At 58.9% G+C, this 114,245-nt stretch carries 109 protein-coding genes and 5 pseudogenes (3 of these 114 cut by a window edge); 68 read left to right on the top strand and 46 right to left on the bottom strand.

The features are described 5' to 3' along the window. The 3 genes in view from znuC to K1X80_RS01565 are tightly spaced (at most 37 nt apart) and all read left to right on the top strand, a layout consistent with a single transcriptional unit that may run on beyond the window. Positions 1–114 carry the 3' portion of a zinc ABC transporter ATP-binding protein ZnuC gene (znuC, locus tag K1X80_RS01575; RefSeq protein WP_057444838.1) on the top strand. It extends 672 nt beyond the left edge of the window, so only the last 114 of its 786 coding nucleotides appear in the window; its start codon lies off the left edge, out of view; it ends in the stop codon at positions 112–114. Further along, on the top strand, positions 107–895 hold the full coding sequence (znuB, locus tag K1X80_RS01570; protein ID WP_029290341.1) for a zinc ABC transporter permease subunit ZnuB: 789 nt from the start codon (positions 107–109) through the stop codon (positions 893–895). Before znuC ends, znuB begins: the two co-directional genes overlap by 8 nt. Positions 896–932: 37 nt before the next feature. Beyond that, positions 933–1,652: a PA5502 family lipoprotein gene (locus tag K1X80_RS01565; protein WP_220172621.1), complete on the top strand. Its 720-nt coding sequence runs from the start codon at positions 933–935 to the stop codon at positions 1,650–1,652. Between the two features lie 66 nt (positions 1,653–1,718). Here K1X80_RS01565 and katE read toward each other — a convergent pair whose 3' ends face one another. Beyond that, positions 1,719–3,890, bottom strand: coding sequence for a catalase HPII (katE, locus tag K1X80_RS01560; RefSeq protein ID WP_258571572.1), 2,172 nt, complete (start codon positions 3,888–3,890; stop codon positions 1,719–1,721). 235 nt (positions 3,891–4,125) lie between these two features. On the opposite strand from katE, the gene K1X80_RS01555 reads away from it, so the two are divergent. The 3 genes from K1X80_RS01555 to K1X80_RS01545 are packed head-to-tail and all read left to right on the top strand — an operon-like array spanning position 4,126 to position 6,631. Next, a complete protein-coding gene (locus tag K1X80_RS01555) occupies positions 4,126–5,133 on the top strand; it encodes a methionine ABC transporter ATP-binding protein (RefSeq protein ID WP_057439253.1) in 1,008 nt (335 codons plus the stop codon). After that, positions 5,133–5,807 carry a methionine ABC transporter permease gene (locus K1X80_RS01550; RefSeq protein ID WP_029290333.1) on the top strand — a complete coding sequence of 225 codons (675 nt, stop codon included), beginning with the start codon at positions 5,133–5,135 and terminating at the stop codon, positions 5,805–5,807. The genes K1X80_RS01555 and K1X80_RS01550 overlap by 1 nt, the downstream gene beginning before the upstream one ends. A 50-nt stretch (positions 5,808–5,857) precedes the next feature. After that, on the top strand, positions 5,858–6,631 hold the full coding sequence (locus K1X80_RS01545; RefSeq protein WP_057444837.1) for a MetQ/NlpA family ABC transporter substrate-binding protein: 774 nt from the start codon (positions 5,858–5,860) through the stop codon (positions 6,629–6,631). A gap of 166 nt (positions 6,632–6,797) precedes the next feature. On the opposite strand, the gene K1X80_RS01540 is transcribed toward K1X80_RS01545, so the two are convergent. The 5 genes from K1X80_RS01540 to K1X80_RS01520 are packed head-to-tail and all read right to left on the bottom strand — an operon-like array spanning position 6,798 to position 10,706. Next, positions 6,798–7,433: an SCO family protein gene (locus tag K1X80_RS01540; protein ID WP_057439255.1), complete on the bottom strand. Its 636-nt coding sequence runs from the start codon at positions 7,431–7,433 to the stop codon at positions 6,798–6,800. Beyond that, positions 7,430–8,329, bottom strand: a complete 900-nt coding sequence (gene cyoE, locus K1X80_RS01535; protein ID WP_057444836.1) for a heme o synthase — start codon at positions 8,327–8,329, stop codon at positions 7,430–7,432. The genes K1X80_RS01540 and cyoE overlap by 4 nt, the downstream gene beginning before the upstream one ends. Then, complete coding sequence (locus K1X80_RS01530) at positions 8,317–9,396, bottom strand: heme A synthase (RefSeq protein WP_057957902.1); 1,080 nt, start codon at positions 9,394–9,396, stop codon at positions 8,317–8,319. Before K1X80_RS01530 ends, cyoE begins: the two co-directional genes overlap by 13 nt. A gap of 10 nt (positions 9,397–9,406) precedes the next feature. Beyond that, positions 9,407–10,000: a hypothetical protein gene (locus K1X80_RS01525; protein ID WP_169989904.1), complete on the bottom strand. Its 594-nt coding sequence runs from the start codon at positions 9,998–10,000 to the stop codon at positions 9,407–9,409. Further along, positions 9,966–10,706 carry an SURF1 family protein gene (locus tag K1X80_RS01520; RefSeq protein ID WP_220172620.1) on the bottom strand — a complete coding sequence of 247 codons (741 nt, stop codon included), beginning with the start codon at positions 10,704–10,706 and terminating at the stop codon, positions 9,966–9,968. Before K1X80_RS01520 ends, K1X80_RS01525 begins: the two co-directional genes overlap by 35 nt. Before the next feature lie 85 nt (positions 10,707–10,791). On the opposite strand from K1X80_RS01520, the gene K1X80_RS01515 reads away from it, so the two are divergent. Continuing rightward, positions 10,792–10,995 carry a twin transmembrane helix small protein gene (locus tag K1X80_RS01515; RefSeq protein WP_017528731.1) on the top strand — a complete coding sequence of 68 codons (204 nt, stop codon included), beginning with the start codon at positions 10,792–10,794 and terminating at the stop codon, positions 10,993–10,995. Positions 10,996–10,999: 4 nt separating this feature from the next. On the opposite strand, the gene K1X80_RS01510 is transcribed toward K1X80_RS01515, so the two are convergent. From K1X80_RS01510 to coxB, 4 genes are all read right to left on the bottom strand, one after another. Further along, positions 11,000–11,887, bottom strand: a complete 888-nt coding sequence (locus tag K1X80_RS01510; RefSeq protein ID WP_057957900.1) for a cytochrome c oxidase subunit 3 — start codon at positions 11,885–11,887, stop codon at positions 11,000–11,002. A 34-nt stretch (positions 11,888–11,921) separates the two neighbouring features. Then, positions 11,922–12,473, bottom strand: a complete 552-nt coding sequence (locus K1X80_RS01505; RefSeq protein ID WP_057439257.1) for a cytochrome c oxidase assembly protein — start codon at positions 12,471–12,473, stop codon at positions 11,922–11,924. Between the two features lie 120 nt (positions 12,474–12,593). Further along, a complete protein-coding gene (gene ctaD / locus K1X80_RS01500) occupies positions 12,594–14,183 on the bottom strand; it encodes a cytochrome c oxidase subunit I (protein WP_057439258.1) in 1,590 nt (529 codons plus the stop codon). Between the two features lie 58 nt (positions 14,184–14,241). Beyond that, positions 14,242–15,369: a cytochrome c oxidase subunit II gene (gene coxB, locus K1X80_RS01495; RefSeq protein ID WP_115127091.1), complete on the bottom strand. Its 1,128-nt coding sequence runs from the start codon at positions 15,367–15,369 to the stop codon at positions 14,242–14,244. A gap of 367 nt (positions 15,370–15,736) precedes the next feature. Between coxB and K1X80_RS01490 the strand changes: the two genes are divergently transcribed. Beyond that, complete coding sequence (locus K1X80_RS01490; protein WP_057957897.1) at positions 15,737–16,384, top strand: hypothetical protein; 648 nt, start codon at positions 15,737–15,739, stop codon at positions 16,382–16,384. Between the two features lie 86 nt (positions 16,385–16,470). On the opposite strand, the gene K1X80_RS01485 is transcribed toward K1X80_RS01490, so the two are convergent. The 8 genes from K1X80_RS01485 to prlC all read right to left on the bottom strand — a co-directional run bounded on the left by K1X80_RS01485 (position 16,471) and on the right by prlC (position 26,669). Then, the gene (locus K1X80_RS01485; RefSeq protein ID WP_115127089.1) at positions 16,471–18,018 is read right to left on the bottom strand and encodes a SulP family inorganic anion transporter; all 1,548 of its coding nucleotides are present in this window, start codon (positions 18,016–18,018) and stop codon (positions 16,471–16,473) included. A gap of 85 nt (positions 18,019–18,103) precedes the next feature. After that, positions 18,104–18,835, bottom strand: coding sequence for a carbonic anhydrase (locus K1X80_RS01480; protein ID WP_057957895.1), 732 nt, complete (start codon positions 18,833–18,835; stop codon positions 18,104–18,106). 231 nt (positions 18,836–19,066) lie between these two features. Next, complete coding sequence (locus K1X80_RS01475) at positions 19,067–20,125, bottom strand: PA0069 family radical SAM protein (protein WP_057957894.1); 1,059 nt, start codon at positions 20,123–20,125, stop codon at positions 19,067–19,069. Positions 20,126–20,206: 81 nt separating this feature from the next. After that, entirely contained in the window at positions 20,207–21,502 is a 1,296-nt protein-coding gene (locus tag K1X80_RS01470; RefSeq protein WP_186625922.1) for a cytochrome c, read from the bottom strand. Between the two features lie 12 nt (positions 21,503–21,514). Next, positions 21,515–23,299, bottom strand: coding sequence for a GMC family oxidoreductase (locus tag K1X80_RS01465; protein WP_115127087.1), 1,785 nt, complete (start codon positions 23,297–23,299; stop codon positions 21,515–21,517). A 2-nt stretch (positions 23,300–23,301) separates the two neighbouring features. After that, complete coding sequence (locus K1X80_RS01460) at positions 23,302–24,054, bottom strand: gluconate 2-dehydrogenase subunit 3 family protein (protein ID WP_169960462.1); 753 nt, start codon at positions 24,052–24,054, stop codon at positions 23,302–23,304. A 291-nt stretch (positions 24,055–24,345) separates the two neighbouring features. Then, positions 24,346–24,621, bottom strand: a complete 276-nt coding sequence (locus K1X80_RS01455; RefSeq protein WP_057439263.1) for a YheV family putative zinc ribbon protein — start codon at positions 24,619–24,621, stop codon at positions 24,346–24,348. Then, a complete protein-coding gene (prlC, locus tag K1X80_RS01450; protein ID WP_120731134.1) occupies positions 24,618–26,669 on the bottom strand; it encodes an oligopeptidase A in 2,052 nt (683 codons plus the stop codon). Before prlC ends, K1X80_RS01455 begins: the two co-directional genes overlap by 4 nt. 101 nt (positions 26,670–26,770) lie before the next feature. Here prlC and K1X80_RS01445 point away from each other — a divergent pair, with 101 nt between their 5' ends. Continuing rightward, complete coding sequence (locus tag K1X80_RS01445) at positions 26,771–27,313, top strand: gamma carbonic anhydrase family protein (protein WP_120731132.1); 543 nt, start codon at positions 26,771–26,773, stop codon at positions 27,311–27,313. After that, positions 27,310–27,969, top strand: a complete 660-nt coding sequence (locus K1X80_RS01440) for an HAD family hydrolase (protein WP_186625921.1) — start codon at positions 27,310–27,312, stop codon at positions 27,967–27,969. Before K1X80_RS01445 ends, K1X80_RS01440 begins: the two co-directional genes overlap by 4 nt. Before the next feature lie 84 nt (positions 27,970–28,053). On the opposite strand, the gene K1X80_RS01435 is transcribed toward K1X80_RS01440, so the two are convergent. Beyond that, positions 28,054–29,097: an aminopeptidase gene (locus K1X80_RS01435; protein WP_120731127.1), complete on the bottom strand. Its 1,044-nt coding sequence runs from the start codon at positions 29,095–29,097 to the stop codon at positions 28,054–28,056. Positions 29,098–29,184: 87 nt separating this feature from the next. Here K1X80_RS01435 and K1X80_RS01430 point away from each other — a divergent pair, with 87 nt between their 5' ends. Beyond that, the gene (locus K1X80_RS01430; protein ID WP_128593090.1) at positions 29,185–29,613 is read left to right on the top strand and encodes a hypothetical protein; all 429 of its coding nucleotides are present in this window, start codon (positions 29,185–29,187) and stop codon (positions 29,611–29,613) included. Here the strand turns inward: K1X80_RS01430 and K1X80_RS01425 are convergent, their stop codons facing one another. Continuing rightward, positions 29,614–29,853: a DUF1161 domain-containing protein gene (locus K1X80_RS01425; RefSeq protein ID WP_057439267.1), complete on the bottom strand. Its 240-nt coding sequence runs from the start codon at positions 29,851–29,853 to the stop codon at positions 29,614–29,616. A 149-nt stretch (positions 29,854–30,002) separates the two neighbouring features. Continuing rightward, complete coding sequence (locus tag K1X80_RS01420; protein ID WP_186625920.1) at positions 30,003–30,434, bottom strand: OsmC family protein; 432 nt, start codon at positions 30,432–30,434, stop codon at positions 30,003–30,005. A 212-nt stretch (positions 30,435–30,646) separates the two neighbouring features. On the opposite strand from K1X80_RS01420, the gene K1X80_RS01415 reads away from it, so the two are divergent. Next, positions 30,647–31,648 carry an LLM class flavin-dependent oxidoreductase gene (locus K1X80_RS01415; RefSeq protein ID WP_057439268.1) on the top strand — a complete coding sequence of 334 codons (1,002 nt, stop codon included), beginning with the start codon at positions 30,647–30,649 and terminating at the stop codon, positions 31,646–31,648. Positions 31,649–31,715: 67 nt separating this feature from the next. Here K1X80_RS01415 and K1X80_RS01410 read toward each other — a convergent pair whose 3' ends face one another. Together K1X80_RS01410 and K1X80_RS01405 are read right to left on the bottom strand one after the other, a co-directional pair. After that, on the bottom strand, positions 31,716–31,940 hold the full coding sequence (locus K1X80_RS01410; RefSeq protein WP_057439269.1) for a DUF1161 domain-containing protein: 225 nt from the start codon (positions 31,938–31,940) through the stop codon (positions 31,716–31,718). A gap of 115 nt (positions 31,941–32,055) precedes the next feature. Then, complete coding sequence (locus K1X80_RS01405; RefSeq protein WP_057439270.1) at positions 32,056–32,271, bottom strand: dodecin; 216 nt, start codon at positions 32,269–32,271, stop codon at positions 32,056–32,058. A 155-nt stretch (positions 32,272–32,426) separates the two neighbouring features. On the opposite strand from K1X80_RS01405, the gene K1X80_RS01400 reads away from it, so the two are divergent. After that, the gene (locus K1X80_RS01400) at positions 32,427–32,753 is read left to right on the top strand and encodes a YqjD family protein (protein ID WP_003170746.1); all 327 of its coding nucleotides are present in this window, start codon (positions 32,427–32,429) and stop codon (positions 32,751–32,753) included. Here K1X80_RS01400 and K1X80_RS01395 read toward each other — a convergent pair. After that, a complete protein-coding gene (locus K1X80_RS01395; RefSeq protein ID WP_057439271.1) occupies positions 32,750–33,646 on the bottom strand; it encodes a LysR family transcriptional regulator in 897 nt (298 codons plus the stop codon). The genes K1X80_RS01400 and K1X80_RS01395 overlap by 4 nt on opposite strands. 109 nt (positions 33,647–33,755) lie before the next feature. Here K1X80_RS01395 and trpB point away from each other — a divergent pair, with 109 nt between their 5' ends. Together trpB and trpA are read left to right on the top strand one after the other, a co-directional pair. Beyond that, the gene (trpB, locus tag K1X80_RS01390; protein ID WP_057957888.1) at positions 33,756–34,982 is read left to right on the top strand and encodes a tryptophan synthase subunit beta; all 1,227 of its coding nucleotides are present in this window, start codon (positions 33,756–33,758) and stop codon (positions 34,980–34,982) included. Then, positions 34,982–35,791, top strand: coding sequence for a tryptophan synthase subunit alpha (gene trpA / locus K1X80_RS01385; RefSeq protein WP_057439273.1), 810 nt, complete (start codon positions 34,982–34,984; stop codon positions 35,789–35,791). Before trpB ends, trpA begins: the two co-directional genes overlap by 1 nt. A 138-nt stretch (positions 35,792–35,929) precedes the next feature. Here trpA and K1X80_RS01380 read toward each other — a convergent pair whose 3' ends face one another. The 6 genes from K1X80_RS01380 to K1X80_RS01355 form a co-directional block, all read right to left on the bottom strand. Continuing rightward, a complete protein-coding gene (locus K1X80_RS01380) occupies positions 35,930–37,246 on the bottom strand; it encodes an MFS transporter (RefSeq protein WP_057957887.1) in 1,317 nt (438 codons plus the stop codon). A gap of 150 nt (positions 37,247–37,396) precedes the next feature. Next, complete coding sequence (gene dgoD, locus K1X80_RS01375) at positions 37,397–38,545, bottom strand: galactonate dehydratase (RefSeq protein WP_032857121.1); 1,149 nt, start codon at positions 38,543–38,545, stop codon at positions 37,397–37,399. 46 nt (positions 38,546–38,591) lie between these two features. Next, the gene (locus tag K1X80_RS01370; RefSeq protein ID WP_057957886.1) at positions 38,592–39,212 is read right to left on the bottom strand and encodes a 2-dehydro-3-deoxy-6-phosphogalactonate aldolase; all 621 of its coding nucleotides are present in this window, start codon (positions 39,210–39,212) and stop codon (positions 38,592–38,594) included. A 1-nt stretch (position 39,213) separates the two neighbouring features. Further along, on the bottom strand, positions 39,214–40,179 hold the full coding sequence (locus K1X80_RS01365; protein WP_057957885.1) for a 2-dehydro-3-deoxygalactonokinase: 966 nt from the start codon (positions 40,177–40,179) through the stop codon (positions 39,214–39,216). Between the two features lie 163 nt (positions 40,180–40,342). Next, a complete protein-coding gene (locus K1X80_RS01360) occupies positions 40,343–40,669 on the bottom strand; it encodes a DOPA 4,5-dioxygenase family protein (RefSeq protein ID WP_057444830.1) in 327 nt (108 codons plus the stop codon). Positions 40,670–40,700: 31 nt separating this feature from the next. After that, complete coding sequence (locus tag K1X80_RS01355; protein ID WP_057439276.1) at positions 40,701–41,651, bottom strand: choline sulfate utilization transcriptional regulator; 951 nt, start codon at positions 41,649–41,651, stop codon at positions 40,701–40,703. Between the two features lie 103 nt (positions 41,652–41,754). Here K1X80_RS01355 and betC point away from each other — a divergent pair, with 103 nt between their 5' ends. From betC to K1X80_RS01340, 3 genes are all read left to right on the top strand, one after another. Continuing rightward, positions 41,755–43,269 carry a choline-sulfatase gene (betC, locus tag K1X80_RS01350; protein WP_057957884.1) on the top strand — a complete coding sequence of 505 codons (1,515 nt, stop codon included), beginning with the start codon at positions 41,755–41,757 and terminating at the stop codon, positions 43,267–43,269. A 19-nt stretch (positions 43,270–43,288) separates the two neighbouring features. Beyond that, positions 43,289–44,206, top strand: coding sequence for a choline ABC transporter substrate-binding protein (gene choX, locus K1X80_RS01345; RefSeq protein ID WP_186625704.1), 918 nt, complete (start codon positions 43,289–43,291; stop codon positions 44,204–44,206). Positions 44,207–44,287: 81 nt separating this feature from the next. After that, positions 44,288–45,850, top strand: coding sequence for a SulP family inorganic anion transporter (locus K1X80_RS01340; RefSeq protein WP_057957882.1), 1,563 nt, complete (start codon positions 44,288–44,290; stop codon positions 45,848–45,850). A gap of 47 nt (positions 45,851–45,897) precedes the next feature. On the opposite strand, the gene aroE is transcribed toward K1X80_RS01340, so the two are convergent. Both aroE and hemF read right to left on the bottom strand, forming a co-directional pair. Further along, positions 45,898–46,722 (bottom strand): shikimate dehydrogenase, encoded by an 825-nt coding sequence (aroE, locus tag K1X80_RS01335; protein WP_057439279.1) that lies wholly within the window; start codon positions 46,720–46,722, stop codon positions 45,898–45,900. Next, positions 46,722–47,654, bottom strand: coding sequence for an oxygen-dependent coproporphyrinogen oxidase (hemF, locus tag K1X80_RS01330; protein ID WP_057957881.1), 933 nt, complete (start codon positions 47,652–47,654; stop codon positions 46,722–46,724). Before hemF ends, aroE begins: the two co-directional genes overlap by 1 nt. 159 nt (positions 47,655–47,813) lie before the next feature. On the opposite strand from hemF, the gene K1X80_RS01325 reads away from it, so the two are divergent. Beyond that, complete coding sequence (locus K1X80_RS01325; RefSeq protein ID WP_057439281.1) at positions 47,814–48,791, top strand: NADPH:quinone reductase; 978 nt, start codon at positions 47,814–47,816, stop codon at positions 48,789–48,791. A gap of 122 nt (positions 48,792–48,913) precedes the next feature. On the opposite strand, the gene K1X80_RS01320 is transcribed toward K1X80_RS01325, so the two are convergent. Together K1X80_RS01320 and dprA are read right to left on the bottom strand one after the other, a co-directional pair. Continuing rightward, positions 48,914–49,471 (bottom strand): L-threonylcarbamoyladenylate synthase, encoded by a 558-nt coding sequence (locus K1X80_RS01320; protein ID WP_057957880.1) that lies wholly within the window; start codon positions 49,469–49,471, stop codon positions 48,914–48,916. A 54-nt stretch (positions 49,472–49,525) separates the two neighbouring features. After that, positions 49,526–50,620: a DNA-processing protein DprA gene (gene dprA, locus K1X80_RS01315; protein ID WP_128593094.1), complete on the bottom strand. Its 1,095-nt coding sequence runs from the start codon at positions 50,618–50,620 to the stop codon at positions 49,526–49,528. Between dprA and K1X80_RS01310 the strand changes: the two genes are divergently transcribed. Genes K1X80_RS01310 through K1X80_RS01285 form a run of 6 tightly spaced genes read left to right on the top strand, consistent with a single transcriptional unit; the run spans position 50,621 to position 55,435 of the window. Beyond that, positions 50,621–50,896 (top strand): hypothetical protein, encoded by a 276-nt coding sequence (locus tag K1X80_RS01310; RefSeq protein WP_128593095.1) that lies wholly within the window; start codon positions 50,621–50,623, stop codon positions 50,894–50,896. Further along, positions 50,884–51,390 (top strand): peptide deformylase, encoded by a 507-nt coding sequence (gene def, locus K1X80_RS01305; RefSeq protein ID WP_005783383.1) that lies wholly within the window; start codon positions 50,884–50,886, stop codon positions 51,388–51,390. The genes K1X80_RS01310 and def overlap by 13 nt, the downstream gene beginning before the upstream one ends. A gap of 57 nt (positions 51,391–51,447) precedes the next feature. Then, entirely contained in the window at positions 51,448–52,398 is a 951-nt protein-coding gene (gene fmt, locus K1X80_RS01300) for a methionyl-tRNA formyltransferase (RefSeq protein ID WP_115127075.1), read from the top strand. Then, positions 52,398–53,708, top strand: coding sequence for a 16S rRNA (cytosine(967)-C(5))-methyltransferase RsmB (gene rsmB / locus K1X80_RS01295; RefSeq protein WP_220172619.1), 1,311 nt, complete (start codon positions 52,398–52,400; stop codon positions 53,706–53,708). Before fmt ends, rsmB begins: the two co-directional genes overlap by 1 nt. A 23-nt stretch (positions 53,709–53,731) precedes the next feature. Continuing rightward, positions 53,732–55,105, top strand: coding sequence for a Trk system potassium transporter TrkA (gene trkA / locus K1X80_RS01290; protein WP_057957876.1), 1,374 nt, complete (start codon positions 53,732–53,734; stop codon positions 55,103–55,105). A gap of 18 nt (positions 55,106–55,123) precedes the next feature. Beyond that, on the top strand, positions 55,124–55,435 hold the full coding sequence (locus K1X80_RS01285) for a tetratricopeptide repeat protein (protein WP_128593096.1): 312 nt from the start codon (positions 55,124–55,126) through the stop codon (positions 55,433–55,435). Between the two features lie 136 nt (positions 55,436–55,571). On the opposite strand, the gene K1X80_RS01280 is transcribed toward K1X80_RS01285, so the two are convergent. Together K1X80_RS01280 and K1X80_RS01275 are read right to left on the bottom strand one after the other, a co-directional pair. Then, positions 55,572–56,459 carry a lysophospholipid acyltransferase gene (locus K1X80_RS01280; RefSeq protein WP_057439284.1) on the bottom strand — a complete coding sequence of 296 codons (888 nt, stop codon included), beginning with the start codon at positions 56,457–56,459 and terminating at the stop codon, positions 55,572–55,574. Between the two features lie 40 nt (positions 56,460–56,499). Beyond that, on the bottom strand, positions 56,500–57,057 hold the full coding sequence (locus tag K1X80_RS01275) for a DNA-3-methyladenine glycosylase I (RefSeq protein WP_057439285.1): 558 nt from the start codon (positions 57,055–57,057) through the stop codon (positions 56,500–56,502). Positions 57,058–57,138: 81 nt separating this feature from the next. Here K1X80_RS01275 and glyQ point away from each other — a divergent pair, with 81 nt between their 5' ends. From glyQ to K1X80_RS01255, 4 genes are all read left to right on the top strand, one after another. Next, entirely contained in the window at positions 57,139–58,092 is a 954-nt protein-coding gene (glyQ, locus tag K1X80_RS01270) for a glycine--tRNA ligase subunit alpha (protein ID WP_003213601.1), read from the top strand. Continuing rightward, positions 58,089–60,143: a glycine--tRNA ligase subunit beta gene (gene glyS, locus K1X80_RS01265; RefSeq protein WP_057439286.1), complete on the top strand. Its 2,055-nt coding sequence runs from the start codon at positions 58,089–58,091 to the stop codon at positions 60,141–60,143. The genes glyQ and glyS overlap by 4 nt, the downstream gene beginning before the upstream one ends. Further along, the gene (gene gmhB, locus K1X80_RS01260) at positions 60,143–60,682 is read left to right on the top strand and encodes a D-glycero-beta-D-manno-heptose 1,7-bisphosphate 7-phosphatase (RefSeq protein ID WP_169960480.1); all 540 of its coding nucleotides are present in this window, start codon (positions 60,143–60,145) and stop codon (positions 60,680–60,682) included. The genes glyS and gmhB overlap by 1 nt, the downstream gene beginning before the upstream one ends. 82 nt (positions 60,683–60,764) lie before the next feature. Then, positions 60,765–61,535: a 1-acyl-sn-glycerol-3-phosphate acyltransferase gene (locus K1X80_RS01255; protein ID WP_057957875.1), complete on the top strand. Its 771-nt coding sequence runs from the start codon at positions 60,765–60,767 to the stop codon at positions 61,533–61,535. A 155-nt stretch (positions 61,536–61,690) separates the two neighbouring features. Here the strand turns inward: K1X80_RS01255 and K1X80_RS01250 are convergent, their stop codons facing one another. Together K1X80_RS01250 and K1X80_RS01245 are read right to left on the bottom strand one after the other, a co-directional pair. After that, the gene (locus tag K1X80_RS01250) at positions 61,691–64,009 is read right to left on the bottom strand and encodes a CHASE2 domain-containing protein (RefSeq protein WP_120731109.1); all 2,319 of its coding nucleotides are present in this window, start codon (positions 64,007–64,009) and stop codon (positions 61,691–61,693) included. A 6-nt stretch (positions 64,010–64,015) separates the two neighbouring features. Next, positions 64,016–64,996, bottom strand: a complete 981-nt coding sequence (locus K1X80_RS01245; RefSeq protein ID WP_370694594.1) for a FecR domain-containing protein — start codon at positions 64,994–64,996, stop codon at positions 64,016–64,018. A gap of 852 nt (positions 64,997–65,848) precedes the next feature. Here K1X80_RS01245 and K1X80_RS01240 point away from each other — a divergent pair. Next, positions 65,849–66,568, top strand: a complete 720-nt coding sequence (locus K1X80_RS01240; protein WP_057957872.1) for a response regulator transcription factor — start codon at positions 65,849–65,851, stop codon at positions 66,566–66,568. A 99-nt stretch (positions 66,569–66,667) separates the two neighbouring features. Here K1X80_RS01240 and gyrB read toward each other — a convergent pair whose 3' ends face one another. From gyrB to dnaA, 4 genes are read right to left on the bottom strand one after another with little or no spacing between them, the layout of a single operon-like run. Then, positions 66,668–69,085, bottom strand: coding sequence for a DNA topoisomerase (ATP-hydrolyzing) subunit B (gyrB, locus tag K1X80_RS01235; RefSeq protein ID WP_057957871.1), 2,418 nt, complete (start codon positions 69,083–69,085; stop codon positions 66,668–66,670). Between the two features lie 4 nt (positions 69,086–69,089). Then, complete coding sequence (gene recF, locus K1X80_RS01230) at positions 69,090–70,193, bottom strand: DNA replication/repair protein RecF (RefSeq protein ID WP_029290195.1); 1,104 nt, start codon at positions 70,191–70,193, stop codon at positions 69,090–69,092. Positions 70,194–70,213: 20 nt separating this feature from the next. Then, complete coding sequence (gene dnaN, locus K1X80_RS01225; RefSeq protein WP_057439291.1) at positions 70,214–71,317, bottom strand: DNA polymerase III subunit beta; 1,104 nt, start codon at positions 71,315–71,317, stop codon at positions 70,214–70,216. A gap of 39 nt (positions 71,318–71,356) precedes the next feature. Then, entirely contained in the window at positions 71,357–72,877 is a 1,521-nt protein-coding gene (dnaA, locus tag K1X80_RS01220; RefSeq protein ID WP_057957870.1) for a chromosomal replication initiator protein DnaA, read from the bottom strand. A 585-nt stretch (positions 72,878–73,462) separates the two neighbouring features. On the opposite strand from dnaA, the gene rpmH reads away from it, so the two are divergent. From rpmH to K1X80_RS01080, 30 genes and pseudogenes are all read left to right on the top strand, one after another. Further along, entirely contained in the window at positions 73,463–73,597 is a 135-nt protein-coding gene (gene rpmH, locus K1X80_RS01215) for a 50S ribosomal protein L34 (RefSeq protein ID WP_003213577.1), read from the top strand. 16 nt (positions 73,598–73,613) lie between these two features. Beyond that, positions 73,614–74,018: a ribonuclease P protein component gene (gene rnpA / locus K1X80_RS01210; protein ID WP_029290189.1), complete on the top strand. Its 405-nt coding sequence runs from the start codon at positions 73,614–73,616 to the stop codon at positions 74,016–74,018. Next, on the top strand, positions 74,011–74,256 hold the full coding sequence (gene yidD / locus K1X80_RS01205; RefSeq protein WP_010465488.1) for a membrane protein insertion efficiency factor YidD: 246 nt from the start codon (positions 74,011–74,013) through the stop codon (positions 74,254–74,256). The genes rnpA and yidD overlap by 8 nt, the downstream gene beginning before the upstream one ends. A gap of 2 nt (positions 74,257–74,258) precedes the next feature. Next, positions 74,259–75,941 (top strand): membrane protein insertase YidC, encoded by a 1,683-nt coding sequence (gene yidC / locus K1X80_RS01200; protein ID WP_057439292.1) that lies wholly within the window; start codon positions 74,259–74,261, stop codon positions 75,939–75,941. Between the two features lie 79 nt (positions 75,942–76,020). Next, positions 76,021–77,391: a tRNA uridine-5-carboxymethylaminomethyl(34) synthesis GTPase MnmE gene (mnmE, locus tag K1X80_RS01195; protein ID WP_057439293.1), complete on the top strand. Its 1,371-nt coding sequence runs from the start codon at positions 76,021–76,023 to the stop codon at positions 77,389–77,391. A gap of 552 nt (positions 77,392–77,943) precedes the next feature. Continuing rightward, entirely contained in the window at positions 77,944–79,836 is a 1,893-nt protein-coding gene (mnmG, locus tag K1X80_RS01190; RefSeq protein WP_057961240.1) for a tRNA uridine-5-carboxymethylaminomethyl(34) synthesis enzyme MnmG, read from the top strand. Next, on the top strand, positions 79,833–80,477 hold the full coding sequence (gene rsmG / locus K1X80_RS01185) for a 16S rRNA (guanine(527)-N(7))-methyltransferase RsmG (RefSeq protein ID WP_057439294.1): 645 nt from the start codon (positions 79,833–79,835) through the stop codon (positions 80,475–80,477). The genes mnmG and rsmG overlap by 4 nt, the downstream gene beginning before the upstream one ends. 18 nt (positions 80,478–80,495) lie before the next feature. Beyond that, the gene (locus K1X80_RS01180) at positions 80,496–81,293 is read left to right on the top strand and encodes a ParA family protein (protein ID WP_005792605.1); all 798 of its coding nucleotides are present in this window, start codon (positions 80,496–80,498) and stop codon (positions 81,291–81,293) included. A gap of 9 nt (positions 81,294–81,302) precedes the next feature. Then, positions 81,303–82,175, top strand: coding sequence for a ParB/RepB/Spo0J family partition protein (locus K1X80_RS01175; protein ID WP_057439295.1), 873 nt, complete (start codon positions 81,303–81,305; stop codon positions 82,173–82,175). Between the two features lie 148 nt (positions 82,176–82,323). Then, entirely contained in the window at positions 82,324–82,731 is a 408-nt protein-coding gene (locus tag K1X80_RS01170) for a F0F1 ATP synthase subunit I (protein WP_010565865.1), read from the top strand. Between the two features lie 16 nt (positions 82,732–82,747). Then, positions 82,748–83,617 (top strand): F0F1 ATP synthase subunit A, encoded by an 870-nt coding sequence (atpB, locus tag K1X80_RS01165; RefSeq protein WP_049710820.1) that lies wholly within the window; start codon positions 82,748–82,750, stop codon positions 83,615–83,617. Between the two features lie 133 nt (positions 83,618–83,750). Continuing rightward, positions 83,751–84,008 (top strand): F0F1 ATP synthase subunit C, encoded by a 258-nt coding sequence (gene atpE / locus K1X80_RS01160; RefSeq protein ID WP_002555987.1) that lies wholly within the window; start codon positions 83,751–83,753, stop codon positions 84,006–84,008. Positions 84,009–84,064: 56 nt separating this feature from the next. After that, positions 84,065–84,535, top strand: a complete 471-nt coding sequence (locus tag K1X80_RS01155; protein WP_008439543.1) for a F0F1 ATP synthase subunit B — start codon at positions 84,065–84,067, stop codon at positions 84,533–84,535. Positions 84,536–84,547: 12 nt separating this feature from the next. Continuing rightward, complete coding sequence (locus tag K1X80_RS01150) at positions 84,548–85,084, top strand: F0F1 ATP synthase subunit delta (protein ID WP_057439298.1); 537 nt, start codon at positions 84,548–84,550, stop codon at positions 85,082–85,084. A 21-nt stretch (positions 85,085–85,105) separates the two neighbouring features. Further along, the gene (gene atpA / locus K1X80_RS01145) at positions 85,106–86,650 is read left to right on the top strand and encodes a F0F1 ATP synthase subunit alpha (protein ID WP_029290137.1); all 1,545 of its coding nucleotides are present in this window, start codon (positions 85,106–85,108) and stop codon (positions 86,648–86,650) included. A gap of 50 nt (positions 86,651–86,700) precedes the next feature. Continuing rightward, entirely contained in the window at positions 86,701–87,561 is an 861-nt protein-coding gene (atpG, locus tag K1X80_RS01140; RefSeq protein ID WP_057439299.1) for a F0F1 ATP synthase subunit gamma, read from the top strand. 27 nt (positions 87,562–87,588) lie between these two features. Continuing rightward, on the top strand, positions 87,589–88,965 hold the full coding sequence (atpD, locus tag K1X80_RS01135; RefSeq protein WP_015886645.1) for a F0F1 ATP synthase subunit beta: 1,377 nt from the start codon (positions 87,589–87,591) through the stop codon (positions 88,963–88,965). A 44-nt stretch (positions 88,966–89,009) separates the two neighbouring features. Continuing rightward, entirely contained in the window at positions 89,010–89,426 is a 417-nt protein-coding gene (locus tag K1X80_RS01130) for a F0F1 ATP synthase subunit epsilon (protein ID WP_057439300.1), read from the top strand. Positions 89,427–89,549: 123 nt separating this feature from the next. Further along, on the top strand, positions 89,550–90,917 hold the full coding sequence (glmU, locus tag K1X80_RS01125) for a bifunctional UDP-N-acetylglucosamine diphosphorylase/glucosamine-1-phosphate N-acetyltransferase GlmU (RefSeq protein ID WP_128593101.1): 1,368 nt from the start codon (positions 89,550–89,552) through the stop codon (positions 90,915–90,917). A gap of 228 nt (positions 90,918–91,145) precedes the next feature. Continuing rightward, positions 91,146–91,913 (top strand): DeoR/GlpR family DNA-binding transcription regulator, encoded by a 768-nt coding sequence (locus K1X80_RS01120; RefSeq protein WP_029290123.1) that lies wholly within the window; start codon positions 91,146–91,148, stop codon positions 91,911–91,913. A 10-nt stretch (positions 91,914–91,923) separates the two neighbouring features. After that, positions 91,924–93,756: a glutamine--fructose-6-phosphate transaminase (isomerizing) gene (glmS, locus tag K1X80_RS01115; RefSeq protein ID WP_057961234.1), complete on the top strand. Its 1,833-nt coding sequence runs from the start codon at positions 91,924–91,926 to the stop codon at positions 93,754–93,756. Between the two features lie 281 nt (positions 93,757–94,037). Continuing rightward, positions 94,038–94,895, top strand: coding sequence for a TnsA endonuclease N-terminal domain-containing protein (locus K1X80_RS01110; RefSeq protein ID WP_220172617.1), 858 nt, complete (start codon positions 94,038–94,040; stop codon positions 94,893–94,895). Continuing rightward, on the top strand, positions 94,892–97,060 hold the full coding sequence (locus K1X80_RS01105) for a Mu transposase C-terminal domain-containing protein (protein WP_032857197.1): 2,169 nt from the start codon (positions 94,892–94,894) through the stop codon (positions 97,058–97,060). Before K1X80_RS01110 ends, K1X80_RS01105 begins: the two co-directional genes overlap by 4 nt. Further along, on the top strand, positions 97,057–98,526 hold the full coding sequence (locus K1X80_RS01100; RefSeq protein WP_032857199.1) for an ATP-binding protein: 1,470 nt from the start codon (positions 97,057–97,059) through the stop codon (positions 98,524–98,526). Before K1X80_RS01105 ends, K1X80_RS01100 begins: the two co-directional genes overlap by 4 nt. Positions 98,527–98,541: 15 nt before the next feature. Further along, positions 98,542–99,015: pseudogene (locus K1X80_RS28355) on the top strand (TniQ family protein); the annotation flags it as partial. 54 nt (positions 99,016–99,069) lie between these two features. Next, the gene (locus tag K1X80_RS01095) at positions 99,070–100,227 is read left to right on the top strand and encodes a TnsD family Tn7-like transposition protein (protein WP_306108736.1); all 1,158 of its coding nucleotides are present in this window, start codon (positions 99,070–99,072) and stop codon (positions 100,225–100,227) included. Between the two features lie 316 nt (positions 100,228–100,543). Continuing rightward, on the top strand, positions 100,544–102,217 hold the full coding sequence (locus K1X80_RS01090; RefSeq protein WP_080761983.1) for a TniQ family protein: 1,674 nt from the start codon (positions 100,544–100,546) through the stop codon (positions 102,215–102,217). A 397-nt stretch (positions 102,218–102,614) separates the two neighbouring features. Further along, positions 102,615–103,007, top strand: a pseudogene (locus K1X80_RS28430) (DUF6957 family protein). Between the two features lie 665 nt (positions 103,008–103,672). Then, on the top strand, positions 103,673–104,806 hold the full coding sequence (locus tag K1X80_RS01085; RefSeq protein WP_034152178.1) for a nucleoid-associated protein: 1,134 nt from the start codon (positions 103,673–103,675) through the stop codon (positions 104,804–104,806). 2 nt (positions 104,807–104,808) lie between these two features. Next, a complete protein-coding gene (locus K1X80_RS01080; RefSeq protein ID WP_220172616.1) occupies positions 104,809–105,408 on the top strand; it encodes a hypothetical protein in 600 nt (199 codons plus the stop codon). On the opposite strand, the gene K1X80_RS01075 is transcribed toward K1X80_RS01080, so the two are convergent. Further along, a protein-coding gene (locus K1X80_RS01075) for an IS3 family transposase (protein ID WP_197884037.1) occupies positions 105,400–106,619 on the bottom strand; the annotation gives its coding sequence in 2 pieces (ribosomal slippage) (positions 105,400–106,274 and positions 106,274–106,619; 1,221 coding nt in all). The two genes, K1X80_RS01080 and K1X80_RS01075, sit on opposite strands and share 9 nt — an antisense overlap. Before the next feature lie 121 nt (positions 106,620–106,740). Between K1X80_RS01075 and K1X80_RS01070 the strand changes: the two genes are divergently transcribed. From K1X80_RS01070 to K1X80_RS28025, 4 genes and pseudogenes are all read left to right on the top strand, one after another. Then, the gene (locus K1X80_RS01070; protein ID WP_258571538.1) at positions 106,741–107,403 is read left to right on the top strand and encodes a hypothetical protein; all 663 of its coding nucleotides are present in this window, start codon (positions 106,741–106,743) and stop codon (positions 107,401–107,403) included. 327 nt (positions 107,404–107,730) lie between these two features. Then, positions 107,731–108,063: a DUF2790 domain-containing protein gene (locus K1X80_RS01065; RefSeq protein WP_019334883.1), complete on the top strand. Its 333-nt coding sequence runs from the start codon at positions 107,731–107,733 to the stop codon at positions 108,061–108,063. A gap of 218 nt (positions 108,064–108,281) precedes the next feature. Then, positions 108,282–109,607: pseudogene (locus tag K1X80_RS01060) on the top strand (OprD family porin). 152 nt (positions 109,608–109,759) lie between these two features. Further along, positions 109,760–110,177, top strand: a pseudogene (locus K1X80_RS28025) (KUP/HAK/KT family potassium transporter); the annotation flags it as partial. Between the two features lie 265 nt (positions 110,178–110,442). Here K1X80_RS28025 and K1X80_RS01055 read toward each other — a convergent pair. From K1X80_RS01055 to K1X80_RS01045, 3 genes are read right to left on the bottom strand one after another with little or no spacing between them, the layout of a single operon-like run. Further along, a complete protein-coding gene (locus K1X80_RS01055) occupies positions 110,443–111,090 on the bottom strand; it encodes a hypothetical protein (RefSeq protein ID WP_032856627.1) in 648 nt (215 codons plus the stop codon). 12 nt (positions 111,091–111,102) lie between these two features. Continuing rightward, positions 111,103–111,840 (bottom strand): HupE/UreJ family protein, encoded by a 738-nt coding sequence (locus K1X80_RS01050; RefSeq protein WP_032856628.1) that lies wholly within the window; start codon positions 111,838–111,840, stop codon positions 111,103–111,105. Positions 111,841–111,887: 47 nt separating this feature from the next. Beyond that, positions 111,888–112,226, bottom strand: a complete 339-nt coding sequence (locus K1X80_RS01045) for a hypothetical protein (protein ID WP_229752137.1) — start codon at positions 112,224–112,226, stop codon at positions 111,888–111,890. A 127-nt stretch (positions 112,227–112,353) separates the two neighbouring features. On the opposite strand from K1X80_RS01045, the gene K1X80_RS01040 reads away from it, so the two are divergent. Next, positions 112,354–112,653, top strand: a complete 300-nt coding sequence (locus tag K1X80_RS01040; RefSeq protein WP_032856629.1) for a metal-sensing transcriptional repressor — start codon at positions 112,354–112,356, stop codon at positions 112,651–112,653. Between the two features lie 7 nt (positions 112,654–112,660). Next, positions 112,661–113,796 (top strand): annotated as a pseudogene (locus K1X80_RS01035) (nickel/cobalt efflux protein RcnA). A gap of 12 nt (positions 113,797–113,808) precedes the next feature. Next, positions 113,809–114,245, top strand: the 5' portion of a protein-coding gene (locus K1X80_RS01030) for a YqaA family protein (protein WP_032856630.1). It continues 1 nt past the right edge of the window; only the first 437 of its 438 coding nucleotides appear in the window; its start codon is at positions 113,809–113,811; the stop codon is cut by the window's right edge — 2 of its three bases fall inside, at positions 114,244–114,245. Beyond that, positions 114,243–114,245, top strand: partial view of a TraX family protein gene (locus K1X80_RS01025; protein WP_050593284.1) — the start only. It continues 741 nt past the right edge of the window; the window shows 3 of its 744 coding nt (coding positions 1–3); the start codon lies at positions 114,243–114,245; its stop codon lies beyond the right edge, outside the window. The genes K1X80_RS01030 and K1X80_RS01025 overlap by 4 nt, the downstream gene beginning before the upstream one ends.

Genomic DNA, 114,245 nt, shown 5'->3' with positions numbered 1-114,245 from the left:
CTGGCGATCTACCACCACCGTCACGACCATGCCCACGACCTGCATGGCGCCGTGGTCGCCGATCCGACTGCCCCTCATACCCACGTCCACGGAGATGGCTGCAAGCATGGCTGATTTTCTGCTCTACGCCCTGCTTGCGGGCTTGGCTCTGGCGCTGGTGGCGGGCCCGTTGGGTTCGTTCGTGGTCTGGCGACGCATGGCCTACTTTGGCGACACCTTGTCCCACGCCGCCTTGCTCGGCGTGGCCCTGGGCTTTTTGCTGGACGTCAGCCCGACCATTGCCGTGACCGTCGGCTGCCTGCTGCTGGCGGTGCTGCTGGTGACCCTGCAACAGCGCCAGCCACTGGCCTCGGACACCCTGCTGGGGATCCTCGCGCCGAGCACCCTGTCCCTGGGCCTGGTGGTGCTGAGCTTTATGCATGAAGTGCGGATCGACCTGATGGCCTATCTGTTCGGCGACCTGCTGGCCATCAGCCCCACGGACCTCGCCTGGATTCTCGGCGGCAGCGCTGCGGTGCTGATTCTGCTGGTAGCCCTGTGGCGACCGCTGCTGGCAATTACCGTCCACGAACAGCTGGCCACTGTCGAAGGCCTGCCCGTACCAGCGCTGCGCATGACCCTGATGTTGCTGATCGCGGTGGTGATTGCTGTCGCAATGAAGATAGTCGGCGTATTGTTGATCACGTCGCTATTGATCATCCCCGCCGCCGCCGCCCAGCGTCATGCACGCTCGCCGGAACAGATGGCGGTTGGCGCCAGTTTGCTGGGGATGCTTGCCGTGTGTGGTGGCCTGGCACTGTCCTGGTTCAAGGACACCCCGGCCGGGCCGTCGATTGTGGTCACGGCCGCCGCACTGTTTCTGCTGAGTTTTGTCCTGCCCCGTCGAGGGGTGTAGACTTGCTCGCTTTTTGCGCAATTAGAGAGTCGCAGGAATGAAGCCGTTCACCTCCCGTTATCTGCTCCTTGCCGCATTTTCCCTGCTGCTGGGCGCCTGCCAAAGCACCCCACCCGTCGCCCCCGAGGTGCCGGATGCGCGCGCGGTGGCCATTGCACAGCTGGAACAAAACCTGGCCAGCAGTGAGCGGGCCACCGCCGAGGACCAACTCGCCGCGTTGCAGGCCCAATCGCCCGACGACCCGGCACTCGAGCCGTATCAGCGCCAACTGGCCGAGGCCTATTTGCAGCGCAGCCAGATCGTCCTGCAAAAAGGCGATGTCAACGCCGCCGCTACGGCCTTGAGCCGCGCCCGGGCGTTGATGCCCAAGGCTCCCGCGCTGACCGGTGGGGTCAACAACGCCATCGCCCACGCGCGCAAGGCCGAGCTGGATAAAGCCGAGGCCGCCCTGAAAGCCGCCGAAGCCAAGCCGCCAGCCAAGGTCATCGACCCCACCGCCGAAAGCACCACGGTGGCGCTGAACCTCACGGATATCCAGGAATTGCGCCATCAACTGGATGCCATCGCCACCGATGTGGTGAATTACCAGTGTGATGTGAGCATCCAGGTGCCGCGCACCGAGGATTACCCGTGGCTGAACACGCTGCTGACTAAACGGGTGAAGCGGATTGATTCAGGGTACGACCTGAAGATTCATCGGCAGATCCTCAGGCATATTCCGGCGCAGGTTGTGTTGATTCCGCGTAAAGCCGACTGAAGCCAGTCGCGGGCAGTGCGACGATTCGACTTGCCCGCGATGGCGCCCTATCAAACTACCAATGACTTAAGCCGGAACCGCCTTGGCCCTAGGCTCGCGTTCCCAGACCCGATGCTGGGCAATCGCCGCAATAAACGCCTTCAACGCCTTGGCATCCCCGCCGACAATCAGTCCCGCATCCGCCTCCAGCTTGAGCACCTGCAGCAACTGCTTCGCCTCACCCGCCAAGGCAATCGCCTTCAAATGCTTGTACGCCTCCAGCAGGTAATGCAACGCCACACCGTCGCCGCTCAACGCCTGGATCGACTTCGCCCCACCCGGCACAAACACCGCATCGAACGCGACTGACGGCAGGCCTTCCATCGAGGCATCCACCGCCAGGCTCTTGCCATCGGCGGTGGTCACCGGCGCCGAGGTCGGCCCAAGCAACTTGGCATGGGCGCCTTCTGCGGCCAGCGCCTTTTTCAGCGCGGCAATCGCGGCACCATCCACACCATTGGCCGCCAGGATCGCCACCTTGCGCGTCTTGATATCCCCCGACAGCAGGTTGGCCTGGCTCAAGGCCGGCGAACGCTCCGGTGCGGTCTTGCGCACCGGCACGGTGCCTTTTTTCGGCGCCGGCAGGCCCAGGTTCTCGGCCACGCGCTTGGCCAGGCCCAGGTCGATATTGGCCAGGATCTCATTGACCTGACGCGCGCGGATAAACTCACGCTCGACCTTGCCCAGCTCAAAGCTGTAGGCCGCGATGATGTGCTCCTGCTCGTGCGTGCTCATGCTGTTGAAGAACAGGCGCGCCTGGGAGAAATGGTCGCTGAACGATTCACTGCGCTCACGGATCTTGTGCGCGTCGATGCGCTCCGGGTACGACTCGAAACCGCCGTCCTGTGCTGCCGGCGGGGTTTCTTTCGGCCAGCCGCCATCAATAGAGTTCGGCTCATAGGACGCGCGGCCTTTATCGACGGTGCTGCGGTGCATGGCATCGCGCTGGTTGTTATGCAGGGGCGTCAGCGGCTGGTTGATCGGCAACTGGTGAAAGTTCGGGCCACCTAGACGGCTGATCTGTGTGTCGGTGTAGGAAAACAACCGACCTTGCAGCAGCGGGTCATTGGAGAAGTCGATACCCGGCACGATATGGCCTGGGCAGAACGCGACCTGTTCAACTTCAGCGAAGAAGTTGTCCGGGTTGCGATTGAGCACCATCTTGCCTAGCGGGGTGATGGGCACCAACTCTTCCGGAATCAACTTGGTCGGGTCGAGGATATCGAAATCGAACGCGTGCTCCTTATCTTCCGGAATCACCTGTACGCCCAATTCCCACTCCGGGTAATCGCCCATCTCGATCGCATCCCACAGATCGCGACGGTGGTAGTCGGTATCTTTACCGGCCAACTTTTGCGCTTCGTCCCACACCAGGGAGCAGGTACCCGCTGTCGGGCGCCAGTGGAATTTGACGAAGTTGGATTGACCCTCGGCATTCACCAGACGGAACGTGTGCACCCCAAAACCCTGCATGCTGCGCAGGCTTTTTGGAATGGCGCGGTCGGACATCGCCCAGATCACCATGTGCGCCGATTCCGGCTGCAGCGAGACAAAATCCCAGAACGTGTCGTGAGCCGAGCCGCCGGTAGGAATTTCGTTGTGCGGCTCAGGCTTTACCGCATGCACGAAGTCAGGAAACTTGATCGCGTCCTGAATGAAAAATACCGGCATGTTGTTGCCCACCAGGTCGAAGTTGCCTTCGTCGGTGAAGAACTTCACGGCAAAGCCGCGCACGTCACGCACCGTATCGCCTGAACCACGCGGGCCCTGCACTGTGGAAAAACGCGTGAACACCGGGGTTTTACGGCCTGGGTCACGCAGGAAACCCGCCTTGGTCAGCGCCGAATGGTTTTCATAGGTCTGGAAGTAGCCATGGGCGCCAGTGCCGCGGGCGTGCACGATGCGCTCCGGGATACGTTCATGGTCAAAGTGCGTGATTTTTTCACGCATGATGAAATCTTCCAGCAACGAAGGCCCCCGGGCGCCGGCTTTCAGGGTGTTCTGGTTATCGGAGATTTTCACCCCCTGGTTGGTGCGCAGCGCCTGGCCAGTGGCGTCGGAACGGAATTTTTCCAGGCTTTGCAGCTTGGCATTGGTGTTGCCACGGTCCAGGGTATCGGTGCCTGCAAGCTCGCTCTTGGGCGGCGTAGCGGGTTTTTTGGTACTCATCAGACAAAACTCCTCGTTTGCGTAGGCCAGAGCGGTCCCTGGCTCGTGTGAGCAAAACCCCGGGCACGGCACCCGGGAAATCGAGTTGCTTAAGTAGTGACTGACGGGATTTTTTACCGTTCCTTTTTTATGACCTTTGATCGCGTTATTGCCAAATCGCTGGTTGAATACGAAATAAATGCTAAGAAACGCTATACGGACAGGCTAAAATGCGCGCCCGGCTAACCGCTGATCCCTTTTCAATGCGCCCCACAAGGTTCGCTACGTGATCGAGTTTCATAACGTCCATAAAACCTACCGGGTCGCCGGCAAGGATATTCCCGCACTGCACCCCACCAGCCTGCGCGTCGAGAACGGCCAGGTGTTTGGCCTCATCGGCCATTCCGGCGCGGGAAAAAGTACCCTGCTGCGCCTGATCAATCGTCTGGAAGAGCCTTCGGGCGGCCAGATCAAGGTCGATGACGAAGAAGTCACCGCCCTGGATGCCAACGGCCTGCGCCGTTTCCGGCAGCAGGTCGGGATGATCTTCCAGCACTTCAACCTGCTGGCCTCCAAGACCGTCGCCGACAACGTCGCGCTGCCACTGACCCTGGCGGGCGAACTGTCGCGCCGCGAGATTGATGCGCGCGTGGCCGAGCTGCTGGACCGGGTCGGCCTCGCAGACCATGCCAAGAAGTACCCGGCGCAGTTGTCCGGCGGCCAGAAGCAGCGCGTCGGTATCGCCCGCGCCCTGGCCACCAAACCGAAAATCCTGCTGTGCGACGAAGCCACCAGTGCCCTCGACCCGCAGACCACCGCCTCGGTCCTGCAACTGCTGGCCGAGATCAACCGCGAGTTGAAGCTGACCATCGTGTTGATCACCCATGAAATGGACGTGATCCGCCGTGTCTGCGACCAGGTCGCCGTGATGGACGCCGGGGTGATTGTCGAGCAAGGCCCGGTGGCCGACGTGTTCCTGCACCCCAAGCACCCGACCACCAAGCGCTTTGTGCAGGAAGCCGAGCAGGTCGATGAAGGCGAGCAGCGTGATGTGTTCGCCCATGTGCCAGGCCGCATCGTGCGCCTGACGTTCCAGGGCGAAGCGACCTACGCGCCACTGCTGGGTACCGTCGCCCGCGAAACGGGTGTGGACTACAGCATCCTCGCCGGTCGTATCGACCACATCAAAGATACCCCTTACGGGCAACTGACCCTGGCCATCACCGGCGGTGACATGGAAGCGGCGTTCGCGCGCTTTACCGCAGCCGATGTGCATATGGAGGTCCTGCGTTAATGGACGTGCTACTGCATTACTTCGACAACGTCGACTGGGCTGATATCTGGGTTGCCACCAGCGACACCATGCTGATGCTCAGCACCTCGCTGTTTTTCACCGTCCTGGTCGGCCTGCCACTGGGCATCCTGCTGTTTCTTTTCAGCCCACGGCAGTTGCTGGAGCAGAAAACCACTTATGCCGCCCTGGCATTCGTGGTCAACGCCATCCGCTCTCTGCCGTTTATCATTCTGTTGATCGTGATGATCCCCACCACGGTGTTCCTCACCGGCACTTCGCTGGGCGTGGCCGGTGCGATTCCACCGCTGGTGGTAGGCGCTTCGACGTTCTTCGCACGGCTGGTGGAAACCGCCCTGCGCGAGGTCGATCGCGGCATCATCGAGGCGACCCAGGCCATGGGCGCCACCACACGGCAGATCATCACCAAGGCGCTGCTGCCCGAGGCAAAGCCGGGCATCATTGCTGCAATCACCGTGACCGCCATTGCCCTGGTGGGCTACACCGCCATGGCGGGTGTGGTGGGGGCCGGCGGGCTGGGCGACCTGGCGATCCGTTATGGCTACCAGCGCTTCCAGGATGACGTCATGGTCGTGACCGTGGTGATGTTGATTGTGCTGGTGCAGATTCTGCAAACCATCGGCGATAAGCTGGTGACACACTACTCTCGAAAATAAAGGCGATTGCCGGCCCCCGCCGGCAGATGCCCGAACAAGGAGCTTGTTGGATGAAAAAACTACTGGTTGCTTTCGCCGCGGTTGCCGCGTTTTCCGCCCACGCCGCCGAAACCCTGACGGTCGCCGCCACACCGGTGCCGCACGCGGAAATCCTTGAATTCGTGAAGCCGGCCCTGGCCGCGCAAGGCGTGGACCTGAAGGTCAAGGTGTTCACCGACTACGTGCAGCCGAACGTACAGGTGGCCGAGAAGCGCCTGGACGCCAACTTCTTCCAGCACCAGCCGTACCTGGATGAGTTCAACAAAGCCAAGGGCACCCACCTGGTCAGCGTCGCCGGCGTGCACCTGGAGCCACTGGGCGCGTACTCCAGCAAGTACAAGACCCTGGCCGAGCTGCCGAACGGTGCCAATGTAGTGATCCCTAACGACGCCACCAACGGCGGCCGCGCGCTGTTGCTGCTGGCCAACCAGGGCCTGATCACCTTGAAGAACCCGACCGATATCCTGTCGACCATCAAGGACATCACCGGCAACGAAAAAGGTCTGAAATTCCGCGAACTGGAAGCCGCCACCCTGCCGCGCGTGCTGACCCAGGTCGACCTGGCGCTGATCAACACCAACTACGCCCTGGAAGCCAAGCTGGACCCTTCCAAGGATGCCCTGGCGATCGAAGGCAACGACTCGCCTTACGTCAACATCCTGGTGACCCGCGAGGACAACAAGGATTCGGACGCGGTGCAGAAGCTGGTCAAAGCCCTGAAGACCCCGGAAGTGAAGAAATTCATCAACGAGAAGTACAAAGGGGCGATCCTGCCGGCGTTCTGATCGGGCTCCAACACACCGCAGTTCAGAATGTGGGAGCAGCTTTATGTGGGAGCGGGTTTGCTCGCGATGCAGGCGCCGCGGTGTATCAGTTACACCGCGGTGATGCTATCGCGAGCAAGCCCGCTCCCACATTTGTTTTGTATGGTCAGCAAAATAGCCGTTCGGCTCAGTTGCGCTGCAACAACCCCGGCAACTGCGCCACCAGCTTCTGGTTGTTCAACGGCGCACGAATAAACCCGCGCTGGGTGCCGTCCGGGCCGATCAACGCCAAGTTACCGCTATGGTCGACGGTGTAGTTCGGCTTGCTGGTATCCGCCGGAATAAACGGAATGCTCACGGCATTCGAGACCTTCTGCACCTCTTCCACATTCGCCCCGGTCAGGCCTGCAAATTGCGGATCGAAGTAGCTCAGGTATTGCTTGAGCTGAGTCGGCGTGTCGCGATGCGGGTCAACGCTGACCAGGATCACTTGCAGCTTATCCACCACGTCCTTGGGCAGCTCGCTCTTGATCTGCCGCAACTGGGCGAGGGTGGTCGGGCAAATGTCCGGGCAGAAGGTGTAGCCAAAGAACAGCACGCTCCACTTGCCCTTCAACTCATTGACCAGTACCGGCTGGCCGTCCTGGTTGGTCATGGTCACAGGCGGCAGCTGGCGGCTTTGCGGCAGCAGGATAATGCCCGCGTCGATCAATGCCGTGGGGTCGCCCTGGCCCTTGCCAGACAGCACTTTGTTGACGGTCAGGCCCATGATCAACGCCACCAGGGCCACCAGGATAAAGACAGTTTTTTGAGTTCGAGTCATAGGTTCAACAATAAGTAGTGGTCTACGAGCAGGGCGATAAATAGCAAAAACAGGTACCAGATAGAGTACTTGAAGGTATTGATCGCCGCGTGCGGCCGACTGCCACGGTACAGCACCCAGGCCCATTGCAGAAAGCGCGCGCCCAGAACCAGCGCGCACCCCAGGTACAACAGCCCGCTCATATGGATCACATAAGGCATCAGGCTCACCGCCAGCAGCGCGAAGGTGTAGAGCAGGATATGCACCTTGGTGTAGTGCTCGCCGTGGGTCACCGGCAGCATCGGGATATCGGCCTTGGCGTATTCCTCCTTGCGATGGATGGCCAGGGCCCAGAAGTGCGGCGGGGTCCAGGCGAAGATAATCAGCACCAGCAACAACGGCTCGGCACTCACATGCCCGGTGACCGCCACCCAACCGAGCAACGGCGGCGCCGCGCCGGCCAGGCCGCCGATCACGATGTTCTGCGGCGTTGCCCGCTTGAGAAAACCGGTGTAGATCACCGCATAGCCCAGCAGCGAGGCCAAGGTCAGCCAGGCCGCCAGTGGGTTGGTAAACGCCAGTAACAAGCCCAGCCCGGCCACCGCCAGCGCCAGGGCAAATGTCAGCGCGGCGGCCGGCGACACCCGGCCTTCCGCCAGCGGCCGCTTATGGGTGCGCGCCATCAGCGCGTCGATGCGCCGGTCCACCACATGGTTGACCGCCGCCGCGCCACCGGCACACAGGGCAATCCCCAGGTTGCCGAAGATCAGCACCGTCCACGGCACCCCGGCGCGGGTGGCGAGAAACATACCCACCAGCGAGGTGATCAACATCAGCACCACCACCTTGGGCTTGGTCAGCTCCAGGTAGTCGCGCCAGATCGCCTGGCTGTGACGCTCGCCAATCAAGGTCGCCATGGCATCTCTCCTTTAAGGGTAATCAGACCCGACACGTGCTTGCGCGGGCTGAAGCGCCAACCGAACGGCACTTGATGGCGGACCCGCACCAGGCTGGTACGGGCGTGGTAATTGACCAGCACCAGGGTCAGCAGCAACGCTGCTCCGCCGGCGTTATGGGCGACCGCCACCGGCAGCGGCAAATGAAAGTACACATTGCTCAGGCCCAGGCCGATCTGCACGGCCAGGGCGGCCAGCAGCAGGCCCGCCAGGCGGGTCATGCCCACCGCCTTGAGCTGCCAGGCCAGGCCCAGCAGCGCCACAGTCACCACCAGCGCACCCAGGCGATGGGTCAGGTGAATCGCCGTACGCGCATCACTGTCCAGTTGCCCGCCCAGGTAGTTGGGGCCGATATGCTGGGTCAGGTGAAAGCCATTGGCAAAATCCGCCGCCGGCCACCACTCGCCATGGCAGGTCGGCAAGTCGATACAGGCCACCGCCGCATAGTTGGAACTGACCCAGCCACCGAGGGCGATCTGCCCGATCACCAGCACCAGGCCGGCGGTGGCCCAATACTGCAAACGCCGGGGCACGATCAGCGCCGGCAACACCCCGGACAGACGCAGGGTCAACAGAAACAACAGGCTTAACGTCGCGAAGCCACCCAGCAAATGCCCAGTGACCACCTGCGGCCAGAGCTTGAGCGTCACCGTCCACATGCCAAAGGCTGCCTGGGCAAACACCACAACCAGCAGAAACAACGGCAGCTTCAACGGCTGCCCCGGATGCCGGCGATGGGTCCAGGCGCGGGTGGCCAACAGCGCGATCAACAACCCCAGGGTGCCCGCCGCATAGCGATGGATCATCTCGTTCCAGCCCTTGTCGGCCTCCACCGGCGTGTCCGGGAAGTGCAACTCGGCATGGGCCAACTGGGCCTCGCTTTTCGGCACGCTGATAAAGCCATAGCAACCCGGCCAGTCCGGACAACCGAGGCCGGCATGGGTCAGGCGCGTGTAGGCGCCCAGCAGGACCACAATCAGCGCCAGCAGGGTGGCAAACAGCGCGAGGCGAAATCCAGGTTTGGCCATGACGATGCCCTTATCCGATATTCGACAGTTTCAGCAGGTGGCGCAGGTCGTTCAGCAGATCCTTGCCCTTGACCCGCGCGTCATAGCGCAGCACCAGGTTGCCGTGAGGGTCAACGATCCACAGTTGCGCATCGCCCGGCGCGGCGGCGTTTTGCTTGAAGGTCGGCAGGTCCAGGGGCAAGCGCTGCAATTGCGGGTATTCGGCTTTGAGCTTGGCCTCGTACGCGGCGCTGACCGGCTGCGCACTGGCCAGGGCATGGCTGGCACGGGACGCATCACGCCCCAGGCCGATCTGCAGCTGGCGCGCGAGGTAGACCAACTGCTGGCAGTCGGCGGCGCAGGCCGCGGGCGCGGTCACCAGCAATTGCCAGCGCTCCTCGTCGGCCTGTACGCCGATATCGGCGCGGGTCTGGCCGTTGCCGATCATCTCGCCATGATCACTGCGGTTATCCGGCACCCAGAACTGCCACTTGTACATCAGGGTCGCCAGCACCATCGGGCCGATCACCATCAGCAGGATCAGAATCAGTTGCCAGCGCCCCTTGCTGCGATTGGGCGCCGCTGGCGTGTCAGACATGTTGAGTGGATTCATGGCCGCTCCCATGGTGCTTCTCCCTTGCGTTGTGCCAGCCGAGGTAGAGGTAAAGGCCCAGCAGCGCCAGCGCCATGGCGAACCACTGCACGGCATACCCCACGTGTTTTTCCGGCCCCATGGCCACCACCGGCCATTGGGTTTCATAGGTCGCCGGGCCCGCTTCGGCCCGTAGTTCAAAGGCAAACCCGCTGCGCTCCAGCTCGGCCCACAGCGCCTGCGGGTGCAGCGCCGTCAGCAGGCGCGGCCATTGCGCGGCTGCCGGGTCGGCGTGTAGCTGGAACGTCTCGCCGGGGGCGACATACACCCAGGCGTTGATATTCAAAGGTTGGTCGGGGGTGGTGAAAGCTGGCGGCGTGCGCCGATCCGGCCACGGCAGCCAGCCGCGATTGAGCAACAGCCACTGGTCGCTGGTCTGGTCATGAAAGGGTTGCAGCAACTCGACGCCGGCCTTGCCGTCGCGCATGCGGTTATCCAGCAGCACGCTGTGCCCGGCATCGAACTCCCCGCGCAACTGCACCCGGCGAAAGGCCGGATCAGCCACCGCCGCCAGTTGCGCAACGCTGAGAGGCTGCGCCGCCCGGCGCTCGGCGTAACTCTGGAGCAGCGCCTGTTTTTCCTGGCCACGGGACAACTGCCAAAAACCCAGGAACACCATCAACGGCAGCAACACCAGCACCACCAGGGTCGGTGCAATCCCGGGGCGAAAGCGTTTCATGGCGTTACCGCGAAGGTCGATGCTGCGCTGGCTATACTGAATCTCATTGCCCGCCCCTCAAAATAAAGAGCCCTGGAGCCTGACCATGCTCAAAGCCGCTATTGCCCTGATGCTGATCGCTACTGTAGTGAGCCTGTTCAGTGGCTTGTTCTTTCTGGTCAAGGACGAAGGCCACTCCAATCGCCTCGTCACCGCCTTGACCGTGCGTGTGGTGCTGGCCGTGATCACCCTGGCGCTGATCACCTGGGGGTTTTTCAGCGGCCAGCTGGTTTCCCACGCCCCCTGGTAAGTCGCTACAGCACGTAGACGAAGAAAAACAACCCGATCCACACCACGTCGACAAAGTGCCAATACCAACTGGCCGCTTCGAAACCGAACTGGTGCTCGGCATTGAAATGCCCCTTGAGGATGCGCATCAGCATCACGAACAAAATGATCGTGCCGATGGTCACGTGGGCGCCGTGAAAGCCGGTGAGCATGAAGAACGTCGCGCCATACACCCCGGACCCCAGCGTCAGGCCCAGCTCTTTATAGGCGTGGATGTATTCCTCAGCCTGGAAGCCGAGGAACGCCACCCCCAACAACACGGTAATCGCCAGCCAGATCTTCAGCGCGCCGCGATGGCCCTTGCGCAGGGCGTGGTGGGCGATGGTGATGGTCACGCTGGAGCTCACCAGCAAGATGGTGTTGACCAACGGCAGGCCCCACGGGCTGATGGTGCCTTCCGGCGCCGGGAACAGCTTGGGATCCGGGTTGTTGAGCAGCGGCCAGGCGAACTCGAAGTTGGGCCACAGCATATGGGCAATGCCCTTGGAGCCCTCACCGGCGAGCCACGGCGCCGACATATGCCGCACATAGAACAGCGCGCCAAAGAACGCGATGAAAAACATCACCTCGGAGAAGATGAACCAGGTCATGCCCCAGCGGAACGAGCGGTCCATCTGCGCGCTGTACAAGCCGGCGCGGCTTTCTTTGATCACCGCGCCAAACCAGCCAAACATCATGTAGGCCAGCAGCAGGCTGCCAACGAAAAAGATCAGCGGACCGTGGGATTCCGGGCGGGCCGCCTTAAGGTCGTTGAACCACACACCCAGGCCATACACGGTGATCAACAGCCCAAACGTGGCAATTATTGGCCATTTGCTTTGCGCTGGTACGTAGTACGTATCATGAGTCGACATGTATCCGTTCTCCTAATCGAGCCCGCAGGCACGCCTAGCCGCCGGTATGGACAGCCACGGGCGGTTGGCGCGCAGTGATATCGAACAGCGTGTACGCCAGGGTCAAATGCTTCACATCCTTGGGCATGTCGCGATCGACAATGAAGCGCACCGGCATCTCGATGCGCTCTCCCGGCTGCAGCACTTGCTGGGTGAAGCAAAAACACTCGGTCTTGTGGAAGTACATCGCCGCTTCGGCCGGGGAAATACTCGGGATCGCCTGGGCTGTCATCGGCTTGTCGGTGGGGTTGAAGGCCACGAACACCATCTCGTTGACCGCACCGGGATGGACCACGATTTCGTCGGCCCTGGAGTGGAATTCCCAGACCATATCGATGGCATTGGTCGACAGGAACTGCACCCGTATCTGGCGCGAGGGGTCGACCACCTGCGAGCCCTCGTACTGCCCGGCGGTCTTGCCGTTGATGCCAAACGCTTTGCACATCACGTCGTAGATCGGCACCAGGGCAAAGCCGAAGGCGAACATCGCCAGCACCAGGATAAGCAGGCGCGTGACCAGGCGGTTGAGAGGTACGGAGTCAGCCATGACGCCCACCTGGGCGAGCTGGCTTCGCGATGAGGCCCTCAAGCTCTGCAGGGGTCTTGAGGCCGCCATCGCGGGCAAGCCCGCTCCCACAGGGGCTCGGGAGTGTTTTCATGACCGGGTTCATTTGACCTCCGGCGGCGTGGTGAAGGTGTGGTAGGGCGCCGGTGAAGGAATGCTCCACTCCAGCCCTTCGGCGCCATCCCACGGCTTGGCCGGCGCCGGCTGGCCGCCACGGATGCACTTGATCACGATAAACAGGAAGAAAATCTGCGTGGCGCCGAACATAAAGGCGCCAATCGACGACACCATGTTGAAGTCGGCGAACTGCAGGTTGTAGTCCGGCACCCGCCGCGGCATCCCGGCCAGCCCCACGAAGTGCATGGGGAAGAACGCCATGTTCATCCCCACGAACGACAGCCAGAAGTGCAGCTTGCCCAGGGTTTCGTCGTACATGTGGCCGGTCCATTTCGGCAGCCAGTAGTAGGCCGAGGCGAAGATCCCGAAGATTGCGCCGGGCACCAGTACGTAATGGAAATGCGCCACCACAAAGTAGGTGTCGTGGTACTGGAAGTCCGCCGGGGCAATGGCCAGCATCAACCCGGAAAAGCCGCCAATGGTGAACAGGATCACAAAGGCCACGGCAAACAGCATCGGCGTCTCAAAGGTCAGCGAGCCTTGCCACATGGTGCTGACCCAGTTGAACACCTTGACCCCGGTGGGCACCGCGATCAGCAGGGTGGCGTACATGAAGAACAACTCGCCCACCAACGGAATGCCCACCACGAACATATGGTGCGCCCACACGATAAACGACAGGAACGCGATGCTCGCCGTGGCGTAGACCATTGAGGTGTAGCCAAACAGCGGCTTGCGCGAGAAGGTCGGGATGATCGAGCTGACGGCACCGAAGGCCGGCAGGATCATGATGTACACCTCGGGATGGCCGAAGAACCAGAACACATGCTGGAACAGCACCGGGTCACCGCCGCCAGCGGCGCTGAAGAAGCTGGTGCCGAAGTGGATATCCATCAGCATCATGGTCACGCAACCGGCCAGTACCGGCATCACTGCAATCAGCAAGAAGGCGGTGATCAGCCAGGTCCAGACAAACAGCGGCATCTTCATCAGCGTCATGCCGGGTGCGCGCAGGTTGAGGATGGTCGCGACCACGTTGATCGCGCCCATGATCGAGCTGATGCCCATCAGGTGGATGGCAAAGATAAAGAACGTCACGCTTTCCGGGGCGTAAGTGGTAGAGAGCGGGGCGTAGAAGGTCCAGCCAAAGTTCGGCCCACCGCCCGGGCTGAACAACGTCGAGACCAGCAGCAGGAACGCCGCCGGCAGCAGCCAGAAGCTGAAGTTGTTCATGCGCGGCAGGGCCATGTCCGGTGCGCCGATCATCAGCGGGATCATCCAGTTGGCCAGGCCGACAAACGCCGGCATCACCGCGCCAAACACCATGATCAGGCCATGCATGGTGGTCATCTGGTTGAAGAACGCCGGCTCGACGATCTGCAGGCCCGGCTGGAACAGCTCGGCGCGGATCACCATGGCGAACGAACCACCCAGCAGGAACATGGCGAAGCTGAACCACAGGTACATGGTCCCGATATCTTTGTGGTTGGTGGTCAGCACCCAGCGCATCAAGCCCTTGGCGGGACCGTGGGCGTGGTCAGCGGCATGACCGTGGTCATCAATCACAGTGCTCATGACCGTTCTCCTGCAAGCAGATGGGCGGGGCGGTTCAGGGCATACGCAATGAAGAGGTTCATTTGCTTTCCGCCTGTTTGATGGCCAGCACGTCTTTAGGCGTGACCATGTCGCCTTTGTTGTTACCCCAGGCGTTACGCTCGTAAGTCACGACCGCTGCAATATCGACTTCCGACAGTTGCTTGCCGAAGGCCGCCATCGCTGTACCGGGCTTGCCGTGGTAGACGATGCTCAGGTGGTCTGCCGCCGGTCCAGTGGCGATCTTCGAGCCTTTGAGCGCCGGGAACATCGGCGGCAGGCCCTGGCCTTCGGCCTGGTGACAGGCTACGCAGGCGGTGTGGTAGACCTTGTCGCCACGGGCCACCAGCTCTTCGAGTGTCCACTCTTTGGAGGTCAGCTCCTTGAGCTTGGCAGCTTCCTCCTTGCGCTCGCCGAGCCAGGTGGCGTAGTCGGCCTTGGACTTGACCTCGACCACGATGGGCATGAAACCGTGGTCTTTGCCGCACAGCTCCGCGCACTGGCCACGGTAGATGCCGGGCTTCTCGACCCGGGTCCAGGCCTCGTTGACGAAGCCGGGGATGGCATCGCGCTTGACCGCAAACGCCGGCACCCACCAGGAGTGGATCACGTCGGCGGCAGTCACCAAGAAGCGCACCTTGGCGCCCACCGGCAGCACCAGCGGCTGGTCGACTTCCAGCAGGTAGTGTTCGCCCTTGGTGGCCTGGTTATGGATCTGCTCGGCGGGGGTGGCCAGGTTGCTGAAGAACTCGACGTCCTGGCCCAGGTATTTGTAGTGCCACTTCCACTGATAGCCGGTGACCTGGATATCGATATCCGACTCACTGCTGTCGTAGATGTTGATCAGGGTCTTGGTCGCCGGAATGGCCATGGCGACGAGGATCAGCAAGGGCACCACGGTCCAGAGAATTTCCACCGTCGTACTTTCGTGGAACTTGGCCGCCACCTGGCCCGTGGAACGTCGATGCATAATCATCGACCAGAACATGGCGCCAAACACGATGATGCCGATCACCACACAGATCCAGAAGATGGTCATGTGCAGGTCGAATACGGCGTGACTGACTTCCGTGGCCCCTGGTGCCATATTCACCGTCCAGGCGGCCTGCGCCTGGCTGAATACTGACCACAAGAGTAAGCCCATCCAAACATGTGGATGTCGCGTCATTGCGGGTTCCCCTTATCGTTCTTGTTATCCCGCCGGTTTGCACCTGCGGCCAAGGGGGCGGCTTCCAAACTGCTTACATCCGCCAAGCCTTGCCTGCCTAATGCAGTCGGGCGTCATCAGCTAATTGCGTACATCCCCGAGTATAGACAGCGACTGCGACCCCGCAATGTGAGGGGGCAAATCAGTGAAAAGAGACGAACGGCGCTGGCCAGCCCGCAGATTGAAGGCCTATCCGACGAACGATGGCGATTCGATATAACAGCGATGCATAACCATGAAATAATTATGACAAATGCATCTTAGGGGCTCGTATAAACGAGCTACCTTATGCAATCCCCTTTCCTACGCCCGTATTACTGGAGCTTTCATGAACACCGCCGCATTGCGCGAGCAGATTTCCCGTGCCCATCAACACGAAGCATCCACCGGCCTGTTGGCTAAACAACTGGACGCACAGTTACCGCACCTGCACTCGGCCATTTCCCTGGCCGAGGGTGATCGTAACGCGGTGATGACACGTTTCGTCAGCGCCTACATCGCCCAGGTCCCGGACCTGCTGGATGCCGCCAACGACGTGGCCCGGGAAGCCGGAATTGAAAGCCAGATCAAGCCGGTGCTGAAAATTGCCGAGCACTTCTTTCTGCAGCCACCCGCGATCCTGGCCGCCCATGAAGGCCTGAACGGCCTGCTGGACGAGGCCTACCTGGCCCATCGGCTGGTGGAAGAAGTCAACGATCTGTATATCAAGCATTTCGGCCAGCCCTTGATTCCGGCGGACACCACCGTTGCCAATGTGATTGCCCACCAGTTGATCGGCGAAGATTTCGCCAATCAGCTGGACGAAGCCGTGCACCTGGCGGTGGATGAAATGCTCAATGAAGAGAGTTTCGCCCTGGAGTCCGTCGAGGCCTATCGCGAGCAGCTCAAGAGCCCGGCAACGGAAGCCGCGTGGAAACGCTGGCCGTGCCTGTCGCGCCAGTTGGGTGTGGAGTTGGAGCTGGATCAGCCGGCCTGAGTTTTCCTGCCAGGCATAGAACAAATGTGGGAGCGGGCAAGTCGAATCGTCGCACCGCCGCGCCCACATTTTTTTATCCGGTTTCGTCAGCCCACTGACGGGGCCGAACCAATCCGCGTCGTGGTACGTATCCGCCCTTCCAATCGACGCTTCAACCCCCGCGCCTCGATCACCAACTTCGAACCCTTCGCCGCATTGGCCCGCCCCCATTCCTCCAGCAACTCCAGACACGAGTGGTCCACGTAGCTCAGGTTATTGAGCGGCACATGCACGGTGGTCCCCGCCGGCACGGTCGCCAGCACTTGGGTCAATGCAGGCACCTTGAGAAAGGTCGCCGCCCCCACCAGTCGCAACTCCATTTCACCGTCCTCGGGCAGGTCGACCAGGCTGACTTTCAAGCGTGATGCCTTCCACGCCAGTTTCACCAGGGTCAGGCCGAAGCCCACCAGCACGCCCGTCAGCAAGTCGGTAAAGATGATCGCCAGGGCCGTGGCCGCGTAGGTGAACATCGGCATCCGGCCATAGCGCCCCAGGCCACGGAACGCCTTGAGGTCCACCAGCTTGATCCCGGTGTACACCAGCACACCCGCCAGGCTCGCCACCGGAATGCTCTGCAGCACGCTCGACAGCAGCAACACAAAGGCCAGCAGCCAGAGACCGTGGAACATCGCCGACAAACGCGTGGTCGCCCCCGCCTGGACGTTGGCCGAGCTGCGCACAATCACGCCGGTCATGGGCAATGCACCCACCAGACCGCACAGCATGTTGCCTACACCCTGGGCGGATAATTCCTTGTCGAAGTCCGAGCGTTGGCCGTTATGCATGCGGTCCACTGCTGCCGCCGAGAGCAGAGTTTCGGCACTGGCAATAAAGGCCACCGCGAAGGCCGCGATCAACAGGTTGGGGTCGGCCAGGTTCAACAGGTCGCTGGGGCGCAGCCAATCAATTGCGTCGGCAAGGTTTTCTGGCACCTCAACGCGCTTGACCTGCAAGGCCAGCGCCAGGCTGGTCGCGGTCGCCAGGCCCACGCCGAGCAATGCCCCCGGCACAAAACGCAGTTTTTGCGGGCGAAACCGGTCCCACAACCACATCACCAGCATGGTCGCCAGGCCCAGCAGACCGGCTTGCCAACCGAGCCCGCCACCCAGGCTGGGAATGGCCTGGGCCACTGCGGCGGGAAAGCCGGCGAGGTTATCCAGCCCGGAGGGTTTGGGCGCCCCATCAAGCATCACATGGACCTGCGACAGGACAATCAACACTCCGATCCCCGCCAGCATGCCGTAGACCACCGCCGGCGCCGTCACCCGGAACCAGCAGCCCAGGCGCAGGCGCCCGGCCACCAGTTGCAGGAAGCCGGCCAACAACAGGATCGGCCCGAGCATCAGCATGCCGTGCTGGCGCACCAGTTCGAACACCAACACCGCCAAGCCGGCCGCCGGCCCGCTGACTTGCAGGGGCGAGCCGGCCAGCCAGCCCACCACCAGGCCACCAATGATCCCGGTAAGCAGGCCCTTGGCCGGGGGCATGCCCGAGGCAATGGCGATCCCCATGCACAAGGGCAAGGCCACCAGAAACACCACCACCGAAGCCAACAGCTCCCGTGGCAGCACTGTTTTTAATTGAGCTGCACGCATGATGACTCTCCCGAGGCATTCGCCGGGCGTGGCAAGGCCTGGCTGCATCCATGGCAGCCATCGCATTACCCGGCAGGGGATTGTTTTAGAAGCGCGCTTTGGGCGTCGCCGAAGGGATCGGTCCGGAACCGCTCAACGGCCGGAATGTGGCCTGATCCGCGTCGTAGGCTTTGATTTCACTGGTCTCGATGTTGTAGATCCAGCCATGGATAAACAAATGACCGTTGGCCATGCGCGAAGCCACGGAGGGGTGGGTGCGCAAGTGTTGCAACTGGGCGATGACGTTTTCTTCGGTCAGCACCTGCATGCTTTCGCCTTCGTTGGCGCAATCACAGTTGTCCTGGACCATGGTCTTGGCGACCTCGGCGTGGCGCAGCCAGGCTTTGACCGTGGGCATTTTTTCCAGGCTCTGGGGGTTGAGCACTGCCCGCATGGCGCCACAATCGGAGTGGCCGCAGACAATAATGTGCTGCACGCCAAGCGCCAGCACCGCGTACTCGATGGCCGTGGACACACCGCCGTTCATCTGCCCATAGGGCGGCACGACGTTACCTACGTTACGGGTCACGAACAGATCGCCCGGGGAGCTCTGGGTGATCAGTTCCGGAACAATGCGCGAGTCGGCACAGGTGATAAACATCGCCCGTGGGCTCTGGGCCGTGGCGAGCTTCTTGAAGAGCTCTTCCTGCTGGGGGAAGACCTCATTATGGAAATGCAAAAAACCATCAACAATGTGCTGCAGCGCTGCATCGGCGGACTCCGCCTCGTGAGGGGCTGAAGCCGACGCAGCCAACGGCTGTTTATCCTTGTCACTCATGATTCATCCTCGTGGTTGGGGCAGGAGAGTCTTCTAGTTCAGGTCGACGCGCGATCACCGGGAAACAACACATGGAAACCACCCAGCCAGTGCCGCCGACCCACCAGTCACTTGATGAACAAGGTACCTGCCGAAACTTAACTCAAACTGAATCAACCGCTCTATCTCGCGGGTTTCAGTGATATCAAAACGCGACCACCCTGGCCGGGCAACACGCGCTTTTGTATCAGTCTACAACAAAGCCAGCTGCCTGCCGGGCGGACAGAATGCACTGCAATCAAGATTGAACCCTTCCCGACGATTGAGCCCCAAGCGCTTGATCGCCTTGGCAAATCGTTGCGCCAGCAAATCGGCAAACGGCCCCTCACCGCGCATGCGCACACCGAAGCGGCTGTCATAGACTTCCCCGCCACGTACCTGGCGGACCAGGCTCATCACATGGGCCGCTCGCTGCGGATAATGGGCCGCCAGCCATTCCTCGAACAGCGGCGCTACTTCAAGGGGCAGGCGCAGCATCATATAGGCCGCACTCTGCGCCCCGGCGGCATGGGCTTCGGCCAGCAGGCTTTCCAGTTCACTGTCGTTGATCATCGGAATCATTGGCGAACACAGCACACCCACCGGGATACCCGCCTCGCGCATTACCCGGATCGCCCGCAGCCGCGCCTTGGGCGCCGCCGCGCGGGGCTCGAGGATGCGCTTGAGTTCATCGTCCAGGCTGGTGAGGCTGATCATCACCGCCACCAGCCGCTGGCGGGCCAGCTCCGTGAGCAGGTCAAGGTCACGCAGGATCAACGACCCCTTGGTCACGATAGTCACCGGGTGGCGATAGCGCAGCAGCACCTCCAGGGTTTGCCGGGTGATCTGGTATTCACGTTCGATCGGTTGATACGGGTCCGTATTGGAGCCCAAATTGATCGGCGCGCACACATAGCCGGGCTTGGACAATTGTTGCTCCAGCACCTGGGCGGCGTTGCTCTTGGCGATCAGCTTGGTTTCAAAGTCCAGGCCCGGGGACATGTCCCAATAGGCATGGCTGGGCCGCGCATAACAATAGATACAACCGTGCTCACACCCCCTGTAAGGGTTGATGGAGCGGTCGAACGGCAGGTCCGGCGAGGTGTTGCGGGTGATGATGGTCTTCGCCGTCTCGATGCGCACTTCGGTGCCCTGGGTCGGCGGTACTTCCTGATACCAACCGTCGTCCTCGGCCACACTGACCGTGGGCGCAAAGCGATTGTGCAGGTTGGTGGCGGTGCCTCGCCCGCGCGGCGGCAGAGGAGTGGACATACAAGCGCCTCGATACTGTTTTTATATACAGTATCGAGGCGCAGCGTCTCTGACCAGTGCCGTTGGGCGGCAAAGGCTGAATCAGTGACTCGTCACTTGCCCCAGATCGTCGCCCGAGGTGGTGTGTTTATCGCTTTTGCGCAGGTCGGCCACGTCGCCAGCCTTCACCGGCGCCCCCTGGTTACCCCAGCTGCCACGGATAAAACTCACCACATCCGCCACTTCCTGATCCGACAGACGCCAGGCAAAGGCTGGCATGGTGAAGGTGGAAGGCGCGGCGTGAGTGGCCGGCAGGGTTCCGCCATTCAACACAATGTTGATCAACGATGTGGCATCCGCCGTCTGCAACACCGGATTGCCCGCCAGCGCCGGGAACACCCGGGTATAGCCATGACCATCGGTACGATGGCAGGCCGCGCAGTTGTCGATGTACACCGCCGCGCCCGGCTGGCTGTCATCGCCCTTCCACAGCGCCTCGGCCACCTGCTTGTCGTATTGGTGCGGCTGATCCTTGGGGTCGACTGCCGGCAGGCTCTTGAGGTAACGGGCGATAGCGGTCAGGTCGTCTTCAGACATGTACTGCATGCTGTGGACTACAACGTCGCTCATGCCGCCAAACACCGCACTGCGATCACTGCGGCCGGTCTTGAGAAACTGCACCAGCTGTTCTTCGCTCCAACTGCCCAGGCCATCCTTGTGGTCACCGCGCAGGCTTTTGGCGATCCAGCCTTCCAGCGGCGCACTGCCCGACAGGAACGCAGAACCTTCAGACGCGCTCAGGGCCTTTTCCTGCATGGTCAGAGCGCGCGGGGTGTGGCAGGCGCCACAGTGGCCGAGACCTTCCACCAGGTAGGCGCCACGGCTGATTACCGGGTCGGCATCGGCCGGGGCCTGGTAGTCCGCCACCTCGGGCGCGAACATCCAGCGCCACGCGGCCAGGGGCCAGCGCATGCTCAAGGGCCAGGGAATGTCGCTGTCCTGGTTCGGCTGGGCGACCGGCTCCACCCCTTTCATGAAGTACGCATACAGCGCCTGCATATCGGTTTCGCTGACGCGAGCGTAAGACGGGTAGGGCATCGCCGGGTAAAGGGTACTACCGCTTTTGGCGACGCCATGGCGCACGGCCTTGTCGAAGTCTTCAAAGCTGTAGTCCCCCAGGCCGGTTTTGTCCGGGGTGATGTTGGTGGAGTAGATCACGCCGATCGGGGTTTCCATCGGCAGGCCACCGGCAAACGGCTTGCCGCCCTTGGCGGTGTGGCAGGCCACGCAGTCACCGGCGCGGGCCAGGTATTCGCCTTGTTTGATCAGATCAGTTTCAGCCGCGCTCACCGAGCAACTGCTGAACAGGGCCAGGGTCGCGATAACAAATGCTTTCATGGTCGTCGCTCCTTATGCCTGAACCAGCGGGCCGGGGTTTTTCAGGTACTGCTCGCGAATCGCCCGGGCCGACCAATAGGTCAGCGCCGCCACCAGGCCCGTAGGGTTGTAGCCCAGGCCTTGTGGGAAAGCAGATGCACCTGGGACAAACACGTTGTGCACATCCCAGCACTGCAGGTAGCGGTTCAACGCGCTGGTCTTCGGGTCGGTCCCCATGATCGCGCCACCGTTGAGGTGGGTGGTCTGGTAGGACGCGGTGTTGAAGTGATCGCCGACCTTCTTGCCGAGCACGGCAATCGCCTTGGGGTTCATCGCTTCGGCGATCTTGCCCATTTTTTCGACCATGAAGCGGTTCATCTTGATGTCATTTTCCTGCCAGTCGAAGGTCATGCGCAGCAGCGGCAGGCCGTAGGCATCACGGTAAACCGGGTCCAGATCGAGGTAGTTGCCCCGGTAGGATTGATGGGCGCCGTGGGCGTCCATCGACACCTGGTGGGTGTAGTAATCGGCGGTGGCGCGCTTCCACGCACTGCCCCAGGCCGGCGTGCCCGGCGGGTTGGAGGTGCCGGCAATCGGCCGGCTGCCCGCCTGGTTGACCCACATCGGCGAGCCGCCGACAAAGCCATGGGGACCATGGTCGAAGTTATCGGCGTTGAAATCGTCCACCGCCACGCCATTGCCGCCAGCGCCGATGAAGTTGTTGGTATGCACGTCTTTGTCGAAGTAGGCCTTGATGGTGGCCATGTTCTGGTAGGCGAAGTTCTTGCCCACCACCCCTTCGCCCGTGATCGGGTCGTAGGGCTTGCCGATGCCCGAGAGCAGCATCAGGCGCACGTTATGGAACTGGAAGGCGCCAAGAATCACCAGGTCCGCCGGTTGCTCGATCTCCCGGCCCTGGGCGTCGATATAGGTCACGCCAGTGGCTTTGCGCTTGGTGCTGTCGAGATTGACCTTGAGCACGTGGGAATTTGGCCGCAGCTCAAAGTTCGGCACCTGGCGCAGGGCCGGCAGGATGTTCACGTTGGGCGATGCCTTGGAGTACATGTAGCAGACATACCCGCTGCAAAAACCACAGAAGTTGCACGGCCCCATCTGCGCGCCATAGGGGTTGGTGTAGGGCCCCGAGGTATTGGCCGAAGGTAGGTTGTAGGGCTTATAGCCCACATCGGCGGCAGCTTTCTGGAACAGCTGCGCCGAGTAGGTGTTTTTCTGCGACTCCAGTGGGAAATGGCTGGAGCGATCCGGCGCATAAGGGTTGCCGCCCTTGCCTTCACCCACCAGTTGGCCTTTGACGGTCCAGGCCTGGCCGGAGGTGCCGAAGACTTTTTCGGCGTAGTCAAAGAACGGTTCCAGCTCTTCGTAGCTGACGCCGAAGTCCTGGATGGTCATGTCCTTGGGGATGAAATTTTTGCCGTAGCGCTCTTCGTAGTGGCTGCGCATGCGCAATTCGATGGGGTCCACCCGGAAATGCACACCCGACCAGTGCAGGCCCGCGCCGCCTACGCCGTTACCCGGCAGGAAGGCGCCCAACTGACGGTTGGGCAGGGCAATGTCATTCACGCTATGGCGAATGGTCACGGTTTCCTTGGAGATGTCCTGGAACAGCTTTTTGCGCACGCTGTAGGTCAGTTCGTCGATCACCTGTGGGTAATTACCGTCCGGGTAGGTGTCCTGCATCGGGCCGCGCTCCAGCGCTACCACGTGCAAGCCGGCTTCGGTCAGTTCCTTGGCCATGATCGCGCCTGTCCAGCCGAAGCCGACGATAACCGCATCCACTTTCTTCATGATGGTCGCCACGTTTATGCCCTCTCGCCGCGGATGGAAACAGCCGGGAAGGGGTATTGCTCGTTGCGTTCAACCCAATCCATGAAATCGGCGCGGGCGCCGGGGAAGCCGATCATGGTCCAGCCGACCATGCCTTTGTTGCCGCCGTGGATCGGGTCGCAGAAGAACCCTTCCTTGGTGTTTTGCAGCAACAAATTGAAGAAAATCTTCGGCGGGACCGCCGCGAAATGCTCGCCGGTTTCGGCACCGCCCGCCTCCAGGCGACGCAGCAAATCATCCTGGGTAGCGCTGTCTTGCCCAGCAAATGTTTTACCGTTGAACGCTTTCGACCAGGAATCCGTGGCGGCAATACCCAGGCGATAGATCTCCCTGGGCACCAGTTTGCTCTGCCAGCCCATCTCGGGCGGGGCGTCGGCATTGAACGGGCCTTGCATAAACCACAGGGCGCCACTGGCGTAGGGGGTGTTCATCTGCCGGTCGATATATTCCGGCGCGCCGGCTTCCAAAGCGCCTGGGCCTTGGGCATCAGCAGGGATCAAACGCGCGACGGCGGCGTTGATAAAGGCCCACTCCTCAGCGGTGAAGTAGCTCGGCTCGTAGGCCTTTTCGCTGGCGGGCGCACTGGCCGGGCTGGCCTGGGCAGGTTCGGGCGTGGCCATCAGCATCGAGCCGCCAAGGCCAGTGCTGGCAACCGTGACCACCGGGATCAAGGTCAAGGATTTGCGCAAAAAGTCACGCCGGGGGTTGTCTCGATCTTGATCAGACATGGTGGCACCTCATCATGTGGTCACGGGTTTGAGCAGTCGCTTCATGGAGCGGCTTGTCGTTTTGAATGTAATCAATGGTTACAAATGATAGCAGGCTAAGGAATGAGAGAACCGTTTCAGCCAGGAAAATCGAGAAATGCGCGCAAAAAAATGTGGGAGCTGGCTCATGTAGGAGCTGGCTTGCCTGCGATGCAGACGCCTCGGTGTATCAGTGACACCGAGGTGATGCTATCGCAGGCAAGCCAGCTCCTACACAAGCCTGTTCCCACAGGTTGGACGGAGTAAGGCCCGTCAGTCTTTTTTCAGCTTCGGATTAGGGAAGAACTGCACCGCCTGCACCTTGGGGTCCGCCGGCGCTTTCAACGCCGAGGTATTGACCCGCGTGCCCAATTCCTTGGGCACCGACAAACCCTGGTCGTTGAGCGTGTCGGTATAGCCGCAGGCCACGCATTCGCGATGGGGCACGTTGTCTTCGGTCCACATCTTCAACTTGTCCGGCTCGCTGCACGCCGGGCACACGGCCCCGGCGATAAATTGCTTTTTGGTGATCACAGGCCCGTCACTCATGCTGCTGCGTCCTCACTCAGGCCGCTGTGGCGCAAGAGTGCGTCAATCGACGGTGCGCGTCCGCGGAAGTCGACGAACAACACCATCGGCGCCTGGGAACCGCCACGGGCCAGGATCGCCTCGCGGAACGCCCGGCCAGTCTCGGCATTGAGCACGCCGTCTTCTTCGAACTTGGAGAAGGCATCCGCCGACAACACTTCGGCCCACTTGTAGCTGTAGTACCCCGCCGCGTAACCGCCGGCGAAGATATGCGCGAAGCTGTTGGGGAAGCGGTTGTAGGCCGGAGGACGCATCACCGACACTTCGTCGCGCACGCCTTCGAGCACCTGCGCCACGCTGCGGCCATCGCCGTGGGTAGCGTGCAGCTCAAAGTCGAACAGCGAGAATTCCAGTTGGCGCACCATCATCAGGCCGGACTGGAAGTTCTTCGCCGCGAGCATTTTTTGCAGCAGGTCCTGGGGCAATGCTTCGCCACTTTCATAGTGACCGGAAATCAGCGCCAGGCCTTCCGGCTCCCAGCACCAGTTCTCCATAAACTGGCTCGGCAACTCCACCGCATCCCAGGCCACACCGTTGATACCGGACACGCCCGCGTGTTCGACGCGGGTCAGCAGGTGGTGCAGGCCGTGACCGAATTCGTGGAACAGGGTGGTGACTTCATCGTGGGTCAGCAGGGCAGGCTTGCCGCTGTCGGCCGGGGTGAAGTTGCACACCAGGTTGGCCACCGGGCTTTGCAGCGCACCCTCGGCGGTACGCCGACGATCACGGGCGCCGTCCATCCAGGCACCGCCACGCTTGTTGGCGCGGGCATACAGATCGAAGAAGAAGCGGCCGACGTGCTGGCCGTTTTCCTTGATTTCGAACAGGCGGACATCCGGGTGCCAGGTATCGAAGCCTTTTTGCTCGGCGATCTCGATGCCGTACAGGCGCTGGACGATGGCAAACAGCCCGCCCAGCACTTTGTCGATCGGGAAGTAGGCACGCAGGGCTTCCTGGGACACGCTGTAGCGCTGTTCACGCAGTTTTTCACCGTAGAAACCGCTGTCCCAGCTTTGCAGGTCGGCGCAGCCTTGTTCGGCAGCGTAGGCCTTGAGCTGCTGCAGGTCCTGGGTGGCAAATGGCTTGCTGCGCTTGGCCAGGTCACGCAGGAAACTCAGTACCTGGTCGCTGGATTCGGCCATTTTGGTGGCCAGGCTCAGTTCGGAGAAAGAGGCGAAGCCAAGCAGTTGGGCCAATTCCTGACGCAGGTCGAGGATCTGTTCCATCACCGGGCCGTTATCGTTCTGACCGGCATTCGGGCCCTGGTCCGACGCGCGGGTGCAGTAGGCCGCGTAGATTTCTTCACGTAGGGCGCGGTCGTGGGCGTAGGTCATCACCGCGTAGTAGCTGGGGAATTCCAGGCTGATCAGCCAGCCGTCGAGGCCTTTGGCCTGGGCCGCAGCAGCCATTTGCGCTTTGGCTGAGTCGGTCAGGCCGGCCAGGGTGGCTTCGTCGGTGACGTGCTTGGTCCAGGCCTGGGTGGCGTCGAGCAATTGGTTGGAGAACTTGCTGCCCAGTTCGGAGAGTTTGCTCTGCACCTCGGCATAGCGCTTCTGCTGCTCAGGCGGCAGGTCGATACCCGACAGGCGGAAGTCGCGCAGCGCGTGCTCCAGAATGGTTTTTTGCGCCACGTCGAAACCGGCCGCTTCCGGGCTGTTGGCCAGGGCTTCGAAGGCCTGGAACAGCTCGCGGTTCTGGCCCATCTCGGTGGAATAGGCGCTCAATGCCGGCAGGCAGGCCTCATAGGCTTCGCGCAGTTCGGCGCTGTTGCACACGGCATTGAGGTGGCTGACCGGGCTCCAGGCCGCGCCCAGGCGGTCGTTGAGTTCATCCATGGCCAGGACCAGGCCAGCCCAGGTCGGATTTTTTCCCTGGCTTTGCAGGATGCCTTCGATGGCGACGCGGTTGTCGGCCAGGATCTGTTCGATGGCCGGTTGGACGTGCTCGGCACGGATCGCCGAGAACGGCGGCAGGTCGTAGGACTGCAAAAGAGGGTTGTTCGCGCTCACGGTTGGCACCTTGGCTGAAGAAACAGGTAAGACAAAGATGGGGCCATCTTAATTACAATCAACGTCCACCGCAGCTATCAACCAAACAGAGAGAGGCTATCGTGACCCTTCGCACCTATCAGAATCACACGCCAACCCTCGGCGCCGGGGCTTTCGTCGATGCTTCGGCGGTGGTGATCGGCGATGTCGAAATCGGCGCCGGCAGCTCGGTCTGGCCGCTGACGGTGATTCGCGGCGACATGCACCGTATCCGCATCGGCGCGCGCACCAGCGTGCAGGATGGCTGCGTGCTGCACATTACCCACGCCGGGCCGTTCAATCCTGACGGTTTCCCGCTGCTGATCGGTGACGACGTGACCATCGCCCACAAGGTCATGCTGCATGGCTGCACCGTCGGCAGTCGCATCCTGATCGGCATGGGCAGCATTGTGATGGACGGCGCGGTGGTTGAAGACGATGTGATCATCGGTGCCGGCAGCCTGGTGCCGCCGGGCAAGAAACTTGAAAGCGGTTTTTTGTATGTGGGCAGCCCGGTTAAACAAATTCGCGCGCTTTCTGACAAGGAACGCGCCTTTTTCACCTATAGCGCCGCGAACTACGTGAAGCTCAAGGACCTGCACCTGGCAGAGGGATTCGACCAATGACCCTGGATTACCAGACGGTTCTATTTGACCTGGACGGCACCCTGACCGACCCACGGGAAGGCATCACCCGCTCGATCCAATACGCCTTGGCCAAGCTGGGCATTGATGAGCCGGACCTGACCAAGCTCGAACACTTTATCGGCCCGCCGTTGCTGCAGGCCTTTATGCAGTTCTACGATTTCGACGAGGCCCGGGCGTGGCAGGCGGTGAATTTCTATCGCGAACGCTTCAAGGTCACCGGGCTCTATGAAAACCGGGTGTTCGACGGGGTCATGCCATTGCTGGAAACGTTGAATGGCCAGGGGCGCCAGCTGTATGTGGCCACCTCCAAGCCGTGGGAATTTGCCCGGGAGATCGCCCGGCATTTCGATTTCGCCAAGCACTTCAAGGTGATCTACGGCAGTGAGCTGGACGGCACGCGCACCAACAAGGTCGAACTGATCGCCCACTTGATGCACGAGGAAGGGCTGGACCCGGCCAGTACCTTGATGATCGGCGACCGTAAGCACGACCTGATCGGCGCACGTAGCAATGGCCTGGATGCAGCGGCGGTGGGGTATGGGTTTGGCAGTTTTGCAGAATTGAGTGCCGAAGCGCCGCGCTGGCATTTTGAGACGCTGGACGAGATGCATCAGGCATTTTTGCGGCGGGATTGAGACCGCTATCGCGGGCAAGCCCGCTCCCACATTGGCGGTGTTCACACATCAACATGTGGCAGCTGGCTTGCCTGCGATGGGGCCCTAAAGGTCACGCCCCTCCAACTGCCGCAACGCCAATTTGCGCTGCTCCACCGGCAAGCGCCCCAACTGCTCCACGGCACCGTAGAACCTCAGCCAATCCCCACCCTCGCGGCGGAACAACGCCGCAAACGCCGGCACCCACTGGTCATACAGCCCAAACGGCAACAACCGCGCATTGTTCATCGGCTGATTGATCCAGGCGTCATAACGCTTGTCGCCGCCCCACTGGCTGTCGCGCATCTGCCGATAATCACTGCGCAAGCGCTCGAACTCGGCGGCCTTGGCCTGGCGCATGGCATCGGCGGCCAACGGCTGCGCATACAGGCGCTCCAGGCGGCTGCGGGTGTCGAGGATCAACTGGATAAACTGGTCGCGCTGCTTCAAGGTCGATTCGCTCGCAGGCGCCAGGCCACGGGCCGCGCGCCATTGCCGGGTGCCTTCCTGCTCGACGAAGGTGGCAAACGACTCATTGAACTCGGTGTCGTCCTTCACATAAAAGCGCTGGTGCGCCAGCTCGTGAAAAATTACCGTGGCCAGGCGCTCTTCACCCCAGCGCATCATCGAACTCATGATCGGGTCATCGAACCAGCCGAGGGTGGAATAGGCCTCGACCCCGCCAATCGACACATCCATGCCACGCAGTTGCAACAACGCCGCCTCGCCCCGCGCCGCACCCTGAGTGTAATAACCACGGTAGGCCACACATCCGGCAATCGGGAAGCAATGGTTCTGGGGTAACAAGGAAAATTCTGATGTAGCGAAGACATTCCAGACGACATACGGCCGGCCGATATCGGCATACAGGCGATAGCTCTGATTGTCAGGCAGGTGCAACTGTTGGCTGGCGAAGGTGCGCGCCTTCTGGGAGTGCGCCAAATGCTCACGCAACACTTGCGGGCGCGTCGGATCGGCAATCACTTCGGCCACCGGCTGCCGCGCCTGCAGTAACTGCCATTGGCCGCTGGCCAGTTGGCTGTAGTAGCTGACACTGGAGCAACCGCCGAGCCACAGGCACGTCAGCCCCGCCAAGAAACGCCACACCATGTCAAACCGCTCCAGAGTCATTGGCCCGCCAGACTAACTGGCCGGCAGGGGTTATGCTCATACCATTCCTACGGTTGAGTGCCCACTATGCGTCAGCTCCTGCTTCCCTTGGCGGCGATTTTTCTCAGCGCCTGTGCCTCCGCGCCAATCCCGCCCGCCGACCCGCAACAGGCCTGGGTCGATTTCGCCACGCCGACGCCGGGCGCCAAGCTGGTCATGGCGCAACGCCTGGACGGCAAGGCCCTGGAAGACGGGCGCTACTTCCAGGTGCCAGCGGGCAGCCATGAGTTGATGGTGCGTTTTGATTTTGAAGTGTATGCCGGGGCGGGCCTGGGTGGCGGGCTGAACCAGCCCCAGGAGCGCACCTGTTTTATCACCCTGCAATACGACCAGTTCCAGGCCGGCCAACGCTACCGCCTGGAAGGGCGTTCGCTGGGCTTTACCCCGAACATCCGGCTGTATGACGCCCAGCGTCAGTTGCTGGCCGAGGAACGCAGCGTCAACTGCATTCCCTGATCAGTCATCGTTGCGCTGGTAGATGATGCGCTTGGTGCCGTTTTCGCAGGAGCCGACGATCATGGCTTCGTCATGATTTTTGGCTTCTTCGGCGGTGATGATTTCCAGGGTGTAGGACGGGATTGCCTTGGCCTGTAGGCCGACTTCAATCTCTTTCCTGAGCTCTTCACAGTCTTTCGGCGCGGCCATTGCCGATGTGGCCAAAACACCGCAGATAATCGCCAAGGCAAAACGTTTCATGTGTGAAGCTCCCTAAATGCGCTGCGCACGGGTGTGCGCCAAAGGCTGCATGGGTATGAGACCACATTTGCGAAACGCGAGTTCTGATTTAACGCAGAACAAAATGTGGGGGGCGAGCAAGCCCGCTCCCACATTGGACCTGCGCAGGGTCAGCTGACGAGGGTGCCATCCAGGGTGATGGTGGCATTCAGCACCTTGGACACCGGGCATCCTTCCTTGGCCTTCTTGCTCAGTTCATCGAACTGCGTCTGACTCGCGCCGGGAATCTTGGCCTTGAGGATCAGGTGAACCGCTGTGATCGCAAAACCACCGTCCACCTGGTCCAGGGTCACTTCGGCCTGGGTGTCGATACTGTCGGCCTTGAGCCCGGCATCACCGAGAATCATGGAAAAGGCCATGGAGAAACAACCGGCATGGGCCGCGCCGATCAGTTCTTCAGGGTTAGTGCCCTTGCCGCCTTCGAAACGTGCCTTGAAGCCGTAGGGGGCTTCGCGCAGTACGCCGGTTTCGGTCGAGATAGAGCCCAGACCGGTTTTCAGGTCGCCTTCCCAGTGTGCGGAGGCTTTTTTTACGATACTCATAGCGATCTCCCAAGCAGTGGTTGTGCATCAGTAAGGTTCTGAGGATAGAACCTCTGGCAAAGTTCACCCCGTCGGAAAAACCAAGTGGATTAGTAGGAAATTTCATGCCCACTATTGAATCTCGGGTATATGCCCACATTGCATAGAACATGCACATGAAGCGGCAGGTTTTGGTTCGTCACAAGCCTGCGCCCCTATGGAGAAGCAGGCTTATGAAACCACTGTCCGATGTAAAGTTCTCGACCCTCGACCTGGTACCGGTGCGCGCCAATGGCAGCCCGGCGCAGTCGCTGCGCAATTCCCTGGACCTGGCCCAGCACGTGGAAAAGCTCGGCTACACCCGTTTCTGGGTAGCCGAGCACCACAATATGGATGGCATCGCCAGCTCCGCGACTTCGGTGCTGCTGGGCTACCTGGCCGGCGGCACCTCGACCATCCGGGTCGGCGCAGGCGGCGTGATGCTGCCCAACCATGCGCCACTGGTGATCGCTGAACAGTTCGGCACCCTGGAGAGCCTCTACCCCGGCCGGATCGACCTGGGCCTGGGCCGCGCACCCGGCTCCGACCAGATGACCGCCCGCGCCTTGCGCCGCGAGCGCTCCGGCAGCGCCGATGACTTCCCGGAAGATGTGGCCGAGTTGATGGCCTACCTGGGCCCGCGTACCCCCGACCAACGGGTGATCGCCATGCCGGGCACCGGCACCAACGTCCCGATCTGGCTGCTCGGCTCCAGCCTGTTCAGCGCCCAACTGGCCGGCGAGCGCGGTTTGCCCTACGCCTTCGCCTCCCATTTCGCACCGCGCATGATGCATGAGGCGATTCGCGTCTATCGCAATCACTTCAAGCCTTCGGCGGTGCTCGACAAGCCTTATGTAATGCTCGGTGTGCCGCTGGTGGCCGCCGATACCGATGAACAGGCCGATTACCTGGCCACGTCGGTCTACCAACGGATCCTCGCGCTGATGCGTGGGCAAAGCCTGGTCCAGCGCCCGCCAGTCGACAGCATGGACGGCCTGTGGCTGCCCCATGAGAAAGACGCGGTAGGTAGTTTTCTAGGCCTGGCAATGGTGGGGAGCCCGGCGAAGATTCGCGCCAAGCTGGAGGTGTTGATCGAGCAGACCGGTGCCGATGAGCTGATCTTTACCTGCGACCTGTACGAGCATGCTGATCGGATTCATTCCTACGAGCTGCTGGCACAAGTGATGAAGGGCTAAACCCCTGTGGGCGTTGTCGAGCCTTGGCGAGGCTCGACAACGCCCACAGTTGGTTGCTACCACGGGATCACCCGCGGTTGTAGACGATTTCCTTGGTACCACCTTCGCAACTGCCGACCACTTCGCCGTTGGTTGCGCTGCCTTTATCGACAATTTCCAGGGTGTACCCGGAAGCGCCATTGGCCTGGATCTTGGCGTCGATTTCGCTTTTCAGCTCGCCACAAGGTTTGCCAGCCGCCAGGGCTGTACCTGCCAGGCTCAACAAACCTACCGCTAACAGAAACTTTTTCATCCGTTACTTTCCTTGCGCTGATCAAAAAATGTACGCCGACACGCAGGGTATCGGCGCCCAAAGGGTGTAGCGCAGGTTATGGCAATCGGCCAGCGTGCAAGTTCAACCGTGCCGATCAACTATTGGCAATGCGGAAGCCCACCTTGAGGGTCACCTGGAAGTGCGCGGCCTTGCCGTCCTTGATGTGGCCACGGGTTTCGGTGACCTCAAACCACTCCAGGTGCTTGATGCTCTTGTTGGCCTCGGCCAAGGCATTGTTGATGGCGTCCTCGATGCTGGTTGGGGACGAGCCCACCAGTTCGACTTTTTTGTAGGTGTGATGATCAGTCATGAGTGCTCTCCTGGGTCGATGAATACAGCCTAGCAGTGATTCTTCGTACTGCTTCTGGCGACTCTTCTCACCTGAAAGTTCAGATTTACTGCACTTTCTGAAACCCCCGCAGTCGGAATCAACACACGTCACTCATTCACTCCAGGAGAGCCCACATGGCCAACACCTCTTTACGCAAAGCGTCATTGGAAAGCATGGAAGCCGAGATTTCGAGCCTGCTCAAATCCCTTGAGAGCCTCAAGGACGATGCATCCGACGAGTCGCGCAAAACCCTCAAGGCCCTGAAAAGCAATGCCGAGAATGCCCTCAAGCACTCCCGCCATCTGATCAGCGATGCCTACGAAGAAAGCAAAGTGAAAATCCGCGAAACCGGGGTTGCCACCCGTGACTATGCCCAAGAGCATCCTTGGACCACCGCCGGCGTTGCCGTTGGCGCATTGGGCCTGCTGGCGGCCTACCTGCTGTGCAAACGCGGTGACTAAACCGGTTGGCGCGCAAGCTCAGCCTTGAGCCATTGCGCCAACTGCCGGGCGCGCCCATCCGCGGCGCGCTTGGGTAGCCACAACGCCAGTTGCGCCGGGGTTTGACTAAAACCCCACGGCGCAACCAGGCGACCGGCACGCACGTCCTCCGCCACCAGCGGTTGCGGTGCGATCGCCACCCCCAGGCCCGCTACGGCCGCCTCCAGCAAATAATACAAATGTTCAAAACCCTGGCCATACTTAAGCGCGCTGGCGTCGATGCCATGGTGCTGCGCCCAATTGGGCCAGGCTTGTGGGCGCGAGGTGGTGTGCAACAGGGCTTCGCCCAGCAGGGCCTGGGCGGGCGCCTGGCGCAGGGCCTGGTAATGGGCAAAGTGCGGGCTCATCACCGGGCCGATCCGCTCGCTGACCAACTCGTACACCTGCATATCGGCCGGCCACGGCGGCTCGGCAAACACCAGCAAGGCATCCAAGCCCGGCCGCCTGGGGTCAAGATCGCCTTCGCCCGCTGATAGATGCAGGCGCAAATCCGGCAAATCCGCATTCAAGCGCCCCAGCCGTGGAATAAACCAGCGCGCCAGCAAACTGCCAGAACAGCCGAGGACAAACGGCGCATCAGCGCTGCTCTGGGTCAGTTCCCCGCACACATCCCGCAGGCGCTCGAACGCCTCGAAGCTGGCATCGCGCAGCCGCACCCCGGCATCTGTGAGTTTAATGCCACGCCCATCCTTGACGAAAAGACTCACCCCAAGGTGTTCTTCCAACACTTTCAGTTGTCGGCTGACGGCACCGTGGGTCACATGCAATTGCTCGGCAGCCTGGCTGACGCTGTTGAGGCGGGCAGTGGCTTCGAACGCACGCAGGGCGTTAAGGGGTGGAAGGTCTCGGCTCATCTGTGAGTTTTCCTGACAGGTTGCGGCGATCTTATCGGTTTTCACGGTACAGCGTCAGGGGTAGAGTGGCCGTCATTGCCTCTCCCACCTCTTCACCCTGGAGCGCACCATGACTCAGTCCCAGACCGATTTACGCAACGGCCCTGATGCCAACGGCCTGTTTGGCGCGTTCGGCGGCCGCTACGTGGCGGAAACCCTGATGCCGTTGATCCTCGACCTGGCCCGCGAATACGAAGCGGCCAAAGTCGATCCGGCCTTCAACGAAGAACTGGCCTACTTCCAGCGCGACTACGTCGGACGCCCAAGCCCGCTGTATTTCGCCGAGCGCCTGACCGAGTTCTGCGGCGGCGCCAAGATCTACCTCAAGCGTGAAGAGCTGAACCACACCGGCGCGCACAAGATCAACAACTGCATCGGCCAGATCCTGCTGGCGCGGCGCATGGGCAAAAAACGCATCATCGCCGAGACCGGCGCCGGCATGCACGGCGTGGCCACCGCCACCGTCGCCGCGCGGTTTGGCCTGCAATGCGTGATCTACATGGGCACCACCGATATCGAGCGCCAGCAGGCCAACGTGTTTCGCATGAAGCTGCTGGGTGCCGAAGTGATCCCAGTGGTCGCCGGCACCGGTACCCTCAAGGACGCGATGAACGAAGCCCTGCGCGACTGGGTAACCAACGTCGACAGCACCTTCTACCTGATCGGCACCGTGGCCGGCCCGCACCCGTACCCTGCGATGGTGCGCGACTTCCAGGCGGTGATCGGCAAGGAAACCCGCACCCAGTTGCAAGCCCAGGAAGGCCGCCTGCCGGACAGCCTGGTGGCGTGCATCGGCGGTGGCTCGAATGCCATGGGCCTGTTCCACCCGTTCCTCGATGACACCAGCGTGGAGATCATTGGTGTTGAAGCCGCCGGCTACGGCATCGAAACCGGCAAGCACGCGGCCAGCCTCAATGGCGGCGTACCGGGCGTGCTGCACGGCAACCGTACCTTCCTGTTACAGGACGACGACGGCCAGATCATCGACGCCCACTCGATCTCTGCGGGCCTCGATTACCCCGGCATCGGCCCTGAGCACGCATGGTTGCACGACATTGGCCGCGTCCAGTACACCTCGGTAACCGACGACGAAGCCCTCGACGCCTTCCACAAATGCTGCCGCCTGGAAGGGATTATTCCGGCACTGGAAAGCGCCCACGCCCTGGCCGAAGTGTTCAAGCGCGCCCCGACCCTGCCCAAGGATCACCTGATGGTGGTCAACCTGTCAGGCCGTGGCGACAAGGACATGCAGACCGTTATGCACCATATGGAAACCGCCAAGCAGGAGAAACACTGATGAGCCGCCTGCAAACCCGCTTTGCGCAACTCAAGGAACAAAACCGCGCCGCCCTGGTGACCTTCGTTACCGCTGGCGACCCGGGGTATGACACCTCCCTGGCGATCCTCAAGGGCTTGCCGGCAGCCGGCGCCGATGTGATCGAACTGGGCATGCCTTTCACCGACCCCATGGCCGATGGCCCGGCGATCCAACTGGCCAATATCCGTGCGTTGGGCGCCAAGCAGAACCTGGCGAAAACCCTGCAGATGGTGCGCGAGTTCCGCAAGGGCAACACTGATACACCGCTGGTGCTGATGGGCTACTTCAACCCGATCCACATGTACGGCGTGCCACGGTTTATCAGTGACGCAAAAGAGGCCGGCGTCGATGGCCTGATCGTGGTCGATATGCCACCGGAACATAACAGCGAACTGTGCGACCCGGCCCAGGCCGCGGGCATCGACTTTATCCGCCTGACCACGCCAACCACTGACGATGTGCGCCTGCCCACCGTGCTCAACGGCAGCTCCGGGTTTGTGTACTACGTGTCGGTGGCCGGTGTGACCGGTGCCGGTGCCGCTACCCTGGAGCACGTGGAAGAAGCCGTCGGCCGCCTGCGCCGGCATACCGACCTGCCGATCAGCATCGGCTTCGGCATCCGCACCCCGGAACAAGCCGCCGCCATCGCCCGCCTGGCGGACGGTGTGGTGGTGGGGTCGGCGCTGATCGACCACATCGCCAACGCCAGCAACGACCAGCAAGCGATTGACGGGGTGTTGAGCCTGTGTGCAGCGCTGTCGGAAGGTGTGCGTAACGCTCGCAAGTAAGATTCTTGCTCTGGGCAAGCGGGCTGTTGTGGCGAGGGAGCTTGCTCCCGTTGGACTGCGTAGCAGTCCCATTTTAGGGCCGCTTCGCGCCCCAACGGGAGCAAGCTCCCTCGCCACAGGCCCCTAGCGGATAGGTATCTATTCCTTGAGCTCGATCCGCTCGACCTTGCCCACCAGCAATATGTAGGACAGCGCCCCCAGCAGCGCCAGCACCGCAATGTAGGTAATCGCCGGCGCAAACGAATCGCCCGTGGCCAGAAAGCCAATGACGATCGGCGTGGTAATCGCCGCCAGGTTGCCGATGAAATTGAACACTCCCCCAGTCAGCCCCAACAGCCGCGCCGGCGCCAGGGTCGAGACCAGCGACCAGGTGATCGACGCCAGGCCGTTGCCGAAAAACGCCACCGCCAGGAACGCAATCACCAGTGGCGTCGAATCGACGAAGTTGGCGCCAATGATTGCCGTGGAAATCAGCAGGCCGCTGATGATCGGCAACTTGCGCGCAAACCCCACCGAGGTGCCACGGCGGATCAGCCAGTCGGAAAACAGCCCGGAACACAACACCCCGACAAAGGCCGCGAGGAAGGGTAGCGAGGCGAGCAGGCCGGACTTGATGAAGTCCATGCCGCGATATTTCACCAGGTAGGTCGGGAACCATGTCAGGAAAAACCACAGGGTCGAGTTCAGGCAGAACTGGCCCAGGTAGATGCCCCACAGCTTGCGCTTGCTCAGCACGATCCCCAGGTCGACCCAACTGAAGGGCGCCTTGCGCTTGGCAGTTTGTGCGTCCAGGTCCACCAGGCCGCCGCCTGCGCGGATCAGCTCGATTTCTGCGCTATTGACCCCCTTGAAGTCCCGCGGCTCGCGGTACACCGCGTACCACACCAGCGCCCAGAGGATGCCCACCGCGCCGGTGCTGATAAACACCATGTGCCAGCCATAGTGGTGCTGCAACCAGGCCAGCACCGGGGTGAGGAACGCCAGCCCGACGAACTGCCCGGACGTGTAGAAACCAATGGCCGTGGCACGCTCACGCTCGGGAAACCAACTGGTGACGACCCGGCTGTTGATCGGATAAGCCGGCGCTTCCAGGGCACCCACCGCCATGCGCAACACGAACAACGCGATAAAGCTCGCAGCAAAGCCCAGCATCACCGTGGCAATCGACCATAACAGCAGGGCGGCGGTGTACAGAATGCGCGGCGGCACCCGGTCCACCAGCCAGCCGCCGGGGATTTGCATGGCGGCATAGGTCCAGCCGAACGCCGAAAAAATCAGCCCGACATGCACCGGGTCGATGCCCAGCTCACTGGTCAGGGCTGGCGCGGCAATCGACAGGTTGCTGCGGTCCAGGTAGTTGATCACCACCGTGATAAACAGCAGGACCATGATGAAGTAACGCTTGCGGCTGGGCGTGACTAAAGACGCCTGCCCGGTGAGGGTTTCAGGGTGCATGGGGGAGCCTCTTATTATGTTTATTGAGGTCGATTAACGGCTACCGGGTTGAAAGTGGGAGCTGGCTTGCCTGCGATGGCGGCGGAACATTTAAGATTGCTATCGCAGGCAAGCCAGCTCCCACACTGACCACGTGCCATCAGGTGAAAATCACCACTCGGCAAAACTGCCATCGGCATGCCGCCAGATCGGGTTGCGCCAGCGGTGACCAATGGCCGCGCGCTCGATCACGTATTCCTCGTTGATCTCAATCCCCAGGCCCGGCCCGTTGGGGATCTTCACGAAGCCTTGGTCGTAATCGAAAACTCCCGGATCGCGCACGTAGTCGAGCAGGTCATTGCTCTCGTTGTAGTGAATGCCCAGGCTTTGCTCCTGGATAAACGCGTTGTAACAAACCGCGTCCAGTTGCAGGCACGCCGCCAGGGCAATCGGCCCCAGCGGGCAGTGCAGGGCCAGGGCCACGTCGTAGGCTTCGGCCATGTTGGCGATCTTGCGGGTTTCGGTGATGCCGCCGGCATGGGACGCATCCGGCTGGATGATGTCGACGTAGCCTTCGCTGAGCACGCGCTTGAAATCCCAGCGTGAGAACAGCCGCTCACCCAAGGCAATCGGGGTGCTGGTCAGGGGCGCCAGCTCCTTGAGCGCTTCGTAGTTTTCGCTGAGCACCGGTTCTTCGATAAACATCAACTTGTACGGGTCCAGCTCTTTCATCAGCACCTTGGCCATGGGCTTGTGCACGCGGCCATGGAAGTCCACGCCGATGCCGACATTCGGGCCGACCGCATCGCGCACGGCGGCGACGTTGGCCAGGGCCTGGTCGACCTTGTCGAAGGTGTCGAGAAACTGCAGCTCCTCGGTGCCATTCATCTTCACCGCCGTAAACCCACGGGCCACGGCTTCCTTGGCCGCACGGGCGGTGTCAGCCGGACGGTCGCCGCCGATCCACGAATAGACACGGATCTTGTCCCGCACCTGGCCGCCCAGCAGGTCGCTGACCGACACCCCGAGGGCCTTGCCCTTGATGTCCCACAAGGCCTGGTCGATGCCGGCCAGGGCGCTCATATGAATCGCACCGCCCCGGTAGAAGCCGCCGCGATACAGCACGGTCCAGATATCTTCGATATTGCGTGGGTCTTTGCCGATCAAATAGTCGGACAGCTCCTCGACCGCGGCCGCCACGGTGTGGGCGCGGCCTTCAACCACGGGCTCGCCCCAACCGGTCACGCCCTGGTCGGTTTCCACTTTGAGGAAGCACCAGCGCGGCGGCACGATAAAGGTGGTCAGTTTGGTGATTTTCATCTGCTTATCTCTCTTGTCGGATGCAGCGCCTGGGCGCCAGGCACACTCAGTTCAAGGCGTTCCAGGCAGCGACATACGCCTGGGCACGACTCGCCACCTGCTCGACACTCATGCCGGGCTTGAACAGCCCGGAGCCCAGGCCAAAGCCCTTGACCCCGGCGTCGACGAACACTTGCATGTTGTCCGGGGTAATCCCGCCCACCGGCAGTAGGACCGTGCCGGCCGGCAGCACCGCCAGCCAGGCCTTGACCACCGCCGGGCCCATTTGCTCGGCCGGGAACAGCTTCAGCACATCGGCACCTTCGGCCAGGGCGGCGAAAGCTTCGGTGGGCGTCGCGACCCCGGGCGACAGGTACAGGCCAGCGGCTTTTGCGGCGCGCAGCACCTTGGCATCACTGTGGGGCATGACGATCACCTGGCCACCCGCCGCCTTCACCCGCTCCACCTGCTCGGGCGTCAGCACGGTGCCGGCACCGATCAGGCAATCGGCGGGCAACGTCTCACGCAGGGTGCGGATGCTGGTGTAGGGATCGGGCGAGTTGAGTGGCACTTCGATCACCCGGAACCCGGCCTGGTACAGCACCTGGCCGACAGCTGCGGCCTCATCCGGGCGCAGGCCCCGCAGGATCGCGATCAAACCGTTTTGAGTGAGTGCTTGCTTGAGCATGTCAGGCCTCGATTGCAGGTTGAATGAGCCCGGCGGCCAGTGCCAGTTGCCACAGGCCGCGCTGAGTTGCTTCTTGCGCGAGGCTGACGTGGCTGAAACCACACAGGGCGAGGGCGCGCTGGTAACGGGCGCAGAGGGCGTTGGCGCCGACCAGGATGATCGGCGGGGTGCGTGCACGGTCGGGCAAGCCGGCCAGTTCATGGCCGATCAGCAGGCCGGACAGGTAGTCGGGTTGCTGCTCAGGGGTCAGTTCAGCGGTCAACCCGAGGGTGCGCGCGCTGAACAGGGTCGACAGCACCCCACGCTGACCATCCGCTGAAAGCGCCACGTGCACGCCTCGATCAAACGCTTGGGCCTGGAACTGCCCGGCGCTCTTTTGCGTACGCCCCAGAATGCTGTGCGTGCTCAGCACCGCGAACAGTTCACCGGTCATGAAGGTGTCAAAGTGGGTGATGCGGCCTTCGACCACCTCGACCCATTTGGAATGGCTGCCGGGCAGGCCGATCAATAACTCAGCGCAGGCTGGCAGGCTTTGCAGCACGCCGAGCACCTGGGTTTCTTCGCCGCGCATCACGTTGGGCAAGCCAACCTGCTCGATCACGCCGGGCACGATATGCACATCGACACCGCGCAGGCTGCGTACCTTGTGCAGGGCCTGGCCGAGGCTGGCGACGTCGACCGGCGTCTTGCGATAGGCCGCTTCGCCCCAGCCCTGGGCGCTGCCGACCATGCCGCAGGCAATCACCGGCAGATCGGGCTGGGCAGCCAGCCAGTCGCCACAGGCGTCATCAAACGCCAGTTCAAACCCATCGCAGCAGTGAACGCCGGCAATCAACCGTGGTTCGCTGGGCAAATGCATGATCCCCGACGCCAGCGAGCGCTGTTCGAGGACCTGGCCACCGGGGCCGAGCTTATAAGCACGAAGGGAACTGGTACCCCAATCGAGCGCGATCAATTGCGCCGGCATCGTTTCACCTGGAATGTGACAGATGGCCGACTATAAACCTAAGGCTTGAAATATCTCAATATATAAATATCAATCCCATATAGTGGAACAAGATAAAGAAAATCCCCACGCCCCCGTACTTTTCATCGCACAGGAACGCGAGGATTCAGCTGACAGCAACTGGTTAAAAAATCGACAGATCCAACGGGCGCATGGCCCCCATCCAGATCGCGTAGTCGGTGTGGTCCTTCAGGTCATCGCCGGTATCCGGGTGCAGAAACACCACCAACCCATTGCGATTGAGCGCCAGCCACGGCAGCGCCACGCCGATGTACTGCGGGTCGAACGCCAGCTGGCAGCTCCAATCCGGGTGCGGGCCCACCGGGCGCTCATGCATGCGCCCCATGCGCAGCGGGAAGATGGCCGCCGCGTCTTCACACAGCGTGCGCGCCTGGTCGATCGTACTGGCGTCGAAGTAGATATGGGCGTGGTAGCCCTTGATACGTTGCATGAGAGGCTCCGGACTCGTTGATCGGCCGATCCTAGACCGCAATCGACGGCAGGGCCAGCCCGGCCAGGGGCTGCGCGCTGCTGGCCTGCTCCGCCGCCAGCCACTCGACAAACCGTTCGATCAACTGCCCGCGGCGCTTGCGCTGGGGCAACACCACGTAATATCCAAAGCGCGAGATCACCGTGTCGCCAATCGGCCGGCACAGCCACTTCTGCTCCAGCAGGTTATCCACCAGATGGCGCCAGCCGATGGCCACACCCTGGCCGGCAATCGCCGCCTGGATCAGCAGGGTGTAATTGTCGAAACGCAGGGGCCCCGGGGTTGGTGCGGCGGTGATCCCCAGTTCGCGAAACACCCCGTTCCAGTCGAACCACTGGCTGTTGTTTTCCTGGCGCAGGTGCAACAGCGGCAGTTCCTGCAGGCTTTGTAACGACAGTGGTGCAGTGCGGCCCCTGAGCAGTTGCGGGCTGCACACCGGGAACACTTCCTCGTTGAACAACCACTGGCTGTGGCCCTGGCGAAAACGCCCATCGCCAAACAACACCGCCACATCGATATCACTGCGCAAGGTCGCGTGGTTGCGCTCGCTGGTGACCAGGCTCACATCCACCTGTGGGTTGGCTTCGTGAAAGCGATGCAGACGTGGCATCAGCCAATAGGCAGCGAAGGCGAAGTCAGTCGCCACTTGCAACACTTCGTGCTGGTCCTGCTCTGTGATCGCGCCCAGGCCCGTATCAATGCTCTGCAACCCGGCCTGAACATGTTCGAACAGCAGCATGCCCGCGTCCGTCAGTTCGATGCCACGGTAGATGCGATCAAACAGGCGCACCGCCAGTTGTTCTTCCAGGCGCTTGATCTGCTGGCTGACAGCCGGCTGGGTGGTGCCCAGCTCCATGGCCGCCGCGGTGAAGCTGCGATGACGGGCGGCGGCTTCAAAGGCCCGCAACAGATCCAGCGACAGGTTACCCAGGGCTTTATACATAAGCGGTACTTATCCTAGACATTGCTTTTCATGGGCTTTACCACGGTTTCCATGGCCTGCATGCTCAATCGCATAAACACTGACTATGGAATGCCGAGAGACCATGAAGCGCAAGAACATTCTTTTCATCATGGCCGATCAAATGGCCGCGCCGTTGCTTCCGTTCTACGGTCCTTCGCCGATCAAACTGCCCAACCTGAGCCGCCTCGCCGCCCAGGGCGTGGTGTTCGACGCTGCATACTGCAACAGCCCGCTGTGCGCGCCGTCGCGCTTTACCCTGGTCAGCGGCCAGTTGCCGAGCAAGATCGGCGCCTACGACAACGCGGCGGATTTCCCCGCCGACGTCCCGACTTACGCCCACTACCTGCGCCGCCTCGGCTATCGCACGGCGCTGTCGGGCAAGATGCATTTCTGCGGGCCCGACCAGTTGCACGGCTATGAAGAGCGCCTCACCAGCGATATCTACCCCGCCGACTACGGCTGGGCGGTGAACTGGGATGAGCCCGACGTGCGCCCTACCTGGTATCACAATATGTCGTCGGTGCTGCAAGCCGGCCCGTGTGTGCGTACCAACCAGCTGGATTTCGACGAAGAGGTGGTGTTCAAGGCCCAGCAGTACCTGTTCGACCATATTCGCGAGGACGGCGACCAGCCGTTCTGCCTCACGGTGTCCATGACCCACCCCCACGACCCGTACACCATTCCCAAACCGTTCTGGGATCTGTACGACGGCAGTGACATCCCTATGCCTACAACCCCGGCCCAGACCGAGCTGGACCCCCATTCCCAGCGCCTGCTCAAGGTCTACGACCTGTGGGACAAACCGCTGCCTGTGGATAAGATCCGCGATGCACGGCGCGCCTACTTCGGTGCCTGCAGCTACATCGACAGCAATGTCGGCAAACTCCTGCAAACCCTGCAGGACACTGGCCTGGCCGAGGACACCATCATTGTGTTCTCCGGCGACCACGGCGACATGCTCGGCGAGCGTGGGCTCTGGTACAAAATGCACTGGTTTGAAATGGCCGCGCGGGTCCCGCTGCTGGTCTGTGCGCCGGGGCAATTCCAGGCCGGGCGGGTGAGTGCGGCGGTGTCCACTGCCGACCTGTTGCCGACCCTGGTGGAGCTGGCCGGCGGTGAACTCGACGCCAACCTGCCCCTGGATGGCCGCTCGCTGGTCCCGCACTTGCGAGGGCAGGGCGGGCATGACGAGGTGTTCGGCGAATACATGGCCGAAGGCACCATCGGCCCACTGATGATGATTCGCCGGGGCGCCTACAAATTCATCTACAGCGAGGACGATCCTTGCCTGCTGTTCGATGTACACAACGACCCCCGTGAGCAGGAAGAACTCAGCCAGTCGCCGGCCCACCGTGCGCTGTTCGACGCCTTCCTGGTCGAGGCGCGAGCCAAATGGGACATGCCCGCGATCCACCAGCAAGTGCTCGCCAGCCAGCGCCGCCGGCGCCTGGTATACGAGGCGCTGACGCTGGGCAAACTCAAGAGCTGGGATCACCAGCCGCTGGTAGACGCCAGCCAGCAGTACATGCGCAACCATATCGACCTCGACGATCTGGAGCGCAAGGCACGTTATCCACAACCCTGCCAAAACCAATAAATCCAGTGAGGGGAAGGCCATGCAAAAGTTATCCACAGCCGTGAGTGCCGTACTGTTATTGAGTGCTAGCCAGGTGTACGCCGACGCCCGTTGCGAGACGGTAAAAATGGCCGACCCCGGCTGGAGCGACATTGCCGCCACCAACGCCATCACTGGTTTTTTACTGAGCGGCATGGGTTACAAGGCCAAGGTCGATACCCTGGCGGTGCCGATCACCTTTGGCGGGCTCAAGGACGGCCAGGTGGATGTGTTTATGGGGAACTGGATGCCGGCGCAGCAGGGCTTCTACGACAAGTTCGTGGCCAATGGCGACGTGGTGCAACTGGCGAAAAACCTCGAGGGCACCGAGTTCACCCTCGCGGTGCCGGACTATGTGTGGGAGGCCGGCGTGCGTGACTTTGCCGACCTGAATAAATTCGCCGACAAGTTCGACAAGAAGATCTACGGCATCGGCTCCGGCGCGCCGGCCAACCTGTCGCTGCAAGAGATCATCAAGAAAAACGACTTCGACCTCGGCCAGTGGAAGCTGATCGAATCCAGTGAGCAGGCGATGCTCGCCGAGGTGTCCAGGGCGGTGAAGCGCGAGCGTTTCGTCACCTTCCTCGGCTGGACGCCCCACCCGATGAACGTGCAGTTGAAGATGCGCTACCTCAAGGGCGGCGAAAAATACTTCGGCGACACCGGCAGCGTGTACACCCTGACTCGCAAGGGTTATGCACAAGCCTGCCCGAATGTGGCGAAACTGCTGGCCAACCTGACGTTTACCCAGGACATGGAAAACAGCATCATGGCCGAGGTGGCGAACAACAAGGTCAGTAATGCCGACGCGGCGAAGGCATGGATCAAGGCCAATCCGGCGGTGCTGGAGCAGTGGCTGGAGGGGGTCAAAACCCTGGATGGCCAGGAGGCATTGGCGGCGGTCAAGGCCAGGCTTTAACAGGGCCCGCACAAGACAGCGCCCACAGGGCAGTGTTTGTGCTGATACCCTGACTCAAACTTTTTTGACCTGAGCTGCCCAATGCCCCGGCCCCATACACTCTTCCCCTTCCTGCGCTGGCTGCCGCGCCAGACCCGCGCCAGCATTGGCCGGGATGCGCTGGTCGGCCTCAGCGGCGCGGTGCTGGCCTTGCCGCAATCCATCGCCTACGCCCTGATCGCCGGCCTGCCCCCCGAATACGGCTTGTATGCGGCAATCATCCCGGTGCTGATCGCCTGCCTGTGGGGTTCGTCCTGGCATTTGATCTGCGGTCCGACGGCGGCGATTTCCATCGTGCTCTACGCCAGCATCAGCCCGCTGGCGGTGCCGGGCTCGCAGGACTACATCACCCTGATTCTGTTACTGACCTTGCTTGCCGGTGTATTCCAATGGCTATTGGGCATATTGCGCTTTGGTGCGCTGGTCAATTTCGTCTCCCATTCCGTCGTCCTCGGCTTCACCCTCGGCGCGGCAGTGGTCATTGCCCTGGGCCAGTTGCCGAACCTGCTGGGGCTCGACCTGCCCAGCCAGGCCACGGCCATCAACAGCCTGCTGGCGCTGATCGACCACGGCGGCGAGTGGGATCGCCCGTCACTGGCCCTTGGCCTGGGCACCTTGCTGGTGGGCGTGCTGCTTAAATACTGCGTACCGCGCTGGCCGAGCTTGTTGATTGCCCTGGTCCTGGGCAGCCTGGCGACGTGGGTGTGGCCGGCGATGTTCGGGCATGTGGCGCGGGTCAGCTCATTTGTTGGCCAACTGCCGCCGTTCAGCCCGTTGCCGCTGGACCTGGACATGATCCTGCGCCTGCTACCCAGTGCCGTGGCGGTGGGCATGCTGGGGTTGGTGACCAGCCTGTCGATTGCCCGCTCGCTGTCTGCGCGCTCGCAACAACTGCTCGACGCCAATCAGGAAGTACGTGCCCAGGGGTTATCCAATATCGTCGGCGGATTTTTCTCCGGCTACCTGTCGGCCGGTTCCTTCACCCGCTCGGGCCTGAGTTACGAGGCGGGCGCCTGTTCGCCGCTGGCGGGGGTGTTTTCGGCGTTATGGGTGGCACTGTTTGCGCTGTTTGGCGCGGCGTTGATTGCGCATATCCCCATCCCGAGCATGGCCGCCAGCATTCTGCTGATCTGCTGGGGCCTGGTGGACCATCGTGGCATCCGCGCACTGTGGCGGGTCAGCCGTGCCGAGTGTGTGGTGATGGGCCTGACCTGCCTGGCTACCTTGCTGCTGGAGCTGCAAACGGCGATCTATGCCGGGGTGCTGGCATCGTTGTTCTTCTACCTCAAGCGCACCTCGCAGCCACGGGTCCAGCAATGGCGCGATGGGGAAGACGATGTGCTGCGGGTCGGTGGCTCGATCTTCTTTGGCGCCAGCCATTACCTGCAAGTGCGCTTGCAGCGCCTGCAAGGCCAGCGGGTGGTGATCGAGGCGCAGCAGATCAACTTTATCGACTATTCCGGGGTGGAGATGCTGCACCAGGAGGCGCGGCGATTGCGGGGCCTGGGGCGCAGCCTGACGTTGCGCCGGGCGCGGCCGCAAGTGGTGGAGGAGTTGAGGAAGCTGGAGGGGGCCGACAAGTGCCCGATCCTTTTCGAAGACTGACACGGTCAAAAACTGTAGGAGCTGGCTGGCCAGCTCCTACATTAGAATCAGTTAGCCGCCAGTTGTTTGCGCAGTTCAGCCAGCACCGGCGCCGAATCCGGCCGCACCCCGCGCCACAGGTAGAAGGCTTCCGCCGCCTGCTCCACCAGCATGCCCAAGCCATCCATTGCCACCGCCGCACCGTGTTCAGTGGCCCAGCGGCAGAATGCGGTCGGCTCCTTGGCGTACATCATGTCGTAGCAAAAGGTCTTGCCCGGTTCGACCAGGCTGCCGGCAATCGGCGGTACATCGCCTGACAGGCTGGCCGAAGTGGCGTTGATGATCAGGTCCACCGGTTCACTCAGCCAATCGAAACCGCTGGCAGACACCGGCCCCAGGTCATCGAACAGTTCGGCCAGCCGCTCGGCTTTTTCCACGGTGCGGTTGGCGATAACCAGCGAGGCCGGCTGTTGCGCCAGCAGTGGTTCCAGGGCGCCGCGTACCGCGCCGCCGGCACCGAGCAGCAGGATGCGCTTGCCCGCCAGGCTCAGGCCAGCGTTGACGGTCAAGTCGCGCACCAGGCCGGCGCCATCGGTGTTGTCGCCCAACAGACTGCCATCGGCCAGCTTGCTCAGGGTGTTCACCGCGCCTGCGCGCTGCGCACGCTCGGTCAGGGCGTTGGCCAGGCGGTAGGCCTCTTCCTTGAATGGCACGGTGACGTTGGCACCGCGCCCTTGCAGGAAAAATTCACGGGCACAGCCGGTGAAATCCTCGAGCGGCGCCAGCAGCGTGTTGTAGTCCAGCGCCTGGCCGGTCTGCTCGGCAAACAGGCGATGAATCAGCGGCGACTTGCTGTGGCCGATGGGGTTGCCGAACACCACATAACGATCCATCAGCTGGCCGCCTTGGGCGCAGCAAGGCCGAGCCAGTCACGGTCTTGCAGGAAGTAGTCGGTCAGGCGCGCTTCTTCGCTGCCGGCAATAGCCTTCCAGTCATAGCTCCAGCGCACTTGCGGTGGCAGCGACATCAGGATCGACTCGGTACGCCCGCCCGATTGCAGGCCGAACAGCGTGCCACGGTCGTAGACCAGGTTGAATTCCACGTAGCGCCCACGGCGGAATTCCTGGAACTGGCGCTGCTGCTCGGTGTAGGCCATCGCCTGGCGACGCTGGACGATCGGCAGGTAAGCGTCGATGTAGGCGTCGCCAATGGCGCGGATAAAGGCGAAGCAGGTGTCGAAGTCCCACTCGTTCAAGTCATCGAAGAACAGGCCGCCAATGCCCCGGGGCTCGTTGCGGTGCTTGATGTGGAAGTAGCTGTCGCACCAGGCCTTGTAGCGCGGGTACACGTCCGCGCCAAACGGCGCACAGGCCTGCTCGGCCACGCGGTGCCAGTGGATGCAGTCTTCTTCGTTGGCGTAGTAGGGCGTCAGGTCGAAGCCGCCACCGAACCACCACACCGGCTCTTCGCCTTCTTTCTCGGCGATGAAAAATCGCACGTTAGCGTGGGACGTCGGCACATGGGGGTTATGCGGGTGGATCACCAGGGATACGCCGAGGGCCTCAAAACCACGACCGGCGAGCTCCGGGCGGTGGGCACTGGCGGACGGTGGCAGGCCGCTGCCGAACACGTGGGAAAAGTTGACGCCGCCTTTTTCGATCACGCTCCCGTTCTCGATCACCCGCGTGCGGCCACCGCCGCCGGCTGGGCGGGTCCAGGCGTCTTCGATAAAGCGCGTATCGGCCTCGAAGGTTTCCAGGGCGCTGCAAATGCGGTCTTGCAGGTCGAGCAGGTAGGCTTTTACAGCCTCGGTGCGGGTAGTCATGGCATCACCTTGAATCGGGCAAAGCTACGCGAGGCCATTGGGCGTCGGCGGCAAAGGGCGCACAGGATACCACCGCGCCGGGCGCTGCCACAGTTGACGAAGATCAAGCATAAGAGTCCGATAGGAGCCTTTGGCGAAACAGACTTGAGGAGAGAGCAGATGGCCAAACGTATCCAGTTCAGCGCCCATGGCGGCCCCGAAGTACTTGAGTATGTGGACTACACGCCAGCGGAACCAGGCCCACAGCAGGTCCGGGTGCGGAACAAGGCCATTGGCCTGAACTTCATCGACACCTATTACCGCAGCGGCTTGTACGCACCGCCGGCCCTGCCCTCGGGCCTGGGCGCAGAAGGCGCTGGCGTGGTGGATGCGGTGGGCAGCGAAGTCAGCCAGTTCAAGGTCGGCGACCGCGTGGCCTACGGCAGCGGCCCGCTGGGTGCATACAGCGAGCTGCATGTGTTGCCGGCGGCCAACCTGGTGCACCTGCCGGACGCCATCAGCTTCGAGCAAGCCGCCGGCGCCATGCTCAAGGGCCTGACCGTGCAGTACCTGCTGCGCCAGACCTATGAGTTGAAAGGCGGCGAAACCATCCTGTTCCACGCCGCTGCCGGTGGCGTCGGCTCCCTGGCTTGCCAATGGGCCAAGGCCCTGGGCGTGAAGCTGATCGGGACGGTCAGTTCTCCGGAAAAAGCCGCCCTGGCCAAATCCCTCGGCGCCTGGGAAACCATCGACTACAGCCAGGAAAATGTCCCACAGCGGGTGCTGGAACTGACCGACGGCAAGAAGTGCCCGGTGGTGTACGACGGCGTCGGCAAGGACACCTGGCTCGCCTCGCTGGACAGCGTCGCGCCCCGTGGCCTGCTGGTGAGTTTCGGCAATGCGTCGGGCGCGGTGGAGGGGGTGAACCTGGGTATTCTGGCCGCCAAAGGCTCGCTGTATGTCACCCGGCCAACACTGGCGACCTACGCCAATACGCCACAGAACCTGCAGGCCATGGCTGACGATCTGTTTGGCATGATCGAAAGCGGCAAGGTGCGCATTGATATCAACCAGCGGTATTCCCTGGCGGACGCGGCGAAGGCGCAGGTGGAGTTGTCGGGGCGGCGGACGACGGGGTCGACCATTCTGTTGCCATAGGATCTCGGTGGTTTGGCAGACCGCTATCGCGGGCAAGCCCGCTCCCACATTCGAGCGCATTCCCATGCTGGAAATCGGTCGAATGTGGGAGCGAGCTTGCTCGCGATAGCCACGCCTGGGTCTCAGGACGGGCGCCGAACCTCGCCCGTCGCCAGATCCCGAATCAAACTAGGGTTCTTGCGCCCACCCAGGCGCCCACCCAGCACCAGGTCTACCTGCCCCCGGAAATACTGCTCTACCCGGATCCGCGTGCGCGCCGCCGGCCGGCCCTGGGGGTTGGCCGAGGTGGAGATCAGTGGCCCCACCAGCGAACACAAATCCCGCACCAGCGGGTGATCAGTGACCCGCAACGCTACCGTGTCGTGCTTACCGGTAATCCATTCAGGCAGCAGGTCCTGGTGGGGGACCAGCCAGGTGTTGGGCCCCGGCCAGGTACTGGCCATGCGGTCGATCCAGGTGTCCGGGAAGTCTTCGAATAGAAAATCGAATTGCCGGATATTGTCGGCGACCAGGATCAAGCCCTTATCCACCGAGCGGCCCTTGATCGCCAGCAGGCGATCTACCGCTTCTTCGTTCCACGGGTCGCAGCCCAGGCCCCACACAGCCTCGGTCGGATAGGCAATCACCGCGCCAGCGCGAACTTCTCGTGCGGCTTGTTGCACACGCCACCTGTTGACCATTACTCACTCTCCGGACTAAAGCTCTGCGCAGTTTACCGATCTTCGTAACAAAACCTAACTGCGCGCGAGCCAGCGGCCGCTTTCACAGATCACCCGGCCCTCCAGCTCCAGTTCGGTAAGGCTCACCAACACCTGGGACAGGCTTTGCCCGCTGGCAATGGCCAAACTTTCACTGGTCTGGGGCGCCGCGTGCAGCAGCGCCACCAGCGGGTGGGTCACCGCCACCGGCGCGGGCCGCGACAACGCCTGCCAGCCGCGCAACCCTTCAAGAATGTGTTCGATGGTTTCCACCAACACCGCACCGTCACGGATCAACTGATGGCAGCCCCGGGCCCCCGGATGATGAATCGAGCCCGGTATCGCATACACCTCGCGCCCCTGCTCGGCGGCCAGCCGCGCGGTAATCAGCGAGCCGCTGGCCACGCTGGCTTCCACCACCAGCACGCCCAGGGACAGACCACTGATAATGCGGTTGCGTCGTGGGAAGTTTCCAGCCTGGGGGCCGGCGTCCAGCGGAAACTCGGAAACCACCGCGCTGCCCTGGGCAATCATCGCCTCGGCGAGCCGGCGGTGGCGCTGTGGATAAAAATTTTCCAGGCCGGTGCCCAGCACCCCGATAGTCTGCCCCCCGACATCTAATGCCGCCTGGTGGGCCGCCCCATCAATTCCCAGGGCCAACCCACTGGTGATGACAAAACCGGCGCTCGCCAGGTTGCGGGAAAAGGCTGCCGCCGTGTCCATTCCGGGGCGCGAAGCGCGTCGGCTGCCGACCATGGCCAACTGCGGTTTTTCCAGGATCGCGGGCGTGCCGGCCACGAACAACAACGGCGGCGCATCGTCCAGTTCGGCCAGCAAGGCTGGGTAGTCGGGCTGGTCCCACATCAACAAATGCTGGGCCGGGCGCTCTAGCCAGGCCAATGCGGCGCTGGCGCCATCACGCACTTGCGCACTGCGCCGGGCTTCGGCGCAGGCCGCCGGCAACCCCAGGGAGCGCCAGGCACTGGCTGGCGCGCCGATGGCTTTTGAGGCGCAGCCAAAGGCCTCGATCAATGTTTTAAAACGCCTTGGCCCCAACTCCGGCATACGGTGCAAACGCAGGCGGGCTTCGAGCTCGGCAGGGGAAATATCCGGGGTATGAATGACTGACATATGATCATCCTTGATCAGGAACAAGCTGTGGATAACTCTGTTGGTAACTTCTTTAGCAGGCTAATTATTGCAACTGGTTATTGCCGCCCAACCGGGCCGCCTGTTTTGAAGACGAGTAGCGATTTCCTCATGGGGGCAATCTCCTTTATTATGTGGGTTCGCGTGAAATGCCTGGCCTTCGCGGCCTGCGAGCGTTTCACACCGGCCGTGCGGGTGTCCCGACGCCGATTTGCCTTTACCTCACATGTGCAGCAATTACGCTTATGGCTATTTTGAACATCCTCGAATTTCCGGACTCGCGCCTGCGCACTATCGCCAAACCGGTGGCCGTAGTGGACGACAAGGTTCGTCAGTTGGTCGATGACATGTTTGAAACAATGTATGAAGCACCGGGCATCGGCCTCGCCGCGACCCAGGTCAACGTGCACCTGCGCGTGGTGGTCATGGACCTGTCCGAAGACCGCAGCGAACCGAGGGTGTACATCAACCCGGAGTTCGAGCCGTTGACCGACGAGATGGGCGAATACCAGGAAGGCTGCCTGTCGGTGCCGGAGTTCTACGAGAACGTCGAGCGCCCGCTACGCGTCAAGATCAAGGCCCTGGACCGCGATGGCAAACCCTTCGAGCTGATTGCCGAAGGCCTGTTGGCGGTGTGCATCCAGCATGAGTGCGACCACCTCAACGGCAAGCTGTTTGTCGATTACCTGTCCACGCTCAAACGCGACCGGATCAAGAAGAAACTGGAAAAGAAGCATCGCCAGCAAGCTTGATTCCCTTCTTTCAAAGGCTTGCTCCGGCAAGCCTTTTTCTTTTGTGAGACGTTTCCCATGACCGAGCCACTGCGCATCGTTTTTGCCGGCACCCCTGAATTTGCCGCCGAACACCTCAAGGCCCTGCTTGCCAGCCCTTATGAAATCGTCGCGGTGTACACCCAGCCGGATCGCCCGGCCGGCCGTGGGCAAAAACTGATGCCCAGCCCGGTCAAGCAGCTTGCCCTGGAACACGGCATTGTCGTGCTGCAACCGCCAACCCTGCGCAATGCCGAGGCCCAGGCTGAACTGGCCGCGCTGCAGCCGGACCTGCTGGTGGTGGTGGCCTACGGCCTGATCCTCCCCCAGGCGGTGCTGGATATCCCGCGCCTGGGCTGCATCAACAGCCATGCCTCGCTGCTGCCGCGCTGGCGCGGTGCGGCGCCGATCCAGCGCGCGGTGCAAGCCGGTGACGCCGAAAGCGGCGTGACCGTGATGCGCATGGAAGCCGGCCTGGACACCGGGCCGATGCTGCTCAAGGTCACCACGCCCATCACCGCACAGGACACCGGCGGCAGCCTGCACGACCGCCTGGCGGAGATGGGCCCGCCTGCGGTGGTAGAGGCGATTGCCGGTCTCGCTGCTGGCACCTTGCAGGGTGAAGCGCAGGACGACAGCCTCGCCACCTACGCCCACAAGCTGAACAAGGACGAAGCACGCATCGACTGGAGCCGCCCGGCCGTGGAGCTGGAGCGCCTGGTACGCGCCTTCAACCCGTGGCCGATCTGCCACAGCACCCTCAATGGCGAAGCCTTGAAAGTCCTCGCCGCCACCCTGGCCGAAGGCAGCGGCGCCCCCGGTGAAATCATCGGCGCCAGCAAGGAAGGCCTGCTGGTGGCCTGCGGCGAACAGGCACTGTGTCTGACCCGTCTGCAATTGCCCGGTGGCAAGGCGCTGAACTTCAGTGATTTGTTCAACAGCCGTCGTGAGAAATTTGCCCCCGGCATCATCCTCGGAGTGGACGCTTGATGAACCCGCGTTTGGCCGCCGCCAAGGCCCTGGCCGCCGTGCTCAATGGCAAGGCCTCCCTGAACAGCTCGTTGCCGGTGCAACTGGATAAAGTCGAAGACCGTGATCGCGGCTTCACCCAGGACTTGGCCTTTGGCACCGCCCGCTGGCAGCCGCGTCTGTCGGCGCTGGCGGCCAAGCTGCTGCAAAAGCCGTTCAAGGCCGCCGATGCCGACGTCGAGGCGTTGCTGCTGGTGGGGCTGTACCAATTGCTCTACAGCCGGGTGCCGGCCCACGCCGCCATCGGCGAAACCGTAGGCTGCGCCGACAAGCTGAAAAAGCCCTGGGCCAAGGCCTTGCTCAATGCCGTGCTGCGCCGCGCCCAGCGCGAAAGCGAGGGGTTGCTGGCCGAGCTCGAACACGACCCGGTAGTGCGCACTGCGCACCCGCGCTGGCTGCAAAAATCCCTCAAGGCGTTCTGGCCAGAGCAGTGGGAAGCCATCTGCGCTGCCAACAATGCCCACCCGCCAATGATTCTGCGGGTCAATCGTCGCCATCACAGCCGCGATGCCTATCTCCAATTACTGGCAGAGGCCGGCATCAATGCCAGCGCCTGTGTGTACAGCCAGGACGGCATCGTGCTGGAGACCGCAGGCGATGTGCGCAGCCTGCCAGGCTTTGCCGAAGGCTGGATCAGCGTGCAGGACGAAGCCGCGCAACTGGCCGCCGACCTGCTTGACCTGGCGCCGGGCCAACGGGTGCTGGACGCCTGCTGCGCGCCGGGCGGCAAGACCTGCCACATCATGGAAGTCGAGCCCGGCCTGGCCGGCGTCGTCGCCGTCGACCTGGAAGCCAAGCGCCTGGTACGCGTGCGCGAAAACCTTGCGCGCCTGGGCCTGGACGCCGAGCTGATTGCCGCCGATGGACGCGACACCGCCACCTGGTGGGATGGCAAGCCGTTCCAGCGCATCCTGCTGGACGCGCCATGTTCCGCCACCGGCGTGATCCGCCGCCATCCGGATATCAAGCTGACCCGCCAACCCGACGACATCGCCGCCCTGGCTGTGCTGCAAGGCGAGTTGCTGGACGCGTTGTGGCCGACGCTGGAGGTCGGTGGCATCCTGCTCTACGCCACCTGCTCGACGTTGCCGACCGAAAACACCGAAGTGATCAAAGCCTTCCTCGCCCGCACCAGCGGCGCGCGGGAGTTGGACATTGCCACCACCGCCGGCATCAAGCAGCCCCACGGCCGCCAGTTGCTCGCGCAGGAAGGCGGGCACGATGGCTTCTATTACGCCAAGCTGATCAAGATTGCCGCTGCACGCGGCTGAATGATTTTTAAGGGAGTGACCGGATGAAGATCATCATCCTCGGAGCAGGGCAGGTCGGCGGTACGCTGGCCGAGCACCTGGCCAGTGAAGCCAACGACATTACTGTGGTCGACACCGACGCCGAACGCCTGCGTGGCCTGGGTGACCGCCTGGATATCCGCACGGTCCAGGGCCGCGCCTCGTTCCCCACTGTGTTGCGTCAGGCCGGTGCCGACGATGCCGACATGCTGGTGGCGGTGACCAACAGTGACGAGACCAACATGGTCGCCTGCCAGGTCGCTCACACCCTGTTCCACACCCCGACCAAGATCGCCCGGGTGCGTGAAGCGGCCTATCTGACCCGCGCCGGGCTGTTCGACAACGACGCGATTCCGGTGGACGTGCTGATCAGCCCGGAGCAGGTGGTCACCCACTACATCAAGCGCCTGATCGAAATCCCCGGTGCGCTGCAGGTGATCGACTTTGCCGAAGGCAAGGCGCAACTGGTGGCGGTCAAGGCCTACTACGGCGGGCCGCTGGTGGGCCAGCAACTGCGCCAGCTGCGCGAACATATGCCGAATGTGGAAACCCGCGTAGCCGCGATTTTCCGCCGCGACCGGCCGATCCTGCCCCAGGGCGACACGGTGATCGAAGCCGACGACGAAGTCTTCTTCATCGCCGCCAAGGCCAATATCCGTGCCGTGATGAGCGAAATGCGCCGGCTCGACGAGAGCTACAAGCGCATTGTCATCGCCGGCGGCGGGCAGATTGGCGAACGCCTGGCCGAGGCCATCGAAAGCCGCTACCAGGTGAAGATCATCGAGATGAACGCGGCGCGCTGCCGCTACTTGTCCGATACCCTCGACAGCACCGTGGTGCTGCAAGGCAGTGCGTCGGATCGTGACCTGCTGATGGAAGAAAATATCGCCGACGCGGATATCTTCCTGGCCCTGACCAACGATGACGAGGCCAACATCATGTCATCGCTGCTGGCCAAGCGGCTGGGGGCGAAGAAGGTGATGACCATCATCAACAACCCGGCCTATGTGGACCTGATCCAGGGCGGCGACATCGACATTGCCATCAGCCCGCAACTGGCCACCATCGGCACCTTGCTGGCCCACGTGCGGCGCGGCGATATCGTCAGCGTGCACTCATTGCGGCGCGGCGCGGCGGAAGCCATCGAGGCGATTGCCCATGGTGACTCCAAGTCGAGCAAGGTGATCGGCCGGGCGATTCGCGATATCGGCTTGCCACCGGGCACCACCATTGGCGCGATCATCCGCGATGAAGAAGTGATCATCGCCCATGACGACACGGTAATCGCCACGGGTGACCATGTGATTCTGTTCCTGGTGGATAAAAAACATATCCGCGATGTGGAGAAGCTGTTCCACGTGGGGTTGAGCTTTTTCTGATCTGACGGAGAGACCGACATGCTCGAATCCCTGGAAAAAATGCTCGCCAAGGGTGTGGATAACTCGCTGCTGCGCTTTGGCTTGGGCAAGGGTTACCTGGACCTGAAAGACAACGCCAAGGCGGCCGAGCATTTGCAGAGGTGCGTCGGGTTTGACCCGAAGTATTCGGCGGCGTGGAAGCTGCTGGGCAAGGCACACGCTGCGCTGGGCGATACAAGCGCAGCACGCCAGGCATGGGAGCAGGGGATTACAGCGGCCCAGGCCCACGGCGACAAGCAGGCCGAGAAAGAGATGACGGTGTTCCTGAAGAAACTCGACCGCCAAGCCTGAATGGAGATCACAAATGTGGGAGCGGGCTTGCTCGCGAATGCGGTGTATCAGCTACACATTCAGTGACTGAGACTCTGCATTCGCGAGCAAGCCCGCTCCCACATTGGTTTTGCATCGACCTTGAGTCAGTCGCGAATCAGTACCAACGCGCCTCGCCTGGCGGGCGTTTCTTGAAGCGCTTCATGCTCCACATGTACTGGCTCGGGTAGGCGCCGACATAACGCTCCACCACCTTGCTCATCGCCGCGCAGGAGGTGGCCGTGTCGGTGCTGTACATGTCTTCCGGCGCCGCTTCCAGGATCACTTTGTAGCCCGAGCCGTCCGGCAGCCGCAGGGCATGCAGGAACACACCCACCGCCTTATGGCCGGCGAGCATGTTCGGCACGAACTTGCTGGTCAGCGCCTGGGTGGCGAAGAACGGTACGAAAATCCCGGCCGATTCCGCCGGCTCCGGATCTGCAGGAATCCCCACCTGGCCGCCCTTGCGCACTTCCTTGATCACGCTGAGGATGCCTTCCTTGGTCGACGCCGCCACTCGGTTGCCCAGTTGCACGCGTTGCTTGCGCAGCAGGTCATCCACTGCCTTGAGCTTGGGCGGGCGGTAGAAAATGATCGGTTTGCACTGGCTGCAATAGAAGTGGTTCAACACTTCCCAGTTGCCCAGGTGGCTGGTGATGCCGACCACGCCTTTGCCCGAGGCCAAGGCTTGCTGCAGCACTTCCAGGCCTTCGACTTCGCGCACCAGGTCGATGGAGCGCTGGGCCGGCCAGATCCAGGCGCAGGCGCTTTCGGTCAGGGACTTGCCGATATCCATCAGGCTCTGGCCCACCAGGCGCTCACGCTCGGCCGGGTCCATGTCCGGGAAACACTTGGAGAGGTTGATCCGCACCGTGTCGCGGGAGCGGTTGGGGGTTTTCCACATGATCCAGCCAATCGCCGAACCCACGGCTTGCACAGCGCGCCAGGGCAGCAGGGCAAACAATCGCAGAGCGCCTACCAGCAAGGCGCCTTTTAACTTTTCCACAGGTCACTCCTGATCGTGTGTGGTGCGCAAAGCGGCCATTCTAACCGGCGTTGACCAAGTCCGCGTAACGGTCGCAGTCCTGGGTGTGGTCCATGACCATGCCTGAGGCCTGCATGAACGCGTAGCAGATAGTCGGGCCGACGAACGTAAAACCGGCTTTCTTGAGGGCTTTGCTCATGGCTTCGGCCTCTGGCGTAATCGCCGGGACCTGGCTGCGATCCTTGAAATGATTGACCTTGGGCACGCCGCCGACAAACGACCAGAGCAACCCCACCGGATCCTCCAGCGCCAGCCAGGCCGCGGCATTGCGCCGGGTGGCATTGAGTTTCAAGCGGTTGCGCACAATGCCTGGGTCGAGCATCAACTGCTCGATCTCGGCATCGCTCAACTGCGCCAGGCGCTTTGGATCAAAACCGAACAAGACCTTTCGATAATGCTCGCGTTTGCGTAAAACGGTGATCCAGGACAGGCCCGCCTGGAACCCTTCGAGCAAAAGCAACTCGAACAAACCCTGCGCATCGCGCAGCGGCGTTCCCCACTCTTGATCGTGATAAGCCATGTACAGCGGATCTTCAGAACACCAAAAGCAGCGTGGCATAAGGCTCCAGGGAGTGGTGGCGGGGCCGAATCGGGTATACTCCCGCCCTTTAAATCGCAGCCCAAGTAACAGGTGAATTTTGTGAGCCAGCCTACGCCAGCCGTGCGTACCTTCCAAGACTTGATCCTCGCCCTCCAGCAATACTGGGCCGAGCAAGGTTGTGTGGTACTTCAGCCCTACGATATGGAAGTAGGCGCCGGCACTTTCCACACCGCAACATTCCTGCGGGCCATCGGCCCGGAAACCTGGAACGCCGCTTATGTGCAGCCCAGTCGTCGCCCGACTGACGGCCGCTACGGCGAAAACCCCAACCGCCTGCAGCACTACTATCAGTTCCAGGTCGTCCTCAAGCCAAACCCGGACAACTTCCAGGAGCTGTACCTGGGCTCGCTGAAACATGTCGGCCTGGACCCGCTGGTCCACGACATTCGTTTCGTCGAAGACAACTGGGAGTCGCCAACGCTCGGCGCCTGGGGCCTGGGCTGGGAAGTCTGGCTCAACGGCATGGAAGTCACGCAGTTCACTTACTTCCAGCAAGCGGGCGGCATCGAGTGCTACCCGGTGACCGGCGAGATCACTTACGGTCTCGAGCGCCTGGCCATGTACCTACAAGGCGTGGACTCGGTCTACGACCTGGTGTGGGCTGACGGCCCGTTCGGCAAAGTGACCTACGGCGATGTGTTCCACCAGAACGAAGTGGAGCAGTCGACCTACAACTTCGAACACGCCAACGTCGAGAAGCTGTTCGAACTGTTCGACTTCTACGAAAGCGAAGCCAAGCGCCTGATCGAACTGGATCAGCCGCTGCCGTTGCCGAGCTACGAAATGGTCCTGAAGGCATCCCACACCTTCAACCTGCTGGACGCCCGCCGTGCCATCTCGGTAACTGCGCGCCAGCAATACATCCTGCGTGTACGCACCCTGGCGCGTTCCGTCGCCCAAGCCTACCTGCTGGCTCGCGCCAAGCTGGGCTTCCCGATGGCAACCCCGGACCTGCGTGATGAAGTGTTGGCTAAGCTGGAGGCTGCACAATGAGTGCTCAAGATTTCCTGGTTGAACTGGGCACCGAAGAGCTGCCACCCAAGGCCCTGAACACCCTGGCCGATGCATTTTTGGCCGGTATCGAAAAAGGCCTGCAGACTGCCGGCCTGAAGTTTGAAGCCAAGAAGGTCTACGCCGCGCCACGTCGCCTGGCGGTATTGCTGACCGCGCTGGAAACCCAGCAGCCGGACCGCAACATCAACCTCGACGGCCCGCCACGCCAGGCCGCTTTCGATGCCGAAGGCAACCCGACCCAGGCAGCCCTTGGTTTTGCCAAGAAGTGTGGCGTCGAGCTGAGCGAGATCGACCAGAGCGGCCCGAAACTGCGTTTCAGCCAGGTCATCAAGGGCAAGCCAACCGCCAGCCTGTTGCCGACCATCGTTGAAGATTCCCTCAATGACCTGCCGATCCCCAAGCGCATGCGCTGGGGTGCACGCAAGGAAGAATTCGTACGTCCGACCCAATGGTTGGTGATGCTGCTCGGTGATCAAGTCATCGACTGCACTATCCTGGCCCAGAAGGCCGGCCGCGACTCCCGTGGCCACCGCTTCCACCACCCGGAAAACGTGCGCATCACTTCGCCGGCCAACTACCTCAACGACCTGCGTGCAGCCTATGTGCTGGCGGATGCCAACGAGCGTCGCGAGCTGATCAGCAAGCGCACCGAAGAGCTGGCCCGCCTGCAGGAAGGCACGGCCATCGTGCCGCCAAGCCTGCTCGACGAAGTGACCGCGCTGGTTGAATGGCCGGTACCGCTGGTGTGCTCGTTCGAAGAGCGCTTCCTCGATGTGCCGCAAGAAGCCCTGATCACCACCATGCAGGACAACCAGAAGTATTTCTGCCTGCTGGATGTGGACGGCAAGTTGCTGCCGCGCTTTATCACCGTGGCCAACATCGAGAGCAAGGACCCGCAGCAGATCATCGCCGGTAACGAGAAAGTCGTGCGCCCGCGCCTGACTGACGCCGAGTTCTTCTTCAAGCAAGACAAGAAGCAGAAGCTCGAAGACTTCAACCTGCGCCTGCAGAACGTGGTGTTCCAAGAGAAGCTGGGCAGCGTCTACGACAAGGCTGTGCGGGTTTCCAAGCTGGCGGCCTACATCGCGCCACGCATTGGCGGCGACGCCACCCTGGCGGCACGTGCGGGCCTGCTGTGCAAATGCGACCTGGCTACCGAGATGGTCGGCGAGTTCCCGGAAATGCAAGGCGTTGCCGGTTACTACTACGCGCTCAATGACGGCGAGCCTGAAGACGTCGCCCTGGCCCTGAACGAGCAGTACATGCCGCGCGGTGCTGGCGCCGAGCTGCCGACCACCCTGACCGGTGCCGCGGTGGCCATCGCTGACAAGCTGGACACCCTGGTCGGTATCTTCGGCATCGGCATGTTGCCGACCGGCAGCAAAGACCCGTATGCCCTGCGCCGTGCGGCCCTGGGCGTGCTGCGCATCCTGATCGACAAGCAGTTGGACCTCGACCTGACCCAGGCCGTGGTATTTGCCGTCGGCCAGTTTGGTAGCAAGGTCAAGCAAGCCGGCCTGGCCGAGCAAGTGCTGGAGTTCGTATTCGACCGTCTGCGTGCGCGCTATGAAGACGAAGGCGTGGACGTTTCCGTCTACCTGTCGGTACGTGCCCTGCAACCAGGCTCGGCACTGGACTTCGACCAGCGTGTGCAAGCCGTACAAGCGTTCCGCAAGCTGCCGGAAGCCGACGCCCTGGCCGCCGTGAACAAGCGCGTGTCGAACCTGCTGAGCAAGGCCGAAGGCCTGGGCAATGCGGATGTCGACCCTGGCCTGTTTGCCGATGCCAAGGAGTTCTCGCTGAACTCGGCTATCGCCAAGGCAGAAAACGCCGTGAAGCCGCTGATCGCCGAGCGCAACTACGCCGAAGCACTGGCGCGCCTGGCCACCTTGCGTGAGCCGGTGGATGCGTTCTTCGAAGCGGTGATGATCAATGCCGAAGATGCCAGCGTGCGGAAAAACCGCTACGCCATGCTGGCGCGCCTGCGCGGCTTGTTCGTCAATATCGCTGACATTTCGACGCTGAGCTGATCATGTTGAAACTGCTGATTCTCGATCGGGACGGGGTGATCAACTACGACTCCGACGCTTACATCAAGTCGGTGGAGGAGTGGATCCCACTGCCCGGCTCGATCGAGGCCATCGCGCAGTTGAGCAAGGCCGGCTGGACGGTAGCCATTGCTACCAACCAGTCCGGCATTGCCCGCGGCTACTACGACATCGCCACCCTGGACGCCATGCATGCGCGCCTGCGCGCGTTGGTGGCGGAGCAGGGCGGTGAGGTGGGGCTGGTGGTGTACTGCCCCCACGGGCCGGATGAGGGCTGCGATTGCCGCAAACCCAAGCCTGGCATGTTGAAAATCATTTCAGAACATTACAAGGTGCCCCTGGCTGGGATATGGTTCGTCGGGGACAGTCTCGGTGACCTGGAGGCGGCCAAAGCCGTCGACTCTCAGCCAGTTTTGGTAAAGACCGGGAAAGGCGACAAGACCCAGGCGAAAAACCTGCCGGTAGGCACCTTGATTTTTGACGATCTGGCGGCGGTTGCCGCAGAACTTATCAACAACTAGTCGCCCTCGACTTCCTGACCAAGGATTGTTCGGGAGTGCACTTTTAACAGGCGGGCGTTGTCCCGCAACGGTAAATGCTGCCATGTCGATTTTGCAGGCCATCAGAACCTTCTTCTTTTACCTGCTGCTGGGCACCAGTTCGTTTCTCTGGTGCACCCTGAGCTTTTTTATTGCGCCCTTTTTGCCGTTCAAGGCGCGCTATCGCTTTATCAACGTCTATTGGTGCCGCTGTGCGTTGTGGCTGAGCAAGGTGTTTCTGGGCATCCGTTTCGAGGTCAAGGGTGCCGAGAATGTCCCGGACCAGCCCTGCGTGATCCTGTCGAACCACCAGAGCACTTGGGAGACGTTCTTCCTTTCTGCGTATTTCTCGCCCCTGAGCCAGGTGCTCAAGCGTGAGTTGCTGTTCGTGCCGTTCTTTGGCTGGGCCATGGCCATGCTGCGACCGATTGCCATCGACCGCGACAACCCCAAGGCCGCGCTCAAGCATGTGGCGAAGAAGGGTGACGAGCTGCTCAAGGATGGGGTGTGGGTACTGATCTTCCCGGAAGGCACCCGCGTGCCCTTTGGCACTGTAGGCAAGTTCTCCCGAGGCGGTACGGCATTGGCGGTCAACGCCAACCTGCCAGTGCTGCCGATTGCTCACAATGCCGGCAAGTTCTGGCCCAAGGAAGGCTGGGCCAAGCGTAAAGGCACCATCACCGTGGTGATCGGCGAACCGATGTATGCCGAAGGGGAAGGACCGCGTGCAATCGCGGCACTCAATGACCGCGCTGCCGCCTGGAATGAAGCGCAGCAACGGGCCATGGGTTCGCTGCCGCCAGTGCCAGTTGCAGAAGACCAGCCGGTGACCTGACGTTCTGTGGATAACCTGTGTACGGTTTGTTGGCAAAGTGCGTTTTTTAGCTTGTAGGCTTATGATTTTATTACATATTTCTTAAGCTAATAAAACACCGAAAAACGTGCATAAGTTTTTTCGACCGTTGAAGACCGGCCCTCGTGGCCGGTTTTTTATGCACAGCCGTTTGACTCTTCCCACAACGGCAGTCGCAGACTGAAAACCGTGCCTTGACCGACCACACTCTCACAGTCGATCCGGCCGCCATGGCGGTCCACTACCGCCTTGACCATGCTCAGTCCCAACCCCAACCCTTCGCTGCCCTGGGCCGAAACAAACCGCCGGTATTGGCTGAACAGTTCAGGAAGCTCCTCGGCCGCGATACCGGAGCCCTGATCCTGGATGTGACAGGTCAGCCATTGCTCGTTGCGTTCGAGGCGCACCGTCACCGTGGTGCCGGCTGGGCTGTACTTGATCGCATTCTCCATCAGGTTGAACAAGGCACGGGTGAGTAACGATTGATCCGCCAGGACCATTTCCTCACCGGCCGCGTCCAGGTCATGGACCAATTGGATATTTTTCAATTGGGCCAGCAGCACCACCTGGTCAAATGCGTCGAGCACCAGCATGGCAAACAGGCTGGGCTCCAACTGATAACCATCGGACTCGGCCTTGGCCAATTGAACGAACGATTCGGTCAAATTCAATGCGCGTCGCACTTGCTGTTCGATCTGGGTAAATACCAGCGCAACGTCTGAGGCTTCATGGCGCTGCACATCCAGCAACGCGAGGATTGCCGAATGGGGTGCACGCAAGTCGTGGGAGAGAAACCGCAGCAGGGTTTCGCGCTGCTGCTGGGCGTCGCGTTCGATACTCAGGTCGGTCAGGCTCAACAGCCAACCCAGTGCCACATCACCGTCAGCGGGTAACAGCGGGGCCAGTTCCAGGCGCAGGCTGCGTTGCTGAATATCGCGGAACTCGACAATTTCCAGGGCCGACAGCGGCGGGCGTACCTGCCCCTGCAGCGGTGGATAGCCCAATGCCGTCAATTGCTCCAGCAGGTTCTCGGCAATCAGCTCGTTGCCAAACACATCACGGGCGATCCGATTGGCCAGCAGGATCTCTCCCGCGGGATCGGTAATCAGCGTAGCCACGGGCAGGCATTCCAGGCCATCGGCCATAAAGCGCCGGGTATCGCGGGTACGGCTGACGGCTTGCTCCAGGGCCACGATACGCCCCTGCAACACGTCCCCCTTGCTGACAGCGGCACGACGACGCTCCGGCAGCACCTTGGGCTCGCTGTCGAGGCGCGCCAGTTCCCAGCCGAAGTAGGCAAGGATTACGCTCAGGCGGCGCCAGTTCCAGACCAGATAGCCCAGCAGCATGCCGATCAGCGTGGCCGCTGGCGACCACCAGAGCCCCAGGCGCAACATGCCCCAGGAAGCGAGGAGGGCACCTCCCATGCAGCCCAGGGTCAGCCACAGGGCATAACGCGGGCGCAACAACAGCAGGCCCAACAGTAAGGCCACCCACGAGGTGGACAGCAGGGTGGCCAACCAGCCAGGCAAGACGGTAATGCTGCGATCCTGCAGCAGCCCGTTGAGGATATTGGCCTGGATCTCGACGCCCGGTGTGGTGCCGACACTGGCCGAAAGCGGCGTCACATAGCGATCACCCATGCCCGGCGCGGTCGCTCCCACCAGGATGATCCGATCACGCAGCAATTGAGCCGGGACCTCGCCACGCAGAACGCTGACGTACGGCACGCTGGGAAAGCCGTGGTCGGCGGCGATAAACGGAATGCGGATGGCGTTGTCCCGCTGCCAATCGGTTGCATCAGAAGATACTGACAGCCCCGGCATATCCGCAGGCTGGCCAGTCAGCTCGAAGGCCAGCCACGCCAACTGCGGGACCAATTGCCCCGGCGGCCCCTCACGCAAGTAAAGGCTGCGCACAATGCCGTCGCTATCAGCTTCCACGTTGATATGACCGACCCCCCTGGCACAATCACGCAGGGGCTGCACGGGGAGGATTTGCGTGAGGGGTTGCCCCAGGCGCGGCGTGCCTTCGCGAATCAACGGCAGCAGGACATTGCCGGCATTGCAGATGGCCTGGGCCAGGCGTTGATCATTGGCAGGCTCGCGCGCAGGTTCGCTGAAGATTACATCGAGCAGGATCCCGGCGGGTTTGGCGGCACTCAGTCGGTCAATCAGGTCAGCATGCAGGTGGCGCGACCACGGCCATTGGCCAAGCGCCTTGAGACTCATGTCATCAATGGTCACCAGCAGAATGCGTGAGTCCACCGGCAACGGCGTCAGACGCCGCAGGCTGTCATACAGCAGGTTATTGAAGGAAAGCCCAGGGCTCAGGGACAGCAGGGCCGTCATTGGTAGCAGCAGCAGGCTGATCCACAGCCATTCCCGGACCAACCCATTGAACAGGCGTTGGGCCTGGGTCGGCTGACGTTGTTCAGCCCGGCGCCACCACTTCACCGCGTACTACTGCACACGGGTGGCAGGGGGGTAATAGAAGATGTCATAAACGCCTGCCTCTCCTTCCAGTCCTTGTTCATCAAAGGCCGACACGCGCACGTGATAAAACGAGGCCTTGAGTCCAGTGAAGCTCAAGCGCGGTTCACTGGAGAAGTTTTCCTGCTTGATATTCATGAACGTTTTATCGGTGGCCACTTGCGCACGGTAGCGCTGGGCACCCGGTTGCGGGTGCAGGAACAATGTCCAGACCGGCGCATCGCCTTTCTGGCCGTCCTGGCCCATCAGACGCGGGGCGGGCAATAGGTCGATGGTCTTCAACTCGCCCTGCTGCTTGAGCAACACCCCTTGTCGGGCACCGACCTTCAGTTCACCTTCAATCGGGCCCGTCTGCGGTTTTTTCTTGGCCTGTCGGCCCACGGGCAGCGGCTCGGTGCGGCTGGCGGCCACTTGGCCGTTGAGCACCTCTACAACCGATTGCTGATCGTCGTTACGCACACGAAAATGCGTGCCGCGCACGCCGAGCACGCCGACGGGTGTCACGATCTGAAAACGGTCATAGTCGCTGGTACGCTTGAGCACGTAGGCCTCGACCTGGCCTTGTTGCAGGATCACCTGGGGAATCGCCTGTTCTTCCAACAGGTGCAAACGCACCTCCGAGCTGGAAGGCAGGACAATCCGCGAACCATCGCCCAGCAACAGGCTGACAAACGCCGACGGCGAGGTTTTTACGCTTTCCTGTTCATCAATCAGCATGCCTTCTTCCAGCACACTGGGGCGGCCCTTGGCATCCAGCTTCCAGGCTTCACCGTTGAGGTGCTGGACCACTGCCGGCAGCGGCTGTGCCCGGCACATCAGGTTGTCATCAATGTAGGGCGCACGCACAGGTGCAGGCTTGGCCAGAATTTGCGGGCTGTTGATAACCAGCGCCAGGGCCAGGCTTGAGCCCAGCAGGGAAGAAAGGGAATAGTGGCGAGGAAAGAGGGTCATGGCACTCATCAAGGTTCTAGTTCTAAAAGTCCGTCAGACTGTACGTTCAGAAAGCGTCTTGCGGCGGCAGGACCTTGAAGCTTGCCTACGATACCCGATGACGCATCGAACTCGAAAGCCGTAGTAGAAGGGATGAGGCAATAAGAAGGGTGACACATCCCTGTGTCTGCCGGATCGACGATGCCGAACCGGATGTATATCGAAGAAATACTGTCCCTCACATCCCTCCGACAGCAGCCCGTAGCGAACCACGGTCTACAGATAATACGTCCCTGTATCGAGCGCGCTTCCCGCGCACGCCCTCCCTGTGTGTCACTCAGCGAAAGAGAATTTACCTACAAGAGTGGTGCATAGGGCGGTAGCGCAATATTTGTTCAGATTCAGAAGATCCAACGTTGGTCCTGGTCGAGCACACTACCGTGTTGAAAATCCTGAGGGGCGTCCACCTCTCTGAGCCCAGCGTAACCAAGACCGTCTACGGACTCGGCGTACACTGAAGTTTCGTCAAGTGGCGCAGGCTGTGCCGGACTGCACGCATCTACCATTTCCGTCCCAAAACCCGTTGCCGCAACCAGTATCAACATCTTTCCCCACACTCTGACCTTCTGCACGAGACTCACATGCCCCGACAGTGCATAAAACCTGATTGCCATTGATCCTTTTCCTGAGGGGCTTGAGCCGGTATCTTTCCAGCTGGGTACACGATGTTTAACGGCCTTAGGGCTATCTGATATCAGCGTACCGAGAGATGCGAGGGGCATGAGAAACTGGCCATAATTGTTCAGATTCAATGGTGAACCAGTACGCTCTCCTCAACCGTTGCAATACTCTTCAAGAAGAAAGGACCCTGCCATGCGTGTCGCGATACTGGATGACGAACCTGCCGAATTGCGGCGGGTGGAACAGACACTGCGACAAATCCCAAGTGCCTCGGAGCAGCCATGGACGCTGCATTGCTTCGAGCGCGGCGAAGACCTGCTGCGCCAGTTGCGTCGGGAAACCTTCGACCTCTTGGTGCTCGATTGGCAACTGCCGGACCTGAGTGGTATCGCCATCCTGCGCTGGACCCGTGAACACATGGAAGCCCCGCCTCCCGTGATCATGCTCACCAGCCGCGATGCCGAGAGCGATATCGTCCAGGCGTTGAACAGTGGCGCAGATGACTATGTCAGTAAGCCATTTCGGCCAAACGAACTGAAAGCACGGGTGGGTGCCGTGTTGCGTCGTCACGGCCTGCAGAAATCTGCGGCCACTGAAGTGTTGATCTTCAATGACCTGACCTTTGACGATGCCGAACTGACCGTCACCCGCGCCGGCAGTCCCATCAACCTGACCGAACGGGAATACCGCCTGGCACGCTGTCTGTTTGCCAACCTGGCTCGCCCGCTGTCCCGGGAATACCTCTACGAACGCTTCTGGACCCATGAAGAGATGGTGTCTTCACGACCGTTGGATACCCATATCTATCGGCTGCGGAACAAGCTGGGGCTGACGCCAGAGCGGGGTTGGCAGTTGCTGACCATCTATGGATATGGCTACCGGTTGGAGAGCGTAACCGCAGCTACGGCATAGCCGATGTTCCACGTGGAGCATTTTGGAAGCGCCCGAAATCTGGGCAATAAAAAAGGCCAACGTTAAACGTTGGCCTTTTTTGGTTTCGCAATGGCGTTATCAGAAGTCCAGGTTGGACACTGCCAAGGCATTGCTCTCGATGAAGTCACGACGTGGCTCGACCGCATCACCCATCAGGGTGTTGAAGATCTGGTCCGCGCCAATGGCGTCTTCGATGGTCACACGCAGCATGCGACGCTGGGCTGGGTCCATGGTGGTTTCCCACAGCTGATCCGGGTTCATTTCGCCCAGACCTTTGTATCGCTGGATGGTGTGACGCTTAGTGCTTTCTGCCATCAACCAGTCCAGGGCTTCCTTGAACTCTTTGACCTGTTTCTTGCGTTCGCCACGCTGAATATAAGCGCCGTCGTCCAACAGCGTGCTCAACTGCGCGCCGAGGGTAACCACAGTCTTGTAGTCATTGCTGCCGAAGAAATCGCGGTTGAAGGTGACGTAGTTCGACAGGCCGTGGGAGATCAGTTCGACCTCTGGCAGCCAGACATTACGTTCACGGTCTTCACGCAGGCTGGCTTTGTACACCAGGCCCGACTTCTCGACGGTGCGCAGGCGCACTTCGTACTGGGCCAGCCAATCCTGCATGGCTGCGTGATCGCCCAGCTGTTCCAGGCTCACGGCCGGCAGGTAGATGAAGTGCTCGGTCAGCTCCTGAGGGTACAGGCGCGACAAACGCTTGAGGGTCTTCATCACCATGCGGAAGTCGTTTACCAGGCGCTCCAGTGCCCCACCGGAGATGCCCGGGGCTTCGTCGTTCAAGTGCAGGCTGGCGTCTTCCAGGGCCGACTGCGTCATGTACTCTTCCATGGCGTCGTCGTCTTTGATGTATTGCTCTTGCTTGCCCTTTTTCACTTTGTACAACGGCGGCTGAGCGATGTAGATATAGCCACGCTCGATCAGCTCCGGCAACTGACGGAAGAAGAAGGTCAGCAGCAGGGTACGGATGTGCGAACCGTCGACGTCAGCATCGGTCATGATGATGATGTTGTGGTAGCGCAGCTTGTCGATGTTGTACTCGTCGCGACCAATGCCACAGCCCAGGGCGGTGATCAAGGTGCCGACTTCCTGAGAGGAAATCATCTTGTCGAAACGGGCTTTCTCAACGTTGAGGATCTTCCCCTTCAACGGCAGGATGGCCTGAGTGCGACGGTTGCGACCCTGCTTGGCGGAACCGCCAGCAGAGTCACCTTCCACCAGGTACAGTTCGGAAAGGGCAGGGTCCTTCTCCTGGCAGTCTGCCAGTTTGCCCGGCAGGCCAGCGATATCCAGTGCACCTTTACGGCGGGTCATTTCACGGGCTTTACGCGCCGCTTCACGAGCCCGTGCCGCGTCGATCATCTTGCCGACGACCAGCTTGGCTTCGTTGGGGTTTTCCAGCAGGAAGTCGGAGAAGTATTTGCCCATTTCCTGTTCGACGGCGGTCTTCACTTCAGAAGAAACCAGCTTGTCTTTGGTCTGGGAGCTGAACTTCGGATCCGGAACCTTGACCGAAATAATCGCGGTCAGGCCTTCACGGGCATCGTCACCAGTGGTGGCGACTTTGTGCTTCTTCGCCAAGCCTTCAGCTTCGATGTAGGTGTTCAGGTTACGCGTCAGTGCGGAACGGAAACCCACCAGGTGAGTACCGCCATCGCGCTGAGGAATGTTGTTGGTGAAGCACAACAGGTTCTCGTTGAAGCTGTCGTTCCACTGCAGGGCGATTTCCACGCCGATGCCGTCTTCACGCTGGATGTTGAAGTGGAACACCTGGTTGACCGCAGTCTTGTTGGTGTTCAGGTATTCAACGAACGCACGCAGGCCACCTTCGTACTTGAACAGCTCTTCCTTGCCGCTGCGCTCATCCTTGAGGACGATACCCACACCGGAGTTGAGGAAGGACAGTTCACGAATCCGCTTGGCCAGGATGTCCCAGCTGAAGTGGATATTTTTGAACGTGTCAGCCGAGGGCTTGAAGTGAATCTGGGTACCGGTGGTTTCGCTATCACCGACGATTGCCATCGGTGCCTGAGGCACGCCATGCACGTAGGTCTGTTCCCAGATCTTGCCGCTGCGGCGAACGGTGAGGATCAGTTCTTCCGACAGGGCGTTTACCACCGACACACCTACACCGTGCAAACCGCCGGAGACTTTATAGGAGTTGTCGTCAAACTTACCGCCGGCGTGCAGCACGGTCATGATGACCTCTGCTGCCGATACGCCTTCTTCTTTATGCACATCTACCGGAATGCCGCGACCGTTGTCGCGTACGGTGATGGATTCATCCGGATGGATGATGATACTGATGTCGTCGCAATGACCGGCGAGCGCTTCGTCGATGGAGTTGTCGACCACTTCGAACACCATGTGGTGCAGACCGCTACCATCATCGGTGTCGCCAATGTACATACCGGGACGTTTGCGTACGGCATCCAAACCTTTCAGCACTTTAATGCTGGTCGAGTCGTACGTGTTTTCTTCGCTCATGCCTTCACTCCCGATGGTCGTGGGTCTGGGTGATACGGCCTTGTTCCACGTGGAACAAAGCGACTGGCGTTTCCGTCTGCCAGCCTTCCCTCAATAATTCGTGGTCTACACAGGTAATAAATACCTGGCAGCGTAAGTCTTCCAACAAGCGGCATAGCGCGCGGCGGTGTTGCTCATCCAATTCGGACGGCAAGTCATCCACCAGATAAATACACTGACCGCGCCGGGCCTGGCTAACCAAGTGCCCCTGAGCGATACGCAGCGCGCACACCACCAACTTCTGCTGGCCACGGGACAAGATATCCGCGGCATTATGTGCGCCTAACCTAAGGCGCAAATCAGCCCGTTGTGGTCCTGCCTGGGTGTGGCCAATTTGCTGGTCCCGTTGCAAAGAGGTGGCGAGTACTGCACTCAAGTCACGCTCTTTGTCCCAACCACGGTAGTAACTCAGCGTCAGGCCCTCGAGTTCCAACAACTCACTCAAGGTCTGTTCAAAGACTGGTTTCAAGGCTTTGATATAGGTGCGGCGGTATTCATCTATTTCGTCGCTGGCCAGGCACAGTTCACGGTCCCAGGCCGCTTGCGAAGCGGCGTCAAGTGTACCATGCCGCAGCCATGAGTTCCGCTGCCGCAGGGCCTTCTGCAGGCGCTGCCACGTGGCCATGAACCGCGGTTCCACGTGGAACACTCCCCAATCGAGGAACTGCCGGCGGATTTTTGGTGCACCTTCCAGCAAGCGGAAGCTGTCAGGGTTGATCAATTGCAGGGGCAAGATTTCCGCCAGTTGTGCGGCACTGCGCGCATTCTGCCCATCTATACGGATCTGGAACTCCCCTTGACGATCACGGGATATCCCCAGGCTACTATGCCCGCCTTGCGCCAGTTCAACCTGGCCAAACACGGTGCACGCCAATTGTTCGTACTGAATCACGGGTAACAGGCGGGCGCTGCGAAAGGAACGAGCCAGCCCCAGCAAGTGAATGGCTTCCAGCACGCTGGTTTTGCCACTGCCGTTGGCGCCATGGAGGATATTGATGCGGGGGGAGGGGGAGAAGGTCACCGGGTGCAGATTGCGCACCGCGGTGACCGAGACGCGACTGAGGGACATCTAGCTTCTGCTGAGCATGATTACAGGCGCATCGGCATAACAACGTAAGCCGAGTCGTCGTTATCGGATTCTTGCACCAGGGCGCTGCTGTTAGAGTCCGACAGGATCAGACGCACCTGCTCGGTGGTCATCACACCCAGCACGTCCAGCAGGTAGCTCACGTTGAAGCCGATTTCCAGGGAACCGCCGTTGTAGTCGACGCCCACTTCTTCTTCCGCTTCTTCCTGCTCCGGGTTGTTGGCCTGGATTTTCAGCTGGCCGTTGGCCAATTGCAGGCGAATACCCCGGTACTTCTCGTTGGAAAGAATCGCTGTACGGCTGAACGCTTCACGCAGCGCCTGGCGATCACCGATCACCAGCTTGTCGCCACCCTTGGGCAACACGCGCTCGTAGTCCGGGAACTTGCCGTCTACCAGTTTGGAGGTGAAGGTGAACTCGCCCGTGGTGGCACGGATATGGTGCTGGCCCAGGACGATGCTGACGTTACCGTCCGGCTCGGTGAGCAGGCGCGCCAGTTCGAGGATACCTTTGCGCGGCACAATCACCTGGTGGCGGTCCGGCTGGCCGATATCGGCCTTCATCGAACACATTGCCAGGCGGTGACCGTCGGTGGCCACAGCACGGATGATGCCTTCGGAGACTTCCAGCAGCATGCCGTTGAGGTAGTAACGCACGTCCTGCTGGGCCATGGCGAAGCTGGTGCGCTCGATCAAACGGCGCAGGCGGCTTTGCTCCAGGCTGCAGGTCAGCGAACCTGGACCTTCTTCCACCGTCGGGAAGTCATTGGCCGGCAAGGTCGACAGGGTGAAACGACTGCGGCCGGCCTTGACCACCAACTTCTGCTCATCGACCTTGATGTCGATCAGCGCGTCGTTGGGCAGGCTTTTGCAGATATCCATCAGCTTGCGCGCAGGCACGGTGATCTCACCGGGCTCGGCGGGTTCTTCCAGCTGTACACGACCAACCAGTTCGACTTCCAGGTCGGTACCGGTCAACGACAGCTGCTGGCCTTCGACAACCAACAATACGTTGGAAAGTACCGGCAAGGTCTGTCGGCGCTCGACGACGCCTGCGACCAGTTGCAGGGGTTTCAACAGGGCTTCGCGTTGAATGGTGAAATGCATGGTCTAGTCCCTTGCCTTAATAAGCTGCGCTGGTGTTCATCACGTTGTCAGTGTACGCAGCAGGTTCTTGTAGTCCTCGCGAATATCCGCGTCGGATTCCTTAAGTTCGTTGATCTTGCGGCACGCGTGCAAGACCGTGGTGTGGTCGCGACCACCAAACACATCGCCAATTTCCGGCAGGCTGTGGTTGGTCAGCTCCTTGGAGAGCGCCATGGCCACCTGACGGGGACGCGCTACCGAGCGCGAGCGGCGCTTGGACAGCAGGTCGGAAATCTTGATCTTGTAGTACTCGGCCACCGTGCGTTGAATGTTATCCACACTGACCAGCTTGTCTTGTAGCGCCAACAAGTCTTTCAGGGATTCGCGAATCAACTCGATGGTGATGTCGCGACCCATGAAGTGCGAGTGAGCGATGACCCGCTTGAGCGCGCCTTCGAGCTCACGCACGTTGGAGCGAATGCGCTGGGCAATGAAGAACGCCGCGTCGTGAGGCAGATCGACTTTCGCCTGATCGGCTTTCTTCATCAGGATCGCGACCCGGGTTTCCAGTTCCGGCGGCTCTACCGCAACGGTCAGGCCCCAGCCGAAGCGCGATTTGAGGCGCTCTTCCAGACCTTCGATTTCCTTCGGGTACCGGTCACTGGTGAGGATGACCTGCTGGCCACCTTCAAGCAGGGCGTTGAACGTGTGGAAAAACTCTTCCTGGGAACGTTCCTTGCGCGCGAAGAATTGAATGTCATCAATCAGCAGTGCGTCGACGGAGCGGTAGAAGCGTTTGAATTCGTTGATTGCATTGAGTTGCAACGCCTTGACCATGTCGGCCACGAAGCGCTCCGAGTGCAGGTACACGACCTTGGCATTCGGGTTCTTCTTTAATAGGTGGTTACCCACAGCGTGCATCAAGTGCGTCTTACCCAAGCCAACGCCGCCATAAAGGAAGAGCGGGTTGTAACCGTGCTTGGGATTGTCGGCCACCTGCCAGGCCGCAGCGCGGGCCAGCTGGTTGGATTTACCTTCGACGAAGTTTTCAAAGGTAAAGGTGCGGTTCAGGTAGCTGGTGTGCTTGAGCGCGCCTTCGACCTGGACCGTACGCTGTTCGGCGCGTACCGGCGCCTGCTGCGAGCTGGCTCCCGCCATCGGGTCAAAGCTGTCGCGGGACGGCTCTTCACTCATTGGCGCATTTTTTTGCGCCACGGATTTGCTCGGGGCGGGCGCAGCGGGGGCGGGTGCGTGGTTAACCGACGCCGCAGTGGCCTGGGCGTGCGATGCAGCGGCGGCCAGCGGCGCATTAGGCGCGGCGCGAGGGGCGGAGCTGCGTTTGCTGCCTATTAATAAGGAGAGTGCTGGAGCCATGCCGTTGCCGTGTTCGTCGAACAATTCGAGAACGCGGCTCAGGTACTTCTCGTTGACCCAGTCGAGAACAAAACGATTGGGTGCGTAGACACGCAACTCGTCGCCTTCGGCTTCGACCTGTAGTGGACGGATCCAGGTGTTGAATTGCTGGGCAGGCAGCTCATCGCGCAAAAGCTCCACGCACTGCTGCCAAAGTTCCACTGACACGGATATCCCCTAAGTTGAAAGCCGGTGAGGCAAAAACAGCCGCCATTGTAGCGGCGAGCGGTCCACTTATCCACATGTAGCTTGCTCAGAGGCCGCCAAGAATCAATGCCTTAAGCGTAAAAAAGGCGACAAATGGTCTGTGCATAAGCTCTGTGGATAAGCGCCCCTAAGCTCGTTGTACAAGTGGGGGCGAAAGTCTGTGGGTAACTGGCCTGTGGATAACTACCCATTCCACACACAGCTTATCCGACAGCGCAGCACAGGCAGAGCACCGTTTCTCCCCCGTGTTGTCATTCTCTGTACAGCACGTGGAATATGGCCTCAAGGCAGTTATCCACAGAAGATCGCGTCCCTAGCTTTTATAAGCTTTACAGAAAAGCTTTAAATAACTTCCTTCTTTATTTTTATATCTATGGCATTGCTCGTCAAAGTCGAACCGCCCGGAATCGGTCTTGATGCCCTCAGATATCTAATTGAAGGAATAGCTGGTTGGAAATTGACCTAGAGGCTTGCTTTCTCTAGAATCCCCGGTCTCTTAAAACGGGGGCCATTCCGGCCCGTTGTGGACGAACCAGGTAACACGCCATGAAACGTACTTTCCAACCAAGCACCATCAAACGCGCCCGTACCCACGGTTTCCGTGCTCGCATGGCTACCAAGAACGGCCGTGCTGTCCTGTCGCGTCGCCGCGCCAAAGGTCGTGCGCGTCTGGCAGTTTGATAATCCGGTACTGGTGGTGAGTCAGGACTTCAGTCGGGAAAAGCGTCTGCTAACCCCCCGGCACTTCAAGGCAGTCTTTGACTCCCCCACCGGCAAGGTTCCGGGGAAAAATCTCCTGCTCCTTGCGCGTAACAACGATCTGGATCACCCCCGTCTCGGGTTGGTGATCGGCAAGAAGAGCGTAAAGCTCTCCGTTGAGCGCAATCGCCTCAAGCGTCTGATGCGCGAATCGTTTCGCCTCCACCAGGACACTCTGGTTGGTTGGGATATTGTTATCGTCGCGCGCAAAGGCTTGGGGGACGTAGAAAACCCCGAATTGATTCAGCATTTCGGCAAGCTCTGGAAACGTTTGGCTCGCACCAGCAAGCCGACTCCAGCAGTCAGCCCCGAAACTGTAGGGGTAGACAGCACTGATGCGTAAACTGGCCCTCGTTCCGATCCAGTTTTACCGCTATGCCATTAGTCCGCTGATGGCCAGCCACTGTCGTTTCTACCCCAGTTGTTCCTGCTACGCGTATGAAGCCATAGAAAATCATGGCCTTCTGCGCGGTGGCTGGCTGACCTTTCGTCGTTTAGGTCGCTGTCATCCGTGGAATCCCGGTGGTTATGACCCGGTTCCGCCTATCCCTACCTCCCGTTCTTCTTCGATGGCCGAGTAATCATGGATATTAAACGCACGATCCTGATCGTCGCCCTGGCAATCGTGTCCTACGTTATGGTTCTGAAATGGAACCAGGACTATGGCCAGGCTGCCCTGCCGACTCAGAATGTTGCTACCAATCAGTCTGCTCCTGCTATTGCAGATGCACCGTTGGGTAACAATGCTTCCGCCAGTGCCGATGTACCCAGCGCGAATGCCGATACCAGCACCCCTGTAGATAACGCGGTCATCACCAATAAAGACCTCATCCACGTCAAAACGGATGTACTGGACCTGGCGATCGATCCACAGGGTGGCGATATCGCCCAGCTGAAATTGCCACTGTACCCACGTCGCCAAGACCATCCGGATGTTCCTTTCCAGTTGTTCGACAATGGTGGCGAGCGTGTTTATCTGGCACAAAGCGGCCTGACTGGCACTGATGGTCCTGATGCTCGTGCTACCGGTCGTCCGGTTTATTCGACCGAACAGAAGACTTATCAACTGGCTGATGGCCAAAACCAGTTGAACGTCGACCTGAAATTCAGTCACGACGGCGTCAATTACATCAAGCGCTTCAGCTTCACGCGCGGTTTGTACGATCTGAAAGTCACTTACCTGATCGACAACACCAGCGAAAAGGCCTGGACAGGCAACCTGTTTGCCCAGCTCAAGCGTGATGGCAGCTCCGATCCGTCTTCCAGCACAGCCACCGGCACCGCGACTTACCTGGGCGCCGCCCTGTGGACAAGTAACGAGCCGTACAAAAAAGTGTCGATGAAAGACATCGACAAGGGCGCGCTGAAAGAAACAGTACAAGGTGGTTGGGTAGCCTGGCTGCAACACTACTTTGTAACCGCGTGGATCCCGAACAGGGGCGAAGCCAACCTGGTCCAGACCCGCAAGGACAACCAGGGTAACTACATCATTGGTTTCACTGGCCCGGCGTTGACCGTTGCGCCAGGTGCCAAGGCTGAAACCAGCGCCACCTTGTATGCCGGCCCGAAAAGCCAGGCCGTCCTCAAGGAGTTATCCCCAGGTCTGGAACTGACTGTGGATTACGGCATCCTGTGGTTCATTGCCCAGCCAATCTTCTGGTTGCTGCAACATATCCACAGCATCGTCGGTAACTGGGGCTGGTCGATCATCTTCCTGACCATGCTGATCAAGGGGATTTTCTTCCCGCTGTCGGCCGCCAGCTACAAATCGATGGCCCGTATGCGCGCCGTTGCACCGAAACTGGCTGCGTTGAAAGAGCAACATGGCGATGACCGGCAGAAAATGTCGCAAGCCATGATGGAGCTGTACAAGAAAGAGAAGATCAACCCGCTGGGTGGATGCTTGCCGATTCTGGTGCAGATGCCGGTGTTCCTGTCGCTGTACTGGGTACTCCTGGAAAGCGTGGAAATGCGCCAGGCGCCGTTCATGCTGTGGATAACTGACTTGTCGATCAAAGACCCGTTCTTTATCCTGCCGATCATCATGGGCGCGACCATGTTCATCCAGCAGCGTCTGAACCCAACACCTCCGGATCCGATGCAGGCCAAGGTGATGAAAATGATGCCAATCATCTTCACCTTCTTCTTCCTGTGGTTCCCGGCTGGTCTGGTTCTGTACTGGGTGGTCAACAACGTGTTGTCGATCTCTCAACAGTGGTACATCACACGTAAGATCGAAGCGGCTGCCAAAAAAGCCGAGGCGTAACTTACTCTGTGGATAACCACTCAAGACGCCCCCTCGTGGGGCGTTTTGCATTCTGTCACTTTTGTCTGGGAAACCGCTGATGAGCGCTCCTCGTGAAACCATCGCTGCCGTCGCCACCGCTCAGGGCCGGGGCGGTGTCGGTATCGTTCGAATTTCCGGGCCGCTTGCCGGCATTGCCGCTAAAGCGATCAGTGGCCGTGAGCTCAAACCCCGGTATGCGCATTACGGGCCTTTCTTCGGCGAGGATCTTGAGGTACTGGATGAGGGCCTGGCCCTGTATTTCCCGGGCCCAAACTCGTTCACCGGTGAAGATGTGCTGGAACTGCAGGGACATGGCGGGCCTATCGTCCTCGACATGCTGCTACAGCGTTGCCTGCAGTTGGGCTGCCGTCTTGCACGGCCTGGTGAATTCAGCGAGCGCGCGTTTCTCAATGACAAGCTCGACCTGGCCCAGGCCGAGGCGATTGCCGATTTGATCGAGGCCAGTTCTGCACAGGCTGCGCGCAATGCCCTGCGCTCATTGCAGGGGGCGTTTTCCCTGCGTGTGCATAACCTCACCGAGCAATTGATCAGTTTGCGCATCTATGTCGAGGCGGCGATTGATTTTCCGGAAGAAGAAATCGATTTTCTTGCCGATGGCCATGTCCTGGCCATGCTGGACAAAGTGCGGGACGAGTTATCCACAGTTTTGAAGGAGGCCGGGCAGGGCGCACTGCTGCGCGACGGCATGACCGTGGTGATTGCCGGCCGGCCCAACGCTGGCAAGTCCAGCCTGCTCAATGCCCTGGCAGGGCGTGAGGCGGCGATTGTTACCGAGATTGCAGGTACTACCCGGGATATCCTTCGCGAACATATCCACATTGATGGTATGCCACTGCACGTGGTCGATACCGCCGGTTTGCGTGATACCGATGACCAGGTGGAAAAAATCGGTGTGGAACGGGCGCTCAAGGCTATCGGTGAAGCGGATCGGGTGCTGCTGGTGGTGGATGCCACCGCGCCGGAGGCCGTCGATCCTTTTGCCCTGTGGCCAGAATTCCTTGAACAGCGGCCTGATCCGGCCAAAGTCACGCTGATTCGCAACAAGGCGGACCTCACGGGTGAGGCGATTGCCCTGGAGGTCAGCGAAGATGGCCATGTCACCATCAGCCTCAGCGCCAAGTCTGCCGGTGATGGCCTGGAGCTGCTGCGCGATCACCTCAAGGCCTGCATGGGCTACGAACAGACCTCGGAAAGCAGCTTCAGTGCTCGCCGCAGGCATCTGGAAGCCCTGCGCCATGCCAGTGCCGCCCTTGAGCACGGCCGTGCGCAGTTGACCCTGGCAGGGGCAGGAGAGCTTCTGGCCGAGGATTTGCGTCAGGCACAGCAGCTTCTGGGGGAGATTACCGGGGCATTCAGTTCCGATGACCTGCTCGGCAGGATCTTTTCCAGTTTCTGCATCGGTAAATAGCCCTTCGTTGTTCACAGACAGGCCATTCGTGCCTGTCTGTTTTGTCCGTTTCAGGACACTCCCGCGTATTTTCTGACAATAACCTCGCCCCGAGGTGGCCTTGCCGTGGGCGAAATTTACCGCGGCTGAGGCTTTTCTGTGGATTAAGCCCTGTGAATAACCGCCCCTGTGCCCAGTTGATAACAGGGCTCGAAACCTGAGTAAAAACCCCTCTGTGGATAACCACCTGTTTAATCCACAGGCTTAAAGCACTTATCCAAGGGCCTCCTTGCCACCTAACCACAGACTTTTGAATCTCTGTACACATCGTAAATAAAGGGCTGTAGCAATCTATCCACAGAAAGTAGGCTCAGTAGAAATAAACATAAAAACAAAGATTTAATAAATTTCTCTCTTTTAATTTCTATTATCTGTGATTCATCCACAGCTGGTTAAATTTTGTGCAAAGGGTTCTTTAGGAAGGGCTAAGTCCCTATACTTGCCGCCAAAGCTCTAAAACCAGCTCAACCAATCAATTCCTAATTACCTACATAAGCAGGCACGAGGTGCGTGGTGGATTTCCCTTCCCGTTTTGAAGTGATCGTCATCGGCGGCGGTCATGCCGGTACCGAGGCAGCACTGGCGTCAGCCCGCATGGGGGTCAAAACCCTATTGCTGACGCACAACGTGGAAACCCTCGGTGCCATGAGTTGCAACCCCGCCATTGGTGGGATCGGCAAGAGCCACCTGGTCAAGGAAATCGACGCCCTTGGCGGTGTGATGGCCATGGCTACCGATAAAGGTGGTATTCAATTTCGCGTGCTCAACAGCCGCAAAGGCCCGGCCGTGCGTGCTACTCGGGCACAAGCCGACCGCATTTTGTACAAGGCGGCGGTACGCGAAACCCTGGAAAACCAACCCAACCTGTGGATATTTCAACAGGCAGCGGATGATCTGATCGTCGAGCAGGACCAGGTGCGCGGTGTTGTCACCCAGATGGGTCTGCGTTTCTTCGCAGAATCCGTGGTGCTGACCACGGGGACCTTCCTCGGTGGACTTATCCACATCGGAATGCAGAACTATTCCGGTGGTCGCGCCGGTGATCCGCCGTCGATTGCCCTCGCTCATCGCCTTCGCGAACTGCCACTGCGTGTCGGTCGCCTGAAAACCGGGACCCCGCCGCGTATCGACGGGCGTTCTGTGGATTTCTCGGTGATGACCGAACAGGCCGGGGATACGCCTATCCCGGTAATGTCGTTCATGGGTTCCAAGGAGCAGCACCCCAAACAGGTGAGCTGCTGGATTACCCACACCAATGCGCGTACCCACGAAATCATCGCCGCCAACCTCGATCGTTCGCCGATGTATTCCGGGGTGATCGAAGGTATCGGCCCGCGTTACTGCCCGTCGATCGAAGACAAGATCCACCGCTTTGCCGACAAGGAAAGCCACCAGGTCTTCATCGAGCCGGAAGGTTTGACGACCCACGAGCTGTACCCGAACGGGATTTCCACTTCCCTGCCGTTCGACGTGCAAATTCAGATCGTGCAGTCGATTCGCGGCATGGAAAACGCTCATATCGTGCGTCCGGGCTACGCCATCGAGTACGACTACTTTGATCCACGGGACTTGAAATACAGCCTGGAAACCAAGGTGATCGGCGGCCTGTTCTTCGCCGGGCAAATCAACGGCACCACCGGTTACGAAGAAGCCGGCGCCCAGGGTTTGCTGGCCGGGACCAACGCCGCATTGCGCGCCCAGGGCAAAGACAGCTGGTGCCCGCGTCGCGATGAAGCGTACATCGGGGTGTTGGTCGACGACCTGATTACCCTGGGTACTCAGGAACCGTACCGGATGTTCACCTCCCGGGCCGAATATCGCCTGATCCTGCGCGAAGACAACGCCGACCTGCGCCTGACCGAAAAAGGTCGTGAGCTGGGCCTGGTCGATGACGCGCGCTGGGAAGCGTTCTGCAAAAAACGCGAAAGCATCGAACTGGAAGAGCAGCGCCTGAAAAGTACCTGGGTCCGCCCGGGCACGGAGCAGGGCGATGCCATTGCCGAAAAATTCGGCACGCCACTGACCCACGAGTACAACCTGCTGAACCTGCTGTCCCGTCCGGAAATCGACTACGCTGGTCTGGTCAAAGTGACGGGCGGCGGCGCAGAAGATCCTCAGGTAGCCGAGCAGGTCGAAATCAAGACCAAATATGCCGGTTACATTGACCGCCAGCAGGACGAGATCGCTCGTCTGCGCGCCAGTGAAGACACCAAGCTGCCTGTGGATATCGACTACACCGGTATTTCCGGGTTGTCGAAAGAGATTCAAAGCAAGCTGGGGATAACTCGCCCCGAGACCCTGGGCCAGGCCTCCCGTATCCCGGGAGTCACCCCGGCAGCCATTTCGCTGTTGATGATTCATTTGAAAAAACGCGGCGCGGGCCGTCAGTTGGAGCAAAGCGCTTGAGTTCGTTGGTCACCTCGCAACACGCCGAAGAGTTATCCACAGGTGCACGCCAGTTGGGTGTGCACTTGACCGAAACCCAGCACGAATTGCTGTTGGGCTACCTGGCCCTGTTGATCAAGTGGAACAAGGCTTACAACCTCACTGCGGTGCGCGATCCCGATGAAATGGTTTCGCGGCATCTGCTCGACAGCTTGAGCGTGATGCCATTTATCGAGAACGGTCGCTGGCTGGACGTTGGCAGTGGTGGCGGTATGCCAGGCATCCCGTTGGCGATCCTGTTTCCCGAGTCGCAAGTGACCTGCCTGGACAGCAACGGCAAGAAAACCCGTTTCCTGACCCAGGTCAAACTCGAACTCAAGCTGGACAACCTGCAAGTTATCCACAGCCGGGTCGAAGCCTTCACGCCTGAACTGCCCTTCAACGGAATTGTTTCCAGGGCCTTCAGCAGCATGGAGAACTTCAGCAACTGGACCCGCCACCTGGGCGACCTGAACACCCGTTGGCTGGCAATGAAGGGCGTTCATCCAAGCGACGAGCTGTTAGCATTGCCGGCAGACTTCCACCTCGATAGCGAACACGCCTTGGCCGTACCCGGTTGCCAAGGCCAACGCCATCTGCTGATACTGCGCCGCACGGCATGATTGGGAACACAAGCAAGAATGGCTAAGGTATTCGCGATAGCGAACCAGAAAGGTGGCGTGGGTAAAACCACCACCTGCATCAACCTCGCAGCATCCCTGGTCGCTACCAAGCGTCGGGTGCTGTTGATCGACCTCGATCCACAGGGCAACGCCACCATGGGTAGCGGTGTGGATAAACACGGCCTGGAAAACTCGGTCTACGACTTGCTGATAGGCGAGTGCGACCTGGCCCAGGCCATGCACTATTCCGAGCACGGCGGTTATCAGTTGCTGCCGGCCAACCGCGATTTGACCGCGGCGGAAGTGGTGCTGCTGGAAATGCAGATGAAAGAAAGCCGTCTGCGCAGCGCCCTGGCGCCGATCCGCGAGAATTACGATTACATTTTGATCGACTGCCCGCCGTCGCTGTCGATGCTGACGCTCAACGCACTGGTTGCCGCCGATGGGGTGATCATCCCCATGCAGTGCGAGTACTTCGCCCTCGAAGGCTTGAGCGACCTTGTGGATAACATCAAGCGTATCGCTGAGTTGCTCAACCCGAACCTGAAGGTCGAAGGCCTGCTGCGGACCATGTATGACCCGCGCCTGAGCCTGATGAACGATGTGTCGGCGCAGCTCAAGGAACACTTTGGCGACCAGCTTTACGACACAGTGATCCCGCGTAACATCCGCCTGGCCGAAGCGCCAAGCTATGGCATGCCCGCGCTGGCGTACGACAAGTCATCGCGTGGTGCCATTGCCTACCTGGCGCTGGCCGGCGAGATGGTTCGTCGCCAACGTCGCAACTCACGCACCGCTGCAGCCCAGCCAACTTAAGGAATCCCCATGGCCGTCAAGAAACGAGGTCTCGGACGTGGACTGGATGCACTGCTGAGTGGTCCGACTGTCACTTCGCTGGAAGAGCAGGCGGTGCAGGCCGACTCCCGTGAGCTGCAGCACCTGCCCCTGGACCTGATCCAGCGTGGCAAGTACCAGCCGCGCCGGGACATGGACCCGCAGGCGCTGGAGGAGTTGGCGAACTCGATCAAGGCCCAGGGCGTGATGCAGCCGATTGTCGTACGCCCCATTGGCGGCGGTCGGTTTGAAATCATCGCCGGTGAACGCCGCTGGCGCGCCAGCCAGCAGGCCGGCCAGGAAACCATCCCGGCGATGGTGCGCGATGTGCCGGATGAAACGGCCATCGCCATGGCACTGATCGAGAATATCCAGCGTGAGGACCTCAATCCGATCGAGGAAGCCATTGCCCTGCAGCGTTTGCAGCAGGAATTCAAGCTGACCCAGCAGGAAGTGGCCGACGCGGTGGGTAAATCCCGTGTCACGGTTTCCAACCTGCTGCGCCTGATCGCGCTTCCGGAAGTGATCAAGACCATGCTGTCCCATGGTGACCTGGAAATGGGTCATGCCCGTGCTTTGCTCGGGTTGCCGGAAAATCAACAGGTTGAAGGGGCGCGACACGTTGTCGCACGAGGTCTCACCGTTCGTCAGACCGAGGCTCTGGTTCGGCAGTGGCTCAGTGGTAAACCTGCACCGGTCGAACCCACCAAAACTGATCCGGATATCGCGCGCCTGGAGCAGCGCCTGGCCGAGCGGCTGGGCTCTGCGGTGCAAATTCGCCACGGCAAGAAGGGTAAAGGGCAATTGGTTATCGGATATAACTCCCTTGATGAGCTTCAGGGCGTTCTTTCCCACATCCGCTGAAACATTTGCTTATGTAGCGCGCAGTCGGAAATCACTACCTGGCAGTTGAATAGGGGCAGAACCGCCCCTATACTCTGCGCGCATTTTGTCGGCACAAATTATGCCAAGTTATTGATTTCCGGCAGCCGACCATTGAGGAGCAAGAGTGATGGAAACCCGCACGCCAAACACGTTGCCGTTCCATCGCTTGGCCGTTTTTCCGGTTTTATTGGCCCAATTTGTCATTTTGCTGATCGCCGCATTGGCGCTTTGGTACTGGCATGGGGTCGTAGCCGGATATTCAGGACTCTGCGGAGGCCTGATAGCCTTGCTGCCCAATATGTATTTTGCTCACAGGGCCTTTCGGTTTTCCGGCGCCCGGGCAGCCCAGGCTATCGTCCGGTCCTTTTATGCCGGCGAGGCAGGGAAACTGATTTTGACGGCAGTGCTGTTTGCACTGACCTTTGCAGGTGTGAAGCCATTGGCGCCGCTAGCTGTATTCGGCGTCTTCGTGTTGACCCAACTGGTCAGCTGGTTCGCTCCCCTGCTGATGAAAACAAGACTTTCGAAACCTTAGGGCGTTTGAGGCAACCATGGCAGAAACAACCGCTTCGGGCTATATCCAGCACCACTTGCAGAACCTGACCTTCGGTCAGCTTCCCAACGGCGGCTGGGGCTTTGCCCACTCCGCAGCAGAGGCCAAAGAAATGGGCTTCTGGGCTTTCCACCTGGATACTCTGGGCTGGTCGGTCGCATTGGGTCTGATCTTCGTCCTGATTTTCCGCATGGCGGCAAAGAAGGCGACTTCCGGTCAGCCAGGTGCTTTGCAGAACTTCGTTGAAGTATTGGTCGAATTCGTCGATGGCAGCGTGAAAGACAGCTTCCATGGCCGTAGCCCGGTGATTGCACCGCTGGCACTGACCATCTTCGTCTGGGTGTTCCTGATGAACGCCGTCGACCTGATCCCGGTCGACTGGATTCCTCAGTTGGCCATCCTGATCTCCGGCGACCCGCACATCCCATTCCGCGCGGTATCGACCACTGACCCTAACGCTACCCTGGGCATGGCCCTGTCGGTATTCGCGTTGATCATTTTCTACAGCATCAAGATCAAGGGCATCGGCGGCTTCATCGGCGAACTGACCCTGCACCCGTTCGGCAGCAAGAACATCTTCGTTCAAGCCCTGCTGATCCCGGTGAACTTCCTGCTGGAATTTGTCACCCTGATCGCCAAGCCGATTTCCCTGGCTCTGCGACTGTTCGGCAACATGTATGCCGGCGAGCTGGTGTTCATCCTGATCGCTGTGATGTTCGGCAGCGGCCTGCTCTGGCTTAGCGGCCTGGGCATTGTTCTGCAGTGGGCGTGGGCTGTGTTCCACATCCTGATCATCACCCTGCAGGCGTTTATCTTCATGATGCTGACCATCGTCTACCTGTCGATGGCGCACGAAGAGAACCATTAAGACCAGTCTCGACTAGTCTGATGTCCTTCCCGGTGAAACGGGAAGGTGGCCCACCAGGGCTATGAAACGATTTGTTTTACCGCTTTAAAATCTAAAAAACCTAAACCATACGACGTAAAAGTCGGGAGGAAAGATGGAAACTGTAGTTGGTCTAACCGCTATCGCTGTTGCACTGTTGATCGGCCTGGGCGCCCTGGGTACTGCCATTGGTTTCGGCCTGTTGGGCGGCAAGTTCCTGGAAGGCGCCGCGCGTCAGCCAGAAATGGTTCCAATGCTGCAGGTTAAAATGTTCATCGTTGCCGGCCTGCTCGACGCCGTGACCATGATCGGTGTTGGTATCGCTCTGTTCTTCACCTTCGCGAACCCCTTCGTTGGTCAACTCGCCGGTTAATCACTCGTTTTTTCGAGTGATTGGTGTGTTGTGCAACGAACGAGCGAGGTATTGGCGTGAACATTAATGCAACCATTATTGGTCAGTCCTTAGCGTTCTTGATTTTTGTTGTTTTCTGCATGAAGTTCGTATGGCCTCCGGTCATCGCGGCTTTGCACGAACGTCAGAAGAAGATCGCGGATGGACTGGACGCTGCCGCACGAGCAGCTCGCGACCTGGAGTTGGCCCAAGATAAAGCGGGTCAGCAACTGCGCGAAGCGAAGGCTCAGGCAGCTGAAATCATTGAGCAAGCCAAGAAACGCGGTAACCAGATTGTTGAAGAGGCTGTTGAAAAAGCCCGTATCGACGCTGACCGTGTGAAGGTTCAGGCTCAGGCCGAGATCGAACAGGAATTGAACGGTGTCAAAGATGCGCTGCGTGCCCAACTGGGTGCTCTGGCCGTCGGCGGTGCTGAGAAGATCCTGGGTGCCACAATCGATCAAAACGCGCACGCGGAGCTGGTAAACAAACTGGCTGCTGAAATTTAAGCGAGGGCGATCATGGCAGAATTGACCACGTTGGCCCGACCTTACGCTAAGGCAGCCTTCGAGCACGCCCAGGCCCACCAGCAGCTGGCCTCTTGGTCAGCCATGCTCGGCCTGGCTGCAGCAGTGTCGCAAGACGACACCATGCAGCGCGTGCTCAAGGCCCCGCGACTGACGAGCGCAGACAAGGCCGCCACGTTTATTGACGTGTGCGGCGACAAGTTTGATGTGAAAGTGCAGAACTTCATCCACGTCGTTGCCGAAAACGACCGTCTCCCGCTTTTGCCGGAGATTGCCGCTCTGTTCGACCTGTACAAGGCCGAGCAAGAGAAGTCGGTAGACGTTGAAGTGACCAGTGCTTTTGCATTGAACCAAGAACAGCAAGACAAACTCGCCAAGGTTCTCAGTGCACGACTCGACCGGGAAGTGCGCCTGCAAGTTGCGGAAGACCCATCCCTTATTGGGGGTGTTGTCATCCGCGCCGGCGACCTGGTTATCGATGGCTCGATTCGCGGCAAACTCGCGAATCTTGCCGAAGCATTGAAATCTTGAGTTTGAAGGGGCAGCAGAGCAATGCAGCAACTCAATCCTTCCGAAATAAGTGAAATTATCAAGGGCCGCATCGACAAGCTCGATGTGACCTCCCAAGCCCGTAACGAAGGCACTGTCGTCAGCGTATCTGACGGCATCGTGCGGATTCACGGTCTGGCCGACGTAATGTACGGCGAGATGATCGAGTTTCCGGGCGGCGTCTACGGTATGGCCCTCAACCTGGAGCAAGACTCCGTAGGTGCCGTTGTATTGGGCGCGTACACCAGTCTGGCCGAAGGCATGAGCGCCAAGTGCACAGGCCGCATCCTGGAAGTTCCGGTTGGTAAGGAACTGCTGGGTCGCGTTGTCGACGCACTGGGTAACCCTGTTGACGGTAAAGGTCCACTGGGCAACACCGAGACCGACGCGGTCGAGAAAGTTGCTCCAGGCGTGATCTGGCGTAAGTCGGTAGACCAGCCTGTACAGACTGGCTACAAGGCTGTCGATGCCATGATCCCAGTCGGCCGTGGCCAGCGTGAGCTGATCATCGGTGACCGTCAGATCGGTAAGACCGCTCTGGCGATCGACGCGATCATCAACCAGAAAGACAGCGGCATTTTCTGCGTCTACGTAGCGATCGGTCAGAAACAATCGACCATCGCCAACGTGGTTCGCAAGCTGGAAGAAAACGGCGCCCTGGCCAACACAATCATCGTGGCTGCCAGTGCTTCGGAATCTCCTGCGCTGCAATTCCTGGCACCGTACTCCGGTTGCACCATGGGTGAATTCTTCCGCGACCGCGGTGAAGACGCGCTGATCGTTTATGACGATCTGTCCAAGCAAGCAGTGGCTTACCGCCAGATTTCCCTGCTGCTGCGCCGTCCACCAGGCCGTGAAGCCTACCCAGGCGACGTGTTCTATCTCCACTCCCGTCTGCTGGAGCGCGCATCCCGCGTTTCCGAAGAGTACGTAGAGAAGTTCACCAACGGCGCAGTGACCGGCAAAACCGGTTCCCTGACCGCACTGCCGATCATCGAAACCCAGGCTGGCGACGTTTCCGCGTTCGTTCCGACCAACGTGATTTCCATCACCGACGGTCAGATCTTCCTGGAATCGGCCATGTTCAACTCCGGGATTCGTCCTGCTGTGAACGCCGGTGTTTCGGTATCCCGTGTGGGTGGTGCCGCTCAGACCAAGATCATCAAGAAGCTCTCCGGTGGTATCCGTACCGCTCTGGCTCAGTACCGTGAACTGGCGGCATTCGCCCAGTTCGCTTCTGACCTGGACGAAGCGACCCGTAAGCAACTTGAGCATGGTCAGCGCGTTACCGAGCTGATGAAGCAGAAGCAATACGCGCCAATGTCGATCGCTGACATGTCGCTGTCGCTGTATGCCGCTGAGCGTGGGTTCCTGACTGACGTCGAAATCGCCAAGGTCGGCAGCTTTGAACAAGCGCTGATTGCTTACTTCAACCGAGATCATGCCGATTTGATGGCCAAGATCAACGTGAAGGGTGACTTCAATGACGAAATCGACGCTGGCCTGAAAGCCGGTATCGAGAAGTTCAAGGCCACCCAAACCTGGTAAGCCGCAGCGGGAGCCGCAAGGCTCCCGCTTGCTAACCTGATAGGTGTTACATGGCAGGCGCAAAAGAGATTCGCAGTAAGATTGCGAGCATCAAAAGCACGCAAAAAATTACCAGCGCCATGGAGAAAGTGGCGGTCAGCAAAATGCGCAAGGCACAAATGCGCATGTCGGCTAGCCGTCCTTATGCGGAGCGTATCCGCCAGGTAATTGGGCATCTGGCCAACGCCAACCCGGAATACCGCCACCCGTTCATGATCGAGCGCGCCGTCAAGCGTGCAGGTTATGTGGTAGTGAGCAGTGACCGTGGTTTGTGCGGTGGTTTGAATACCAACCTGTTCAAGGCCCTGGTCAAGGACATGGCGGTAAACCGCGAAAACGGCGTCGAGATTGATCTGTGTGTTGTTGGTAGCAAGGGTGCGGCCTTTTTCCGCAACTTCGGCGGTAACGTCGTTGCAGCTATCAGCCACCTGGGTGAAGAGCCGTCGATCAATGACTTGATCGGCAGTGTGAAGGTGATGCTGGATGCATACCTGGAAGGCCGGATCGACCGCCTGTCCGTGGTATCCAACAAGTTCATCAACACCATGACCCAGCAGCCAACCGTGGAGCAATTGATTCCACTGGTGGCGACCCCGGATCAGGAACTCAAGCACCACTGGGACTACCTCTACGAACCAGACGCCAAAGAGCTGCTTGACGGCTTGATGGTGCGCTACGTGGAGTCGCAGGTGTACCAGGCGGTGGTCGAGAACAACGCAGCTGAACAAGCGGCGCGGATGATCGCGATGAAAAACGCTACCGACAACGCCGGTGATCTGATCAGCGATTTGCAGCTGATCTACAACAAGGCGCGTCAGGCTGCGATCACCCAAGAGATCTCGGAAATCGTCGGCGGCGCTGCCGCGGTTTAACGGTTCAAATATTCAGAGGATCCAGCTATGAGTAGCGGACGTATCGTTCAAATCATCGGCGCCGTTATCGACGTGGAATTCCCACGCGACAGCGTACCGAGCATCTACAACGCGCTGAAAGTACAAGGCGCGGAAACTACTCTGGAAGTTCAGCAGCAGCTGGGCGACGGCGTAGTTCGTACCATTGCGATGGGTTCCACCGAAGGCTTGAAGCGCGGTCTGGACGTTGTCGACACTGGCGCTGCCATTTCCGTACCGGTCGGTAAAGCGACCCTGGGCCGGATCATGGACGTACTGGGCAACCCGATTGACGAAGCTGGCCCGATCGATACCGAAGAGCGTTGGGGCATTCACCGTCCAGCACCTTCGTTCGCCGAGCAAGCTGGCGGCAACGACCTGCTGGAAACCGGCATCAAGGTTATCGACCTGGTTTGCCCGTTCGCCAAAGGCGGTAAAGTCGGTCTGTTTGGTGGTGCCGGTGTAGGCAAAACCGTAAACATGATGGAACTGATCCGTAACATCGCCATCGAGCACAGCGGTTATTCCGTGTTCGCCGGTGTGGGTGAGCGTACTCGTGAGGGTAACGACTTCTACCACGAGATGAAGGACTCCAACGTTCTGGACAAAGTGGCACTGGTCTACGGTCAGATGAACGAGCCGCCGGGTAACCGTCTGCGCGTAGCACTGACTGGCCTGACCATGGCCGAGAAGTTCCGTGACGAAGGTAACGACGTTCTGTTGTTCGTCGACAACATCTACCGTTACACCCTGGCCGGTACTGAAGTATCCGCACTGCTGGGCCGTATGCCTTCGGCAGTAGGTTACCAGCCGACCCTGGCTGAAGAGATGGGCGTTCTGCAAGAACGTATCACTTCGACCAAGGAAGGTTCGATCACGTCGATCCAAGCGGTATACGTACCTGCGGATGACTTGACTGACCCGTCGCCAGCGACCACCTTCGCCCACTTGGACGCCACCGTCGTACTATCCCGTGACATCGCTTCCCTGGGTATCTACCCAGCGGTCGATCCACTCGACTCGACTTCGCGCCAGCTGGACCCGAACGTGATCGGCCAGGAGCACTACGACACCGCTCGCGGCGTTCAGTACGTGCTGCAGCGTTACAAAGAGCTGAAGGACATCATTGCGATCCTGGGTATGGACGAACTGTCGGAAACCGACAAGCAGTTGGTATCCCGCGCTCGTAAGATCCAGCGCTTCTTGTCGCAGCCGTTCTTCGTGGCTGAAGTCTTCACCGGTGCCTCGGGTAAATACGTTTCCCTGAAAGACACCATTGCTGGCTTCAAAGGCATCCTCAACGGTGACTACGACCACCTGCCAGAACAAGCGTTCTACATGGTCGGCGGCATCGAAGAAGCGATCGAGAAAGCCAAGAAACTGTAATCCAGGCGCCCGGAAACGGGCGCTCATCAGGTTGAGGCAATCAGATGGCTATGACAGTCCATTGCGATATCGTCAGCGCGGAAGGGGAAATCTTCTCCGGTCTGGTAGAGATGGTAATTGCACACGGCGAGTTGGGTGACCTGGGTATTGCCTTGGGCCACGCACCGCTGATCACCAGCTTGAAGCCCGGTCCGATTACTCTGACCAAGCAGGGCGGGGAAAAGGAGGTGTTCTACATCTCTGGTGGTTTCCTCGAAGTTCAGCCGAACATGGTCAAGGTTCTTGCCGACACCGTGCAACGTGCTGGCGACCTGGATGAAGCCTCCGCTCAGGAAGCCGTCAAGGCTGCCGAGAAGGCTCTGCACGAAAAAGGTGCGGACTTCGACTACAGCGCTGCTGCTGTACGTCTGGCCGAGGCTGCAGCCCAGCTGCGCACGCTCCAGCAGATCCGCAAGAAGTAAGCGGCCAAGCCGTCATGCTTCATGCGCGATTGATTAAAAAGGGTAGCCTCGGCTACCCTTTTTCTTTTTTTGCAAAACACTTCTTTGGTCTGAAGCCGGACCGCCCAGGATTGGTAGCCATTCATGTCTCTTGAAATCGTCATTCTCGCCGCAGGTCAGGGCACCCGCATGCGTTCTTCCCTGCCCAAAGTGCTGCACCCGGTTGCGGGTAACTCCATGCTCGGCCATGTTATCCACAGCGCCCGGCAACTGGAGCCACAGCGTATTCACGTCGTGATTGGCCACGGGGCCGATGCGGTGCGTGAGCGCCTGGCAGCCGACGACTTGAATTTCGTATTGCAGGATAAGCAACTGGGCACTGGTCATGCCACCGCGCAAGCCGTGCCGTTCATCAAGGCCGACACCGTGCTGATCCTCTACGGGGATGTGCCGCTGATCGAAGTGGAAACCCTGCAGCGCCTGCTCAAGCGCGTGGTACCGGGCCAGATGGGCCTGCTCACCGTCGAGCTGGACGACCCGACCGGTTATGGCCGTATCGTGCGCGATGCCGACGGCAACGTCGCAGCCATCGTCGAACATAAAGATGCCAGTGATGCACAACGGGCGATTACTGAAGGCAACACCGGCATCCTTGCGGTACCGGCCGATCGTCTGGCGGACTGGATGGGCCGCCTGTCGAACAACAACGTTCAGGGCGAGTACTACCTGACAGACGTGATTGAAATGGCCGTCAGCGATGGCTTGGTGGTTGCCACCGAGCAGCCCCACGACCCGATGGAAGTGCAGGGCGCCAACGACCGCAAGCAACTGGCAGAACTGGAGCGTCACTACCAACTGCGCGAAGGCCGCCGCCTGATGGCGCAGGGTGTGACACTGCGTGACCCGGCGCGTTTCGACGTACGGGGCGAAGTCACCGTGGGCCGTGACGTGCTGATTGATATCAACGTGATCCTAGAAGGCCGCGTGATCATCGAAGACGACGTGGTGATTGGCCCGAACTGCGTGATCAAGGACAGCACCCTGCGCAAAGGCGTGGTGGTCAAGGCCAACAGCCATATCGACGGTGCGGTGATGGGTGAAGCCAGCGATGCGGGGCCATTTGCGCGGTTGCGCCCGGGCAGCGTGTTGGGCGCCAGGGCCCATGTGGGTAACTTTGTTGAGCTGAAAAACGCACGGATGGGCGACGATGCGAAGGCAGGGCACCTGGCCTACCTCGGCGATGCAGTGATCGGGGCCCGCAGCAACATTGGCGCCGGCGCCATTACCTGCAATTACGACGGTGCCAACAAATATCAGACGACGATTGGTGAAGACGTCTTTATCGGCTCCAATAATTCACTGGTTGCGCCCGTCACCATTGGCGATGGTTCAAACACCGCGGCAGGCTCAACCATCAACCAGGATGTGGATAAGTCGCAATTGGCAGTGGCCCGCGCCCGCCAACGCAACATCGACGGCTGGAAACGCCCAGTCAAAATCAAAAAGACCTGAGTTATCCACAACCTCATTAGCAACGCCATTCCATTGTGGGAGCGGGCTTGCTCGCGAAGACGGAGTGTCAGTCACTGAACGTGTATCTGATGCACCGCTTTCGCGAGCAAGCCCGCTCCCACATTGGATCTATGTTGTTTTCAAAAAAGTGCACCCGCCGCTTGACGATTTCCCGTCAATAGGTTTTGATTGCCTTCGTTATCTTTCGAACCGAAACTTATCATCACCATGTCGAAACGAAATACACCACAACGACGCCACAACATCCTCACCTTGCTCAACGAGCAGGGCGAGGTGAGCGTGGACGAATTGGCCAAACGTTTCGAAACCTCCGAAGTGACCATCCGCAAGGACCTGGCCGCGCTGGAAAGCAACGGCTTGCTGCTGCGTCGCTACGGTGGCGCCATCACCATGCCCCAGGAACTGGTCGGCGATCCTGCCCAACCGATTTCTGTGCATAAGCGCGCCATCGCCCGTGCGGCGGTCAAGCGCTTGCGTGAACACGCACGGATCATTATCGACAGTGGCAGCACCACCGCCGCGATGATCCCGGAGCTGGGCCATCAGCCCGGCCTGGTGGTGATGACCAACTCCCTGCATGTGGCCAGTGCCCTGAGTGAGTTGGAGCATGAGCCGGTGCTGTTGATGACCGGCGGCACCTGGGACCCGCACTCGGACTCGTTCCAGGGGCAGGTCGCCGAACAAGTGCTGCGTTCCTATGACTTCGACCAACTGTTTATAGGCGCTGACGGCATCGACCTGCAGCGCGGTACCACCACCTTCAATGAATTGCTGGGCCTGAGCCGAGTGATGGCCGAAGTCGCCCGTGAAGTGGTGGTGATGGTCGAATCCGACAAGATCGGCCGCAAGATCCCCAACCTGGAACTGCCCTGGAGCAGCGTCCATACCCTTATTACCGATGATCGCCTGCCGCTTGAGGCCCGCGACCAGATTCAAGCCCGCGGCATTACGCTGATTTGCGCGGCAGTCATCTAGGAGAGAAACCATGTGTGGAATTGTAGGCGCAGTCGCTGAACGAAACGTTACCGCCATTTTGCTCGAAGGCCTCAAGCGCCTGGAATACCGCGGCTACGACAGTGCCGGCGTGGCGGTCTTCAGCAACGCGGGCAAGCTGGAGCGCATGCGTCGTCCGGGCAAAGTCAGCGAACTGGAACAGGCCCTGGCCGGTGAGCCCCTGGCGGGCCGTCTGGGCATCGCCCACACCCGCTGGGCGACCCACGGTGCACCGTGCGAGCGCAATGCACACCCACATTTCTCCGGTGATATTGCGGTGGTGCACAACGGCATCATCGAAAACCACGAAGTGCTGCGTGAACAACTCAAGGGCCTGGGCTACGTCTTTACCTCGGACACCGACACCGAAGTCATCGCCCACCTGCTCAACCACAAGCTCAAGGACCACAGTGACCTGACCACCGCCCTCAAGGCCACGGTCAAGGAACTGCATGGCGCCTACGGCCTGGCTGTGATCAGCGCCAGCCAACCGGACCGTGTGGTTGCCGCTCGTAGTGGCAGCCCATTGGTGATTGGTCTGGGCCTGGGGGAGAACTTCCTCGCCTCTGATCAACTGGCCTTGCGTCAGGTCACCGACCGCTTCATGTACCTGGAAGAAGGCGATATCGCCGACATCCGCCGTGAAAGCGTGGCGATCTGGGACGTCGACGGCAACTCCGTCGAGCGCGAAGCTGTGCAGTACCGCGACGGCGCCGAAGCTGCCGACAAGGGTGAGTTCCGCCACTTCATGCTCAAGGAAATCCACGAGCAACCGGCCGTGGTGCAACGCACCCTGGAAGGCCGTCTTGGCGACAAGCAAGTCCTGGTTAACGCCTTCGGCCCGCAAGCCGCCGAGCTGTTCGCCAAAGTGCGCAATGTGCAGATCGTCGCCTGTGGCACCAGCTACCACGCCGGCATGGTCGCCCGTTACTGGCTGGAAGAACTGGCCGGCATCCCGTGCCAGGTCGAAGTAGCCAGTGAGTTCCGCTACCGCAAGGTGGTGGTTCAGCCCGATACCCTGTTCGTCACCATTTCCCAATCCGGCGAGACCGCCGACACCCTGGCGGCCCTGCGCAATGCCAAAGAGCTGGGATACCTGGCGAGCCTGGCGATCTGCAACGTCAGCATCAGCTCCCTGGTGCGTGAGTCCGACCTGACCCTGCTGACCCAGGCCGGCCGCGAAATCGGTGTAGCCTCCACCAAGGCCTTCACCACCCAATTGGTGGGCCTGCTGCTGTTGACCCTGTCCCTTGGCCAGGTGCGCGGCACATTGGCTGCAGGTGTGGAAGCCATCCTGGTAGAAGAACTGCGTCGCCTGCCCACCCGCCTGGGCGAAGCACTGGCCATGGACAGCACCGTAGAGAAAGTCGCCGAACTGTTTGCCGACAAGAACCACACCCTGTTCCTCGGCCGTGGCGCGCAATACCCAGTGGCAATGGAAGGCTCCCTGAAACTCAAGGAAATCTCCTATATCCACGCTGAAGCCTACCCTGCCGGCGAGCTGAAGCACGGCCCATTGGCCCTGGTGGACGACGACATGCCTGTGGTCACCGTGGCGCCGAACAATGAACTGTTGGAAAAGCTCAAGTCCAACCTGCAGGAAGTACGCGCCCGTGGTGGTCAACTGATCGTGTTCGCCGACGAAAAGGCCGGTATGACCAACGGCGAAGGCACCCATGTGATCAACATGCCGCACATCCACGACACCCTGTCGCCGATCCTCTACACCATCCCGCTGCAGTTGCTGTCGTACTACGTGGCGGTGCTCAAGGGCACGGACGTTGACCAGCCGCGTAACTTGGCCAAGTCGGTGACGGTCGAGTAACGTTTAGCGGTCACGAGAAAGGGTTGTGGCTACTAACAATAAAGATTGACACTTAACAATAAAGATTGACACGCCGTAACATAGATTGACACAAGGCCGAAACCCCCGTATTTACGGGGTTTTCCATTTTTTGGCTGAGCCATCGGTCTAGATTCTCCGCTTCGTTCCGCTCCGGGAGTAGGCTAAAGAGGGCTGTACCATGAACAGGTGGTGGGCGATTTTTTCCTATAACTATTTTTCAGGGCGAGGAGAGGCGGTCCCGGCGGACGAAGGAGGTAGCATTGCGCGGTCGTAGGTTTTCGTCTGAGACAGATATTCAGCGGCATATTTCGAATGGATTCGGTAGCGGAGCTGGTGCCAGTTATCTGCCGTGGCTGCGCGTCCAAGACGTGCCTTCCAGAGGACGCTCCCACAAGATCCAAGGTGTGAAGATCGATCGCCTCCATCACTTCTTTTCCGACCTAGAGCGCGCCTATTTTTTGGTATGTGAATTTTCGGAAAATGTTGTGGATATACGCGAGCAGTATCCATTGCTACCGCGAGAAAGTGCTCAAGCAATCGCGAGCTCTATGGGAGTGCGATACCCGAAGTATCCGAAGACAGTGCTTCCTTACGTTATGACCACGGATTTTTTATTAACGATAAAAAAGCCCGATGGCAGCTTTAAATCCGTAGCCAGAACAATTAAATACCGCACTGACCTCGAAGGCAAAAAAGCCAGGAGGACGTTGGAAAAATTTGAGATCGAAAAGCGTTTCTGGACTGGCCAACACGTTGATTGGGCCATTGTCACTGAAGAAATGTTCAGCCCCGATTTGATCAAGAATTTAGGCTTACTCAGGAAGTTCGCTCAACTGCCGCGCGCCTTGGCAGAGCCATCATTACACACAGATTTTCTGGGGCACTTAGCGAGCTGTCGTCCCTACCCGTGGAGTACTGCTGAATCTCTGCGAAAGATTGCCGCACGTTTATTTATCTCCTATCAAGACTCTCGGGCTTTATATCATCACCTGATATGGGCTAAGTCGATCAAGGTAGATTTGGTTGGTACTCCCATTCAAATGACTGCGCCACTACCAACATTTGAAATCATTGAGAAACCAATGAAAATTTCACTGACGGCGGAGGGCCTATCATGAAAGTCCAAGTCAATGATTGTTTCGAACCGCTTACTGAGTTTTCCGTCGTGCCGGGCTTCGTTAGGGTCTTGTACCTCAATGAGCGATACGATGCGGTCGTTTTGATCCAATTAACGGATCCGCCCCGCCAGCCGATTGGTTTAGGCCTGGAGGAGCTTCGCGGATCCGTCATTGCAGGTGATACGAAGCTAGCCAAGGTCGTTACGCCTGAGTTTCTCTTAGTGTTAGAGGATGACTTGGATGAGAAAAAGAAGCGGGAAAGGGATGAAAAGTGGAACATCATCGCACCCCTGATCGACTCAGATTATCCAGGTCAGATATTCGCTCCTGGTGAGATGGGTCAAATGGTCGGCGCTAGAGCTGTTGAGCTCGGTATACAGCGCAAGAGCATCTATCGACTTCTGTACCGTTACTGGATCAATGGCCAAGTTCGAAATGCGCTCTTGAAAAACTATGCGGGCGTCGGAGTTCCTGAGCGCAAGTATGATCCCGCAAAGCCCCCAGGTAGGAAGCCAAGGTATCAAGGTATTGCCGTTTCACCGACCAAGGTTATCGATGCCGTGGATAAGCGCTGTATCCGTATCGGCTACTCGTTATTTGTCGGGGATAAGACTTCTACGATAACCAACGCCTATGTTGAGATGCTCAGGAGGTTCTATACCGCGAAAGACCTGTCGAAAAATCCAGAATCAGGCGGTCGTTTGCTACCCGAATCGGAAATTCCTTCCTTTAGACAGTTCGATTATTGGGGAAAGCAATATTTCGACGAGGTTGAAACTGAACGTGGCCGTAAGGGAATGCGTAAGTGGCTAAAAGATTGCCGCCCCCTTTCTGGAACCGTCCGTGACTGGCTTCGTGGCCCCTGCCATCAGTTTGAGATCGATGCCACCATTGCGGACATTTATCTCGTGAACGGATACTCCAGGCGAATGCTCATTGGACGGCCGGTTGTGTACGTCGTCATTGATAGCTTTTCCGGCATGATCGTCGGTCTCTACATCGGATTAGAGGGCCCGAGTTGGAACGGAGCCAGGCAAGCGCTTTTCAACGCTTTCACTTCGAAGGTTGAGTTTTGCGCTACCAATGGGGTCACAATCGATTCAGGGGAATGGGCCTGTCATCACCTCCCACATCACATCTACGCTGATCGAGGCGAGATGTTGGGGAAAGCAGCTGAGGGTCTTGCCACTGGCCTGAATATCGAGCTGGGAATCGCTCCGCCTTACCGCCCTGACTGGAAGTCGATGGTTGAGAGCCGGTTCGGTATCCTGAACAACCTGACAGGCATCAGGTGGCTTCCTGGTGGTGTAGCTGCTAGGGAGAAGGAACGTGGCGAGCGAGATTACCGACTCGATGCAACGCTGAGCATTAAAGAGTTCACCAAGATTATCATCCAGTGTGTCCTTCACTATAACCGCTTCAACAGGCAGCCCGACAGGCTCACTCAAGAGATGATGAACGACGGTGTCGATCCGACGCCGTCAGGTATCTGGACTTGGGCATTAGAAAATGGTCATGTCGAACCAAACAATCATCCCGACGAGCTGGTCTATCTCCATTTGCTTCCGCGCGAGCAAGCGACGGTGCAAAAGGGTGGTGTGCTATTCCGAGGGATGCACTATGTCTGTGATGTAGCGATCGAGAACAACTGGTTTGCGAAGGCCCGTAGCCGCGGGGTTTGGTCGATAGAGTGTTGGTATGACCCAAATTCCTCAGCACATATCTGGATTCGGGGAGACAACAAACAGTTCATCCGTTGCGATTTGCGTAAGTCTGATAGCAAGTATGCTGGTTATCGATCCGATGAGATTTTCGATCTGCTCGAAGCTTACCGCCAGACTCCACCGACTCATAAACGCGCTGAGTTGGAGAGTCGGATTTCGCTGCTGGAGGAAGTTAATCAAGTCGTCAGCGGTGCGATCGCTGAGCGAAATGATGAGCCAGCGCCTGCGACCAAAGCTGAGATGATTGGAAATATTCGTGAGAATCGCGCCGTTGAGCGCCTCAAGGAGCGTGAGACCGCCCATGTGCCAGAGGGTGTAAGGATTGAATCGCCTGTGCTCAAGACAGAGATCTCCCAAGATCGCTCAGAAAACTTTGCCGGCCCTCGCAGCGCTCAGGTTATCGATATGCTCAAACGCCTGCGCCCAGGACAAAACTCATGAAAGGCGCCCAAGTTTTCGCAAGCTACACGAAGCAGGCGATAGCGGACTACGCGGGAAATCCACTCATCGAAGCGCTGCCACCGATCTTCTCAGAAGAGGTGGCAATGCAACTAATCTCGAACTTCCCCCGTCCTGTTGATCCAGAAGAGCTGACCCTCGACCGATCGACTCGGGTTCACTGCATCGACCGGTTGAGAACGGTGGTCCAGCCTTTGTTGGTCCACATGGATCTGGAGTCCGTATTTTCATTGCTGGTACGACGTGGGTACGTCGGACGCAACCCGACCTCTCCAGACACTGTCAGACATCTTCACTCACTTTCGGGCGCACAGCGCTACCACGATGGATTTAAGTCCACTGCCGAAACGTTCAGTCTGGTTGGCCTTAGTGGCATTGGAAAGTCCACCGCACTCGAAGCCATTTTGAGTCTCTACCCTCAAACGATTCGCCACGAGCGTTATGAAGGAAAGCAGTTCGTTCATACCCAGATCACCTGGCTCAAGCTTGACTGCCCCCGAGATGGTTCGCTGGCAGGCTTCTGTCAGCAATTTTTCTATGCGGTCGGGCGAGCTTTAGGTGATGAGGATTACTACAAGCGGTATAGGGCTCGGAACATCAATGACTCGTTGCAACAAATGGAACAGGTTGCGAGTACATTTTTCATCGGAGCTTTGCTGATCGACGAACTTCAGAACCTGCACCTCGCGAAAACTGGGGGCAAGGACAACATGCTGAATTTCTTCCTCCATCTAGTGAACAACATCGGAATTCCTGTGGTGTTCATCGGGACAAATTCGATGATCAGCCTATTTTCGGACGTCATGCGCAACGCAAGGCGTTGCTGCGGCGTCGGGGTACTCGAATTTAAACGTTTTGAGAAGGACGATGACGAGTGGCGCATGCTTGTTGAAAACCTCTGGAGCTATCAGTGGTACCAGCAGCCGGTCGAACTGACAGAGGATGTGTTTGATGCGCTGTATGAGCATACACAAGGGGTCACCGACTTTTTGGTGAAGCTTTTGGTGCTCAGTCAAAGGTATGCGATCCAGAGTGGTTCGGAATGCGTTACCGCCGAGACAATTGCGTTGGTGAGCAACACCAAGATGCAGATATTGAAGCCAGCTTTGTCCGCTCTGCGAAGCCGAGATCCGAAACGGATGCGGCAGTTCGATGATTTGCTTCCGATTGAAGACCAACTAAGCGACATGATGGCGTTCGATGGTGTGGCTCGGCCGGAGCGACTGGCATTGCTGCGCAGTGTCATCAGTCGCAGCGACAATAGTGCTACCAAACCTAATGTGGCGGCCGTTAACCAAGTCAAATCGCAGTCACCTGCGGCGGTGGCGGTTGAGACCTCAGAGGCACAGGCGCTAAGTGAAAGTGAAGACTCCATTGAGGCGTTGAAGAGCGCCGGTTGGATAAGCAGTGATCTCTTTGAGTTTTCTCCGTTGTATCGGAAGGGGTGAATTAAGGGTGACGAAATGGGGCTCAAATTCCATTTCTTTCCGGCCGTTTTCCACGATGAGACGCTTCACAGCGTTCTCTCAAGATACGCCCGGCTCTGTGGCGTACGTAGTTGCGCAGCAGTTTTCGATGGAGCGCAGTCCGCGAAATGCTTTTCGCAGAACGTTGCTTTTCCATGTCGACTAGCTGAGCTTGTCGAGGCGCTGCCGTGTGATACAGGCTTATCGCTAGCCGCTGTTATAAAGCGCCATACGCAACTGCCCTACTACGAACCTTTTTTGACCCCGCAACAGGTGGACGACGCCAATATCTTGATGGCGGGAAACGGCAAGGGGTTGATGCTAAGGTTGGGGTTAATCGCGAGCCGACTCGAGTTTGCTTCGAGAGTGCGATTTTGCTTCGACTGTGTCCAACAGGACATGGCCTGTGTGGGAGCAGCGTACTGGCACCGTGTGCATCAGCTTCCAGGCGTTTTGATCTGTCCCCACCATGGAACCCCGTTGAGGTTCCTTGATTACCGCTGGTTGAGCAGAAACTCTCGAAGAATGCATTTACCGGACGATGAGGACGTTCAGTCTCACTCCATTTCGCTAGACATCCCTCAAAATCTACAAAGTGCTCTGCAAGAAATAGCGCAGCGTTCGATGCAGGTGCTTGAGACCGATGTTCCGCCATTATGTCCTGATGCGATTCGCTCGGTGTTTCTGGATAGCGCTATTGCCTTGAAAATGGCTTCCGATACTGGTCGGCTGCACTTAGGCATTTTGGCGCGACACATGTCTGCGTTCTTTGAGGCGCTCCCCTCCTCAGGGGAATACTCGATACTGAGCAAGTCGTCTGCGGATATACCGGCGGCCTGGATTGTGAAGCTTTTGCGTAAGCCGAGGGGCACCCATCATCCGCTGAAATTCATCCTGCTGGCCTGTGCGCTCAAGGTCGATATGGAAAGGATACTGCGGCCAAACGGGCCTATTACCGAGTCGCTTAGTCGAACAGCCAATAGCGAAACTCCTGGTGGACGAGCTGCCAACAGATCTCCAACCAATCGCTCAAGCACCAATGAGTATATGAGTGAGGCATCTGAAACGATCTGGACGCTGGCGCTCATGGGGGCTAACGCTAAGACCATAGCGTCAGAAACAAGGAGCTCGGTTACATGCGTCTACCGAATGATACGCGCGATTTCGTATGGACCTGACCTATGGAAAGAGGCGAGGCTTTCGAAACTGCTGGTTGATAGGAGGAACCGATTTGACGGGGAATACAGAGCTCGCCTAGCTCATGAGTGTCGAGATTATGTGTGGCTTCATCGAAACGATCGGCAATGGCTGTCCGAGCTTACACAAGAGCCAGGAAAAGCCCACAGACCGCGCGGACAGCAGGCAGAAAGATTCAAAGACCTCGACCTTGACCTTGCCAACGAAGTGGTTCAATGCGCTGAAATGTTACGAGCGCTTCCAGGTAAACCTGTCCGCATCTCACGGACAAAAATAGGCAGAGAGCTTCATGTGTTATCTAGGTTTGAAAAGCAGCTCAACAAGCTGCCGCACTGTGCGGCTGCACTGGCAGCCGAATGCGAAACCCTTGATGCATTCCATCGGCGGCGCCTGAGCTGGGCCGAGCGGAAGCTAAAACTTGACGGCAAGCCAATCACTCAATCAGCGCTGTATCGAACAGCGTGTCTCAGAAAACTCCAAATATGAGTGAAGGCACCCTGATCCGCGTATGAATATTGCTCTGTAACGCCGTCGGCACAAGCCTCTATATATATGAGCTGTGCGTGGATTCGATGTGTGAATTTTGACGAGGCGTGCAGTGAAAGTATTTATATGTGTGGTGTATTGTATTTTGACTTTGGCGTAAAAACTGCTGTTTTCTAATAAAACAGTTGCTGGCTGTTCGCTACTGTATGGCGTTCATTTTTAAAATCCTTACCCGGGTACACGGTGATATGTGATAAAAGAACACCATCCACAGGACTCGCGTCCTACCAGACCCACGCTAGAAAGTCGGCTACTCATGTCCAGTATTCTGTTTTTCCCAATGTCTATGCCAGACGAGACACTATTATCTCGTATTACGAGATACCATTTTTTGTCCGGAAACAAAACCGAGGCAGAAACTTTCCGTGATCTTTTTGGCGTTGCGCCATTCCAACTATCTATCATACCAAAGCAATTAGAAAACCTTGCTTCTCGATTGCCGGGAGTTAAAGAAGGCAACTTGGCTGAGTTGCTTGAGATTAACACTACGTTCCCAGCCTACAAACCTTTTATAGGATTATCAAAAGAATCCTCTAAGGAATTTGACAAGGTTTTATCTGATGTCGCTCGAGTGCCTAGGAGAGAAGGTACGAGGAATAGCAGAGCTAAAATTTGCTTGGCCTGTGTGCAGGCCGACCTCATAGAGTGTGGCTACGCATATTGGCACCGAGCTCATCATGTACCGGGCGTTACAGCGTGCTGGCGACACGGTGAAGAACTTCTTAAATCTTGCCCTAATTGCTCTCACCCTTTCTATCGTAAAAACCGATTGTTACCGGGGTTGACCGATGATTGTGCTTGCGGGTGGAACGCTGTTAAACCTACGAACCGCTCACTCGCCTCAAATGAAGAGCGCGAGTTTGCAGTTTTTGTAAATGATATTCTGCAACGCAATCTGCCATCGATAGAATATACGGTTTTGGCTGCTTGTTATCGGCGTCAAGCAAAGAAGCAAGGGTTTGTTCATGGGAACCTAATTGGCACAGCTAAATTATTTAGCAGTATTCGTGATAAGTTCAGCGATGAAATTATTTCGAAAATTGATTTGGCATACGCAGCTGGAATTCGAAGTCAATGGATTAGGCTATCGACAACAAGAGGTCAAATTGATATGCCGTTGGCAAGGCATCTTTTAATATCTCTCCATCTTTTTGGATGTGCAGAAAAGTTTGAGAAATGCTTGGCAGAAGAGTCTCTACTTGCTAGCTCGGCAAACCCGACGGTCCGTCTTAAAGAGAAAACTTTGCCAGAACATAAGAAAAAGGCTTATCGAGAAAAAATCTCAATGCTACTTGAAGTGAAGCCAGGCATTGGTATGGACTATCTTTGGGTAAGTGCTTATCAAGTAACCCGTTGGCTCAACGAAAACGATAAGGACTGGTTGTTGAGTAAAATTACAGGGAACTTAATGCAGAAGAGTAGTGTCGAGCCGGTGGTAAATGATGAGGACGAAAAATACGCAACTATTCTTATAGAGGGCGTTGAGAACTTGTACCGCATCACCCAAAAACAGGTGCGAGTAAATATCAGTAACATGCTTGCACTTTTGCCGCGAAAAGTAAGTAGGGAGCGTGCGACTCGTAAGTCTTTCCCATTGCTGTCAGCTCAACTTGAACTTCATCTTGAGTCTCTTTGGCATTTTAGGTTACGGAGATTTATATGGACGATGTCGGAGATCGCGAGGCTTAAGTTACCCCCAAACAACTCCAGCTTGAGATTATTGACAACAGTGCCTCATGTGGCCTGCCAGGCTCTCATAAATCACTTCGAGTGGGATTTAGACAGCATGGTTAAGGACGGCATTAAGGTTGACGTTATGCTTAGAAATACCGGTGTCTCGCGGCAATGGGAAGGGCCACCAGGTTATGATATTCCCATGGGTGGCAATGCATACATGGAGATGATCGCGTCCAATTCAAAGCTCCAGTAGATATTTTTATGGCGTGGCGCAGTTGCTCTGGATCCGGTGATTTTTGTGGCTTATTGCTGGGCGTTGGATGTCATTGTTAATACCGACGCCTATTGCGTATTGATCGGGCATTGGATGTGCACCGATAGCAGCGGTTTACGCATATACGGGATTTATGCCGCAGAAGCAGATATCGCTCACGTACCGCAGACACCGGCATCTATTTTGACGTCGGATTCAAGCATGAGCAATGGCATAAATCAGACCATAGCTAAAGGGCTAAACGTTAGCTTTTGAGCAGATGAGCCAAGTTTTGCGTGCTGTTCATCGGGGTTTAAGTCGGGCGATTTACGGGCAGCTATGCTGACTGGTGTGATTAATCATTCGACTCGATTTATGAAGTGGGTCGGAGGGATGAATGAATCTGGCGGGCCTAGCAGAACTGGTTTCTGGTGGTGAAAAAATACCTGGATGTGAGCTTCCTCATTCAGACGCCGTGGCTCTGATCGGATCTTACTTCCCTGGACGGACCTATTGCCTAGTCGCTGACTGGATAATGGTTGATTTAGTGGTCTCCCCCCGTCAGTTAAAGGTCGTTGTTAGAGGAGGAGTTACTCCTACACTGGTCAACACTTTGTTTGTTCTCCACGATAGCTGAGGACGTTTCCATCGCGCCCGCTGGGTAAGAACCTCATTGGGAGTTTCCTTCACCCACGATTGCCTGTTCGAGACCAAAAATACCGTTTATGTGTTGATGGGACCCGGCCGAAGGGTACAGACGGACCTAGATGTCGCTTTGAGCCTGTACTGAGAGTCACGGACGCGTAATGTGGTATTTATCGACGCTCAATGTTTTGGGCGCCGTCCCACTCAACCATCGCGGTACTGTCTCGGTGCTTACTGAGACATGGCGTTCGTAACAATCGTCCCCAGAACCAGGCCTATAGCGGAGTGGCGACACATGACCATTACCCGGACTATCGTCCAGACAGTCGAGTTCTTGTGTGACCTGTCTTGAGATCAAACCCTCCAAAAATCTGTTCTTCAGTAGGTAAAAGGCCTCCTGCGCATTACCTAGAACCTCGGGTAATCTTTGGGATAGATTCCTTCGAAGAATTGCTTCAAACGAAGGATCTGATCGATCCAGCGTGGGCGGTCCCCGCTCTTCAGCTGTGCTCCAGCGCTGACGGATAAGATTGGAAAAACTTTTCAGACTGAGTCTACGTTAGAGACTATGGTCTGTGACAAGCCTAGATGATGCTGTCCGCGTTTCGACGCTCAGACCCTCGTGCTGATGAATGGCATAGAGTATTATGCTGTATGCATATACAGTTATTGGGTTCGTGCAGCCTTACTGATCACTAGGTGTTGGAGCCCTTAGGTGATATCTGATATCGAGATAAGCCCTGAAGTTTGCTGGGTAAGGTGCTATTTTCAGTGATTCCATATTGATACTATCGGAACGGAATTCGACCTATGATTACGCTGAAAACTGCCATTATTCACAGCTTCAAGAAGCTGGCCAAGACCAGCGTTATCTCCGAGGTGGTCAAGAAGGATGTGGCGCTCGATACTGAAAATCCCGCGTTGCATTTTCTGGTCAATGGTATCCACGGCCTCATCGGCAAAGAAGGCAACAGCGTGGTCTACGGCCAGTTTGCCAATGATGACCGTCAGGGACCGTTTCCAGAGCGCTTCACCGCGTTCGTAGAAGTACAAGATGATGAAGCGCGATTTATCGACTTGACCCACTTGGCAATGGACCAGTTGGTGGAGCAAGCCGGTAATCAAGTCTTATCGACCGGTGGACACATCCTTTGCGCTCAGTACACCGCAGGTGCAACCGACTTTTTCCTGGTCGCCAGCATGAAGGAACGCGGCGGTATACAGCTGGACGAGAACTATGTGCCCAAGGAAATTCAAGAGGTCGATCTCAACAAGGTTCAGCAGGCCGCCAGGATCAATTTAGCGAGTTTCGTGGCCATAAAGGCTATGGCTGCTGCGGCCGCTGCTGCGCCTGAGCAGAATGAAGATGACGCGGAGGATGAAGTGGATTCAACCTACCTGTGCTTCATCAGCCGGGGCCGTGATAGTCAGGCATCCGATTATTTCATCTCTGCACTGGGATGCGCGAAAGGAGTAGCTTCCGGACGCGCTACCAAAAATGCCATTGATAACGTTGCACGGTTTTTTCGCGACAACAAAACGTTAAAAGGCTTTGGTTACAAGGCCAAAGAGGCGGTGATCAAGTATCTGGAGGAGCAGTTGGCCGCAGGCAAATCTGCGCGCTTGGACGCTATCTGCCACGTCGCTGTCGCACACGTACCCGCTGACTTAGTGGATGAAATTGTTGGGCTGAAAGACTATTTGAATAGCGAGAAACATAAGGTGCCAGACGACTTTACGGTCAATGCGAAATCGCTGAAAGAGAAGACCCGTATCAAGGGGGACGCGGCTAACTGGTCGTTGCAATTCGAGCGTGGAGCGTTAGGTAAGGATCCGGCCGCAGACGTTTATTATGATGAGGGACGGAAAAAGTTGACGCTGTCCAATCTGACTGCCGAACTGGTTGGTGTGATCGAGAAAGAACTGCTGGCCAGGGTCGGCTAAGAATGTTTTCTAATGTGGTAGCTCTCTACCGCGCCATTGGAGCGCCCACCATTGAGGACGGAGTCATCCGCTATGAGGGGATGCCAACGCCCGACATTATCGGTGCGTTGCGAATGTGCGATGGCCTGCCCGCAGCCTATGGCAAGTTCGAGCATTGCTCTGAAGAAGCAGACTCTCTCGATATTGAGTTTCGCTTGCCATCGAACGAGTCTGGCCGGTTCTACGCGAACCTAGGCGAGTTTGTCGCTCGCAATGGCTCATTGGGCAAGGGGCAATTCCCGAGCAACGTATACATTGTTGAGCTCTGTTGGGCAGATAGCGATGACATCGAGCCTCCGGCGATTAAGGCGCTCAGGCGCGTCTGCCGGCTCATCGAGCTGCTTGCACTGCTAGCGATCGGTGTCGACAAAGACAGCAGCCAAGATGGTTTTAATCTGTTCTTTGCCTTGCCTCCCGATGGGGCTAAGCCTCCGAGAACTTTTCTGTTACCTACCCAGGTTGACGTCAAGGTCCTTGACTATGAGCTCAATCACCTGAGCTTGTTGGAAGAAATACTTGGACTTGCCCCTACCAGACCGGACACCAACTCCCCGTTAAATTGATGCTGCTGCCAAACGCCTAAACTCTCTCGGCGACCGATATTTCAAGGCGCTGTGCGGATGCTGCTCGTTGTAATGCTCGAAGGCAATCGTCAGATTGCGCAGCGCGGTTTCTCGATTCGGTTTGGGCATGTGCGCCACGTAATCACGCTTGATCGTCTTCACAAAGCTCTCTGCCATGCCGTTACTTTGCGGGCTGCGTACCGGTGTGGTCACCGGCTGCAAGCCGATCTGGCGAGCAAACAGACGCGTCTGCTCGGCGATATAAGCCGAGCCGTTATCGCTCAACCACTGCACCGGCGTGCTCGGTAGTTGATCCCCAAATCGCTTCTCCACGCTTTCCAACATCAAGTCTCGGATGTCGTCACCGCTGTAGCCCGTCGGGCTGGCGACCCAGCCGATGGCTTCGCGGTCACAGCAGTCCAGGGCAAAAGTCACGCTCAACTTCGCACCGTCGTCGCAGCGAAACTCGAAGCCGTCCGAGCACCAGCGCGTATCGCTGGTAGTAACGGCAATTCGGCCTTCATGCCGGCGCTGCACGCCAGGCTGCTTGATGCGGCGTTCTAACAGCAGATTGTGATCGCGCATGACGCGGTAAACCCGCTTCACATTGATCGGAGCCAGTGACTGAACTTCACGCTCGCGGCGCAGCAACCCCCAAACACGGCGGTAGCCATAGCTCGGTAACTCGCTGACCTGCTCCTTAATCTCGGCGACCAACTCCGTATCGTTCACGAGCCGACGTCGCCGTACTTTAGGCGATACCGATTGCTTGATCCGAACCGTTAATTGCGAGCGCGACACACCGAGACATTCGCTGACCAGTTTCACTGGTCGTCCCCCGGCAACAAGGGTGAGTGCGCAATCCATTTTCGCGACCGGGCGATCTCCACGGCCTCTTTTAGGACTTCGGCTTCCATCGTCTTCTTGCCCAGCATCCGCTGCAATTCTCGGATCTGCTTGAGCGCATCGCTCAGTTCCGACGCCGGTACAACGGCCTCGCCCGCACTGACCGCCGATAGACTTCCGTCCTGATACAGCTTGCGCCAAAGAAACAGCTGGTTGGCGTTGATGCCGTTGCGTCGGGCCACCACGGACACACTTTGTCCCGGTTCAAGGCTCTCGCGAACCATGGCCAGCTTCTGGTCGGTGCTCCAGCGGCGTCGGCGCTCCTGGCCGAGCAGCTCGCCACCCTTATCATTGCTGTTAGTCATAAACATACCCGTTTGCCTATCCCTTATCGTAAGGGGGAAACGGTGTCCTGTCTTTCATGGGGCTCGTTCAATACTCAATCGAAAAAACGAAAATAAGGCACACCTCTCCGAACGAAAATTAATGATTCGGATGGCGGTGGCTAGCGTCATCGAGAAGTTTGAGAGCGAGCCCAATCTGTTCTTGGTGATCGTGCGGGAGTGGCGGGAGGTCCTCGCCACATACCGCGCTAATCTGCAAACCTACGTCTATAGCTTCTCGTTTGAGCGGGCCCGGCGGGAGGTGGCCCAAGCTGAAATCGACTATGGCACGAAGCTTAGCGGGGTGCTGGGCGACATCGCCGGCAAGATGCTCGCCCTGCCGATATCGCTAGCGGGTTTGGTCGTGCTGGAGAAAACAACCTCAAGATTCGAAGGTTTTATCCTTGTCCTTGGGTTGGCAGCGGTTTCTGTGGTTCTGCTTGCAATCCTTCACAACCAAATGCTGCAAACGGAGCGCCTCCTACACAGCTTCAATGTCATTTTCGATGATTTCAAGGACAAGATAAAAACATATCCCCCGAAACTTCAGGGGCTGCTCAGGATCACCATCGATCAAGTCGACAAGCAAGGCCTAACCCTCACCAGGACCTTTCGGTTGCTGAAGGGGTTGTCCCTGCTTCCAATCGTCGGTGCTTTGCTGCTAGCCGCGATAAAATACCGGGACGATTTCTTATGGCTGTTAAAGGCTATCCTAGCGATGGTATTTTCGGTACTCAACGTAGCCCCTAATATTCTCAGCCTATAAGGCTTTTGTAACACGTTCCTCGTCTCATCTTACTGCGCTCAAACCACTCATCCATATGGAGCAGTCCAAGCAGCTGTCCATAATATAGATGAGATGTATCTTTAATAAAAAATACTTGGGTATTTCGTGAGAAACTCGAGTTGATCTTTAATGCTTATCTGACATATTCAGCCTACTCCGCCAATAAGTTAAAATTCTAATAGTCGAGCTCACCAGTGCTGAGGGACACCTTACGCATATGTAATATTCGCGGCAGCTTTCTGAAAGGCATCACTGGTTATCCTCTAGTCAGAAGTAAGTGAACACTAGGAGAAAATCATGAAATTCATGAAATCACTAAAAGCTTTTTTTGCCGTTTCCATCTTGACCTTGTCTTCTTTGGCCATGGCTGAAGGCGGTGGTGACCGTGTTTATGGTCGAATGATGCAAGAGAACCAGAAGGCGATGGAACAGTACGCCTTAGAAAATGGAAAGACGACACCTGAAGTTGTTCATTATGAATATGGAATGAACCTCGATGTCCAGAAGGTAATCAGTACCACTCAAGCCAATAAAACCTGTGGCGTAGCTCCTTCGCGCATGACCTATGAAGATTCGGCGGGCAAGCTCAACACCCTGGAATACAAGGTTATGGGTACTAACTGCCCTCACGGAAGCTAGTTAGCGTTGGCCCTAGCTGCGCCAGTTTGTTCGGTATGTTTTGAGCCTGCTTACTGTTCGCTGACATAGAAGTAATTTTCAGGTCACGCTGGAGTTATCTATTGTATGAAATTATGTCTGCCGGCACGTAGGAGAAATCCTCACGTGCTGGTGGCTTTTTATAATTATAAAAAATATTTCATAAAGAAACTCTGCCAAGCTAAAGCCTGGAGTGTTAAATGAACAATAAAAGCATTTATGGTCTTTCTCTAATTGCCCTTGGCATGAGCATGGGGCAAGTTGCAGTAGCTGTGGAGCAAAAGCCTGAAGGGTTCATTGAGGGGAGCACCTTTAGTATTCTCAATCGGAATCTCTATCTCAATCGTGATTATCGAAAGGGCCAGTCAAGCCCCACGGGCAATGGTTACTCAGCCGAATGGGCTCATGGCATCATTGGCCGATTCGAATCAGGCTTTACTCAAGGTACCGTAGGCTTCGGCATTGATGCGTTTGCAATGGAAGGCCTCAAGCTCGATTCAGGTGATGGTCGCTCGGGAGCCCGAAGCTCAGTCGATGTCTTGCCGCACAATAGCAAAGGCCAACCTGAAGACTCCTACTCAAAAGTAGGCGGGGCCGCAAAAGTGCGTTTCCTGGATACAGTCGTCAAGGTAGGCGACGTATTTCCATCGACGCCTGTCGTTGCCTATGGGGATTCCCGACTTCTCCCGGAGAGTTTCCGTGGTGCAACGTTCACTAATACCAGCATCAAAGGCCTGACCCTTCAGGGGGGCCGGCTGCATGCGATGAGCCAACCCAATTCCAGTAGCATGCGTGACGGCTTTTCAACTTTTTACGCCGGTGCAGTAGATGCTCCATGGATCGCTTATCTAGGGGGCGATTACACGGTCAATGAGCACGTAGGTGTGAGTCTTTACACCAGCCAATTCAAGGATGTGTGGAACCAATACTACGCGGGCACCACATTGAGCTATCCACTCTCAGAAAGCGTATCGCTAATCGGCGGCTTTAATTAATACCGAGCGGTTGATGAGGGTAAAAAACTTCTGGGAAGCTTCGATAACAACATCTGGAGCGGCAAGACCGGGGTCAAATTCGGAGCGCACGCCGTGACCGTTGGTTACCAGCGCAATAATGGTAACGACGACTTTGACTACCTTCGCCAGTCCGACTCAATTTTCTTGGATAACTCTATCCAATACAGCGATTTCAACTCACCGAAAGAGCAATCCTTGCAGCTGCGCTACGATCTAGATATGCAGGCTTTCGGCATCCCCGGTCTCAGCTTCATGACCCGCTACGCTAAGGGCTGGGATGCGGACTATTCCAACGCGAACAGCGTGTACATGCGTCGCGGCGCGGATGGTGCCCCATTGCAGGACCAAAAGCGTTGGGAGCGAGACATAGAGGCCAAATACGTCATCCAGTCAGGCTCTCTGAAGGACATGTCTTTGCGTGTTCGCCAAGCAACGACACGAGCTACCGATTTCGAATCTGATTTGGACGAAGTCAGACTGATTGTCGAATACCCATTGCAACTGCTTTAACGGACGCTAGCCATCGGCATCAGGTGTCCAATTGCCAAATACACCCCCGTCTCTTTGTTTCTCCTTTGGTTTAGAGACGGCTTAGGCGCCCTAGTGGCGCCTTTTTTTGTGGATTGACATAAATGTTGGTATGACCCGGCAGTTATTACAATGCTGATACAGCCCCTCATGCGCTCTCGCACAATCTATTGCATAAACAGGTTCTGCACGAGCAGGTGGTGTTGCTAACTGTGGCGTCTGAAGACAGCTGCGCGTACCAGATGATCGGCGGTTTGAGGTCTAGGCTTATGACGAATAATTTTTCCGGGTTAACCCGCACTTTGGTCTTATCGGGGAGCCTGACCTAGCCGTAGCCTTGAGTTTCTTACACTTGAATGAGCTGGATTTCTGCACGAAGCAATCCACCTACTTCCTTAGCCGCGAGACGGATATCCCGATCAAGCGTATCGGAATGGCTCGTCGGCGAGAAAGCTTGTTCACTTTTTTACTGAAGCACGTCAACAGCAACCTCAAATACTTCCATTTGCCGCTGACCGAGTGGTCGAACTGGGTGCGCAGGTTGAGATATAGAAGCAAACAAGGCCGCAAATGCGGCCATGTTTTATTCAGGGTGTTACTCGTGTGAGTGTCCGTGCTCAGCGGTCTTGGATGTTGTTCCTTTCTCACCGCCACCGCATGCGGTCATCAGGCCAATAAAGCAAATCAGGAGCATCGAACGAATCAGCGTTGCTGGGGTTTTCATGGAATGACTCTTCAAAAAATGGATGAGATAAATGGTCTTTATCTAGGTTGATCGCTGCATTTTCGGCAATAGAACAGCCATCGCTGCTTCGGATTACTGTTTGACGCTCAAGTAATCGCCGGCCGTTCTCAGTGAGATGGTCACGTCGCTATTGCTGCGGTTACGCCAAAACCAACCATGGGTGCCGTCAAAAATGGCGGTGAATTCACCTTTGTCACTTTTGACTTGCTTGCCCTTGGTATAGCTGTGGAAGTAACCCTTTTCACCGTTGTAAGGCTCGCCATGGGTGTCGTAATTCACAGGCCCACCAGCCGCTGTCCATTCATAGCTGACCGTCTTGCCCTTCAGCACTTTCAGTTTGATTTCTGTCCCTTCACCTGGCTTGAGCGTGACGCTCATTTGATTTGTCTTCAGAGCTGGGGGAGGTGTCGCCACTGGCGGAGTAACAGGTGTCGCAACAGGTTCAGCCTGTGCAACCTGCGAAGCTGGAGCTGGAGCTAAAGTTGCTGGTTGAGGTGGTGCTGCATCCGCCAAAGCCTCCTGGGCCAGGATGATCTTCAGTTCGCCCATTTGGGTCAGCCCCAGTGCTCGGCCCACACCCGTTGGATCAACGGCATATTCCGAAGGCATGACAACGGTCACCAGCAGGACGACCGCAGTCAACAGTGCAATGACAGTCGAACGCACCAGTTTGCGAGTGCTGGGCAATTCATTAACAGTTGGAAGCGGAGTATTGAACATGGTCAGAATTCCTTACGCAGAGACAAACAGGCCGGTGATCTGGTAACCCATCAGCAGGAAACCGGCACTCATCATGGCGACGTTGGCGGCGTAGGCGTGGCGCCAGAAACCGCCGGTGCGCCGCCAATACCCCATCAAAATGAGAATCGCGCTAAGGGCCAGCAATTGGCCGATCTCAACACCTACGTTGAAGGCGATCAGGTTCGGAATCAGGCCATCAGACGAGATCTCGTACTCCTGAATCTTCGTTGCCAGCCCAAAACCGTGGAGTAGTCCGAAGATCAACGTGGCCACCTTGGTGTTGGGTTGGAAACCGAACCAGCGCTGGAATGCACCCAGGTTATCGAGCGCCTTGTACACCACCGAGAAACCGATGATGGCGTCGATGATGTAGGAGCTGATGCTGATCTCGGTCAGTACGCCAAGCAGCAGCGTGACCGAGTGGCCTACAGCGAACAGCGTGACGTAGAGCCCCACGTCTTTCAGGCGGTAGAGGAAGAAGATCACCCCGAACAGAAACAGCAGGTGGTCGTAGCCTGTCATCATGTGTTTGGCTCCCATGTAGATGAAGGGCAGCAACAAGACGCCGGAACTTTCCTGGATGAAGCCCTTGTCTCCTTCCGCGACGGCGTGAGCCATCGCCTCGGGCATCCCGAGGAAAAGTGCAGTGACAAGTAAAAAAAACAGCAGTAGCGGGCGGTGCGATGGCGCAGTGAATGCGACAACGCCGCTCATCGAGTGCGAATGCATAGATCAATCCTACGTTGCAGGGATCAAAGGCCGCGGTGCGGCCATGGTCAGGATGCGAACGAAGGACGGGGTGGACGCTCGATCAAGAAAATCGGCGGACGAGGAACGGAATATCGGCGTGCATCAACTCGTATGGACAGCTTCGGCTGTGCAGCCAAACTCAACGCGGACGTGAGCTGTGGCGTTTCGTGCTGATGGTCAGGGGTCAACGGCGAGTGGTAGTGATCCGAGTAGCTCGCGCTCGACATCTCTGCCTGCTGCTCATTGGAGTGATGGGCATCTTGCGCAATCTCCCAGGCTGGCTGTTTCGATGTCACCGACAACGTATAGGTATGCCCGGCCCAAGCCACAAACATGGCCAGAGCAAGTGCGATTACCACCGTCATTGTCAGTGTTCTACTGAACATAGTGTTCGGCTTTCAACTCGTTTTGTGGGGCTTTGATGCGTTTGACCGCATCCCCCTAGGGGGGATAGGATGCCAGCCTAATTCATTGAGGCCTGAGGCTCAAGTCATGAGTGAGCAAGAACACGAACACAGCCATGCGCATACCCACCAAAGTCATGAAGCAATCATCAAGCGGCTCAAGCGGGCGGACGGCCATTTACGCGGCATCATCACCATGATCGAAGAGGGTCGTCAGTGCGTGGACATCGCCCAGCAGCTGCATGCTGTTGAAAAAGCGGTGTGCCAAGCGAAGCGCACGCTCATCCAGGATCACATTGATCACTGCCTGGAGGACACCGTCTCGGCGTTGAACAATGGCGAGCGCGCACCACTGGAAGCCTTCAAGCAAATCACCAAGTACCTTTAGGTCTGACATGCCCAACTTCGCTGAACTCTTGCAGCAGGTGGTTCACACGCCTGGCTGTATTTTCCGAGCGCTATTCTGCTCGGTGCCTTACATGGCCTGGAGCCGGGCCATTCAAAAACCATGATGGCGGCCTTCATCGTGGCTATCCGTGGCTCGGTCAAACAGGCCGTTTTGTTGGGCTTGGCCGCGACGCTTTCGCACACCGCAGTGGTGTGGTTGGTTGCAATCGGCGGAATGTACCTGGGCAAAGGTCTGGATGCTCAAACCACAGAACCTTACTTCCAGCTCGCGTCCTCCGCGCTGATCATTGTGATTGCGCTCTGGATGTTGTGGCGTACCTGGCGTGGTGAGCAGATGTTCAAGTTCGAGCAAGGTGATGATCACCACCACGACGAGCATGACCATGGTCATCATGATGAGACCCACCGAATCGATACCAGCCATGGCCGTGTTGAGCTGTCAATCTTCGAAGAAGGCATGCCACCGCACTGGCGCCTGAAGACATTGACCGGACACGCCTGGGCAGCCTCAGATGTTCGCCTGATGACTACCCGTCCGGACGGCAGCACTCAATCGTTCTCTTTCGTCGAGCGCGAAGGCTTCCTGGAGTCGGCAGTCGATATCCCGGAGCCTCATGAGTTCAGTGCCCGCTTGAGTCTGGGCCATGCGGGTCATTCCCATGATTATGACCTAGAATACCAAGAGCATGATCACGGGCACGCGCATTCCGAACTGGAAGGCCTGGAGTTGTCGATTGATGGCTATCAGGATGCGCATGAGCGCGCCCATGCCAACGATATCCGCAAGCGCTTTACCAACCGTGAGGTCACCACGGGACAGATCATTATGTTCGGCTTGACGGGGGGGCTCATTCCTTGCCCTGCGGCCATCACCGTTCTACTGCTCTGCCTTCAGATCAAAGAAGTCGCCTTGGGTGGCGTGCTCGTCCTGTGCTTCAGCATTGGTCTGGCGCTCACACTGGTTACCGTCGGTGCAGCAGCCGCTATTGGCGCCAAGCAGGCCTCGAATCGCTGGCCTTGGATGGGCGCCGTTGCGCGTCGTGCACCTTACCTGTCCAGCGTGTTGATCATCGGTGTTGGTCTGTACGTCGGCTTTCATGGCTGGATCGGCCTGAACGCATGAGGCGACGTCCGAGTGTTTGAACTCACCAGCTACGTTGGTCTGTTCCTGGCGGCATTCGGTGCCGCCACGTTACTGCCAATGCAATCTGAAGCTGTGCTGGTCGGGATGCTGCTTTCCGACCAGTACGTCGTTTCTACGCTTTTGGCGGTCGCCACCTTCGGCAACGTGCTCGGATCGGCGCTGAACTGGATTCTAGGTCGCTCTATTGAGCGATTGCGCCACAAGCGCTGGTTCCCGGTGAGCGAGAGCAAGCTTGAAAAGGCCCGGAACTCCTACCTGCGCTACGGGCGCTGGTCGTTGCTGCTGAGCTGGGTGCCGATCATTGGCGATCCGCTGACAGTCGTCGCCGGAGTCATGCGCGAGCCACTTTGGAGTTTTCTGCTGATTGTCACCCTGGCCAAGGGCGTGCGTTATCTCGTGCTGACCGCCGTCACACTGGGGTGGGTATG

The organism is Pseudomonas sp. So3.2b, from assembly GCF_019464415.1.
Lineage (GTDB): Bacteria > Pseudomonadota > Gammaproteobacteria > Pseudomonadales > Pseudomonadaceae > Aquipseudomonas > Aquipseudomonas shahriarae.
This window is presented reverse-complemented; position numbering and strand designations above follow the sequence as displayed.

Excerpts from the sequence above, each read along its gene's own strand:
- aroE (WP_057439279.1), bottom strand. The coding sequence starts at position 46,722 with ATGGATCGTTATGTGGTGTTCGGCAACCCCATCGGCCACAGCAAGTCG.
- trpA (WP_057439273.1), top strand. The coding sequence starts at position 34,982 with ATGAGCCGCCTGCAAACCCGCTTTGCGCAACTCAAGGAACAAAACCGC.
- atpD (WP_015886645.1), top strand. The coding sequence starts at position 87,589 with ATGAGTAGCGGACGTATCGTTCAAATCATCGGCGCCGTTATCGACGTG.
- K1X80_RS01040 (WP_032856629.1), top strand. The coding sequence starts at position 112,354 with ATGAGTGAGCAAGAACACGAACACAGCCATGCGCATACCCACCAAAGT.
- K1X80_RS01325 (WP_057439281.1), top strand. The coding sequence starts at position 47,814 with ATGGCCAAACGTATCCAGTTCAGCGCCCATGGCGGCCCCGAAGTACTT.
- cyoE (WP_057444836.1), bottom strand. The coding sequence starts at position 8,329 with ATGGCGACCTTGATTGGCGAGCGTCACAGCCAGGCGATCTGGCGCGAC.
- hemF (WP_057957881.1), bottom strand. The coding sequence starts at position 47,654 with ATGACTACCCGCACCGAGGCTGTAAAAGCCTACCTGCTCGACCTGCAA.
- K1X80_RS01510 (WP_057957900.1), bottom strand. The coding sequence starts at position 11,887 with ATGTCGACTCATGATACGTACTACGTACCAGCGCAAAGCAAATGGCCA.
- K1X80_RS01370 (WP_057957886.1), bottom strand. The coding sequence starts at position 39,212 with ATGCTCAAGCAAGCACTCACTCAAAACGGTTTGATCGCGATCCTGCGG.
- K1X80_RS01070 (WP_258571538.1), top strand. The coding sequence starts at position 106,741 with ATGATTCGGATGGCGGTGGCTAGCGTCATCGAGAAGTTTGAGAGCGAG.
- K1X80_RS01540 (WP_057439255.1), bottom strand. The coding sequence starts at position 7,433 with ATGACTCGAACTCAAAAAACTGTCTTTATCCTGGTGGCCCTGGTGGCG.
- K1X80_RS01045 (WP_229752137.1), bottom strand. The coding sequence starts at position 112,226 with ATGACGGTGGTAATCGCACTTGCTCTGGCCATGTTTGTGGCTTGGGCC.
- K1X80_RS01085 (WP_034152178.1), top strand. The coding sequence starts at position 103,673 with ATGATTACGCTGAAAACTGCCATTATTCACAGCTTCAAGAAGCTGGCC.
- K1X80_RS01240 (WP_057957872.1), top strand. The coding sequence starts at position 65,849 with ATGCGTGTCGCGATACTGGATGACGAACCTGCCGAATTGCGGCGGGTG.
- atpB (WP_049710820.1), top strand. The coding sequence starts at position 82,748 with ATGGCAGAAACAACCGCTTCGGGCTATATCCAGCACCACTTGCAGAAC.
- recF (WP_029290195.1), bottom strand. The coding sequence starts at position 70,193 with ATGTCCCTCAGTCGCGTCTCGGTCACCGCGGTGCGCAATCTGCACCCG.
- K1X80_RS01400 (WP_003170746.1), top strand. The coding sequence starts at position 32,427 with ATGGCCAACACCTCTTTACGCAAAGCGTCATTGGAAAGCATGGAAGCC.
- K1X80_RS01090 (WP_080761983.1), top strand. The coding sequence starts at position 100,544 with ATGTCCAGTATTCTGTTTTTCCCAATGTCTATGCCAGACGAGACACTA.
- K1X80_RS01545 (WP_057444837.1), top strand. The coding sequence starts at position 5,858 with ATGAAAAAACTACTGGTTGCTTTCGCCGCGGTTGCCGCGTTTTCCGCC.
- def (WP_005783383.1), top strand. The coding sequence starts at position 50,884 with ATGGCTATTTTGAACATCCTCGAATTTCCGGACTCGCGCCTGCGCACT.
- K1X80_RS01425 (WP_057439267.1), bottom strand. The coding sequence starts at position 29,853 with ATGAAACGTTTTGCCTTGGCGATTATCTGCGGTGTTTTGGCCACATCG.
- K1X80_RS01245 (WP_370694594.1), bottom strand. The coding sequence starts at position 64,996 with ATGACCCTCTTTCCTCGCCACTATTCCCTTTCTTCCCTGCTGGGCTCA.
- dprA (WP_128593094.1), bottom strand. The coding sequence starts at position 50,620 with ATGTCAGTCATTCATACCCCGGATATTTCCCCTGCCGAGCTCGAAGCC.
- K1X80_RS01285 (WP_128593096.1), top strand. The coding sequence starts at position 55,124 with ATGCTCGAATCCCTGGAAAAAATGCTCGCCAAGGGTGTGGATAACTCG.
- K1X80_RS01460 (WP_169960462.1), bottom strand. The coding sequence starts at position 24,054 with ATGTCTGATCAAGATCGAGACAACCCCCGGCGTGACTTTTTGCGCAAA.
- K1X80_RS01525 (WP_169989904.1), bottom strand. The coding sequence starts at position 10,000 with ATGGGAGCGGCCATGAATCCACTCAACATGTCTGACACGCCAGCGGCG.
- K1X80_RS01415 (WP_057439268.1), top strand. The coding sequence starts at position 30,647 with ATGAAACCACTGTCCGATGTAAAGTTCTCGACCCTCGACCTGGTACCG.
- ctaD (WP_057439258.1), bottom strand. The coding sequence starts at position 14,183 with ATGAGCACTGTGATTGATGACCACGGTCATGCCGCTGACCACGCCCAC.
- K1X80_RS01105 (WP_032857197.1), top strand. The coding sequence starts at position 94,892 with ATGAAAGTCCAAGTCAATGATTGTTTCGAACCGCTTACTGAGTTTTCC.
- K1X80_RS01095 (WP_306108736.1), top strand. The coding sequence starts at position 99,070 with ATGCATTTACCGGACGATGAGGACGTTCAGTCTCACTCCATTTCGCTA.
- K1X80_RS01100 (WP_032857199.1), top strand. The coding sequence starts at position 97,057 with ATGAAAGGCGCCCAAGTTTTCGCAAGCTACACGAAGCAGGCGATAGCG.
- K1X80_RS01440 (WP_186625921.1), top strand. The coding sequence starts at position 27,310 with ATGACCCTGGATTACCAGACGGTTCTATTTGACCTGGACGGCACCCTG.
- gyrB (WP_057957871.1), bottom strand. The coding sequence starts at position 69,085 with ATGAGCGAAGAAAACACGTACGACTCGACCAGCATTAAAGTGCTGAAA.
- K1X80_RS01340 (WP_057957882.1), top strand. The coding sequence starts at position 44,288 with ATGCCCCGGCCCCATACACTCTTCCCCTTCCTGCGCTGGCTGCCGCGC.
- glmU (WP_128593101.1), top strand. The coding sequence starts at position 89,550 with ATGTCTCTTGAAATCGTCATTCTCGCCGCAGGTCAGGGCACCCGCATG.
- K1X80_RS01470 (WP_186625922.1), bottom strand. The coding sequence starts at position 21,502 with ATGAAAGCATTTGTTATCGCGACCCTGGCCCTGTTCAGCAGTTGCTCG.
- K1X80_RS01130 (WP_057439300.1), top strand. The coding sequence starts at position 89,010 with ATGGCTATGACAGTCCATTGCGATATCGTCAGCGCGGAAGGGGAAATC.
- trpB (WP_057957888.1), top strand. The coding sequence starts at position 33,756 with ATGACTCAGTCCCAGACCGATTTACGCAACGGCCCTGATGCCAACGGC.
- K1X80_RS01055 (WP_032856627.1), bottom strand. The coding sequence starts at position 111,090 with ATGTTCAATACTCCGCTTCCAACTGTTAATGAATTGCCCAGCACTCGC.
- rsmB (WP_220172619.1), top strand. The coding sequence starts at position 52,398 with ATGAACCCGCGTTTGGCCGCCGCCAAGGCCCTGGCCGCCGTGCTCAAT.
- K1X80_RS01505 (WP_057439257.1), bottom strand. The coding sequence starts at position 12,473 with ATGGCTGACTCCGTACCTCTCAACCGCCTGGTCACGCGCCTGCTTATC.
- K1X80_RS01150 (WP_057439298.1), top strand. The coding sequence starts at position 84,548 with ATGGCAGAATTGACCACGTTGGCCCGACCTTACGCTAAGGCAGCCTTC.
- K1X80_RS01255 (WP_057957875.1), top strand. The coding sequence starts at position 60,765 with ATGTCGATTTTGCAGGCCATCAGAACCTTCTTCTTTTACCTGCTGCTG.
- K1X80_RS01310 (WP_128593095.1), top strand. The coding sequence starts at position 50,621 with ATGATCATCCTTGATCAGGAACAAGCTGTGGATAACTCTGTTGGTAAC.
- dnaN (WP_057439291.1), bottom strand. The coding sequence starts at position 71,317 with ATGCATTTCACCATTCAACGCGAAGCCCTGTTGAAACCCCTGCAACTG.
- betC (WP_057957884.1), top strand. The coding sequence starts at position 41,755 with ATGAAGCGCAAGAACATTCTTTTCATCATGGCCGATCAAATGGCCGCG.
- K1X80_RS01320 (WP_057957880.1), bottom strand. The coding sequence starts at position 49,471 with ATGGTCAACAGGTGGCGTGTGCAACAAGCCGCACGAGAAGTTCGCGCT.
- K1X80_RS01275 (WP_057439285.1), bottom strand. The coding sequence starts at position 57,057 with ATGCCACGCTGCTTTTGGTGTTCTGAAGATCCGCTGTACATGGCTTAT.
- dgoD (WP_032857121.1), bottom strand. The coding sequence starts at position 38,545 with ATGAAAATCACCAAACTGACCACCTTTATCGTGCCGCCGCGCTGGTGC.
- K1X80_RS01355 (WP_057439276.1), bottom strand. The coding sequence starts at position 41,651 with ATGTATAAAGCCCTGGGTAACCTGTCGCTGGATCTGTTGCGGGCCTTT.
- K1X80_RS01565 (WP_220172621.1), top strand. The coding sequence starts at position 933 with ATGAAGCCGTTCACCTCCCGTTATCTGCTCCTTGCCGCATTTTCCCTG.
- K1X80_RS01485 (WP_115127089.1), bottom strand. The coding sequence starts at position 18,018 with ATGCGTGCAGCTCAATTAAAAACAGTGCTGCCACGGGAGCTGTTGGCT.
- atpG (WP_057439299.1), top strand. The coding sequence starts at position 86,701 with ATGGCAGGCGCAAAAGAGATTCGCAGTAAGATTGCGAGCATCAAAAGC.
- K1X80_RS01360 (WP_057444830.1), bottom strand. The coding sequence starts at position 40,669 with ATGCAACGTATCAAGGGCTACCACGCCCATATCTACTTCGACGCCAGT.
- yidD (WP_010465488.1), top strand. The coding sequence starts at position 74,011 with ATGCGTAAACTGGCCCTCGTTCCGATCCAGTTTTACCGCTATGCCATT.
- K1X80_RS01175 (WP_057439295.1), top strand. The coding sequence starts at position 81,303 with ATGGCCGTCAAGAAACGAGGTCTCGGACGTGGACTGGATGCACTGCTG.
- K1X80_RS01405 (WP_057439270.1), bottom strand. The coding sequence starts at position 32,271 with ATGACTGATCATCACACCTACAAAAAAGTCGAACTGGTGGGCTCGTCC.
- K1X80_RS01520 (WP_220172620.1), bottom strand. The coding sequence starts at position 10,706 with ATGAAACGCTTTCGCCCCGGGATTGCACCGACCCTGGTGGTGCTGGTG.
- K1X80_RS01170 (WP_010565865.1), top strand. The coding sequence starts at position 82,324 with ATGGAAACCCGCACGCCAAACACGTTGCCGTTCCATCGCTTGGCCGTT.
- coxB (WP_115127091.1), bottom strand. The coding sequence starts at position 15,369 with ATGACGCGACATCCACATGTTTGGATGGGCTTACTCTTGTGGTCAGTA.
- K1X80_RS01530 (WP_057957902.1), bottom strand. The coding sequence starts at position 9,396 with ATGGCCAAACCTGGATTTCGCCTCGCGCTGTTTGCCACCCTGCTGGCG.
- K1X80_RS01550 (WP_029290333.1), top strand. The coding sequence starts at position 5,133 with ATGGACGTGCTACTGCATTACTTCGACAACGTCGACTGGGCTGATATC.
- K1X80_RS01420 (WP_186625920.1), bottom strand. The coding sequence starts at position 30,434 with ATGAGTATCGTAAAAAAAGCCTCCGCACACTGGGAAGGCGACCTGAAA.
- K1X80_RS01515 (WP_017528731.1), top strand. The coding sequence starts at position 10,792 with ATGCTCAAAGCCGCTATTGCCCTGATGCTGATCGCTACTGTAGTGAGC.
- yidC (WP_057439292.1), top strand. The coding sequence starts at position 74,259 with ATGGATATTAAACGCACGATCCTGATCGTCGCCCTGGCAATCGTGTCC.
- K1X80_RS01080 (WP_220172616.1), top strand. The coding sequence starts at position 104,809 with ATGTTTTCTAATGTGGTAGCTCTCTACCGCGCCATTGGAGCGCCCACC.
- atpA (WP_029290137.1), top strand. The coding sequence starts at position 85,106 with ATGCAGCAACTCAATCCTTCCGAAATAAGTGAAATTATCAAGGGCCGC.
- glyS (WP_057439286.1), top strand. The coding sequence starts at position 58,089 with ATGAGTGCTCAAGATTTCCTGGTTGAACTGGGCACCGAAGAGCTGCCA.
- K1X80_RS01180 (WP_005792605.1), top strand. The coding sequence starts at position 80,496 with ATGGCTAAGGTATTCGCGATAGCGAACCAGAAAGGTGGCGTGGGTAAA.
- K1X80_RS01365 (WP_057957885.1), bottom strand. The coding sequence starts at position 40,179 with ATGCCGGCGCAATTGATCGCGCTCGATTGGGGTACCAGTTCCCTTCGT.
- K1X80_RS01120 (WP_029290123.1), top strand. The coding sequence starts at position 91,146 with ATGTCGAAACGAAATACACCACAACGACGCCACAACATCCTCACCTTG.
- znuB (WP_029290341.1), top strand. The coding sequence starts at position 107 with ATGGCTGATTTTCTGCTCTACGCCCTGCTTGCGGGCTTGGCTCTGGCG.
- K1X80_RS01395 (WP_057439271.1), bottom strand. The coding sequence starts at position 33,646 with ATGAGCCGAGACCTTCCACCCCTTAACGCCCTGCGTGCGTTCGAAGCC.
- K1X80_RS01065 (WP_019334883.1), top strand. The coding sequence starts at position 107,731 with ATGAAATCACTAAAAGCTTTTTTTGCCGTTTCCATCTTGACCTTGTCT.
- trkA (WP_057957876.1), top strand. The coding sequence starts at position 53,732 with ATGAAGATCATCATCCTCGGAGCAGGGCAGGTCGGCGGTACGCTGGCC.
- K1X80_RS01050 (WP_032856628.1), bottom strand. The coding sequence starts at position 111,840 with ATGCATTCGCACTCGATGAGCGGCGTTGTCGCATTCACTGCGCCATCG.
- K1X80_RS01430 (WP_128593090.1), top strand. The coding sequence starts at position 29,185 with ATGCGTCAGCTCCTGCTTCCCTTGGCGGCGATTTTTCTCAGCGCCTGT.
- K1X80_RS01435 (WP_120731127.1), bottom strand. The coding sequence starts at position 29,097 with ATGGTGTGGCGTTTCTTGGCGGGGCTGACGTGCCTGTGGCTCGGCGGT.
- K1X80_RS01480 (WP_057957895.1), bottom strand. The coding sequence starts at position 18,835 with ATGAGTGACAAGGATAAACAGCCGTTGGCTGCGTCGGCTTCAGCCCCT.
- K1X80_RS01475 (WP_057957894.1), bottom strand. The coding sequence starts at position 20,125 with ATGTCCACTCCTCTGCCGCCGCGCGGGCGAGGCACCGCCACCAACCTG.
- K1X80_RS01490 (WP_057957897.1), top strand. The coding sequence starts at position 15,737 with ATGAACACCGCCGCATTGCGCGAGCAGATTTCCCGTGCCCATCAACAC.
- mnmE (WP_057439293.1), top strand. The coding sequence starts at position 76,021 with ATGAGCGCTCCTCGTGAAACCATCGCTGCCGTCGCCACCGCTCAGGGC.
- rpmH (WP_003213577.1), top strand. The coding sequence starts at position 73,463 with ATGAAACGTACTTTCCAACCAAGCACCATCAAACGCGCCCGTACCCAC.
- fmt (WP_115127075.1), top strand. The coding sequence starts at position 51,448 with ATGACCGAGCCACTGCGCATCGTTTTTGCCGGCACCCCTGAATTTGCC.
- choX (WP_186625704.1), top strand. The coding sequence starts at position 43,289 with ATGCAAAAGTTATCCACAGCCGTGAGTGCCGTACTGTTATTGAGTGCT.
- atpE (WP_002555987.1), top strand. The coding sequence starts at position 83,751 with ATGGAAACTGTAGTTGGTCTAACCGCTATCGCTGTTGCACTGTTGATC.
- K1X80_RS01380 (WP_057957887.1), bottom strand. The coding sequence starts at position 37,246 with ATGCACCCTGAAACCCTCACCGGGCAGGCGTCTTTAGTCACGCCCAGC.
- K1X80_RS01455 (WP_057439263.1), bottom strand. The coding sequence starts at position 24,621 with ATGAGTGACGGGCCTGTGATCACCAAAAAGCAATTTATCGCCGGGGCC.
- K1X80_RS01410 (WP_057439269.1), bottom strand. The coding sequence starts at position 31,940 with ATGAAAAAGTTTCTGTTAGCGGTAGGTTTGTTGAGCCTGGCAGGTACA.
- glmS (WP_057961234.1), top strand. The coding sequence starts at position 91,924 with ATGTGTGGAATTGTAGGCGCAGTCGCTGAACGAAACGTTACCGCCATT.